This window comes from Bifidobacterium longum subsp. infantis ATCC 15697 = JCM 1222 = DSM 20088 (genome assembly GCF_000269965.1).
GTDB lineage: Bacteria > Actinomycetota > Actinomycetes > Actinomycetales > Bifidobacteriaceae > Bifidobacterium > Bifidobacterium infantis.
Window position 1 is genome coordinate 2687909 of record NC_017219.1, and the last position, 115343, is coordinate 2803251.

Annotated in this window: 73 protein-coding genes, 1 tRNA gene and 6 rRNA genes (2 of these 80 running past the window's edge); 23 read left to right on the plus strand and 57 right to left on the minus strand. The window is 60.1% G+C overall.

Going from position 1 to position 115343, the window contains the following annotated elements:
* Both BLIJ_RS12430 and BLIJ_RS12435 read right to left on the minus strand, forming a co-directional pair.
* On the minus strand, positions 1-1764 hold the 5' portion of the coding sequence (locus tag BLIJ_RS12430; protein WP_012578628.1) for an ABC transporter ATP-binding protein. The gene continues 45 nt to the left of window position 1, outside the view; 1764 of the gene's 1809 nt are visible here — the first part of the coding sequence; its start codon is at positions 1762-1764; its stop codon lies beyond the left edge, outside the window.
* 10 nt (positions 1765-1774) lie between these two features.
* Entirely contained in the window at positions 1775-3685 is a 1911-nt protein-coding gene (locus BLIJ_RS12435; RefSeq protein WP_012578629.1) for an ABC transporter ATP-binding protein, read from the minus strand.
* 441 nt (positions 3686-4126) lie between these two features.
* Between BLIJ_RS12435 and BLIJ_RS12440 the strand changes: the two genes are divergently transcribed.
* Complete coding sequence (locus tag BLIJ_RS12440) at positions 4127-5524, plus strand: ATP-binding protein (protein ID WP_012578630.1); 1398 nt, start codon at positions 4127-4129, stop codon at positions 5522-5524.
* A gap of 116 nt (positions 5525-5640) precedes the next feature.
* Here the strand turns inward: BLIJ_RS12440 and BLIJ_RS12445 are convergent, their stop codons facing one another.
* The 6 genes from BLIJ_RS12445 to BLIJ_RS12470 all read right to left on the minus strand — a co-directional run bounded on the left by BLIJ_RS12445 (position 5641) and on the right by BLIJ_RS12470 (position 12982).
* The gene (locus tag BLIJ_RS12445) at positions 5641-6957 is read right to left on the minus strand and encodes an ATP-binding protein (protein WP_012578631.1); all 1317 of its coding nucleotides are present in this window, start codon (positions 6955-6957) and stop codon (positions 5641-5643) included.
* A gap of 352 nt (positions 6958-7309) precedes the next feature.
* Positions 7310-8290: a family 43 glycosylhydrolase gene (locus tag BLIJ_RS12450; RefSeq protein WP_012578632.1), complete on the minus strand. Its 981-nt coding sequence runs from the start codon at positions 8288-8290 to the stop codon at positions 7310-7312.
* Positions 8291-8410: 120 nt separating this feature from the next.
* Entirely contained in the window at positions 8411-9286 is an 876-nt protein-coding gene (locus BLIJ_RS12455; protein WP_012578633.1) for a carbohydrate ABC transporter permease, read from the minus strand.
* A 3-nt stretch (positions 9287-9289) separates the two neighbouring features.
* Positions 9290-10249 carry a carbohydrate ABC transporter permease gene (locus BLIJ_RS12460; protein ID WP_012578634.1) on the minus strand — a complete coding sequence of 320 codons (960 nt, stop codon included), beginning with the start codon at positions 10247-10249 and terminating at the stop codon, positions 9290-9292.
* Between the two features lie 162 nt (positions 10250-10411).
* Complete coding sequence (locus BLIJ_RS12465; protein WP_012578635.1) at positions 10412-11659, minus strand: ABC transporter substrate-binding protein; 1248 nt, start codon at positions 11657-11659, stop codon at positions 10412-10414.
* Positions 11660-11935: 276 nt separating this feature from the next.
* On the minus strand, positions 11936-12982 hold the full coding sequence (locus tag BLIJ_RS12470) for a LacI family DNA-binding transcriptional regulator (RefSeq protein ID WP_012578636.1): 1047 nt from the start codon (positions 12980-12982) through the stop codon (positions 11936-11938).
* A 275-nt stretch (positions 12983-13257) separates the two neighbouring features.
* Here BLIJ_RS12470 and BLIJ_RS12475 point away from each other — a divergent pair, with 275 nt between their 5' ends.
* Positions 13258-15378: a beta-galactosidase gene (locus tag BLIJ_RS12475; protein WP_012578637.1), complete on the plus strand. Its 2121-nt coding sequence runs from the start codon at positions 13258-13260 to the stop codon at positions 15376-15378.
* A 74-nt stretch (positions 15379-15452) separates the two neighbouring features.
* On the opposite strand, the gene BLIJ_RS12480 is transcribed toward BLIJ_RS12475, so the two are convergent.
* Positions 15453-16823 carry an ATP-binding protein gene (locus tag BLIJ_RS12480; protein ID WP_012578638.1) on the minus strand — a complete coding sequence of 457 codons (1371 nt, stop codon included), beginning with the start codon at positions 16821-16823 and terminating at the stop codon, positions 15453-15455.
* A 321-nt stretch (positions 16824-17144) separates the two neighbouring features.
* Here BLIJ_RS12480 and BLIJ_RS12485 point away from each other — a divergent pair, with 321 nt between their 5' ends.
* The gene (locus BLIJ_RS12485) at positions 17145-18566 is read left to right on the plus strand and encodes an MFS transporter (protein ID WP_012578639.1); all 1422 of its coding nucleotides are present in this window, start codon (positions 17145-17147) and stop codon (positions 18564-18566) included.
* Positions 18567-18961: 395 nt separating this feature from the next.
* Here the strand turns inward: BLIJ_RS12485 and BLIJ_RS12495 are convergent, their stop codons facing one another.
* The 4 genes from BLIJ_RS12495 to BLIJ_RS12510 form a co-directional block, all read right to left on the minus strand.
* A complete protein-coding gene (locus BLIJ_RS12495; RefSeq protein ID WP_012578640.1) occupies positions 18962-20695 on the minus strand; it encodes an ABC transporter family substrate-binding protein in 1734 nt (577 codons plus the stop codon).
* Between the two features lie 31 nt (positions 20696-20726).
* Positions 20727-22796, minus strand: coding sequence for a dipeptide ABC transporter ATP-binding protein (locus BLIJ_RS12500; RefSeq protein ID WP_167315863.1), 2070 nt, complete (start codon positions 22794-22796; stop codon positions 20727-20729).
* 86 nt (positions 22797-22882) lie between these two features.
* Entirely contained in the window at positions 22883-23833 is a 951-nt protein-coding gene (locus BLIJ_RS12505) for an ABC transporter permease (protein WP_032743855.1), read from the minus strand.
* 72 nt (positions 23834-23905) lie between these two features.
* Complete coding sequence (locus tag BLIJ_RS12510) at positions 23906-24889, minus strand: ABC transporter permease (RefSeq protein WP_012578643.1); 984 nt, start codon at positions 24887-24889, stop codon at positions 23906-23908.
* Between the two features lie 306 nt (positions 24890-25195).
* Here BLIJ_RS12510 and BLIJ_RS12515 point away from each other — a divergent pair, with 306 nt between their 5' ends.
* Together BLIJ_RS12515 and BLIJ_RS12520 are read left to right on the plus strand one after the other, a co-directional pair.
* A complete protein-coding gene (locus tag BLIJ_RS12515; RefSeq protein ID WP_012578644.1) occupies positions 25196-26707 on the plus strand; it encodes a C1 family peptidase in 1512 nt (503 codons plus the stop codon).
* 275 nt (positions 26708-26982) lie between these two features.
* Positions 26983-28053 (plus strand): putative endonuclease domain-containing protein, encoded by a 1071-nt coding sequence (locus BLIJ_RS12520; RefSeq protein ID WP_012578645.1) that lies wholly within the window; start codon positions 26983-26985, stop codon positions 28051-28053.
* Positions 28054-28516: 463 nt separating this feature from the next.
* On the opposite strand, the gene BLIJ_RS12525 is transcribed toward BLIJ_RS12520, so the two are convergent.
* Both BLIJ_RS12525 and metG read right to left on the minus strand, forming a co-directional pair.
* A complete protein-coding gene (locus BLIJ_RS12525; RefSeq protein ID WP_012578646.1) occupies positions 28517-28813 on the minus strand; it encodes a hypothetical protein in 297 nt (98 codons plus the stop codon).
* A gap of 419 nt (positions 28814-29232) precedes the next feature.
* Positions 29233-31098: a methionine--tRNA ligase gene (gene metG, locus BLIJ_RS12530; RefSeq protein WP_012578647.1), complete on the minus strand. Its 1866-nt coding sequence runs from the start codon at positions 31096-31098 to the stop codon at positions 29233-29235.
* 316 nt (positions 31099-31414) lie between these two features.
* Here metG and BLIJ_RS12540 point away from each other — a divergent pair, with 316 nt between their 5' ends.
* Together BLIJ_RS12540 and BLIJ_RS15325 are read left to right on the plus strand one after the other, a co-directional pair.
* Positions 31415-32062 (plus strand): hypothetical protein, encoded by a 648-nt coding sequence (locus BLIJ_RS12540; RefSeq protein ID WP_012578649.1) that lies wholly within the window; start codon positions 31415-31417, stop codon positions 32060-32062.
* Entirely contained in the window at positions 32053-32430 is a 378-nt protein-coding gene (locus BLIJ_RS15325) for a variant leucine-rich repeat-containing protein (protein WP_012578650.1), read from the plus strand. Before BLIJ_RS12540 ends, BLIJ_RS15325 begins: the two co-directional genes overlap by 10 nt.
* Before the next feature lie 26 nt (positions 32431-32456).
* Here BLIJ_RS15325 and rsmI read toward each other — a convergent pair whose 3' ends face one another.
* Complete coding sequence (rsmI, locus tag BLIJ_RS12550; RefSeq protein ID WP_041982173.1) at positions 32457-33467, minus strand: 16S rRNA (cytidine(1402)-2'-O)-methyltransferase; 1011 nt, start codon at positions 33465-33467, stop codon at positions 32457-32459.
* 430 nt (positions 33468-33897) lie between these two features.
* Here rsmI and BLIJ_RS12555 point away from each other — a divergent pair, with 430 nt between their 5' ends.
* Positions 33898-35034, plus strand: a complete 1137-nt coding sequence (locus BLIJ_RS12555) for an IS256-like element ISBlo17 family transposase (RefSeq protein ID WP_012577358.1) — start codon at positions 33898-33900, stop codon at positions 35032-35034.
* 121 nt (positions 35035-35155) lie between these two features.
* Here the strand turns inward: BLIJ_RS12555 and BLIJ_RS12560 are convergent.
* Positions 35156-35228: transfer RNA gene (locus tag BLIJ_RS12560), tRNA-Ala, on the minus strand.
* Positions 35229-35390: 162 nt separating this feature from the next.
* Between BLIJ_RS12560 and BLIJ_RS12565 the strand changes: the two genes are divergently transcribed.
* Positions 35391-36416: an FAD:protein FMN transferase gene (locus tag BLIJ_RS12565; protein ID WP_012578652.1), complete on the plus strand. Its 1026-nt coding sequence runs from the start codon at positions 35391-35393 to the stop codon at positions 36414-36416.
* A gap of 151 nt (positions 36417-36567) precedes the next feature.
* Here the strand turns inward: BLIJ_RS12565 and BLIJ_RS12570 are convergent, their stop codons facing one another.
* The 6 genes from BLIJ_RS12570 to BLIJ_RS12595 all read right to left on the minus strand — a co-directional run bounded on the left by BLIJ_RS12570 (position 36568) and on the right by BLIJ_RS12595 (position 47386).
* Complete coding sequence (locus BLIJ_RS12570; protein ID WP_012578653.1) at positions 36568-38406, minus strand: ABC transporter ATP-binding protein; 1839 nt, start codon at positions 38404-38406, stop codon at positions 36568-36570.
* A gap of 67 nt (positions 38407-38473) precedes the next feature.
* Positions 38474-40345: an ABC transporter ATP-binding protein gene (locus tag BLIJ_RS12575; protein ID WP_012578654.1), complete on the minus strand. Its 1872-nt coding sequence runs from the start codon at positions 40343-40345 to the stop codon at positions 38474-38476.
* Positions 40346-40580: 235 nt separating this feature from the next.
* Complete coding sequence (locus BLIJ_RS12580; protein ID WP_012578655.1) at positions 40581-41111, minus strand: MarR family winged helix-turn-helix transcriptional regulator; 531 nt, start codon at positions 41109-41111, stop codon at positions 40581-40583.
* Between the two features lie 153 nt (positions 41112-41264).
* Positions 41265-42788 carry an amino acid permease gene (locus BLIJ_RS12585; protein ID WP_012578656.1) on the minus strand — a complete coding sequence of 508 codons (1524 nt, stop codon included), beginning with the start codon at positions 42786-42788 and terminating at the stop codon, positions 41265-41267.
* A gap of 187 nt (positions 42789-42975) precedes the next feature.
* The gene (locus tag BLIJ_RS12590; RefSeq protein ID WP_012578657.1) at positions 42976-46596 is read right to left on the minus strand and encodes an FtsX-like permease family protein; all 3621 of its coding nucleotides are present in this window, start codon (positions 46594-46596) and stop codon (positions 42976-42978) included.
* A gap of 88 nt (positions 46597-46684) precedes the next feature.
* Entirely contained in the window at positions 46685-47386 is a 702-nt protein-coding gene (locus BLIJ_RS12595) for an ABC transporter ATP-binding protein (protein ID WP_012578658.1), read from the minus strand.
* Between the two features lie 246 nt (positions 47387-47632).
* Between BLIJ_RS12595 and BLIJ_RS12600 the strand changes: the two genes are divergently transcribed.
* Complete coding sequence (locus tag BLIJ_RS12600) at positions 47633-49114, plus strand: amino acid permease (RefSeq protein ID WP_041982193.1); 1482 nt, start codon at positions 47633-47635, stop codon at positions 49112-49114.
* A 147-nt stretch (positions 49115-49261) separates the two neighbouring features.
* Here the strand turns inward: BLIJ_RS12600 and BLIJ_RS12605 are convergent, their stop codons facing one another.
* The 3 genes from BLIJ_RS12605 to BLIJ_RS12615 all read right to left on the minus strand — a co-directional run bounded on the left by BLIJ_RS12605 (position 49262) and on the right by BLIJ_RS12615 (position 51787).
* Positions 49262-49897: a YesL family protein gene (locus BLIJ_RS12605; protein ID WP_012578660.1), complete on the minus strand. Its 636-nt coding sequence runs from the start codon at positions 49895-49897 to the stop codon at positions 49262-49264.
* A 193-nt stretch (positions 49898-50090) separates the two neighbouring features.
* Entirely contained in the window at positions 50091-50933 is an 843-nt protein-coding gene (locus tag BLIJ_RS12610; protein ID WP_012578661.1) for a carbohydrate ABC transporter permease, read from the minus strand.
* Entirely contained in the window at positions 50933-51787 is an 855-nt protein-coding gene (locus tag BLIJ_RS12615) for a carbohydrate ABC transporter permease (protein WP_012578662.1), read from the minus strand. Before BLIJ_RS12615 ends, BLIJ_RS12610 begins: the two co-directional genes overlap by 1 nt.
* Positions 51788-52169: 382 nt before the next feature.
* Between BLIJ_RS12615 and BLIJ_RS12620 the strand changes: the two genes are divergently transcribed.
* Positions 52170-53186, plus strand: a complete 1017-nt coding sequence (locus BLIJ_RS12620) for a LacI family DNA-binding transcriptional regulator (protein ID WP_012578663.1) — start codon at positions 52170-52172, stop codon at positions 53184-53186.
* A 254-nt stretch (positions 53187-53440) separates the two neighbouring features.
* Here the strand turns inward: BLIJ_RS12620 and BLIJ_RS12625 are convergent, their stop codons facing one another.
* A complete protein-coding gene (locus BLIJ_RS12625; RefSeq protein WP_012578664.1) occupies positions 53441-54787 on the minus strand; it encodes an ABC transporter substrate-binding protein in 1347 nt (448 codons plus the stop codon).
* Between the two features lie 384 nt (positions 54788-55171).
* Positions 55172-55885, minus strand: a complete 714-nt coding sequence (locus tag BLIJ_RS12630; RefSeq protein WP_010081321.1) for a histidine phosphatase family protein — start codon at positions 55883-55885, stop codon at positions 55172-55174.
* A gap of 91 nt (positions 55886-55976) precedes the next feature.
* On the opposite strand from BLIJ_RS12630, the gene BLIJ_RS12635 reads away from it, so the two are divergent.
* The 4 genes from BLIJ_RS12635 (at position 55977) to BLIJ_RS12650 (ending at position 62690) form a co-directional block, all read left to right on the plus strand.
* The gene (locus BLIJ_RS12635; RefSeq protein WP_012578665.1) at positions 55977-56354 is read left to right on the plus strand and encodes a DUF4235 domain-containing protein; all 378 of its coding nucleotides are present in this window, start codon (positions 55977-55979) and stop codon (positions 56352-56354) included.
* A 182-nt stretch (positions 56355-56536) separates the two neighbouring features.
* Positions 56537-57301 (plus strand): nitroreductase family protein, encoded by a 765-nt coding sequence (locus BLIJ_RS12640; protein ID WP_012578666.1) that lies wholly within the window; start codon positions 56537-56539, stop codon positions 57299-57301.
* A 296-nt stretch (positions 57302-57597) separates the two neighbouring features.
* Complete coding sequence (locus tag BLIJ_RS12645) at positions 57598-60354, plus strand: YhgE/Pip domain-containing protein (RefSeq protein ID WP_012578667.1); 2757 nt, start codon at positions 57598-57600, stop codon at positions 60352-60354.
* Positions 60351-62690, plus strand: coding sequence for a YhgE/Pip domain-containing protein (locus BLIJ_RS12650; protein ID WP_012578668.1), 2340 nt, complete (start codon positions 60351-60353; stop codon positions 62688-62690). Before BLIJ_RS12645 ends, BLIJ_RS12650 begins: the two co-directional genes overlap by 4 nt.
* A gap of 115 nt (positions 62691-62805) precedes the next feature.
* Here the strand turns inward: BLIJ_RS12650 and BLIJ_RS14010 are convergent, their stop codons facing one another.
* From BLIJ_RS14010 to BLIJ_RS12695, 9 genes are all read right to left on the minus strand, one after another.
* Entirely contained in the window at positions 62806-63057 is a 252-nt protein-coding gene (locus BLIJ_RS14010) for a hypothetical protein (RefSeq protein WP_032684148.1), read from the minus strand.
* A 289-nt stretch (positions 63058-63346) separates the two neighbouring features.
* A 5S ribosomal RNA gene (rrf, locus tag BLIJ_RS12660) occupies positions 63347-63463 on the minus strand.
* A gap of 170 nt (positions 63464-63633) precedes the next feature.
* Positions 63634-66699, minus strand: a 23S ribosomal RNA gene (locus tag BLIJ_RS12665).
* A gap of 31 nt (positions 66700-66730) precedes the next feature.
* Positions 66731-67051, minus strand: a complete 321-nt coding sequence (locus tag BLIJ_RS14515) for a hypothetical protein (protein WP_126386297.1) — start codon at positions 67049-67051, stop codon at positions 66731-66733.
* A gap of 79 nt (positions 67052-67130) precedes the next feature.
* A 16S ribosomal RNA gene (locus tag BLIJ_RS12675) occupies positions 67131-68656 on the minus strand.
* Positions 68657-69510: 854 nt separating this feature from the next.
* A 5S ribosomal RNA gene (gene rrf / locus BLIJ_RS12680) occupies positions 69511-69627 on the minus strand.
* A gap of 170 nt (positions 69628-69797) precedes the next feature.
* A 23S ribosomal RNA gene (locus tag BLIJ_RS12685) occupies positions 69798-72863 on the minus strand.
* A 31-nt stretch (positions 72864-72894) separates the two neighbouring features.
* Positions 72895-73215, minus strand: a complete 321-nt coding sequence (locus tag BLIJ_RS14525; protein ID WP_126386297.1) for a hypothetical protein — start codon at positions 73213-73215, stop codon at positions 72895-72897.
* A gap of 79 nt (positions 73216-73294) precedes the next feature.
* A 16S ribosomal RNA gene (locus BLIJ_RS12695) occupies positions 73295-74820 on the minus strand.
* Together the 16S, 23S and 5S rRNA genes form the textbook arrangement of a ribosomal RNA operon.
* A 575-nt stretch (positions 74821-75395) precedes the next feature.
* Here BLIJ_RS12695 and BLIJ_RS12700 point away from each other — a divergent pair.
* Entirely contained in the window at positions 75396-76151 is a 756-nt protein-coding gene (locus BLIJ_RS12700; protein ID WP_012578669.1) for an SIR2 family NAD-dependent protein deacylase, read from the plus strand.
* Between the two features lie 143 nt (positions 76152-76294).
* On the opposite strand, the gene ilvA is transcribed toward BLIJ_RS12700, so the two are convergent.
* The 5 genes from ilvA to BLIJ_RS12735 form a co-directional block, all read right to left on the minus strand.
* Positions 76295-77560, minus strand: a complete 1266-nt coding sequence (ilvA, locus tag BLIJ_RS12705) for a threonine ammonia-lyase (RefSeq protein WP_008783028.1) — start codon at positions 77558-77560, stop codon at positions 76295-76297.
* Positions 77561-77862: 302 nt separating this feature from the next.
* A complete protein-coding gene (locus tag BLIJ_RS12710; protein WP_014485215.1) occupies positions 77863-79689 on the minus strand; it encodes a glycoside hydrolase family 13 protein in 1827 nt (608 codons plus the stop codon).
* 1415 nt (positions 79690-81104) lie between these two features.
* Positions 81105-81971, minus strand: a complete 867-nt coding sequence (locus tag BLIJ_RS12725; RefSeq protein ID WP_003827791.1) for a carbohydrate ABC transporter permease — start codon at positions 81969-81971, stop codon at positions 81105-81107.
* Positions 81972-81989: 18 nt separating this feature from the next.
* Positions 81990-82940 carry a carbohydrate ABC transporter permease gene (locus BLIJ_RS12730; RefSeq protein WP_012578673.1) on the minus strand — a complete coding sequence of 317 codons (951 nt, stop codon included), beginning with the start codon at positions 82938-82940 and terminating at the stop codon, positions 81990-81992.
* A gap of 21 nt (positions 82941-82961) precedes the next feature.
* Positions 82962-84251, minus strand: a complete 1290-nt coding sequence (locus BLIJ_RS12735; RefSeq protein WP_012578674.1) for an ABC transporter substrate-binding protein — start codon at positions 84249-84251, stop codon at positions 82962-82964.
* A 172-nt stretch (positions 84252-84423) separates the two neighbouring features.
* Here BLIJ_RS12735 and BLIJ_RS12740 point away from each other — a divergent pair, with 172 nt between their 5' ends.
* Positions 84424-85632, plus strand: a complete 1209-nt coding sequence (locus BLIJ_RS12740) for an ROK family transcriptional regulator (RefSeq protein ID WP_012578675.1) — start codon at positions 84424-84426, stop codon at positions 85630-85632.
* A gap of 1 nt (position 85633) precedes the next feature.
* Here BLIJ_RS12740 and BLIJ_RS12745 read toward each other — a convergent pair whose 3' ends face one another.
* Together BLIJ_RS12745 and tadA are read right to left on the minus strand one after the other, a co-directional pair.
* On the minus strand, positions 85634-87937 hold the full coding sequence (locus BLIJ_RS12745) for an alpha-galactosidase (protein WP_012578676.1): 2304 nt from the start codon (positions 87935-87937) through the stop codon (positions 85634-85636).
* A 119-nt stretch (positions 87938-88056) separates the two neighbouring features.
* On the minus strand, positions 88057-88506 hold the full coding sequence (gene tadA / locus BLIJ_RS12750; protein ID WP_007051825.1) for a tRNA adenosine(34) deaminase TadA: 450 nt from the start codon (positions 88504-88506) through the stop codon (positions 88057-88059).
* A gap of 124 nt (positions 88507-88630) precedes the next feature.
* On the opposite strand from tadA, the gene BLIJ_RS12755 reads away from it, so the two are divergent.
* Positions 88631-90700 (plus strand): cation:proton antiporter, encoded by a 2070-nt coding sequence (locus tag BLIJ_RS12755; protein ID WP_012578677.1) that lies wholly within the window; start codon positions 88631-88633, stop codon positions 90698-90700.
* Between the two features lie 72 nt (positions 90701-90772).
* Here BLIJ_RS12755 and BLIJ_RS12760 read toward each other — a convergent pair whose 3' ends face one another.
* Both BLIJ_RS12760 and BLIJ_RS12765 read right to left on the minus strand, forming a co-directional pair.
* A complete protein-coding gene (locus BLIJ_RS12760; protein ID WP_007056568.1) occupies positions 90773-91531 on the minus strand; it encodes an alpha/beta hydrolase in 759 nt (252 codons plus the stop codon).
* 118 nt (positions 91532-91649) lie between these two features.
* On the minus strand, positions 91650-92516 hold the full coding sequence (locus tag BLIJ_RS12765) for an SAM-dependent methyltransferase (RefSeq protein WP_012578678.1): 867 nt from the start codon (positions 92514-92516) through the stop codon (positions 91650-91652).
* 359 nt (positions 92517-92875) lie between these two features.
* On the opposite strand from BLIJ_RS12765, the gene dcd reads away from it, so the two are divergent.
* From dcd to BLIJ_RS12780, 3 genes are all read left to right on the plus strand, one after another.
* Positions 92876-93457 (plus strand): dCTP deaminase, encoded by a 582-nt coding sequence (dcd, locus tag BLIJ_RS12770; RefSeq protein WP_007051821.1) that lies wholly within the window; start codon positions 92876-92878, stop codon positions 93455-93457.
* 62 nt (positions 93458-93519) lie between these two features.
* On the plus strand, positions 93520-95136 hold the full coding sequence (locus tag BLIJ_RS12775) for an FIVAR domain-containing protein (RefSeq protein WP_012578679.1): 1617 nt from the start codon (positions 93520-93522) through the stop codon (positions 95134-95136).
* Between the two features lie 191 nt (positions 95137-95327).
* Entirely contained in the window at positions 95328-96785 is a 1458-nt protein-coding gene (locus BLIJ_RS12780; protein WP_012578680.1) for a dicarboxylate/amino acid:cation symporter, read from the plus strand.
* A gap of 200 nt (positions 96786-96985) precedes the next feature.
* Here the strand turns inward: BLIJ_RS12780 and BLIJ_RS12785 are convergent, their stop codons facing one another.
* Together BLIJ_RS12785 and BLIJ_RS12790 are read right to left on the minus strand one after the other, a co-directional pair.
* A complete protein-coding gene (locus BLIJ_RS12785) occupies positions 96986-98623 on the minus strand; it encodes an endo-beta-N-acetylglucosaminidase (protein WP_012578681.1) in 1638 nt (545 codons plus the stop codon).
* Between the two features lie 358 nt (positions 98624-98981).
* On the minus strand, positions 98982-101969 hold the full coding sequence (locus BLIJ_RS12790) for a cation-translocating P-type ATPase (RefSeq protein ID WP_012578682.1): 2988 nt from the start codon (positions 101967-101969) through the stop codon (positions 98982-98984).
* A gap of 160 nt (positions 101970-102129) precedes the next feature.
* Here BLIJ_RS12790 and BLIJ_RS12795 point away from each other — a divergent pair, with 160 nt between their 5' ends.
* A complete protein-coding gene (locus BLIJ_RS12795; RefSeq protein ID WP_003827807.1) occupies positions 102130-102345 on the plus strand; it encodes a substrate-binding domain-containing protein in 216 nt (71 codons plus the stop codon).
* On the opposite strand, the gene BLIJ_RS14865 is transcribed toward BLIJ_RS12795, so the two are convergent.
* The 3 genes from BLIJ_RS14865 to BLIJ_RS12810 all read right to left on the minus strand — a co-directional run bounded on the left by BLIJ_RS14865 (position 102338) and on the right by BLIJ_RS12810 (position 106013).
* Entirely contained in the window at positions 102338-102850 is a 513-nt protein-coding gene (locus BLIJ_RS14865; protein WP_012578683.1) for a PTS sugar transporter subunit IIA, read from the minus strand. The two genes, BLIJ_RS12795 and BLIJ_RS14865, sit on opposite strands and share 8 nt — an antisense overlap.
* Before the next feature lie 108 nt (positions 102851-102958).
* Positions 102959-104497 (minus strand): N-acetylglucosamine-specific PTS transporter subunit IIBC, encoded by a 1539-nt coding sequence (gene nagE / locus BLIJ_RS12805; RefSeq protein WP_003827809.1) that lies wholly within the window; start codon positions 104495-104497, stop codon positions 102959-102961.
* Positions 104498-104798: 301 nt separating this feature from the next.
* A complete protein-coding gene (locus BLIJ_RS12810) occupies positions 104799-106013 on the minus strand; it encodes an MDR family MFS transporter (RefSeq protein WP_012578684.1) in 1215 nt (404 codons plus the stop codon).
* A gap of 87 nt (positions 106014-106100) precedes the next feature.
* Here BLIJ_RS12810 and rlmB point away from each other — a divergent pair, with 87 nt between their 5' ends.
* A complete protein-coding gene (gene rlmB, locus BLIJ_RS12815; RefSeq protein WP_014485217.1) occupies positions 106101-107093 on the plus strand; it encodes a 23S rRNA (guanosine(2251)-2'-O)-methyltransferase RlmB in 993 nt (330 codons plus the stop codon).
* Positions 107094-107199: 106 nt separating this feature from the next.
* Here rlmB and BLIJ_RS12820 read toward each other — a convergent pair whose 3' ends face one another.
* The 6 genes from BLIJ_RS12820 to nrdI all read right to left on the minus strand — a co-directional run.
* Positions 107200-108612 (minus strand): DUF4032 domain-containing protein, encoded by a 1413-nt coding sequence (locus tag BLIJ_RS12820; RefSeq protein WP_012578686.1) that lies wholly within the window; start codon positions 108610-108612, stop codon positions 107200-107202.
* A 220-nt stretch (positions 108613-108832) separates the two neighbouring features.
* On the minus strand, positions 108833-109960 hold the full coding sequence (locus BLIJ_RS12825; protein ID WP_012578687.1) for an ABC transporter ATP-binding protein: 1128 nt from the start codon (positions 109958-109960) through the stop codon (positions 108833-108835).
* 358 nt (positions 109961-110318) lie between these two features.
* Entirely contained in the window at positions 110319-111494 is a 1176-nt protein-coding gene (locus tag BLIJ_RS12830) for a glycosyltransferase family 2 protein (RefSeq protein WP_012578688.1), read from the minus strand.
* A gap of 63 nt (positions 111495-111557) precedes the next feature.
* Entirely contained in the window at positions 111558-112550 is a 993-nt protein-coding gene (gene nrdF / locus BLIJ_RS12835; protein ID WP_012578689.1) for a class 1b ribonucleoside-diphosphate reductase subunit beta, read from the minus strand.
* 228 nt (positions 112551-112778) lie between these two features.
* Positions 112779-114974: a class 1b ribonucleoside-diphosphate reductase subunit alpha gene (nrdE, locus tag BLIJ_RS12840; RefSeq protein WP_012578690.1), complete on the minus strand. Its 2196-nt coding sequence runs from the start codon at positions 114972-114974 to the stop codon at positions 112779-112781.
* A 115-nt stretch (positions 114975-115089) separates the two neighbouring features.
* Positions 115090-115343, minus strand: the 3' portion of a protein-coding gene (gene nrdI, locus BLIJ_RS12845; protein ID WP_012578691.1) for a class Ib ribonucleoside-diphosphate reductase assembly flavoprotein NrdI. The gene runs 199 nt beyond the window's last position; only the last 254 of its 453 coding nucleotides appear in the window; the start codon falls outside the window, past its right edge; its stop codon occupies positions 115090-115092.

Here is a 115343-nt window from a genome sequence, read left to right on the forward strand (position 1 = left end):
CGACTCGTAGAGGCGGTAGTACGCGCCCTTGGCGGCGAGCAGCTGCGCGTGCGAGCCGTGCTCGACGATCTGGCCGTGATCGATGTAGAAGATCTCATCCGCGTTCTCGATCGTCGACAGGCGGTGCGCGATGATGAAGCTCGTGCGCCCCTTGAGCAGATGCTGCAGGCCGGCCTGCAGCGCCTCCTCGGTGCGCGTGTCGATGTTGCTCGTCGCCTCGTCCAGGATCAGGATACGCGGGTCGGCGAGCAGCACGCGCGCGAAGGCGATGAGCTGGCGCTGGCCGGCCGACAGGGTCGATCCGCGCTCCTCCACCACCGTGTCGTACCCGTCGGGCAGTTCCATGATGAACTCGTGCGCGTGCACGGCCTTCGCCGCCGCCTCGATTTCCTCGTCGGTGGCGTCGAGCTTGCCGTAGCGGATGTTCTCGCGCACGTTGCCGGAGAAGATGAAGGTGTCCTGCAGCATCACGCCCATCTGCCGGCGCAGCGATGCGAGCGTCACGTCGCGCACGTCGTGGCCGTCGATCGTCACCGAGCCCTCGGACACGTCGTAGAAGCGCGACAGCAGGTTGATGATCGTCGTCTTGCCGGCGCCCGTCGGGCCGACCAGCGCGATCGTGCGCCCCGGTTCGACGTGGAAGTCCACGAGGTTGAGGATGTTGCGGCTGTCCTTCTCGTAGCGGAACACCACGTCGTTGAAGTCGACGCGCCCGCGGATCTGCGGCAGGTCCGCCGCGTCGGGCTTGTTGCGGATCTCCGGTGTGACGTCGAGCGTCTCGAAGATGCGCTCGAGGTACGCCGAGCAGGTGATGAGCTGGTTGTAGAAGTTGCCGATGTTGATCACCGGATTCCAGAAGTTGTTCGCGTAGCCGACGAACGCGATGAGCACGCCGGTGGTCACGTTCACACCCCCGAAGCCCATCACGCCGACGAAGTAGATGAACGAGATGGTCATCACGGAGATGGTCTGCACGCCCGGCCACATGAGGAACTGGATGTGCACGGCGTGCATCCACGCGGAACGCACCTCGCCCTGCTGCTCCTGGAAGGTCCTGAACTGGGCCTGCTCCTGCGCGAAGGTCTGCGTGGTCTTCACGCCGGCGATCGACTCGTGGATGTAGGCGTTCAGGTTGCTCTGCTTGTTGGAGAGCTTCTGGAAGGCGCGCCGCTGGAAGATCTGCAGCACGCGCACCCAGATGATGAGCACCGGGAACAGGATCAGGCTCCACAGGGCCAGCTGCCAGTCGATCACGAACATCACGATCAGCGTGATCACGAAGGTGAACACGTCGGAGATCACGTTGATCAGACCGGAGCTCAGCGTGTCCGAAAGCGTGTTCACATAGTTGACCACGCGGATCAGGATCTTGCCGTGCGGGCGCGAATCGAAGTAGCTGAAGGGCAGCGTCTGGATATGCGTGAAGATATCGCGGCGCATGTCCTTGAGCATGAGCTGGCCGACGCGCGTGATCGCCACCGTGCGGTAGCGCAGCCCGAACTCGTACAGCACGATTAGCGCGGCGAGGATCACAGCGAGGATGCCGAGCTTGCCGAGGTCCTTGTTCGGGATCGCCTCGTCGATCATGATCTTGGTCAGGTACGGCACGGCGACGACGATGCAGCTCATCGAGATGACGACGACGAGAATGCGCGCCACCTGTGCCATATACGGTTTGAGATATTTGCCGACGCGAGCGATGTCGTGGAGGTTGATGGACTCCTCCAGCTCCTCATCCTCGCGGAATGTATTGCGTTGTGCCATAAGTCCTCTTCTAAAACCCCTGTGCAGCGCCGGACTGGAGTCCGAGCTGCTTGTGGTAGATGTCCCAGTAGCGGCCGTGTGCGGCCACGAGTTCGGCGTGGGTGCCGCGTTCGACGATACGTCCGTGCTCGAGCACCAGAATCAGGTCGGCATCCTTGACCGACGAGATGCGGTGGGCGATGGTGACGATGGTCTTGCCGCCGTCCATCTCCTTGAGGTGCTTCTGGATCTCCGCCTCGGTCTCCATATCGACGGCCGAGGTCGTATCGTCCATAATCAGGATCGACGGATCGTCCGCGAGCGCGCGGGCCAGCGACAGGCGCTGCTTCTGCCCGCCGGACAGGCCCACGCCGCGTTCGCCCACGACGGTGTCATAACCCTGCGGCATCGACCTGATGAAATTGTCCGCGCCGGCGATCTGGGCCATTTTCCGGATATATCGGTCGTCGCTATCATCGCTGGCACCAAAGCCGATGTTGCCGCCGATGGTGTCGGAGAACAGGAAGGTATCCTGTGCCACGATGCACACCTGCGAGCGCAAGGTGGCCAGCGGCCAGTCGCGTGCGTCGATGCCGTCGATGAGCACATGGCCCACGGTCGGGTCGTAGAAGCGGGAGATGAGGCTGACGAGCGTGGACTTGCCCGCGCCGGTTTCGCCGAGGATGCCGAGCTTGGAGCCGGCGGGCACGGTGAAGCCGAGGTCCTTGAGGATCGGGGTCTCCGGGTCGTCCGGGAAGGCGAAGCTGACGTGGTCGAAGCGGATGTCGCCTTTGATGTGCAGCGGGCAGGACTTGCGTTCGGCGGACTGCTGGGCACCGGATGTTCCGGAAGCCCCGGGCGCTCCGGTAGCCCCGGTAGCCTCATCATCGTGCTTGACTTGCTCGACGATCGTGACCGCCTGCTTGACGGCTTCGACCGCGTCGGGCTTCTCCACGATGCGCGGCTGTTCGTTGAGCAGCTTGCGGATCTTGATGCAGCTGGCGTTGAATCGCTGCCAGTCGTTGATGAGCCAGCCGGACTGGCGCACCGGGCCGTCGATCATCCACAGGAAGGAGTTGAAACTCACCAGATTGCCAAGGGTCATGTAGCCCTTGATGACCAGAAAGCCGCCGAGGCCGAGCGTGATGAGCTGCAGCGAGAAGCCAAGGCCGTCCAGCCAGGGCATGTACCTGCGCGAGTTGTAGGCCAGGGCCATGTTGCGCTGCATGTAGTCGTCGTTGTGCTCGTCGAACTTTTCGGTCTCGTACGGTTCGCGCACGAATGCCTTGACCACACGGTTGCCCTCGATGTTCTCTTCGACCATGGAGTTGAGGGAGGCCAGCGAGTTGCGGATAGCGAAGAACAGCGGGTGGGCGTGCGTGGACAGGCCGCGCGTGAGCACAAAAATGAACGGCGTGACGCAGGCCAGGACGAGCGCGAGTCGCCAGTCGATGGCGAACATCACACACAGGGCGCCCACGAACATGACCACGCAGTCGGCGATCTGATAGCTCACCCAACTCAGGCAGTGGCGGATCGCGTCAGTGTCGGAGGTCAGGCGGCTCATGATGTCGCCGGTGCGTGTGTGGTTGAAGTACGTGAAGTCGAGCTCGTGCAGCTTCTCGTATTCATCGGAGACGAGGCGGTAGACCGAGTTCTGGCCGAAACGCTCCATCCACATCTGGTAGCCGTATCGCGCGCCCACGCGGATGATGGTCATGAGGATCATCAGTCCACACAGACGTGGCAGTTCGTCGGCATGTCCGCCGACGATGACGCGGTCCACGATGATACCGGACAGAATCGGAATGGTCAGGGCCATCGTGTTATTGGCGATGAACAGTAGAAGCGCGCCTACCACGCGGGGCAGGTCTGGTTTGCAGTATGGCAGCACCCATTTGAGGTTGCTTGCACTGGTATTGATTCCCGGATCGACGTACATGTGAGGGGATCACCGTTTCTTGGGGATTGTTTGCTTATGGTATGGTGCGGCATGCTCCTGCGCCGCACGCGGCAATCGCTGCCGCCACGATTCACGATCAGCCGTGCTTCGCACTGCGCCTGTCATTGGCCGCACGACCGGAGCTCTCCTTCATCGGTCGAAGCACGTTCGACTTTCGCAAACGCGTACTAGTCTAGACGGCCTGCGTCCAATCGCAACAGCCCACAACTCTGCGTGTTCCCCGCCTTAGCAACGCGGCACGGCCCAATTCGCGACGCATTCCCCGGAATGTGTCGCGCGAAACGTTGCGCATGCGGCAATGCACGCTCGAGACCTGTTGCATACCAGTCGACCAAATTATAGAATCATAATTAAGTAAATTACGATTCTATAATTTGCGCGTGTGCACCAGGCAGACAGCAAAGCAAGGAGACAAGGGCCATGTTCGTCGGGCGAGATAAGGAGCTTTCGGCACTGGAACGCCGCTGGAGCTCACAGCAGTTCGAGTGCGTCGTGGCCTACGGCCGTCGCCGCGTGGGCAAGACCACACTCATCAACCGCTTCCTCGAAGATCGCCCCACGATTTTCTTTTCGGCAATCGAATCCAGCGCTTCCAAGAATCTCGAATCGTTAAGCCGCAGCATTGCTCTGTATGAAAAGGGCTCAGAGGCGTTCGAGACAGCGCCCGTATACCGCAGCTTTGAATCCGCACTGGAAGCGGTGTTCGCGCTGGCCGCAAAGCAACGCATCGCCTTCGTCATCGACGAGTACCCATATCTGGCTAAAGCAGACCGGACCATCAATTCGGTCCTGCAGCATGCCATCGACCGCCATAAGGATGACAGTCAGCTCATGATGGTGTTATGCGGCTCTTCCATGTCGTTCATGGAGCGCCAGGTGCTTGGGTATGAGAGCCCCCTGTACGGCAGACGCACCGCTCAAATCAAAGTGGAGCCATTCGGCTACGCCGATGTCCGCAAGTTCTTGCCAAGATACAGCAACGAGGACGCCGCCATTGCTTACGGACTTACCGACGGTATCCCGCAGTATCTTCGGCAACTGGACGACGGCATCAGCATCCGAGACAACATCCGTTGGAACATCCTCGACCCAAGCTGCTATCTGTTTGAGGAGCCAGACAACTTGCTGAAGCAGGAGCTGCGCAGTCCGGCCGAGTACAACGCCGTAATCCAGGCCATTGCCTCCGGGGCATCTCGGTCGAACACCATCGCCACCGCATGCCATATGGAATCGTCCTCATGCGCCACCTATTTGCGCAATCTCATCGATCTGGGAATCGTTCGCAAGGAGACACCTTTCGGCGAGGACGCTCCTCGCAAGACGATCTACCGTATCGAGAACTCGTTCTTCCGATTCTGGTACCGATATGTGCCGAACAACATGTCCCTCATTCAATCCGGTCATGCCGATCTCGCCGCCGACCGTGTTATGCGCACTATCTCCGACTTTATGGGGCAGGTGTTCGAAGACATCTGTGTTCAGTGGATATGGTCCCATAACGGTACCGAGGCATTGCCTTTCCTCATGCTTGATGCCGGACGTTGGTGGGGCGCCAATCCGACCACCCGCAGTCAGGAGGAAATTGACATCGTGGCTTCAGGAGAAAAACCGAAAACTCTCCTATTCTGCGAATGCAAATGGCGCAGCGTGCCATCCGGTCTGCAGCAGTTGGAAGTGCTGCGCAATCGCGCCAGACTGCTGCACCCCGAAACCAGCCATTACATGCTGTTCTCCAAATCAGGCTTCGACGAGCATGTCGCCGCCCGCGCGGCGCAAGACGGTACAGTGACGCTTGTCGATTTTGCGGATATGGATTAGTCGGTTCACTCCATTGCGGACGGTAAGGGTGAAGTAACAGGCTGGGTCAATGGACCGAACCGCTAGACCGGGCAACAGGCCCAATCCGCGACACATTCCCGGGAAAGTGGTGCGCGTTACATCACGCTCAAACAACCCAGCATATATATGGGCAGGTATTCGGTTCGGCCAACAGTCTCCACGTTGCCATCATGGAACACGTAGGCATGGGCAAACCGATAATTGTCGGTATCCAGTAGGTTGTTCATGGCCCGATGCCGCGTATAGTCCTTGCCCGATTTGATTTCAACCAGTGAAATATCATCCAGACCTTGCTGCACTACAAAATCAACTTCACCAATACGGTTCTGGTTGAAGTAATGCAGTTCCAATCCCTGTGCAAACAGTTCCTGAGCCGCTGCATTCTCGAAAATCGACCCGTAATTCATACTGGATCGGTGATTCACAATCTCTAAGTCCACACTGCGCATCAAACGGGAGGTCAGCAAACCGACATCGTTCATGTACAGTTTAAACGTGTTCTCGTCGGCATGCTCCGTCAGCGGGTATTCAGGGTCCTGCACGCGCGAAGTAGGCAAGGCAATACCTGCGTTCGCCAACCAATCGAACGCCGTCTGCATATGAGCGAACCTGATATTCTTGCCCAACTTGGAGAACTTGAATCGTTTGTTTTCCGCATTGAGCTGACTTGGAATCGCCTCGTAAATGCTCTTGATATGGCGACGTTCCACCAAATCGGAGACATATTTGGTGATGTCGTATTCATAGGTATCGAATATGGCCTGCTGAGTATTGCGGGCTTTGACAATATCGGCAAAATCCACGAATGACTGCACTGCGTCGGGCATGCCACCAATCAGCAGATACTTGTACCACAGGTCGGTGAGCCGTTCATGTAGATAATCGGGAACCTCCCGTCGATCCACATAACATTCACGCAGCGTATCGAGAGCGGACTGAGGCAGCCGGCATGCAGCGCAGAACTCATAGAAATTGAGCGGATACATACGCATCGTCTGCAGGAATCCCACCGGGATCGAGCGCACATTGAACACATCAATGCCCAGCAGGGAGCCAGAAACGATGACATCCAATCCTTTGGTGCCAGACAGGAATTTGGTCCACGTGAGCATGTCCTCACACGCTTGTATCTCGTCAAGAAACAGCAGAGTCTTGCCCGGCGTAATTTCCGTGCCGGAAAGTACCGATAACCGCAGTATCAGGTCTTCGGTGTCCTTGGCCTTGCTTACCGTTTCGACCGCCTGAGGCATTTCGATGAAATTCACCTTAGCCACATGCTCATAATGGTCTGCACCGAACTGCTCAATCAGCGTGGTCTTGCCCACCTGCCGGGCACCCGTGACCAGCAAGCCCTGCTTGGTTTTACGGTTCTTCCAATTCAGCAACTGGTCATATGCATGGCGCTTGAGCATATTCCCCTCCTCTTTTGTAGAGAATGACTGAAAACACGCAGGTCATCACACAATCACATACTGATATCATCTTAGCATTCACGTTTTTACATATGCAAAACGCACTTTGAGTCACAAAAAACACAAGAATAGTGAATGGTTCATTCACGTTTTACGTATTGTGCGACGGAATCGGCATCTCCCGCAACACGTGAGATATGCAAAAGTGCCGCATGCTGAATGGTGATCAGCGTACGGCACTGCGCGAAACGCGTGAAATCCGCAGAACGCACGAAACTCACGAAACAGATAAAACGTACAAAACGCAAGCAAGGCGAAGACAACGAACAGACAGAGACAGACAGCCTACAGGTCAGAACGTCAGCGAACGCACGTAGGAACCAACTTGCGGGCGGACGGGAACCAGCGAGCCGTCAGGATTGTAGTCAAGCGGCGCGAATACCACTTCGCGATGACAGCCATCGCCTCCAGCCCAGCGACCGGCCGGATTGTAGGCGAACCGGTGATACGCGATAATCCATTCGTCGGTGCCGGGAATATTCACGATGTTATGGTGACCGGTGGCATACAGCTTGCGCGCCGGGTCTTGTTCGATCAGCACGCGCGGTTCGCTCCAGGGCCCATGCAGCGATTCGGCCATCGCGTACTTGACGCAGTATTCCGGCTCTCGGGCGTCGTTCTCCGACCAGCTGGCGTAGTAGATGCCGTTGCGCTTGTGAATCCAGATGGCTTCACGGAAATCGCCCGGCACCCAGCTGAAAGCGCGCGATTCGTCGAACGACAGACAGTCCTCATTGAGCGGCGCGGCCCAAGCTATGCCGTTGCCCCACAGGAAGTACCGGGTGCCATCATCCTCCACGTATACGCCGGGGTCAATGGTGTGGCAATCGAACGTACCTTCGCGCACGATTGGTTCGGGCTCAGGCACGAACGGCCCGCACGGGGATTCGCCCACAGCGGCGCCGATCTGGGAACCGGCCACGAAGTAGAACACGTATTTGCCGTCCGCGCGCTGTACCACGGAAGGCGCCCAAGCACCATCCGAGCCATCCCACCACGGCGCATCGCGCAAGTCGAGCGCCGGATATCGCTCCCATGTGGCCAAGTCGTCGGACACATACACACTGAACGCGGTGGTGTCCCAATTATCCACACCGTCATCGGTGCAGTACAGGAAATATCGGCCATCGAAAATGGCAAGATTCGGGTCGGCGCAATACCTGCGCAGCGGATTAGTGGTCAGTACCGCGTTATTCACGCGATGAGGAAGGCCGTCACGAGGCACGGCTCTCGGTTTTGGCGATGTTTGTAGCACAGTGCCAACAGTACCCATGGGAAATTCTTATCTGGTGAAGAACATGGCTCCCCACACGCCGCGGAAGGAGATGATATGAGCGTAGTGGGGAGCCGGAATTAATACCGTGATCAGCCAGCCGACTAGTCGATCAGCCGATCAGCCCTTGACCGAACCGGCGACGAGGCCGGAGACGATCCACTTCTGGCAGAAGATGAAGAACACGAACACGGGCAGCAGGGCGAGCACGGTGATGGTCATGAAGCTCGGCCAATCGGTCGAGAACTGGCCCACCGCGTTGTACACCTGCAGCACGATTGTGCGCAGTTCCGAGCTGGAGAGGAACACATTCGCGTTCATGAAGTCGTTCCACGTGCCCATCGTCTGGAACACGACCACGGTCGTCAGGATCGGGCGGATCAGCGGCATCACAATCGACCAGAAGATGCGCAGCGGGCCGGCGCCGTCGATGCGTGCCGCCTCGATCAGTTCGAACGGCAGGCTGCGCATGTACCCGACGATCAGGAAGTAGCAGAACACCGCTCCGCCCAGGTAGATAATCACCAGTCCGGCCAAGGTGTTGACCAGGTGCGCGTTCGCCTCCATGCGGTACAGGGGGATCAGCGTCGTCTGCGCCGGCACGACGAACGCGACCATCAGGATCGCGCCGACCGCGGCGGTGAACGTGGACTTGCGCAGGATCATGCCGTATGCGGCCAGGGCGCCGACGAGCACCTGGATCACGACCGCGAAGAACGTGACGATCAACGTGTTCAGCAGGGAGCGGAACACCGGGACCGTCTCGAACGCGTTGATGTAGTTCTTGATCGTCCATTCCTTCGGCAGGCCGAGCGGGTTGGCGGACATGTCCGGAATCGTCTTGAACGTGTTGATCAGGATGTACCACAGTGGAACCGCGCATACCAGCGCGATCAGGATCATCACCACGCTGGTGACCGCCGAACCGATCCTCTTGCGCGTCGTGAAGTTCATGCCCTTCGGCGCGGCCGTGACGGAAGAAGCCTTGTTGCCCATGATTTACTCGAACCTCCTCGAGATCAGGTTGGAAATGCCCATCTGAAGGAACACCACGACGCCCGTGGCGATGAAGAACAGGACCGCCAGCGCGGAACCGATGCCGTACTGCGACTGGCCGATGCCCTGCTGGATGATCGACTGCGTGACCGTGTACGTCGAATAGCCCGGGCCGCCCTTGGTCATCGTGAACGGCAGGTCGTACACCTTCAGGCCGCCCGACATGAGCAGGAACGTCGAGGTCACGATGCCCGGCATCAGCTGCGGCAGGGTGATATGCGCGAACTGCTGCCACTTGTTCGCACCGTCCACGGTCGCCTGCTCGTACAGGTCCGCGGGGATCGCCTGCAGGAACGCCAAGTAAAGGGTCGCATGCCAGCCGATCTGCGCCCAGATCGCGATGAAGATCACGCAGAACTTCGCCAGAGAGTTGTTCGACAGCCACGGCACCGGTCCCAAACCGAACGCCGCGAGCACGCTGTTGACCACGCCGGTCTTCATCGGGGAGAAGATGTACTTCCACACCATGCCCATGATGGCCAGCGACGGCACCGAGAAGAAGAAGAACACAGAGCGCACAAAATCACGGCCGACGAACTTGCGGTTGAGGATGACCGCCAGCGGAATGGCGATCACGGTCACCCCGACCATCACCACGATCGCGTACAGGATCGTGAAGCCCAGGCCCTGCAGGGTGGACGGATCCGTAAACACCTTCTTGTAATTGTCCAGACCGACCCCGTTCATGTCCATGCTGTAACCGTTGAAGTCGGTGAACGAGAAGTACGCGGTCTGTGCCAACGGCACCAGGAACAGAACCACGAACACCGCCAGGATCGGCAGCAGGAGCCAGAACGACGTCACGTCCTCATGCAGGCCACGCGCACGACGACGCCGACGATACAGGTCTTCGTCCAACGGCGGCAGGTTGCCGACCGCCGAGCCTTGCATTGTTGCGCTCATATGCCATCCTCCTTTGACATTGGCTTATGACCGAAATCCGATTGCGGGCATGCGAAGGGCGACCAGCCGCAGCCGACAGGCCGCCCCATTACCATGCGCACGGTTCATGACGAACCGGAGATTGTAGTTATCTATGTGTGATTATGTGCGATCCGTTGCGGGTCACTGCGCGGCCGCGACCTTGGCGTCGATGTTCTTGGCATACTGGTCGGGCGTGATCTGCCCCTGCACCAGCTGCTGGTTCTGCGCCTTGAGTTCGCTCTTGAGAATGTCCGGCTTCGAATAGAAGTTGGTGTGCAGGTAGTACTTGCCGGTCTTGATGTCCTGATCGTAGACCTTCTGGTACTGCGTCATCACCGTAGCGTCGAACCCGTCGACAGTGACAGCGTCGCCGGCGTCGTTATGCTTCTGCAGCGCCCACTTGCTTGACAGGAAGGTGAGGAACTTCTCGGCGGCCTTGAGCTTGTCTCCGTCGAGCTTCGCGTAGATCGCCCACGCCGGGGAGGCGGAGCCCTGCGCGTACTGCGTGTAGTCGTCGCCGAGCTTGGGCATCGGGGCGAAGTCCCAGTTCATGCCGGCCTGTTCGAAGGTGGCAAAGTCCCACGCGCCGTCGACGATCATCGCGACCTGTCCGTTGGTGAACTGCGTCTTCATGTCGTCGCCGCTGATGCCGACCGTGTCACGGGTCACGCCACCCTCATCGTACAGGCGGATGTATTCCTTGACGGCCTCGAGCTCGTCGGTGCCCGGCGTCTGGTTGTCCTGCGTGGACAGCGTGGTCGGGTCGACGCCCTTCTTCTCGAGGATGGATCCCTGGAAGGCGTCGATGAAGCGGCTCGGCTCGTCGGCGTTCGGCTCGAGGAACGGCTCGATGCCGGCGTTCTTGAGCTTCTTGCACAGCTTGAGGAAGTCATCCCAGTTCGCCGGCGGCTCGTCGTAGCCGACCTGCTTGAGCAGATCCTTATTGTAGGCGATGCCGGAGACCCACGAGGTGATCGACATGCCGTAGGTCTTGCCGTCGCGGCCTACGAAGTCCTTGTTGGCCTGGGAGATGTTCTTCATGAACGACTCGTCGGTCAGGTCCTTGGCGTAGCCGTTGTCGATGAGGTCGTCGCGATTCTCGGAGGTGATGATGAACACGTCCGGGGCCTGGTTGCCGACGAGGCGGGTCTGCAGCGTGGAGATGTACTCGCTGGTCGGCGGCGCGTAGCTGAAGTCGATCTTGATGTCCGGGTTTTCCTTCTCGAACTCGTCGATGTACGGCTTGGACGTCTGCTCGTTGTCCCAGCTCAGGTAGCTGAGCCGGATCTTGCCGGCGTCGGCGTCCGAGCCGCAGGCGGCCAGCGGGACCAGCATCGCTCCCGCGCAGGCCAGAGCGAGCATTCGTTTGCCCCAGATCTTCATTGACATTGCAACTCTCCTTTGTGTTGGTGGCATACGCCATGTTGTATGCCGAAAGAAACCACATTGTCTTCCGTGCAAGAGCCCGGTTTTAAACCGATTTAATCTTGTAGTTGTATTTATAGCACTCCGCTCAAACGGCGTCAACTCGTTACAAAACCTTTTAAACACAAGGGCTGTGGAACGCGCGGAATCGCACCGGACAACGAAAAATAATTAAACAAAAAACGCCGCGAGTTGTCCCACCGATCGGCGATCCACCGCGAACAGCCACCGGACGACCGGTCAGCGCGTGCGGTTGGACGACTCGCGCACCAGCACCTCATAACCCACCGTGACATGCTTGGGCATGGCCGGCGCGCCGTAACGCCCCTCCTCGATGCGCTCGCACAGGATGTCGACGGCCTCGCGGGCAAGCTTGTCGATGTCCACCGCGATCGTGCTCAGCGTCGGCGCGCTGTACGATCCCTCGCGCACGCCGTCGAAGCCGATCACCGCCACGTCGTCCGGCACGCCGATGCCATGCTCGCGCAACGCGCGCAACGTGCCGAAAGCGATCGCGTCGGTCATGCAGAACAGCCCGTCGAACGGGAAGTCCCCCTCCTCGATGCGCCGCGAAACCGCGCGGTACGCGTCGTCGGTGTCCCAGTCGAACAGCTGGATCGTGTCGGCCTTGGTCAGCGTGCGCTCATGCCGCTCGAACGCGCGATGGCAGCCGATCAGACGTCGGTCGCCCACGTGCATCGACCGGCGCGCCTGGTCGGCCGGCATGAAGTCCGTACCGACCAGCCCGACGCGCTCGCACCCTATCTCGAACAGGTGCGTCACCGCGGCCTCGGCGCCGTTCTCGCACGGTGTGAACACCGAGTCGAACGGCCCTTGGTACGACTGGTCATCGAGCAGCACCACCGGCTTGCCCCTGCTTAGCTCAATGATCTCGGCGTCGCTCAGGCCGCCCGCGCTCAGGATCACGCCGTCGCAGAACTTGTTGGCGACCTTCTCGAGGATGCTTTTCTCATGGCCGACCTTGCCGGTCGAGATCTGCTGCGCCACGGCCTGGATGCCGCGGTCGAACGCCGCATTCGACACGCCGGCGAGCAGCTGCGCGTAGAACGGCCGGTCAAGCTGGAAAACGGCGGCCTCGATCACGCCGGTTCGCCCCGAACGCAGGCTCTTGGCAGTGATGTTGACCGAATAGTTCATCCGATTGGCCACGTCGATGATGTGCCGTGCCGTTTCTTGTTTAATTCTGGGATCGCCGCGCAGGGCGAACGACACGGACGCAGGAGAGACACCCGCCGCCTTCGCGACATCACGCATCGTCACCGCCATGGCGTCCTCCTTAGGTATTTATGGGCTTTTCGGCATCTCACCGAGCAGCTGCCGACACCTTCAATCATCCATTTGACGAAGACAACCTCGACGTACATAATGGCCACCAGGAATTAAATCGGTTTAACGCTGAAGGGGCAACGTCACCACACACGGGGACCGCCGCTCCCGACGGCGCGACGCCGAACCACCCCAACGCGAGTCCGCCGCACGCCGGCCACAACGCCGAGACCGGCCGCAGGCCGCATCATCGTCATCGCAAAGGAGTACGCATCATGACCGACACCATGGCACACACCCAACCCGCATCACCCGCATCACCCGCATCGCCTGCACCGACCATCACCGCACCGGGCGGCCGCTTCGTCTTCGGCGGCGACTGGAACCCCGAGCAGTGGGACGAATCCACCTGGGCGGACGACATCGCCAAACTCGAACGCGCCGGCATCAACGAGGCCACCATCAACGTGTTCTCCTGGGCGCTGATCCAGCCGGACGAGAGCCGCTACGACTTCGCCATGCTCGACCGCATCGTCGACCTGCTGGTCGCGCACGACTTCGGCTTCGTCCTGGCCACGTCCACCGGCGCGCTACCCGCATGGATCGCGCAACGCTACCCCGACGCCACGCGCACCGACTACGAAGGCCGTCGCCACCGCTTCGGCGTGCGGCACAACGCCTGCCCGAATTCGCCGAACTTCCTGCGCCTGGCCGGCGCGCTGGCCGGCAAGCTCGCCGAACGCTACGGCGCCAACGACCATCTGATCGCCTGGCACATCTCCAACGAGCTCGGCGGCCGCTGCTACTGCGACAACTGCGCCGCCGCCTTCCGCGTCTGGCTCGAACGCAAGTACGGTTCGATCGAGGCGTTGAACCGCGCGTGGAACGCGAACTTCTGGAGCCATACCTACGCCGATTTCGCCCAGATCCTACCGCCGAACGCGATCAGCGACGGACTGGACGGCGAGCGCGCCACTCTGTCCGCCTGCAGCATCGACTACAAGCGGTTCCAGTCCGACTCGCTGCTGGGCACCTACGTCACCGAGCGCGACGCGATCCGCGCGTTCGACGCGATGCATCCGATCACCACGAACCTCATGGACACCTACGAGGGTGCCGATTATTTCCGTTGGGGGCGCGAGATGGACGTGATCAGCTGGGACGATTATCCGTTCCCGCACACCACGCCTTCCGACAATGCGTTCAAGCACGATCTGATGCGCGGCGTGGGCGACGGCAGGCCGTTCATGCTCATGGAGTCGACGCCGAACCAGACGAACTGGCAGGAGTGCAACGTACTGCGCGCGCCCGGGCGGATGCGTGCGGAAAGCTATCAGGCGGTCGCGCATGGCGCGGATACCGTGCAGTATTTCCAGCTCAAGCAGTCGCGCGGCGGGTTCGAGAAGTACCATGGCGCGGTGATCTCGCACGGCGGGCGCGAGGACGAGCGCGTGTACGGCGAGGTGCGTGCGCTCGGCGGCGAGCTGGCGGCGCACGGCGCGCGGTTCGTGGGCGGTCTGACCGAGGCGCCGGTCGCGCTGATGTTCGACTGGGATTCGTATTGGTCGACCGAGAACATTTCGTTGCTGCCGAAGGGCTTCGACTATCCGGATCAGGTGCGGCGCTGGTATGCGCCGTTCCACCACCGCAACATCGCGGTGGATGTGGTGCCGGAAGACATTGACGCCGGGCGGCTGGCGGGCTATCGCGTGCTGGTCGCGCCGGCGCTCATGATGGCCAAGCCGGGCGTTCGTGAGCTGGTCGAGGGGTTCGTGCGCGCCGGCGGCACGTTCCTGGCGACGGTGATGGCAGGCATGCACGACGAGCATGACAACGTGATCCTCGGCGGATACCCGGGCGCGTTCCGTGAGGTGTGCGGAATGCGCATGGAGGAGATGGACATGATCCCGGACGGCCGCGACGTGCGTGTCGTGTTCGGTTCGGGCGAGGGCGAGGACGCGGACACGGACGGGTCCCGGGTCTCGCTGGTTGCCGGGCTGATCAAGCTCGACGGCGGGGCGCGCCCTCTGGCGGCCTACGCCGGCGACGTGTTCTACCGGGGTACGCCGGCGGTGACGGTGAACGATTTCGGCGCGGGCACGGCGTATTTCGCCGGTGCGGTGCTGGACGAGGCCGGCATGGACGCCGTGGTCGGCGACGTGGTGCGCCGGGCCGGCGTTACCGGCATCGTCTCGCCGGAGCCGGTGGAGGTGGTTACGCGGCGGTACCCGTCACGCGGGGAGTCGTTGACGTTCGTGATCAACCATGCGGATACGGCCACGGCGTGGCAGGATACGCCGTTCGCCGGATGCGAGTCGGTGCTTGACGGCACGGTACTGGGCAGGGATCTGGTGCTGGAGCCGTACGGCGTGACGGTGGTGCGCACCGCGGCATGACGGATTCGGCCGCAGGCCGGTTGCGGACCATATCCCAAGTCAGCAACCGGCCGAACCATATCTCGCGGCTGCAGTCATCCTTCATCATCAGTATTCGGTAGCGGCCCTAAATCAGCTCCGCCATCCGGCTCATAATCACTCGCCAACCACGGGCGGAAGTAGCTCCCGACTATCCACAGTGGGACATTGGTCAGCCAATCCTGCTCCTTGTAATTCCGCATCGACGTACGGTAACCGCAAATCCCGTATTTGTCGCACAGCCACTTCAAGCTACGCTTATGACGCTCGGTACCAGCTTTGGCCTCCAGCGGAATGATTGCGCCATTACCTGCAAAGACAAAATCAACTTCTCCCGTACTGTTCGCATTCGACCAGTACATCGGTGTGATGCCGGCGGCCACTAATTGCTGGCAAACATACTGTTCCGTTAACGCACCACGGAATTCGGTCAGCCCGCCATCACCAAGGACCACGCTTGCGGGAGTCAGATCCAGGGCCGCTGCCAGCAGCCCAACATCATGGAGATACAGTTTGAACGCGGAATCATCACGGTATGACGGCAATGGTGCCACAGGTTTTTCGACGCGATACACCCGCAATGCAAGACCAGAATCGACAATCTGCTGAATCGCGGATTCATATTGCGCCGCCCGAGCGCCACGAGCGATGTGGCCAAAAATAAATTTATGATTCTCACGCGCCAGATGGGACGGAATCGAAGAAAACACCAAACGCATTTTCTCACTATCCACACCGGTTCTGGGGTGTTTGGAAAAGTCCATGTCGTAATTGGATAACAATTCTTTCTGCACGGCACGCGCATGCTGATAGCCATCTTCTACAAATGTCTCAACGACTTCGGGCATGCCGCCAACAAAACAGTACTGACGAACCCTTCGCTCTAAACGTTCCGCAAATCCCCCAAGTGTCTCAATACGCTGGTTCCGGATGCGTTCGGCTATCACTCCATCACCGACCGCTTCCAAGAACTCCACAAACGTCATCGGATACATATCGATGGAGGTGACACTGCCAACCGGGAATGACAGGTCTTCGTGCTGAGCCATGCCCAGATAGGAGCCCGCTACAGCGACATGGAGATCCGGCATTTCCTCATGGAGCGCTTTCAACAGAGTCAGTAAATCAGGGATTTCCTGTATCTCGTCGATGCACAGCAGCGTCTTGCCGGGCCGAACGCGAACCCCATTAAACGCCTCCATGGAATCAAGCAACATGTGCACCGAATCCACACCTGTCAACGCAGCCTTTGCACCGCCATCGAACAAGTTGACATAAGAAAATGACTCGAACTTGTCCCGACCCAGCACCTTAAGCACATGAGTCTTGCCTACCTGTCTCGCGCCGCACAGCACTATCGGCTTGTGCTCCGTCGCTTCAGCCCATGCCGACAACCTGGTATATATATCTCGCCTGAACTCCGCCATGCCGCCCTCCCTATCGCATGGGACCATACATCACAAATCACTGTCCTATCGCTCCATCATACCGCAATACACACTTTTCCTAGGGTTGCAATTCGCGTATTCTACATTTTTTCTAGGGTTGCGATTGTCCAAAATTACATTTTTCCTAGGGTTAATAATGCAGAATACTGCACTTTTCCCAGGGTTAGTACCCTGACCTTCCCTAATCACACGGTGTTGTAAAGGCGTCGCGGTATTGGCCGGGGGTGAGTCCGGTGCGGCGCTTGAAGACGAGCATAATAGAATATCTCAAGCATCGATGAATACGAGGAGATGATCACAATGGCTGATTCCATCGGAACAGTCAACAACCAATCTTCAACACAGCCCAACGGTCACAATTCACATAGCAACACCACCGAGTCGCTATGGCGCGGCACGGATTATGGCAAATGGTTCGTAGCGGATTCATGCACGTCGCTGTCATCAAGTATCCAAGGTTTCGCAATGCCACTCATCGCGCAGACCGTCACGGGCTCACCGGCACAGGCGACGCTGCTGGATTCAATCATGACCATGATATCGTCGGTATTGCGGCTGCCAGGTGGCGTGGTACAAGATAAGTACGACCGCAAAAAACTTATGATTGCGTTCGGCCTGATTGGTTTCGCACTGTTCGGCATATGCACGGCCCTAGGATGGGCGGGATTACTCATATACCCGGTGCTGATGGTACTTGCGATATGCCTCGGCATACGCTCAGGCCTCCTAGGAACCACGAGCAACACGATGCTACGAGGCATCGTTCCCGATCAATTGCTGCCCAAGGCGTCAAGCCTCAATGATGGCCGCGATGCCGCCCTCGAACTCGCCGGCGCACCAGTAGGTGGCGTATTGATCGGCGGCGGTCTATGGCTGCCATTCGCAGTCAGCGCGCTGCTGAATCTATTGGAAACCGCTGCGGCGATGCGGATCACAAAATACTGGCATCGTGGCGGGCGGACCAATACGGAGGGCCGCGCCCTTGCCGACGATGAGGCCGATGAGAATGGCGATGCGGCCAACATCACTCAGGCCGCTGACGAGCAGGCAACGACCACGATATCATCCGCGTCACAGTATTGGCGTGAGATGTTTTCCGGATTCCGCTGGCTTCTTAGCGAGCGATTCGAACGTCGCCTGATTTTGTCGAGCGCGCTGGCGTTCGCGTGCTTCAACTCGTTCCTGCTGATTACGGTGCTCTCGATCGGCTCCGACCCATCACATGTGGTGTCAGCCAGTTTCATGAACGTTTCTGTGTCTGTGGGCGTCATCGTTGGCTCGCTCATCTCTTCCGTGCTGGTTCAGCATGTGCGCGGCGGCATAGTCGCCGTATCGTTCTACGTGCTGATGAGCATCGGCGCGCTCGGCGCAGCGCTGGCTCCGTGGATTCTTGCGCGCATGGCGTTTCTGGCAATTTCGCTGCTGGCCCTACCGGCCGGCAATGCGGTAATCAACGGATTCCAATCATTGCTCATCAACAAGGAGCATATGGGCCGCGTATTCGCCGGCATGGGCATGATTGAGACGATTGCTGCCCCGGTGATCACATTTCTGTCCGGCATCGCCATGCAACACTGGGGTTACTCAGTCACGTCCGTGGCTTTGGGCTTGTGCATCGTGGCGGCCGCGATCCCTGCCGTGACAATGAGGGAACTGGTCACACTGCCTAAGCCGGATGGCTGGGAGGACCATATCCGCAAATCCGGGCTCACCAAGTTCTGACAACAAGTAAGGGCGACTATCTCCCGGATTTGTGACGCTCGGCAACCGTCAGCGTCACAAATCCGGGAAGAGGAAGGTGGATACGGTTTCAGCCGCGCGGGCAGCAAGGTGGACAAATCGTTGCCGGGGTGGAATCGCGGCAAGTATGCAAAAGCCTCCCGTTCGCGCGCGACGCATAAGCGCGCAAACGGGAGGCTTCCCAACCGCAGCATCATATGCAGAAATAAGGAGAGTAAGGCATATGCTGCCGCGGTCACACCCCGCCGGGAACCTGCCGCAGGCCGCGTCCGGCATCGAAAGCCCTGCAGTCGATGCGTGCGGCCGGCCGTTCCCGGCGCGGTGGCCATGTCAGTCAGACATCAGTCAGATGTCAATAGACATCCGATCAGACGTCATCACTTCTGCCAGCCGATGTCCTGCGGCAGGTTGCCGGCGAAGCCGGACGGGCCGTAGTTGGCCAGGCCCTTCTTCGCACCGAGGTACGAAGCCGGGTTGGAGACCGGGATGGTGCCGTACAGCTTGAGGGCTTCCTTCTCGGCGGCGTTGACGGCCTTGGTCTGCTCGTCGTAGTCGGAGAGGCCACCGGCCACCTTGACGAGCTTGTCGATCTTTTCGTTGCCCACGTAGGTGAAGTTGGACGGACCGTCGGAGGTGTACAGCTGCGGGGCGGACACCACGAAGGTCATGGCGCTCGGAGCCTGCCAAGCCATCGGCAGCACCTGGTAGTTGCCGGAAGACACGGTGTCGGAGAACTTGGACTCGGCCACGTTCACGACCTTGACCTTGATGCCGGCCTTCTTCATCATCGCCTGGTAGGCGTTGGCGAGGGCCTGCTGGGTGGCGTCGTCACCGAAGAAGGTGAAGGAGATCTCAAGGGTCTTGCCGCCCTTGGCGTAGTAGCCGTCCTTACCCATCTTGTAGCCGTCGGCCTCAAGGGTCTTCTTGGCGTTGTCCACGTTGTACTTGGCCTCGGCGGGCAGGTTGTTCTCGTAACCCTTCTGGAACGGCAGCAGCAGCTCGGAGCCCGGCTGCTCGGCCTTCCAGTTCAGGCCTTGGAACTGCACGTTGTTGTAGGTGTTCACGTCGAAGGCCTGGGTGATGGCCTTGCGCACCTGCAGGTCGTCGAGCGGCTTGGACTTGCCGTTGTACTGGAGCACGCGGGTCTTGGTGCTGTAGCCGATGCGCAGCTGGGCGTCCTTGACGGAGCGGATGGCCTTGATGTCGTCCTTGGTGGAGGCGCTCACGGCGTCGATTTCACCGTTCTGGAAGGCGTTGAGGGAGGCGGTGTCGGCCATCTGCTTGTAGACGATCTTGTCCAGCTTCGGCTTGTTGCCCCACCACTTCTCGTTCGGCACGAAGGTGACCTGGGAGTCGGAGAAGGAGTCGACCTTGTACGGACCGGCGGCCCACTCGTTGTGCGGGTTCTTCACCCAGCCCTGGGTGAAGGTCTTCGGGTCGGCGGCCTTCGGGTTCACCAGAGTGCCGAAGACTTCCTGCCACGGGTAGTACGGGGTCTTGTAGGTCACCTTGACCTGCTTCGGGCTGTCGCCCTGCTCAACGCTGGCGATACGGTCGAAGCCGTCGGTGCTCGGCGGGTTGTAGTCCGGGTTGGAGCCGTTGTTGGCTTCCCACGTAGCCTTGAAGGCGGTCCAGTCGATGTCGGAGCCGTCGTTCCACTTGGCCTTCGGGTTGATGTCGTACTGCACGACCATCGGGTCCTTGCTCACGAGCTTCATGTCGGTCAGGAAGTCCGGGTTCACCTTAATCGGGGAGCCATTGACCTGGTCGGTCATGAGCAGGCTGGGCTGGTACCAGCTCCACAGCTCGGACATGTAGCCGGTGTTGCCGTCGGAAGACAGGTAGTTCCAGTTCGGGCCGACTTCGGTGATGGACAGGGTCAGCGTGCCGCCGTCCTTGACGTTGTCACGGCTCTGGTGGTTGTCGTAACGCTCGGTGACCTTCGGCATGGGCAGGTCGCCGGCGTACGACGAATCGATGCCGGCCGGCGGTTCGGTGGCGCTCGAGGCGTTGCTGGAACCGTTGCCATTGCCCGCGCCGCAGCCGGCAAGCAGCATGGCAAGCGCCGCAGTGGCCGCGGCGAGCGCGGTCAGCTTACGTGTCTTGTTCATTGTTATTTCCTCCTCTATATGGTTCCGACCGTCATGCGAAATGGCATGCAACCTGATGGCCGCTCGGTCGGGAAGTGTCATACGGCCGCAGCGCCGGGCGTTCGCCGCGGCAGCGGGCCTGTTGTTCGGCGCTCAGCTTGGGCATGAGCGGGCAGCGGCCCATGAACGGGCAGCCTTCGAACGTCTCGGTGGGGCTGGGCACCTCGCCCTGCAGCACGATGCGCTGGCGGGTGCGTTCCGCCTTCGGGTCCGGCACCGGCACGGCGCTGATGAGCGCCTGGGTGTACGGGTGCAACGGGTGCTCGAACACGTCTTCGGTGTCGCCGGATTCCACGATGCGGCCCAGGTACATCACCGCCACGCGGCTGGAGATATGGCGCACCACCGACAGGTTATGGGCCACGAACAGGTAGGCCACGCCCAGCTTGTTCTGCAGGTCCTCAAGCAGGTTGATCACGCCGGCCTGGATGGACACGTCCAGTGCGGAGACCGGCTCGTCGAGCAGCACGAGCTTCGGGTTGACCGACAGCGCACGCGCGATGGCGATGCGCTGGCGCTGACCGCCGGAGAACTGCGTGGGGAAGCGGTCCACCTGGTCGGGGTTCAGCTCCACCAGACGCATGAGTTCACCGATGCGTTCGCGGATCTGCTCTTTGGAGTAGTGCTGGACCTTCATCGGCTCAGCCAGGATGTCGTAGATCGGCAGGCGCGGGTCGAGCGAACTCATCGGGTCCTGGAAGACATACTGCACGGCCGAACGCAGCTCGCGGCGCTTCTCGCGCGGAATCTTGTGTTCGAGCTTGGTGCCGAACATCTCGATCTCGCCGTCCTGCGGCTGCTTGAACTCCATGATCTCCATGAGCGTGGTGGACTTGCCCGAGCCGGACTCGCCCACGAGCGCCACGGTCTCGCCTTCGCGCACGTCCAACGTCACGTCGTCCACGGCCTTGACCTCGCCGATCTTGCGACGCAGGAAGCCGCCAGCGGTCAGCGGGAAGGTCTTGCGCATGTGCTTGACGTCGAGCACCATCTTGCGTTCGTCGCGCGGGATGCCGGCGAACTTCGACTTGGCGGCCTCGGCCACCGTGTACACGTCGTGGAAGGTCAGGCCCTTGTCCACGATCTCCTGGGTGCGGTGGCAGGCCACGAACTGGCCCGGGCGGCCGGGCACCGGCTCCATGGCCGGCTCGGTGGTGTGGCATATGTCGGTGGCCAGCGGGCAGCGCGGCGCGAACGGGCAGCCCTTGGGCATGTTGACCAGGTTCATCGGGGAGCCCGGAATCGGCACCAGACGGCTGTTGCGTTCGCGGTCGGAACGCGGCACGGCACCCAGCAGGCCCATGGTGTACGGCATGGCCGGGTGGTCGAAGATGGAGTCGACGTCCGCCTTCTCGACCGGGCGGCCGGCGTACATGACGACGATGTCGTCGGCCACGCCGGCGATCACGCCCAGATCGTGGGTGATGAAGATGACGGCCGCGCCGGTTTCACGCTGGGCCTTGCGCAGCACTTCGAGCACCTGGGCCTGGATCGTCACGTCCAGTGCGGTGGTCGGTTCGTCGGCGATGATCACGTCCGGGTCGTTGGCAATGGCCATGGCGATCATCACGCGCTGGCGCATGCCGCCGGAGAACTCGTGCGGGAAGGACTTCAGGCGGTCCTCCGGGTCCGGGATGCCGACCAGGTTCATGAGCTCGATGGAGCGGTCGTGAATCTGCTGTTCGGTCATCTTCGGATTGTGGGTGACCAGCGCTTCCTTGATCTGGTCGCCGATGGAGAACACCGGGGTCAGAGCGGAGAGCGGGTCCTGGAAGACCATGGCGATGCCCTTGCCACGAATCTCGCTCATCTCAAGATCGGACTTGCTGAGCAATTCCTCGCCGTGGTAGGTGATGGAGCCCTTGACGCTGGCGTTCTTGTCCAGCAGGCCCATGATGGCCATGGAGGTCACGGACTTGCCGGAGCCGGACTCGCCCACGATGCCGAGGGTCTTGCCGGGGTACAGGTCGAAGTTCATGCCGCGCACCGCGCGCACGGTGCCGGCTTCGGAAGCGAAGCTGACGGTGAGGTCGCGTACTGAAATCACCGGTTCGGATGCCATGCCTTGCGCTCCTGTGGTGTCGGGGTTGGTGTTGGTTGTTACGTTGCTTGCGTTGCGTTCGTCGCTCATGATGCCCGTCTCCCCTCTCACTCGGCCTTGCCGCCGGAGCGGGAGTACGGGTCAATGGCGTCGCGCAGGCCGTCGCCGATCAGCTGCACGGAGAAGGTCAGGACGATCAGCACCACGGACGGGAAGACCAGCACCCACGGCGAGGTCTGCACCACGGACTGGCCGGCGTTGAGCAGCGTACCGAGCGAGGTGTCGGGCGCCTTGATGCCCAGGCCCAGGAAGCTCAGCGAGGTCTCGCTGTTGACCGCGCCGATCACGCCGAGCACGGTGTTGATGACCAGCACCGAACCCAGGTTCGGCACCAGGTGGCGCACGATGATGGTGAAGGACGGCACGCCCATGAACTTCGCCGCGCGGATGTATTCGCGGTCGCGCAGGCTCAGGGTCAGCGTGCGCAGCGTACGCGCATAGCCAACCCAGCCGAACGCGGTCAGGCCGATGGCCAGCCACAGCCAGTCGCTGCCGCCGGCCGCCATGCCGACGATCAGGGCGATGAGCAGGAAGGACGGCACGACGAGCAGCATATCCAGCAGCCACATGCCGACCTTCTCGAACCAGCCTTCGAAGAACGCCACGGCCGTGCCCACCAGGGCGGCGATGATCGTGGTGCCGATGGAGCTGAAGATACCGATGGTCAGCGAGCGGCCGAGGCCACGGATAATCATCGCGTACATATCCGAGCCACCGACCGTGGTGCCCAGCCAGTGCTGGGCGGACGGCGGCGAGGCGAGGGCGGCGAAATCGGGCTCGTCGTAGCTCCACTGGGAGAATTTCGAGCCGAAAATCGCCAAGAGAATCAGCAGGATCAGCACCACCAGACCCACCACGGCCGAGGGGCGGCGCATGAAGCGGCGCACGTACAGCTGCATGCGGCCGGTGCGGTGGAAGTCGTCGTTGCTGGAAGCCTCCTGGGCGTTCTTGGCGTCGGCGGACTGCGGTTCGCTGCCCTGCGGATCGGTGAGTTCCATATCCTGGGCGACGGCGTCGGAGACCATGTTCTCGTTGTCGTTCATCATGTTTGATCGTCCTTTGCGCGGGGCTCAGCTCAGTCGGATGCGCGGGTCAAGCCAGGCGGAGAAGATATCCGCCAGCAGCGCGCCGGTCAGCGTGCACACGCCACCGAACGCGGCCACGGCCACGGCACCGTTGATGTCGTTGTTGGCGATGGTCTGGGTGAAGTACATGCCCAAGCCGTTGATAGCGAACACGTTTTCGGTGATCACCGCGCCGGTGAACACACCGGCGATGGAGAAGGCCACGTCCACGGCGGTCGGAATCAGCGAGGTGCGCAGCGCGTGGCGGCGGATGGCCGCGTTGAGCGTCAGGCCCTTGGCGCGGGCGGTGCGCACGTAGTCGGCGTTCATGGTGTCGAGCAGGTACGTGCGCTGGGTGAGGTGGTAGCCCACCATGCCCGGAATCGTCATCACGATGGTGGGCAGGATCAGGTGCTGCAGATAGTCAAACACCCAGAGCACCGGGTTGGAACCTTGGTAGGAGTGCAGGCCGGTCACGAAGAACACGCGGTTGCCCACGATATTGTTGAAGTTGATGGCCAGCAGCACCACCATCAGGCCCATAACGGCGGCCGGAACCACCAGGAAGAACGTTGCGGTGGTGTTGAGCACGCGGTCCTGCCACTTGTACTGGCGGATGGCCGTGTACACGCCGATGCTCACGCCGAAGAGGATGGAGAGCACGGTGGCGAGCGTCACCAGCTGCAGCGAAGCGGAGATACGGGAGGCGATGGCCGGCGCCACCGGCGACTGGTCCGGGCTCAGGCCCCAGTTCCACTGGGTGAGGATGCCCTTGAGCCAGCGGAAGTAACGGATGACGACCGGCGTCTGGTCGTTGATGTTGGCCAGATCGAGCGACCGGTTGATCGACGCGATCGGCGGATGCGGATTGCGCGACATGTAGTTCGAACGCGGATCCATGAATGCGCTGGCCAGGAAATACGTCATCGATACTGCCACGAACAGCATGATCACGTAGTTCACAATGCGTTTGATGATGTACTTGAACACCCAATCACCTCCCAGATAACTGGAAAAGTGATACCCCCCCCCGCTCAAATACCCAAATCAAGTTCATTATATGGAATCTGGGTATTGACTTCTTTGACCTTTTTCTGTAATGGAAATCGTTAAGAAACCTTACTGGATATTGGGCAAACGCTGGATAAGCATCCGTTTGTTAATTTTGTATTTCCCGAGCTTTTGCTGGACATGCTTTATACTTCCGTGTCAGTAGTCCGCCGACTCGGATGGTGACAGTCCCCGCCGCCGGCAGCAGAATATCCATCAGCATCATCAGCATCAGACAGGGGCATCATGACGACAGACGCCAGCGCACGGGCCATCAAACCCGAACTTCTGCGTACGTACACCGAAGACTTCAACAAGGACCGCGCCAACCTGATCGCGGCGGACGCGGCGGTTTCGGCCGGCGTGCTCAAGGCGGCCACCGACTATCGCGGCGTACGTGCGCTGCCGCGCGACTTCTCCATCGAACTCAAGCAGGGTTCGATCACCAATCAGGAGCGTTCCGGCCGTTGCTGGATGTTCGCCTCCCTGAACACGCTGCGTTACGAACTCATGCATCGCTGGAATCTTGAGGATTTCGAGTTCTCCGAGACCTACCTGTTCTTCTGGGACGCGATGGAGAAGTCGAACACTTATCTGGAGAACGTGCTGCGCACGCTCGACGAGGCGACCGATTCGCGTCTGTTCGAAGCCATCAACTGGGGCCCGTCCGACGACGGCGGCTGGTGGCAAATGTTCGCCGCCCTGGTGAACAAGTACGGCCTGGTGCCCAAGAGCGCCTACCCGGAGTCCGAGAACTCCCGTAATTCCGATGATTTCAAGCAGTACCTCAACTCCAAGCTGCGCGAGTTCGCAGCCGAGCTGCGCCGCCGTTCGGTTGCGGGCGCTGGCGAGGACGAGCTGCGCACGCTGAAGGACGAGTACATGGGCACCGTGTACCGCATCTGCGCCGTGTCGCTTGGCGAGCCGCCGGAGAAGTTCGACTTCTTCGCGCGCACCAAGGATGATGATGAGGATAAGAAGGGCGAGGCCTGCAAGTGCAAGGCCGAGGCCGACGCAGACGGCAAGGCCGAATCCTGCAAGTGCGGCGACTCCTGCAAATGCGAGGGCAAATCCGACGCCAAGGCCTGCAAGTCCGACAAGCCGAAAACCGGCAAGGACGAGCGCCCGCAGATTCGCGAGATCGGCATCACCCCGCTTGAGTTCTACAAGAAGTACGTGCCGGTGGACGTCAACGATTTCGTGACGCTGGCCAACGCCCCGCTCAAGAACCGCCCGTTCAACCAGCGCTACCGCATCCGCTTCAGCGCGAACGTGGCCGAGGCTGGCGATATGGAATTCGTCAACGTGCCGCTGGACGTGTTCAAGAAGGCCGCGCTTGACCAGCTCACCGCCGGCCACCCGATCTGGCTCGCCTGCGACTGCACGCAGTTCGCGCTGCGCAAGGACGGTTTCTTCGACCAGTCCGTGGTGCGCGTCGACCAGCTGTTCGGCACCGAATTCACCGGCGACAAGGCCCACGGCCTCGAATACGGCGACAGCCCAAGCAACCACGCGATGACCTTCACCGGCGTGAACCTCGGCGAGGACGGCAAGCCGAACCGCTGGAAGGTGGAGAACAGCTGGGGCAAGGACGCCGGCAAGGACGGCTACTACGTCATGTCCGACGCCTGGTTCGACCGTTACGTCACCGAGCTCATCATCCGCAAGGAATACCTCGACGACGCCACCCGCGCCCTGCTCGCCGCCGAACCGGTCGAGCTCGACCCCTGGCAGCCCCTCACCCGCCGCTGCCGCTGACATTCCGCTGGCGGGAGCATATATTGAATGCCCCTTCTCTCTGTTCAGAGAGAAGGGGCATTACGTTATGCGAGTACGTCCGGCCGCACCTATTCGAGACTATCGCGGCTGAGCTGAGCAAAAGTGCCGTCATCATCGGCCAATTGCCGGTAGGTTCCGGCCTCGCTAATTGTTCCGAACTAGTTATCCACAGAGTTATCCACATCTCCCGCAAGCTAGAGCCACATACCCCGGTTTTCATAGCGAGCACGTGACCGCTGCGCTACGGTGGCGTCATGAACGACATATTGCCCACTCCACCGCCCGGCGTATTCGACGACGAACCGTCCGGCTGGACCCGGCCCCACACACCGCGCACCATCAATCCTGAGCTACGTTCATCACCACGTATGGTGAGTTCCGCGCCAACTGTGATTACAGGCCCTGTGTCGCCAGCAATGAGCGAAACCCTCACCCAACGTAAGCGGGAAATGCTTAAACGATGCACGGACGCCGCGCTACAGCTCAGGCAACCGGTGCTCTTCGGCATGACCACATCGCTGATACTGCAATCCGTGCCGCTTCCCAAGGATTGCGATATCGACCCCGCCGAGCTCCATACCGTCTCCGACTCACACCGCACACGAATACGTGCCATCGTGCCGCCAACGACACCACACATCTGGAAGCCGCTGAGCGATGCACACAATGTGCGTATCAACAAACATGTGTACGCACTGGATCTGATACACACTTGGGCACAACTCGCCACTCATATATCGCTCGAATCGCTGGTCATACTTGGCGACGCAATCCTTACGGCAATCGCCCGCAAGCCGGGTCTGGCGAACGGCCGCACTGCTGACGGCATTTATCAGGACTTCGTGCGGCAAGTCACCGAACTCCCGAAATTCAACGCAAAATCCAAGTGCATGATCGCTCTTGCATTCATTACGCCCCGCGTGGACTCTCCAATGGAATCAAAGACCCGCATCGCGACGACGAAATACGGGCTTCCGCCAGCCGTGACAAATTACACGGTGCCCGGCGCGACATTCAGCAACGGTGCGCCGATAACGCTCGATCTCGCTTGGCCCGAATTTCGCGTCGCCATCGAATATGACGGCGATCATCATCGCACCGACAAAAACCAGTGGCGGCGAGACAACGACAAGCGCGAACTGTTGCGACATCATCATTGGATCATCATCATCGCCACTGCCGCGAACATGGCCGATGAGCCATCCCAAGCCGAACTCGCCTACCGGGTCGGGCGGCAGTTGGCATTGCGAGGTGCCGTATTCGATTTCACTTTGACGGCAACGCCACTCGATGAGCTCGCCCGGCGGAGGCGACGAAGAATATAACGTTTATCGCGAAAGTCGTACAGTATCCATGTTGCGCCGACGCTGCGCGACTCGGTGTCCGTGTCCGATGTCCCGGTAGCGATGTCAATCGATTTATGTGTGGACCGGGCCAGATTTCGCTGTCCCGGTTCTCCATTTCGCCCCTTTTTGAGCAACCAAGACAAAATTTCATTCACCTATCACCCCACCGTGCAATATTCGCCATCGTACATCGGTGGAATTCCGGGGTTTTGGGATTACGGATAATGGGCGTTTACAAGGGGGGCTGCCCCGGTTCCCAAAAAGAAGCCGAAATCACGAACCGGGACAGCGAAATCTGTCCCGGTAATCGCGTCAATCGGTTGCCGTCATCACCGGAACATCAACTGCGCATAGATCGAACGCTTCAATGCTCAACAGGCATGCGACCATACCGCGATAGCGATATTCCGACGGAAGTATGGGACTCACCACGCGACCAATATTATTTACTGAGCTTTGGTGCCTCGTGCTGGATGTGGCGGATCACGGCATCGGGGAAACCGGCGTGGATGTAGTCGGACAGCATCCGCAATAGCCTCTCGTCAAAGGTGTGCCGCTCATCACTGCTGGCATCGACCAGGATGAAATCCCATGAGTATTCGGTGTCACCGTCGTTGATGATGAGCCCGCGGCCAGTGATTTTTGCGGCCAGCAACGCGGCGATCTGCATGGAGCCCCGCTTGATAAGGGCTGATTCCGCTTGGGTCAGATTGCCCGAAAATGTGACGGTATACACCATTAGTTCACCCCTTCTTTGTTATTTTTTAGAACAGCAATGCCTCATTGTAAACAGAAAACACTCTGTTATAATCCCTTTTTCAATATGCGACCCTGGCATTCCCAGCATTAAAAAAGAAACCCGGCGGAGGGGGCCGCCGGGCGAGAGAGAGAAGAGAGAAGAAGGGTTCAGTTATGGGGTTCGAAGAACCTCGCCACCGGTATGAACTTCACTCCGTTGACATCTTCTATGTAACCGCCCCATGCTTGGCGAATTGATGTGCTTGTCTGGGAAAAGTCTTGGCGGAGTGTGACGAATTTGTGACGCCCGCCGACAACCGGCCTCGCTTTGTCGGGGCTTGGCCGCACATACGGCAACGGACCACCTCGCAACACTTCATGTGCGAGGTGGCCCGTCAGCTACGAGCTAGCAATGCCGAATCATTCGGCGGCGAGCTTGGCCTTCTCGGCGGCCAGACGCTCGGCTTCGGCGGCACGGCGAGCAGCCAACGCTTCATCGAAGCGAGCCAGCTCCTCTTCCACGGCCTCGGTCGGAATCTTGGCGAAGATCGGCGCGGGCTTAGGCACCACGGCGCCGACCTCGATTGCCTCGCTCTTCCACGGGTGCACGTTCACACCGAGCTCGTAATCGCCGGTGATAATCGGATACGTGAAGCCGGGCTTGTCGAGATCCTCGACTTCCTTGAGCTCAGGCAGCGGCGAGAAGGTGCCGGTGCCGCCGAGCGCCTCCCACACCTTCTGTGCGGAGTGCGGCAGGAACGGCGCGAGCAGGTGGTTCGCGTCAGACACGGCCTGAGCGGCCACGTGCAGCACGGTGCCGAGACGAGCCTGGTCGTCCTTAATCTTCCACGGTTCGGTGGCGGAGATGTACTTGTTGATGTCGCCCACCACGCGCATCGCCTCGGACAGGGCGTGCTTCTGGTGGTGGGTTTCGATGGAGGAGCCGACCACGTCGAACGCGGCGGAAGCCTCTTCCAGAAGGCCACGGTCTTCGTTGGTCATCGAATCCTCGTCCAGCGGCGGAATCTCGCCGAAGTTCTTGTTGATGAGGTTGGCCACGCGGTTCACCAGGTTGCCCCACGAGGAGGCGAGCTCCTCGTTGTTGTGGCGCACGAACTCGGCCCACGTGAAGTCGGAATCCGAGGATTCGGGGCCAGCCACGGAAATGTAGTAGCGCACGGCGTCCACGGGGTAGCGGGCGAGGATGTCCTTGACGTAGATCACGATGCCGCGGGAGGAACTGAACTTCTTGCCTTCCATGGTCATGAACTCGCTGGCCACCACCTGCTCAGGCAGGTTGAGCGGACCCATCGGGCCGGTTTCGCCGCCCTTGGAGCCCTTGCCGTTGTACGCCAGCATTTCGGACGGCCAGATCTGGGAGTGGAAGGTGATGTTGTCCTTTCCCATGAAGTAGTAGGCCGGGCACTTCGGGTCGTTCCACCATTCGCGCCACTTCTCCGGGTCGCCCTGGCGGCGGGCCCATTCGATGGAGGCCGACAGGTAGCCGATCACGGCGTCGAACCACACGTACAGCTTCTTGTTCGGGTTGTCGATCCAACCCTTCACCGGCACCGGGATACCCCAGTCGATGTCGCGGGTGATGGCGCGCGGCTTGACTTCCTTGAACAGGCCGAGCGAGAAGTTGATGACGTTGGTGCGCCAGCCCTTGCGGGTTTCCAGCCACGCCTTGTTGGCTTCGGCGAGCGCCGGCAGGTCGAGGAAGTAGTGCTCGGTCTGTTCGAAACGTGGGGTCTCGCCGTTGATCTTGGAGACGGGGTTGATGAGCTCGTCCGGGTCGAGCTCGTTGCCGCAGGCGTCGCACTGGTCGCCACGCGCACCTTCGGCGTGGCAAATCGGGCATTCGCCTTCGATGTAGCGGTCGGGCAGGGTACGGCCGGTGGACGGGCTAATCGCCACCTGCTGGCTGCCCTTGTAGATGTAGCCGTTCTCCAGGCACTGCTTGAACATCTCCTGCACCACGTGCTCGTGGTTACCGGTGGTGGTGCGGGTGAACAGGTCGTAGCTCAAGCCGAGGTCGCACAGGTCCTTGGCGATCACGCGGTTGTAACGGTTGGCCAGTTCCTGGGCAGTGAGACCTTCCTTCTCCGCCTCGACGAGAATCGGGGTGCCGTGCTCATCGGTGCCGGACACCATGAGCACATCATTGCCCTTCATGCGCTCGTAGCGCGCGTAGACGTCGGAGGGCACACCAAATCCTGCAACGTGACCGATATGACGGGGGCCGTTTGCATACGGCCAAGCAACATTCACCAAAACATGACTCATAAGGCTTGATTATCCGGCGCGGCGGGGACACGCCCGGATAGCTGCCGCGCCGCCATCCTCATCCCACTCACCTATCCGCCCGCAACTTCCCCACATACTTATCCGTACACCTCTTGCGCGCTTATCCACATACGCATTCGCACACGTATCCGTACGTACATCCGTACACACGTCCACGCACATCCGCACACACTTCCGCCTGTCGATATCCACCGAGTTATCCACATCATTCGCGCACCTAGTGAAGTTATGCACTTATCCACCGTTTTCGCTTATCCGGTGGCGCGCAAGCCGTACTTCTGCATATTGTTCGGTCATGGATATCACAGCAGGTCCGATGACGGACATCACAACAGTCGCCTCGCCGGCAACCGCGCAGCCCGCGGTGCCGCCGATACTGTTTACCAAGGATCTGCCGGGACCGCTCAGCCTTAACCGTCTGGCCGCCTTCGGCGCGTTACGTAAGCTCGACGATTCCGCCGGCTACTGGATCGAGCATTCGGGCACACTGTATGGTCGCGCAAAAATCGTCGCGGAGGTCGCCCCGTTTGGCACTGTGGTGTGTTCGATGACCGCCGCTTGGGTATGGCTGGGAGGCCCCGACTTTCCAAGCACCATAGACGTGATCTCCACATCGCACTTCCGCTCGGCATCCGTCAGCCGCCGCATCCGCGTATTCAAAAGATTGACGTTGCCGGAGCAAATCATCAAGCTCGGCGGGCTGCCTGTCACCACGCCAGCCCGTACGGCTTGCGACCTGGTGATGAGTCCTGAAGACATCCCCGATCCTTCCACCGTCAACGCGCTGGTGTGCCAACTGATGTCCGCGTACCAGTTTCGGCCAAACGACTGTCTGCAAATCGTCAAGGAGCATCGGCATCACAAGTATGCCGGACGCGCACGCATGTTTTTTGAATCGGTGCAGAAGGAGATTGACGAACCGGCTTTGGAGCAATGCGCATGACGAGGGGATTCATCGCCAAAGGACATCGCGGAGGCCGCCATGCCGCTCACCGTTTACGGCATTTGCGGCAGGCGCAACGGTTGCCTCGCCACGCGGCGGCGGCACACTCATCCGAATCCGCATCGCGCGCAATCTCGGATATGACCGCGCCGCCTGAACCACCCATCAGACTTACGCCCGCGGTGGCATGTTCGCCCGATACGGATGTTGCCGTGCTCTGGCACATCGCATATCACGTGCCCGAACTGCGTAAATGGCTGGTTGCCAATCCCAAAGCCGACGCGCCTTTGCTGGAATTGGTCTCGCAGCGTGGTGGGCCTGGGGTCCGGCAGGCGTTGGAAATATTGTTCGAGTCGATGGAAGCGTAACGGGGAGATAATCGCCGGCTGCTGCGCTATCCCTTGATTTTCAGCACAGCCGCATACACCTGCTTGCGATTGGCCAACGATCCGTCAGCCAATGGATGCTCCTGCACCACTTGCGCGATGGCGTCCTTGATACGCAGGCCGTCCTCCAAAGCACGGTCGATGGCCAGCACGGCCATGTCCTCCACGCTCAGCGTGCTGGGCGCGGCCGCTTCGGCCTCCTCGTTGGACGCGCCGCCGATGACCAGCACCATCTCGCCACGGGGCGGATCATCAATCACACTTTGGCGAATCTCGCCAATCGGGCCGCGACGAATCTGCTCATAATCCTTGGTGAGTTCGCGGCACAGGGCCATCGGGCGATTCGGGCCGAACGCGTCCAGCAGATCGTCCATCGAATCGGCAATGCGATGAGGCGTCTCGTAGAACACGATGGTGCGGCGTTCGGGCAACAGCGTGCGCAGATACTGCACGCGCTCGGAATGCTTTCGCGGTAGGAAGCCTTCGTAGCAGAAGCGGTCGGTGGGCAGGCCGGAGAGGGCGAGCGCGTCGAGCACAGCGGAGGGGCCGGGCGCGCAGGTGACGGGCAGACCGCGTTCGATGGCACGGCGCACGATGGCCAAGCCGGGGTCGTTGATGGTGGGCATGCCGGCATCGGACACGACGAGCACGGTGGCGCCGGTTTCGACCTGGTCGAGCAGGCCGTCGGCCTTGTCGCGCTCGTTGTGGTCGTGATAGGCGATGACGCGACCGTTCACATAGACGCCGAGGCGACGGGCGAGATCGTAGAGGCGGCGCGTGTCTTCGGCGGCCACGATATCGGCCCGCTCCAAGAGGGCCACCAGACGGGCGGAGGCGTCGCCAACGTTGCCGATCGGGGTTGCGGCGAGCACCACGGTGCCGGCGGGGATGGTCACGGCCGATTCGCGGGATTGGGTGGCGGCGGATTCGCCGGCATGAACTTCATCATTGCGTTCAGGCACTTGCGTCACGCTACCGTCAGCATCATACTGCTCATTCAACTCATCTGCGCTTGTCATACTCCCAGTATTGCCCATACCACAGAGCAATCCACGACAATCCATGGCGGAATCGAGGCATTCTCCCTTTGCAGGGGCTGATTTCACATGTTCCGGAAGTCTACTTCCGTTTCAAGGGGCTCCTCATCCGGTGAAGCACCAGTACAAACGGCTTTGACGCAACGCTATTCCGCCATTTTGGCGGCGTATCTACTTGACCATCAGCCCCTCGAAACGCAAGTAGACCTCCGGCAAACCCCAAATCAGGGGTTATAGGCCAAAATGTGTGTCCGTTTTGGCTTGTGTTCCTTTGTGGCGGTGGGCGTTCCTCCTGTTCGAGTTGTATGGGCGGGGAACTCGAGGTCGGCCAGAATGTGTGTCCGGAATGGCCGGTCAGGCCTTGCGGCACAACGGTTGAGTGACTTTCGAGTTGGCGTGGCAGATTGGGTGGATGAACACACCTTGTTGCGCCGTGTGCGGCGAGCCGATGAAGCGGAACGGAAGGACGAGCTCGGGACGGATCAGGTGGCGGTGCCGGAACGCCGGCTGTGGGAGCTCACGCACCCAGTCGCGCGACAACAGCGCCCGTGATCTGCGGTGCGGTCTGGATTGGCTGTTCTCGAAGCAGTCGCAGGCCGAGCACCGGCTGCCGGCACGCACGCTGCGCCGCAGGTGCGAGCTCATGTGGGGCCTGTGGCCGCCCGTGCCGCTGGTGGACGAGGTGCATCATGTGGTGCATGTGGACGGCATCCACCTGCACCGCGACGCGGTGGTCCTGATCGCGGTGGCCGGCGGGCACGTGATCGGCTGGCACGTCGCCAAAAGCGAGAAAGCGGCGGCATGGCAGTGCCTGATGGCGCGCATCGCGCCACCGGACGTGCTCGTGTGCGACGGCGGGGGCGGCGTCCTCAAGGCCGCGAAGGCCATGTGGCCGGATACGAGGATCCAGCGGTGCCTGTTCCACGTGCAGGCCAACATCCTCGAGCTGACCGGCAGGCGGCCCCGTCTGGAGGCGGGCGGACGGCTGCGCCGGGTGGCCCTGTCCCTGCCCCGCGTCGGGGACGCGGGCGGCGCGGCCGAATGGCTGGTCTCCTACAACCAGTGGGAGCAGGACTTCCATTCGTTCCTCGACGAGAAGAGCGAATACGCCGACGGCGGCGTGAACGACATGCACCAAAGGCTCGTCAAGGCACGGCGCATGATCCGCAGACGCATCCGCGAGGGCCACCTGTTCACGTTCCTCGACGAGGGGCTCGCGTCCGTCGGCCCGGTGCCGTCCACCAACAACCTCGTCGAATCATGGAACGCGCGCCTGCGCGACATGCTGCGCCGCCACCGTGGACTGCGGCTGGTCAGACGGCTGAAGGCGATCTGCTGGTGGTGCCACCAGCACACGGCGCATCCCGAGACCGACGCGTGGCTCGCGGCCAACGCGATGACCGACGAACGACTCGAGCGCCTCTACCGGCAGGCATGGGAGAGAAGCCCGCAAGGCCAGTACGAGACGTTCGGCATCCCCGCAAGATACGGCACCGGCATCGACTGGAACGAGTTCCACACACGGGTCGAATGGCAGTCGAACGACTAGACCACCAGACACACATTTTGGCCTATAACCCCAAATCAGCCCCTCGAAACGCGAGATGGCACAATACCAACGAAGACAAATGAAAAGACCCTCTGCGGTGGAATGAATGCAGAGGGTCTAGTGGAGCTGACGGTAGTCGAAACCGCGACCTCTTCGATGCGAACGAAGCGCTCTACCAACTGAGCTACAGCCCCTTGGATGTTACTTTGCTCCGCAAAGCAACTCGCAACAATATAGTACGGAGTGCGGTCAAACGCAATTTGACGCCGAAGTGTCGCGCACATGTCGGCACGGTAACGTTTCGGTGCGGGCGCCCGGCCCGAGCGCCGACGCGCCGCACGCACTACGATGGTGGCATGACTGGCCCGACACAACGACCGCACGACCGACCGCCGCACGACCGACCGCACGTGCGGCTGACCGACCGTCTGCCGCACATCGCCGCGTTCCCCGATGCGCTGGGCACCGGCCTGCTGCTGCACACCGACGCCCCGCTGGCGGACGGGCTTCACGACCGGCTTGGCGCGTTCGTCGACACGTATGAGCGGACGCTGTCCCGATTCAGGGACGATTCGACCGTGAGCCGGATGCGCACGGCCACGCGCGGCGGCGTCTTCGACTTTCCCGACTGGGCATCGGGCCTGTTCGACCTGTACGACGCCCTGTACTCGGGCACCGACGGGGCCATCGACCCATGCGTGGGCGAGGATCTGATCCGACTCGGCTACGACGCCGTCTATTCGTTCACCGTCGAGCCCGACGCCCGCGGCGGGCGTCTGGGCGCCATCCACGGCCGGCCCACCTGGGGCGGCGACGTGGAGCGACATGGCACCACACTGGTCACCCGGCGTCCCGTCGCACTGGATTTCGGCGCGTGCGGCAAAGGATATCTGCTGGACCTGCTTGCGGGGATGCTGCGCGCCGACTGGAGGCGAACGCGCCAGTCGGCGCACGATGACCGCCAATACGTCATCGACGCCGGCGGCGACATGCTCATACGCACGGTCGAGCCGATCACCATCGCCCTTGAGGACCCGTCCGACCCCGCCAACGCCGTGGGATTGGCCGAACTCAACCGGGGCGCGTTCTGCGCGAGCGCCCCCAGCCGACGCCATTGGCCCGACGCCGCCGGCCACCAGCTCCACCATCTGCTCAACGCCATCGACGGTCTGCCGGTTGACGATGTAGCCGCCACATGGGTGGCCGTCATGCCGCACGCAGCATCTTTGAGCACCGCACTGGCCGACGGACTCGCCACTGCTCTGTTCACTACCTCGGCCGCCCAGTTACGCGCTCACTTCGATTTCGAATGCGCCATCCTCAACGCCAATCGTGCCGCCGCACAATCCCCCAATTTTCCGGGCGGCTTTTTCACGCATTAATGTACGAAATCATCAGTATCACATCCAGTGGAGCATTCCCTCGGGCGGACCGATGGGTTGCTCCCTTCAGTCAGCTACGCTGACAGCTCCCCTCGGAGAGGGGAGCCGAGTATAGCTAATCCGCTAATCCGCTAACGCAGGAAACAATCCGTCAGTCAGCGAGTGCGAACTGGCTGTTGTACAGGTCGGCGTAGAAGCCGCCCGCAGCCAGCAGCTCGTCATGGGTGCCGCGTTCGATCACATCGCCGTGGGTCATGACGAGGATCATGTCGGCGTCACGGATCGTGGAGAGGCGATGGGCGATCACGAACGACGTGCGCCCCACGGTCAGCGCGTCCATGGCCTTCTGGATCAGCTCTTCAGTACGGGTATCGACCGAGGAGGTGGCCTCGTCGAGAATCAGAATCGGCGCGTCCTGCACCATCGCGCGGGCGATGGTCAGCAGCTGCTTCTGGCCCTGGGAGAGCGACGACTTGTCATCGAGCACGGTGTCGTAGCCGTCCGGCAGCGAACGGATGAAGTGGTCAAGACCCACGGCCTTGCACGCATCCTCGATCTGCTTGTCGGTCACGCCGGGCTTGGAGTAGGCGATGTTCTCGCGCACGGTTCCGCGGAACACCCACGTATCCTGCAGCACCATGGAGAACTGGTCGTGCACATTCCAGCGCGGCACGGACTTGGTGTCCACGCCGTCGATCGCAATCGAGCCGCCGGAGATCTCATAGAAGCGCATGAGCAGGTTGACCATGGTGGTCTTGCCGGCGCCGGTCGGGCCGACGATGGCGACCTTCTGCCCGGCCTTGACGGAGGCGGAGAAGTCGTGGATGATCGGCTTGCCCGGCTCGTAGCCGAACTGCACGTGGCTGAATTCCACGTCGCCCTTCACGTCGCGCCCGCCCGCATGGTCCGTGCCGAGTAGGGCCTGCTTGCCGGATTCGTCCTCCATCTCCGGCTCCTCAAGGAAGCCGAACACGCGCTCGGCGGCCGCCGCGCAACGCTGCAGGTTCTGGAAGGCTTGGGCGAACTGCGCCAACGGCTGGGTGAACAGGCGGATGTACATCATGAACGCCACGATCACGCCGAACTCGATCTGGCCGTTGAGTGCGAGCGCCGCGCCCACCACGCACACCACCACGTAGCCGAAGTTGCCCACGAAGTTCATGAGCGGCATCATCAGGCCGGAGAGGAACTGTGACTTCCAACCCGACTCGTAGAGGTCCGCGTTGTACCGTTCGAAGCGGCGGATGGAATCCGCCTCGCCGTTGTACGCCTTGACGATGAGGTGACCGGCGTACATCTCCTCGACGTGGCCGTTGACGTCGCCCAGAGCCGTCTGCTGCCGGGCGAAGTACTTCTGGGAGGCCTTCATGATGGCCATCATGATGATCAGGCCGATGAGGCTGGCACCGATGGCGCACAGGGTCATGATCACGTTGTTGTAGAACATCATCACCAGCGCGCCCACGAACAACGTCGCCGAGGTGATCAGCGAGCCGAGCGACTGGCCCAGCGTCTGGCCGATGGCGTCCACATCGTTGGTGATGCGGGACAGCACGTCGCCGTAGCTGACCTTGTCGAAGTATTTGAGCGGCAACCGGTTGATCTTGACCGAGATCGATTCGCGCAGCCGCTGGGCGGTGCGCTGGGTGACGTTGGCCATCATCCAGCTCTGCACATAGCCGAGCACGGCATATCCCGCGTACAGGGCCACCAGCGTCCAGGCGATGTGGCCCACCGCGCCGAAATCGACCGAGCGCATCACCGGCCTGCCGTTGACGATGGCGGGCAGGCCTTTGACGATCTCGTTGGTCATGTCCTTGAGCTTGTCCGGGCCGACGATCTGGCAGACGGTGCCGATCGCGCCCAGGATGAGTGCGACGATGATGACGGGAAGATAGTTGCGGCAGTAGTTCACGAGTTTGCCCATGACTTTGCCGAAATCATGGGGCTTTTCGACGGCGCGCCTGCCGCCCATTGGTCCTCTTGGCATGGTGTTCAGTCCTTTTCGTTGTGCCTTGCCCCTCCGGTGAGGGGATGTCCGCGTGGGGGGGGATGCCTTACGCCGTAAGCTCCGACTGGCTGAGCTGGGATTCGGCGATCTGGCGGTATACGTCGCAGTGTTCGAGCAGTTCCCGGTGCGTGCCCTGGCCCACGACCTTGCCGTCGTCGAGCACGACGATGCGGTCGGCGTTCATGATGGTGCCGATGCGCTGGGCCACGATGAGTTTGATGGAGTCCTTGGCTTCGCGGGCGAGCGCGTCGCGCACCTCGCGGTCGGTCTTGAAGTCGAGCGCGGAGAACGAGTCGTCGAAGATCAGGATCTCCGGATGCCGGTACACCGCGCGTGCGATGGACAGTCGCTGCTTCTGGCCGCCGGACACGTTCGAGCCGCCCTGTGCGATCGCGGCGGCGTATCCGCCGTCCATGCGCGCCACGAATTCGCTGGCCTGCGCCACGTCGGCGGCGGCCTTGACGCGCTCCATCCGCTCGGCCGGCAGGCCGGCGTCCTGCGCGGCCTTGTCCGCGGCGAGCAGTGCGGTCTCGTGCTTGCGGCCGGAGGCGGTGGAGCTGTCCGTCATCTCGACCTCCGCCGGGTCGCCCGGCTGATCGCCATAGCTCACGTTGGAGGCCACGGTGCCCTTGAACAGCACGGACTGCTGCGGCACGTAGCCGATCTTGTCGCGCAGGGTCTTCAGGTCGTAGTCGCGCACGTCCACGCCGTCGACCAGCACCTGGCCTTCGCTGACGTCATAGAAGCGCGGCACGAGGTTGATCAGCGACGATTTGCCGGAGCCGGTGGAGCCGATGAACGCCACGGTCTGGCCTTGCGTGGCGGTGAAGCTGATGCCTTCGAGCATCGCTTCGCGCGAGTCCGGGTAGGTGAAGCCGACGTTGCGGAATTCCACGGTGCCGCGCTGGCCGGTCTTGGCCACGTCGGCGGCGGTCTTGGTGCCGTTGCCGACGATCGGCTCGGTGTCGAGCACTTCCATGATGCGCTGCGCCGAAACGTCGGCGCGCGGCCAGAGCACGAACACCATGCTCATGAGCAGGAAGCTCATGATGACCTGCACGGAGTAGTTGGAGAACACGACCATGTTGGAGAACACGGTGAGCTTGTCCTTGAGCCCGGCGGCGTCGATCAGGTAGGCGCCGATCCAGTAGACGGCGAGCATCAGACCATTCAGGACGGTGTTCATCAGCGGCATCATGAACGCCATGACGCGGTTGGTGAACAGCTGGGTTTCGGTGAGGTCCTTGTTGGCCTTGGTGAACTTGGACTCCTGGTAGTCCTCGGCATTGTAGGCGCGCACCACGCGCAGGCCGGTGAGGTTTTCGCGGGCCACGAGGTTGATGTTGTCGGTCAGGGCCTGCATCGCCTTGAACTTCGGCATGACCATGGCCATCATGACGGTGATGGACACCAGCAGGACCGCCACGGCGATGCCGGTGGCGAGCGTCCATTCGAAGCCTTCGCCGGCGATCTTGCATACGGCCCATACGGCCATGATCGGCGACTTGACGATGAGCTGCAGACCCATGGTGATGAACATCTGCACCTGCGTGATGTCGTTGGTGGAGCGGGTGATGAGGCTGGCCGTGGAGAACTTGCTCATCTCGGCCGGTCCGAAGGATTCGACCTTGCGGAATTCGAGCGAGCGCAGACGCTGGGTGAACGAGGCGGCCACGCGCGCGGCTATGTAGCCGGTGATGACGGCGCACGCCACGGAGCCGAGCGAGATGAGCAGCATCTTGCCGCCCGCGATCCAGATGTCCTTCATGTCGCTGCCCGGCGTCTCGACCAAGGTGGTGATGTCTGACATGTAGTCGGGCAGTTTCAGGTCGAAGTAGACCTGCCCGACGATGGTCAGCAGGGCGACGAGCATCTGACCGATCTCCGCTTTGGAGAGGTATTTCATGATGCGGAACATTGATTTCCCCTTGTATTGGTGTGGTTGGCGTGAATGTGGTGTGGTGTTCGGTTGGTTGGATTAGTGGTGTTGATCGGTTTCCGTTGTCTGAATAGTTTCCACGGTTTGGTTACTTACACTGTGAGATATTACGCATGACTCTGGGCATTCGCTGTGAGCCCCCGGGATTACGCTCTGCGCTCAACCGAGGGGGCAAACGAGGCCGCCCGCGCCCGGCGCGGGGCAGACGGAGCCCCTACCGTTCGTCGCTCCGCGCCCGTCCGTCCGGCATATGCTCGGCCACGCGCCGGTCCCGCTCGGCGAACGCCTCGCTCACCTGCTCCGCGGTCGGCCTCGGCTGGCCCGGATGGCAGATCGACATGTATGTGGTGAATTCCGAGAGCAGTTCGACGAACGCGCGCGTGCGCCGCTCCCCCATCTGCGAGAAGATCCAGCAGATCGCCGAACGCATCTCATCCATCATCCGGCGGGACTGCTCGCGGCCGGAATCGGTAAGGTTCACGCGGATGATGCGGCGATCCTCGGGGTCGATGTCGCGCGTGACCCAGCCTTTCTTCTCCAACGCCGACAACACCGTGGAGATGCGGCCGGAACTGGTCTGGAGCGCGGCGGCCAGCTGCGATGGCGACTGGGTTCCCTTGATGGACAGCTCCCGGAGCACGAACTGCTCGCCGTGGGCCCCGCGGGTGAATTCCCTCTGCATCTTCGAACGGTTGCCGCATACGCTGGCATACAGTTCGCTGACCGCCTCCTGTTCGAATCCCATACGGGCACCATCCGTTTCCGTTCATTGTGCGGCGCAGCGCCGCGGACGCCCCCAGAATAGCTCACACCGTAAACAATTCAACACCGCAAGCCAATTATCGGCGCCGCAGGGCGGGGCGGCGCGGGGCGGTCCGCCGGCACCCGCCGGCACCCGTCACCGTCCGCGGCTCAGCGCGGCCTTGAGATCACGGCTGCGGTAATGCTCGCGCAGTACGGAGAACCCGCCGAACCCGATCAGCCACACCAGACCGGCGATGGCCGAACTGCGGGTGTCGTCCGCCAGGAACAGCGTCAGGTAAATGAACACGAAGAACACGATCGCCACCGTGTTGAGCACCTTCCACGCGGGCATGACGAACCCGTCCGCGATGAAATCGGCGGAACGGCGGTACCTGCGATGCGCCAGCAGCGTCAGGATGTAGATGAACAGGAACACCGCGGAACTGGCGGACGAGAACAGCACGAACGCCCCCGAGATGCCGGGGATGGCGTTGACGATCGGCGACAGCAGTATCAGCGCCGCGGACACCAGGATGGCGCGGGCCGGCACCTTGCGGTCGGACACCTTGCCGAGCTTGTTCAGCATCGGGTTCGGCGACACCTCGGACAGCTGGTACAGGTGGCGGCCGGCGGAATACAACAGCGAATTGAGCGACGAGGACGCGGCGGTGATCACCACGAAGAACACCAGGGCGGACGCCCAGTTCAACCCGGCATACTGGAACACCATGATGAACGGGGAGGCGAAGGAGCCGTCCTCGTTCGGCTTGAACGAGGTCCACGGCACGATGCACATGATGGCCACGAGCGCGCCCACGTAGAAGATGAGCACGCGCACGATGATCTCGTTGACGGCTTTGGGCAGCACCTCACGAGGATTCTTGGTCTCGGAGACGGTGACGCCCACGAACTCGAGCAGCTCATAGGCGAAGAACACCATCTGGAAGCTCATGAGGAAGGCCATCCAGCCGTTCGGGGCGAACGAGAAGCCGGCGAACAGGTTGTCGAGTCCGGCGTGGCCCGCCGGGCTCACATGATCCACGCCATGAATCCGCGCGGCCGGGTAATGGTAGCCGATCACGATCATGACCACGGCGGTGACGATCATCGCGCCGATCAGCGTGATCTTGATCATCGAGAACCAGAATTCCACTTCGCCGAACACCTTGACGGCGATCAGGTTGACGGACACCAGCGACACCAGGAAACACAGCTCGATCAGCCATTTCCAATGGGTCAGGTCGATGCCGAACGTGTCGAAGAAGGTGATGAAGTACGTGGAGACGGCCGTGATCTCGGTCATGCCCAGCAGCACGAGCGCGGCCCAATACGTCCAGCCGGCGAAATGCCCCCATCCGTTGCCCAGGTAGCGGGTGATGAAATTGATGAAGGTGTGCTGGCTGGGGTCGCGGTACATCATCTCGCCGATGGCGCGCATCAGGAAGAACATGATGACGCCGACCAGGATATACACGAAGACGATCGAGGGGCCGGTCAGCGCCAGCGACTTGCCGGACCCCAGGAACAATCCGGTGCCGATGGTGCCGCCGATGGCGATGAACTGCACGTGGCGGTTGTTCAGGCCGCGCTCCATCTCGTTGGTCCGGTCCAGGCTTTCGACAGACTTGAGTTTGCCCGTAGCCTGCTGTGCACCACCATTCACATTCGTATCGGCCATACTGATTTCATTTCTCTTCTCCGCCGCCCGATTGTTACGCACCGGACGCGATACTCGTTCAAAACAAGTTCAGACTGTATCACCGAAATATGTCACGAAAACGCTCAGCTCAAGAATACATGCGATGATGCTGTAAGTATTCCGCCAAAAAAGTTCAATTCACCAACACCAAATTGAACTTCCGTCTCTATTCCACGGACTTGAGCGAGCTGACCGGGTCTACACGATCGAGCACTGGGTTGGTGAACAGCTGCACCAGCAGCGCGAACGCCAGCGTCGCCACCACGGCAATCGCATAGCTGTACCAGTGCACTTCCACTTCGAAATACAGCGACGGCATATTCAACGCAGCAGTCAGTAATCCGCCTATCCACCTGCCAAGCGGCAGACCAACCACCACACCCATACCGGTCAATATCATCATCTCGCGGTTCACGTAGTTGTGCACCTCGCGGTCATAGAAGCCCAGCACCTTCAGTGTGGCCATCTCGCGGATGCGTTCGGACACGTTCGTATTGGCCAACGTAAACAGCACCACCAGCGCCAGACCGCCGGCGAGCCCCACAATCAGCGCCACCACGGCACCCATCAGATCGAACTTAAACGTGGCGGCCAGATGCGCACAGCTCACGGCCTTGAGCACCGACGATTCCTCGCCCAACCGATCCGCATATTCGGCCTGTTCGGTCTCGGAACCTTTCAGCTTGACGAGCATCGCGTTCCACGTCAAGGTCGAGGCAGTGCCATCCCCCGAAGCCGAAGACGTCACACCGTCGGCCGCAAACTTCTGGTCGTACAGTCGCTCACTGATGTACACATCAGAGCCAACAAGATTGCGCGTCACGGCCGCGACCTGCACCTTGGCCCGGCTGCTGCCGCCATTGCCCAGCGTGACGGTGTCGCCGGCATGAATATTCAGCGAGTTGGCGGCGGACTGCGACACAATCACGCCACTATCGTCCAACGCTACAGTGCCACCACCCGCTTTGCCGAAAATATTGGGCAGTCCGAACCATTCATCATCGCCGGCTTGCTCCAACGTGACCATATCGTTCAAGATATTCAGCGAATCGTTGGGCACGGTCATCAGCTGCACGGTTTCGCTTTTCTGCGCCGCATTGCTCATTTCGCCGCTATCCACGCGCAGATTCAGCGTTTCGGTGGCCTGGCCATCTTCTGCCACCTGCTTGCGCATCGCGGCGGCGTTATCGTCATTGGCCACCACCATCAAGTCATACTGGTAGATCTGCTCATATTGCTTGACGCCAATCGTGTCGACGGTGTCGTTAATCGCAAATCCGCAGATAATCAACGCTGTGCAACCGGCCACGCCGCCCACGGTCATAATCAAGCGCGACTTGAATCGGAAGATATTGCGCGCAGTGACTTTGCCGAGGAAGTTCAGCCGGCTCCATACCGGGCGAATTCGCTCCAACAATATGCGAGCGCCCGTCTTCGGCGCCTTCGGCCGCATCAGCGCGGCGGGCGTGTGCCGCATCTCCTCGCGGCAGACGAGCGCGGTGACCACTCCCACACCGACCACGAACAGCACGATGCCGGCCGAGCCGTACAGCCAGTCGTATTCAAGTCGCACACCGGGCAATATATACAGTCCCTCAATCACCACCAGCAGGAATGCCGGGATGCCGAGGAATCCGACCAGCAGACCGATGCCGCCGCCGAGCAGGCAGGCGAGCAACGCGAACAGCAGATACCGGCTGGACACGGCGAGTCCGCCATAGCCGAGGCCAAGGTAGGTGCCGATGAGTCCGCGATCTTCCTCGACCATGCGGGTCATGGTGGTCAGGCTCATGAGCACGGCGACCAGCAGGAACACAATCGGGAATGCGCGGCCGATGGATTCGATGGAACTGACGTCTGATTTGAGCGAGCTGAATCCGTCGATCGAGGCGCGCGTCTGCACATACCAACGTGCGTTGGCCACATCGTCGATGCGCCGTTGCTGCTTGGCGAATTCGCTTTCCGCTTCGCTTCGCTTCGCATCGAGTGCAGACTGCGCATCATCCAGTTTCGCCTTGCCGTCCGCGAGCTGTTGTTCGCCTTCTTTCAGCTGCCGCTCGCCTTCTTCGAGCTGCTGCTTGCCGCTGGCCAGTTGGGCGGCCTGCGCTTCAAGTTGCGCCGACTGGGTTTCGAGGGTTGCGGCATTCGCTTCGAGTTCCGCGGATTTGGTATTGAGCTGTGCCTCTCCTGCAGCCACTTCCTGTTCCTTGGCGGTCAGTTGCGCGTTCTGCTGGTCCAAGGTGGATTGTGCGGGGGCAATGGTTTCGTTTAATGTGCGCTGCAAATCGGCTTTCTGCTGGGCCAGACTGTCTCGCTGCGTTTGCAGTTCCGTTTGCTTGGCGGCCAGCTGTTGCCGCAGCTCACTGATTGACGGCACTTCAGGCAGGGTAATGCCAAGGCGCGCGAGCAGTTGCTTGATGGCCTGCCATGTGGGTGAGTTGAAGTCGATATTCGGGTCAAGTTGCGCCAGTAGATTGTCGGCCTGTTGAATCATGGACAGCATCTGATCAATTTGCGCCACGCCTTGGTCGATTTGGGTAATGCCCTGTTCGATTTTCGTGCGATTGGCGGTCAGTTCCGTTTGCGCCGCATCGAGCTGTTTGCGAGCCGAGGTGAGCTGCGTTTTGCCTGATTCGAGCTGGGTGCGCGCTTCGGCTATCTGCTGGCGACCTTGCGCGATCTGTTGACGGGCCGATGCAATCTGCGCACGTCCATCGGCGAGCTGCCGTTCGCCATCGGTAATGGTTGTCCTGTTGTTCTCCAATTCGGTACGGCTATCTTGCAATGTCGTTTCGTTGGCTTCCAGCTCGGCCCAGTTGTCGTCGATCTGCTTCTGGGCTTCGTCCAGCTGCTCGTTGGCCTCGTCTTTGGCATCGTCCAGTCTGCGCTGCGCGCTGGAGACGATCTGTTGACGACGGGCTTTCTGGCGTGTGGCCTGTATCTGATGCTCGATACGGTCGGCCACGGTTTTGACGGCTTCATCGTAGGCATCGGAAAACGTGTCAAAATCGGACGCACCAGTGACGGCAACCGATATCGCAGTGTATATATTGCCGGTCACGCCGTCGCTGGGTGCAAAGAACGTATAGTCCTCGGATGAGGTGGACCGGAAGGAGGTCATGCCCGAATAGCCGTCTGGATTGTTGAGGTCGCGCGGGTCGAGCACGACGCCGGTGATGGTGAGTTTCGTGGGGAACTGCGGGGATTGCTCGGCGTCGGCGTCCGTATTGGCGTCGTCAGTCTCCGTGGCCGCTGCCGATATGACGGATGAAGAGGTGTCTTGTGGCGTCACAGTAATGGTGCCGCCAATCTTGAGTCCGCTATCGTTCAGGAATTGCTGCGTAACCGCCACTTCGCCGGCCTTGTTCGGCAGTTTGCCCTGCCGTATGTACGGCTGATCAAGCCCTTCGGTACCGATTTCCTGCATGGTCACGGTTTTCTTGGTGCCGTCCACCAACGTGGTCACCGTCTGAGAACGTTCGGGCTGCACGGTTTGCACACCGTCGATTCGGCGCAGTGCCGCTGCATCATCACCGGTCAGGCCGTATGTGGATAGCACCTGCAGGTCATGCAGTCCCTGCTGATCGTAAAAACGACCGGCCGCCAGAAAAGCATCGCGGCATCCGGCGTAGATGCCGGTCAGCACGGCCACGCCAAGCAGCGTAATGACGGCGATCGAGACGAACCTCTTCCAGCTGCGCAGCCAGCAACGCAACGTATCTTTGGCAAATACCGCAGAAACGCCCGCTCCTCGACCGCCGCTATCGTCGAGGTTCCGCCGTTTCACAGAATGTTTCACAGGTTGTTCCACGAATCGCCTCGCTTGTTTCACGGGGCGTTTCACAGAGTGTCTTGCAGTGAGCATCGCCAATCACCTACCATTCGATATCGGCGATGGGCTGCGGCGTTGCGTTGACCTCCTCGCTGGTCACCTTGCCGGAGCGGAAGCGAATCACTTTATGAGCCATCGGTGCAAGCGCGGAATTATGCGTGATGATCATCACGGTCATGCCTTGCGTTTGGCAAATATCCTGCAGCAGCTGCAGTACTTCCTTACCGGTCTCGTAATCGAGCGCACCGGTCGGCTCGTCACACAACAGCAGCTTCGGCTTTTTGGCAATCGCGCGGGCGATGGATACACGCTGTTGTTCGCCGCCGGACAGTTGCGCCGGGAAGTTCCCCATGCGCTCCCCCAACCCGACCTTGCACAAGGTTTCCACCGGGTCGAAATGGTCGGGACAAATCTGTGAGGCAAGCTCCACGTTTTCCAGCGCGGTAAGGTTCGGCACAAGATTGTAGAACTGGAAAACGAAGCCGATGTCGTTGCGCCGATAGGTCACCAAATCGCGCTTGCGCAATCCGGTGATATCGCGATCGCCCACAATAACACGGCCGGAAGTCGCGGTATCCATGCCGCCCAGAATGTTCAACGCCGTGGTCTTGCCTGCGCCCGACTGGCCGAGGATGACGCTTAGCTCACCTTGATCGGCGGTGAAACTCGCCTCGTCGAGCGCTCGAATCACACTGCTGCCGGAGGGGTATTCCTTGACCACATGATCGAATTCGATATACGCCATCACGCACCTCCGACAGTTCCCACCACGGCGCGTCACATCGGCGAAGCCGTCTGCGTTCCCTTGTTCCCTTCCAGTAAAACAACACCATGACGGTTGCGCAACCAGCATACGGATCGTGAGTCGCCGGTCTCGCCCAGTGGCGGTGGGCGTTGCCATCACGCCATACGGCGTTTTACAATGGCGGGCATCGTGCATGGCGGGGTCGCCATCCATGCCGATAGTCAGAGGAACCTGGGGAAGGGCATCATGAGCACCAACGATACGTCCGAACAGCCGCGCGAAACCGACGATGTGCCGGTGCCGGCCACGCTGCGCAAGTCACTGAAGAACCGTCATATCCAGCTGATTGCACTGGGCGGCGCCATCGGAACCGGCCTGTTCTATGGTTCCAGCGAAGCCATCGCGCTGGCCGGCCCCTCGATTCTGCTCGCCTACTTGGTCGGCGGCTTCGCAATCTTCATGATCGTGCGCGCGCTGAGCGAAATGTCCGTTGAGGATCCGGAGGCGGGCGCGTTCAGCTACTACGCCACTCGCTACTGGTCCAAGCGCGCCGGCTTCATCTCCGGTTGGAACTACTGGTTCAATTACATCCTCGTCTCGATGGTGGAGCTGTCAGTGGTGGGTTCGTTTGTGAACTACTGGTTCCCGGCGATTCCGACATGGGTGTCGGCGGCCGTGTTCTTGGTGATTATCTGCGCCGCCAACCTGCTGGGCGTCTCCAAGTTCGGCGAGTTCGAGTTCTGGTTCGCCATTATCAAGATTGTGGCCGTGATCGCCATGATTATCGGCGGCCTGGCCGTCATCATCTTCGCTCTGCCCACCACATCCGGTATCAAAGCGAGCTTTGCCAACTGGTTCACCTTGGAAGGGGGCTTCTTCCCGAACGGTCTCATGGAGCAGACTAAGGACGGCACCTGGACCGGTCTGTTGATGGCGCTTGTCGTGGTGATGTTCAGCTTCGGCGGCACCGAGCTCATCGGCATCACTGCCGGCGAAACCGAGGACCCTCGTCGTACGATTCCCCGCGCCACCAATGACATTATCTGGCGAATTCTCGTGTTCTACATTGGCGCGCTCGGCGTAATCATGGCCGTAATACCGTGGAACACCATCGGCGGAGACGATGCTCCCAGCCCGTTCGTGCAAATCTTCGATTCCGTGGGCATCCACGCGGCCGCCGGCATCCTCAACTTCGTGTGCCTGACCGCCGTGATGAGCGTCTACAACTCCGGCCTGTACGCCAACTCCCGCATGCTGTATTCGCTGGCCAAGCAAGGCAATGCGCCCGCGTATCTGGGCAAGCTCAACGCTAAGGGCGTGCCGGTGGCCGGCGTGCTGACGTCCGCCGTGATCACCGCCATCGCCGTGGTCGTGGTGTTCGTGTGGCCCGAGTTCGCGTTCAACTATCTGATGTCGATTGCCACCATCGCCGGCATCATCAACTGGACGATGATCATGTTCACCGAGATGAAGTTCCGTAAGGTGGTCGCCGCGGGCGGCGCTCCCGAGGATTCCGAGCTGGCCGGCAAGTCCGGCAAGGAAGCGCTCGACGCGATTCACTTCAAGCTGCCGTTCGCTAAGGTGACCCCGTGGGTGGTGTTGGCGTTCTTGGCACTGGTGGTGGTGCTCATGTGCTTCTCCGCCAGCTACCGTGTCGCCGTCATCGCCGGCGTGATTTGGCTCGCCATTCTCTTTGCGGCCTACCAGCTCACTCAGGCGAAGAAGTAGAGTCTCATCTGCGAATAGCTCTCAGAATACGCCGCTTGACATTTGCATCTATGGTCTCATTTGGGTCAAATTCCTCTAGGTAACGCGGGATACCGCCCAGTGTCGCGTAGGCCGGCTCCTTATCCTCGTTGACTGTCCGCTAGCTGCTTAGCGTTGCATACTATCGGGAGAATCCACAGGATTGGCGAGATATGGCTTGAAGACGCGCTCGGTGACGGGGATATGGAGCATCAGCATGGTGCCGTAACCAAGGATCACCAGCAGGAACAGTCCACCGGGCATGTAGAACCAGCTGGCCACCAGCAGCGCCACGAACACGGCATCCACGATGACCAGAGCCACGGTCATCGCGATGTGGGAGATGCCGAAGATGAAGGCGTTCTTCAAGGTGCCGGCCGCGGTGTTCTCGAAGCGTGCCTGAAGCGCGAACACCCATTCGAAGCCGATAAGCCAGAGGATGGTCAGCGCGAATTTGATGATGAGCAGCGGCGTGATCTGCAGGACGATCCATGACCAGACCACTGCAATCAGCACCACCAAGAACGGCAGCCACAGCAGCGTGGCTTTGATGAAGTTGGTTTTGAATGACTTGAAGTAGTTGGCGGTTACGCCTTTGCCCTCGCCCTCGATGGAGCGGCGGCAAGCATCATGGCCGGCAGTCAGGGCCGCACCGATGGTGATGAGCGGAATCGAAGTGACCAGCATCAGAATGTTGATCCATACGCCGTCAACAAGATTGCTCCACGCGCGCATGAATTTCGAGTCCGGTGCCAGCCAGTTCATCAACTACTCCTTGTGCTGCTCTTGGCTCCCCGCCAGATTGTCGGGCTCAACCCTTGACCGCGCCGCCTTCGGCCCTGCAATTACGGACTCGCCTACGACGAGGCTCATCATTAGCTTCGCCGCTGTCGCGGCTCAGCCTGGAGCCTGCTGGAAGCCCACTGGGCTTCCAGCCATGGGCTGACGACGCGAGTCGTCAGCCCTTGACGGCTCCCGCCATGACACCAGAGACTATATACTTCTGGCATACCAAGTAGAAGACGATGATGGGGATGATGGCCAGCACCAGGCAGGCCATCATGGCGCCCATATCCACGGAACCGTAGCCGCCCTTGAGGTATTGCACGGCGACCGAGATGGTCTTGTACTTGCCGAGGTCGAGCGTCAGGTACGGCAGCAGGTAATCGTTCCAGATCCACATGGCTTCGAGGATGGCCACCGAGACGATCGACGGCTTCATGATTGGCACCACGATCTGGAAGAAGATGCGCGGCACTGACGCGCCGTCGATCATGGCGGACTCCTCAAGCTCCTGCGGGATGCCCTTGATCACGCCGGTGAAGATGAACACGGCCAGACCGGCCCCGAAACCGAGGTACACGATGCACAGGCCCCACGGGGTATTGAGCTTCAGCATGTCGGCGATCTTGGAGAGGGTGAACATCACCATCTGGAACGGCACGATCATGTTGAACAGGAACAGGGTGTAGAGCAGCTTCGCGGCCCAGTTGTTCACGCGCACGATCCACCATGCGCACATCGAGGTGCACACCAGAATCAGCACCACCGAGCCGACGGTGATAAGCAGCGTCCAGCCGAAGGAGGCGAAGAACTGCGTGGTCTCGATGCCACGCACATAGTTCTCAAGTCCTACAAACGCCTTGCCGGTCGGCAGGGAGAAGGCGTTCTTGGAGATGTACGCCTTCTGCTTGAAGGAGTTGATCAGCACCAGGACGATCGGGAAAACCCAGAACAGGGAGACGACGGCAAACAGCACGGTCCATAATGCGCCATGCTTCACAGGCTTGTTCTCGTTCATCAGGCTGCCACCTCCTTGCTCGTGGTGAGCTTGTTCTGAATCAGGGCGATGACCGCAACCAGGATGAAGAACAGCACGGCCTTCGCCTGGCCGACGCCTTCCCAGCCCATACGGCCGTAGAAGGTGCGGGTGATGTTCAGCGCCAGACCTTCAGACATGTTGCTCGGCGCACCGTTGGTCAATGCGAGGTTCTGGTCGTAGAGCTTGAAACCGTTGGTCACGGTCAGGAAGGAGCACACGGTGATGGACGGCATCATCAGCGGGATGATGATGCGGAACATGGTCTGCCGTCCGTTGGCGCCGTCCACGGCCGCGGCCTCCAGCACGTCGGTGGGCAGGGCCTGCAGGCCGGCGATGTAGATGATCATCATGTAGCCGATCTGCTGCCAGCACACCAGGATGACCAAACCCCAGAACCCGTAGGACGCCTTATAGGTCAGGGCGCGGCCCCAGTGGGCCAGTACGCCGTTCAGGAGCAGCAGCCAGATGTAGCCCAGGATGATGCCGCCGATAAGGTTCGGCATGAAAAATACCGAGCGGAACAGCGTGGATCCCTTGATCGCCTTGGTCAGCATGTAGGCGATGGCGAAGGCGATCACGTTGATCACGATGGTGGTCACGATGGTGAACGCGGTGGAGAAGCCGAGCGCGTGCAGGAATTCCTTGTCCTTCAGCGCTTTGCCGTAGTTCTTAAGCCCCACCCATTCACCGTCGGTAACGGTGGTGAATTCGCAGAAGCTTAAGTAGATGCCCATGATGAAGGGCACCAGGAACCCGATGATGAATGCGGCGAATGTGGGGAGCGCGAACAGCGCCCACCATCTGCGTATCGCCTTGCCAGCCATGCTGATCATGACTTTTCCTCCTCCTTGAGTCCGCTGCGTTGCGACACTGCATCGTGCGCCGGCTGCGGAGTTCAACTCAATGCGAGCCTGCCGATCGAGAACCGCATGCACGGCCTGTTCTCGTTCAAGCCTATATTCATAGTAAACGTCGAATCATTATATGTCCAACGTTGTCATTTTCAGCGTTTCAAGCTCGAGCATACTCCAGCTCCAGCAATCTTCTTTCAACTAAGATAACGGCTATATAAAGCCAATCTGACGCCGTCATAGACACTGTGCAAACGTTTGTAATACAATCGTTGTCATCGCCGCAAATCAATCAATCAGCATGTACACTGGAGTCAGTTGCGCATGTGTATTGCGATTTTCCATTCAACGCAAGGGGGCTGCAATGGCTACGAGCATTCAGGATGTCGCCCGCGAGGCCGGCGTCTCCATCTCCACCGTCTCACGTTCCTTCACCAGACCGGATCTGGTGTCGGCCAAGACCCGCGAGCGCGTGCTCGCCATCGCCGACAAACTCAATTTCTCACTCTCCCGCTCGGCTGCGGCCCTGAAATCCGGCCGCGCCCTGCGCATCGCAGTACTGATGAGCGGCCATATCCGCCTGTGGTTCACCGCCTCGGTCATCGAGGGGCTCAACGAGGTGCTGCACACGCAGGGCTACGATATTTCGGTATTCCAGATTTCCAGCATCGAGGAGCGCAAGGAATTCTTCGAGATGTTGCCGGTACGCCGTAACGCCGATGCCGTGATTGTGGCGTCTTTCGATATCGACAACAACGAAATCGCGCAACTGGCTTCGGTCGGCGTGCCGATCGTCGGCATCAATTCAGTCGAGCCCGAAGCCCGCGGCTTTACCGCCGCCGTCAATATCGACGACGTGCAGGGCTCCACGCTGGCCGCCCGCCATCTTATCAATCTCGGACATCGCCGCATCACCTATATCAGCACCAATCGCGAGGTGTCGCTGAGCTTCTCCGTGCAAAGCCGATTCGACTCATTCACCGCCTGCTGCCGCAGGGAAGGCATCGAGCCGCAGGTCATCGTCTGCAAGGTCGATGACGATGGACGTTATGAAATCAGCGACGTGGTCGACCAACTCATGAGCCAAGACGAGATGCCCACCGCCATCGCATGCCAGGAGGATGGCATCGCTTTGCCGCTTATGTTCCAGCTGGAGCGCAATGGATTCTCCGTGCCCGGCGACGTCTCGCTGGTCGGCTACGACGATAGTTTCTACACCGGCGATATCGGCCTGACCACCATCCGCCAGGATCCGGCGGAGATGGCCCGCGTGGCAGCCCGCATGACGCTCGACCTCATTGACGAGAAGCCGATTGAGCAACCCTATATCGTGTTCCCGGCCCAGCTGAAGGTCCGCTCCTCCACCTCCCGCGTTAAGTAGGCTCACACAACAAAGCCCACCATAGAAAAAGCGTTAGGCAACCGCACAATAACGCTCAATCGCACATTGTGGGAAATGGCGAAAAATCGCCAATCCATGGACCCACAGTGTGCGATTGGCCGGGTGTGTGCCTCACACTTTTTCTGCGGCGGCCGATTTTGTGCAAGACTCAGCAATACAAAGCGGCGCCCCTGGAGAAGGAAAGGCAGGGGCGCCGCGGATTGTTACTTATCGGCTATGGGACTCTATGAGACTCAGTGCGAGGCCTCGTATTCGGAAGCCCAACCGTCCACGAAGGCAGTCTTGACGGCATCCCACTTGCCGGTGCCCTGCGCGTACTCGAGCAGCGCCTGGCCGACCTTGTTCTTCCATTCCTCGGACGGCATCATGGTGAAGTTCCAAGAAACCTGGGTCTTGCCGGACTCCTGGTCTTCCACGGCGGCCTCGGTCAGCGGGTTGTCGCTTTTGACGTCATCGAAGGTCTTGAACGGGGCGGTGAAGCCCATGTCCTGAGAGAGGGCCTTCTTGCCGGTATCCGAGGTGATCACCCACTTGAGGAAGTCCTCGGTGGCCTTCTTGTCGGCGTCGGAGGCCTTGTCATTGATACACCAGTAGTTCTCGGAACCGGTGGTCAGACCCTGCTTCTCCTCGCCCTTGACGCCGATGTAGATCGGCATCATGCCTACCTGATCGTCGGTCATGCCGGCCTTCTGCAGGTCGGTCCAGGCCCAGGTGCCGTTCTGGTAGAAGGCGGCCTCGCCGAGCGCGAACTCGGAGTTCGCATCATCTCCGGTCTTGGCGCTCAGCTGGGTGGGTTCGGTGGTGGAGTCGGTGATGTACAGGTCGAAGATCTTCTTGTAGTTCGGCAGGTAGGTGCCCTTGATCTTGGCCGGCTGCTCGGTGACGTTGTCGTCCTTGAACTCGTAGTAAAGCGGCAGATTGGCCAGATGGGTCTTGAAGCGCCAGTCGGAGCTGGAGTCGAAGCCGGCGGAGGTGAACGCGCCCTTGATGCCGAGCTCGTCCTTGCGGGCCTGCATGTCGTCGGCCACGGCCTTCAGGGTGTCGAAGTTGTCGATTTCGTCCATAGACGTGGCCTTGGCGCCATCCAGCGCGAAGTACTTGTTGAGGATGTCCTTGTTGTAGATCAGGCCGTAGGTTTCCATCACATACGGCACGCCGACCACCTTGTCGCCATCCTTCAGGGCCACATCCTGGTTGGCAAGCTCCTTGTACACATCCGTATTGGACATATCGGCGGTGTACTTCTTCCAGTTCTGGTAGCCGACCGGGCCGTTGACCTGGAACAAGGTCGGGGCGTCGGTTTTGGCGATTTCGGACTTCAGGGTCTGCTCGTAGGTACCGGAGGCCGCGGTCTGCACCTTGACCTCAACGCCCTTTTCCTTGGTGTATTCCTTGGCCAGAGCAGTCCACTGATCAGCCGCTTCCGGCTTGAAGTTCAGGTAGTAGACCTTGCCCCTGGCGTCATCGCCGGAGGTCGAGCTTCCGCAGGCCGCCAAAGTGCCGAGGGACATCGCAGCGACAGCCGCCATCGCGACTGCTGACTTGACTGTACGATTCATCATCGAACCTTTCTCTTTCATCGTCGATCCCGGCCATCCCCGGTCGGGACAGGTACGCTAGCACGCACCTTTACGACTATCGACATGCACTATTATGCAACGGTTTGCTTCTTTTTGCAAACGATAGCAATAGCGGCGCGTCATGAATCATCATTTTCAGGCCATTGTCAACAGATATCCTATTACTTCAGCCTTTTTGCCTCATTATCACAATGCAAGCGTTCGCAATCATGAGAGCGCTAACATATCTTTTATGGCGATCGATTGCCACTTATACCCATCAAAAACAACACGCCGACGCTATCGTTTGCAAATCATTTATCGACATACCGCAATTCCCACCACAAACAATAAAGGCCCGCCCGCAGTAGCGGGCAGGCCAGCGTAATCACAGCGCAACCGGGGCTAGGCGTTCCACCGTTCGATGACGTTATCTCCCTTATAGACGCTGAGCACCGAGTAGTGCGCCGTATCCAAACGCAGCAACCGCGCGAAATGCGGGTCCACGCCCAGCCATTGCGAGGTGAGGATGCGCAGGATGTGCGCATGAGCCACCAACAGCACATTATGGCCGTCTTTCAGAAGCGGCGTAATCTCATCGATGGCGCTCTTGGCGCGTGCCGCTGCTTCTTCCAGCGTCTCGCCAGGCCCGGCATGAACCGGCACCTGCTCGCCCGAAGGCAAGGTCTCGACCCAATCGCCCTCCAGCGTGGGCGTCAGCGAGCGCGGCCCGTCACGCCACACATCCCATTCAAAACCGCTGGCCTCACTCACCTGCTGGCGCGTACGCCCCTCGGCTCGGCCGTAATCCCATTCAGCGATGCCGTCCAACACACCATGGTCCGCAAAACCAGCCAATTCAGCGGTTTGGCACGCCCGCTTCAGCGGACTGGAAAACACACAGCCCTGGCTGAATCCTTCGGGGAAAGCTTCGCGCAGGCGCCTTCCGGCATCCGCTGCCTGCTGCTCGCCGACCGCGGTCAACGGGATGTTCGTGCGCCCGGTATGCTGCCCGGATTCGCTCCACACGGTCTGGCCGTGGCGCAGCAACACCAAAAATCCGTTGCCGCCACGAGAGTTCTCGACGGCAACGGTGCCGTTCACGTTCTGTTCGCTCATGCCTCCACTCTAGTCTGCGCTCGTTCATGACTCCACCATTAACGCCCATCTTTTGCGCTGAGATGATTGATATGCTACTAGACTGAGAGTCATGAGCGACGAAACGAACACCGACTTCCCCTCCAGCGCCGACCGCGCGGTCGACAGCCTGCACCGCATCGACGAGAAGGTCAATAAGCTGCGCGAGGACCGACTCAACGACCCTGATTCTCTGGGCGACAAGCTCATCAAGTCGGCAGCCCCAGCGCTGGCAGGCTTGGTTGCCGGCAAAGTATTCCAGATGATATGGGACAAGGGCACGAGCAAACGCAATCTGCGCAAGGGACTGGCGGCAGACGCGCCGCAAGGTCTGGCAATGAGTCTGGCATTCGCCGCCATTTCGGCCGCACTCGGCGCAGTGGTTTCGCAGCTGTCGGATCGGGGCTCCAAGGCGTTCGTCGACCACCGCCATCGCAAGCCCAGCCGCTAATCCCCCGGTTGGATGATGGTTTCTGTTGGTTGACTGATGGCTCATCGCTGGAATTTCGTCAAGGAACCATCAGCCAATCGACAGGAACCATCAGTCCAGCACAGTTCCGCCACACAATATCGGCATTTCACTGTGAGGTAATTCACCGTGGCGTCCGGCGTCTGCCGTGCGACAATAAAGCCATGGTTACCAACGCAACAATCGAGGCTCTTCTGGGCCGCCGCTCCATCCGTAAGTTCAAGGACGAGGCCATCGACGACGATACCCGCGCCACGCTCGAAACCGTCGCCCAGCATGCCGCGTCCAGCCAGTTCCTTAACGACTGGTCCGCCATCCGCATCACCGATCCGGCCATCAAAGCCAAGCTCGCCGAATTCGGCCATCAGCCGTATATTGCCACTGCGCCGCTGCTGTACGTGTTCGTCATCGACGAGCACCGCAACGCGCGCATCGCCGAACGCAAGGGCATCGATCCCGCTTCCGACGAATTCCATCTCAAGTACAGTTATCGCTTTACCCAAGCTCAGAACGACGCAGTGCTGGCCCTGCACGCCATGGAGACCGCCGCCTATTCGCTGGGACTGGGCTGCGTGATTCTCGGCTCTCTACTCAACAACATCCCCGGCCTTATCGACGTGCTGAATCTGCCGGAATACACGTATCCGGTGCTGGGTCTGGCCATCGGCAAGCCTGATCAGAACCCGACCGTCAAGCCGCGTATGCCGCGCACGATGCAGTTCTTCGAGAACACCTACCCGGCTGACGCCGATGGAGTACTCGACCAGCTGCCCGCCTTCGACGAAGAAGTTCACCGGTACTACGATCTGCGCCAAGCCGACCGTCCGGTGGACGCCTTCAGCGATCAGGTCGTCACAATCAGTCGGCAGGATGTCAGCCATCAGACGCTGCTCGACAAGGCCGCCGCTCAGGGCTTCCGTCTGGATTAGTGAGACCAGGACCAACGAGATAGGCTCGGGATGGGCTCGTCACTGAGTCGTCTCAGTCTCAGCACTGCGACGACTCAGTCCCAACACCTCAACATTTCATCACCGGATACCGGCAAAATTGCACAACCATTCCGCCGGTGTCGCACTATCAATGAGCGTCCACATATCAGTCCCATTATGCGGATAATCAAGGGTCAGCTTTGCAAGAAAACCCGCCAAACCAGCAGTATCCGCACCAGTGGTGGGAATAGACTGCATGTGGCCGCAATGACTACGAACCGGAAAAGAGGGACTGGATGCGGACAGTTTGGCAAGTCTTTCTGCGCGATTGCAGACGTATCTTACGCAATCCCGTTGCCGTTGTGGTGACGCTCGGCGTAGCAATACTGCCCTCGCTGTACGCATGGTTCAATATTCTTGCCAACTGGGATCCCTATTCAGCCACCGGCAATCTGCAAGTGGCCGTAGCCAATGAAGACCAAGGCACCACCAACGATCTGGTCGGCCATCTCGATGCGGGCCGGCAGGTCGTCAAGAAACTCAAGCAGAACGACGAACTCGGCTGGCGCTTCGTAGACAATGAGGAGCAGGCCGTACACGGCGTGGAGACCGGCGAATACTATGCAGCCATCGTGCTGCCCAAGGATTTCAGTGCCATCTTGGTCGAATCGGTGACCGGAACCTCCAAACAGCCGAAAATCAAGTATTACGTCAATGAGAAGAAGAACGCGATCGCGCCGAAAATCACCGACACCGGTGCCACCACCATCGATGAGCAGATCAACTCCGCCTTCGTCACCACGGTAGCCACCACCGTTGCCTCGGCCGTTTCCGAAGCGGGAGACGATCTCGACCAAGTCACCGGCAAAGTCCAGCACGATACGATCGATGATCTCAATACGGTGATGTCCACGCTGAACACCGTTCAGGATTCACTCACCGACTTACAGGACACGCTGGCCCAGTCAGACACGATTCTCGCCGACGCCAAACAGACCACCGCCTCACTCAAGCAGACCGTCGCGGCCGCGCAGAAGGCCTCCCGCCAGTCCGGCACACTGTTGGCGGAAACACAGGCCGGGTCACAAGCCTTCTCCACCACACTGGTCGGCGCGCTCGACACCAGCTCAGCGCAACTCTCCGGACTGGCCGTTCACGTCAACAACGCCGCCGGCAGCATCACCGGCTCCTTCAACAGCGCGCAGAACTCCGTCGACACCATCACCAACACACTTTCGGCTCCACTGAACGCCACCCAAACGTCAATCAGCGATCTGAAAAACGCGCTGACCAAAGCCGGCATCGGCAAAGACACCACCGACCCGGCCGGCCAGAACATCTGGAAACAAATCGATGCGCTCGACTCATTGATCAGCAAACAGCAGACACAGCTCAACACCTTCCATACCGACACCACACAGTTCATCAACTCCGGCAAAGACGCCACCACGAATCTTTCCGGAGCCATGACCAACACCACCACCGGCGGCATCGCGGCGCTGAATACCGCGCGCGGCTCGCTGACCGGCACCGTGATGCCATCGCTCACCTCATCATTGAACAGTTTCGCCGCCCTGAACGGCACGCTGGATGGCACGTTGACTTCGTTGTCCGGCACCTTGGATCAGGCCGACGGGCTGTTCGACCAGCTTGTCGATACCCTGAACCAAACGAAAACCACCATCAGCAGCACGCAGGATTCGCTGCGCCAGGTGGCCAGCGATGTCGCCACCGTACGCACCGATATCGCCACGCTCGATAGTTCCGCCGCTTACCAGAAAATCCGGGATACGCTGCATCTGGATGACAAGGGATTCGGCGAGTTCATGGGCAATCCCGTCACTCTGGCCACGAAAGTCGTGTATGCCACCGACAATTACGGGTCCGCAGTCACCCCGTTCTACACGAATCTGGCACTGTGGGTAGGCGGTTTCGTGCTGATTGCCATCTACAAGCTTGAGGTCGACCGCAAGGGCATTCGCCGTATCACCGCTACGCAAGCATATCTTGGCCGCTGGCTGTTGCTGGTCACCATCGGATTCCTGCAAGCCGTCATCGCCACCATCGGCGATCTGGTGCTCGGCATCCAATGCGAGCATCCGCTGCTGTTCATCTTGGCCGGAATCTTCTGTTCGTTCGTCTACATCAACATTATTTATGCACTGGCCGTGGCATTCCGCCATATCGGCAAAGCCATCGCCGTAATTCTGGTCATTGTGCAGATACCCGGTGCCTCCGGCCTGTATCCGATTGAAATGATGCCGAACTTCTTCCGCGAACTGCACCCGTGGCTGCCCTTTACCTACGGCATCAACGCGATGCGCGGCCCGATCGCCGGCCTGTACGCGAACCATTACTGGCTCGACATGCTGCACCTGTTCTGGTATCTGCCGGCGGCGCTTTTCGTGGGACTTGTCGTACGCCGGTATGCGATGAACCTGAACGCGCTGTTCGACCGTCGTTTGGGAGATACCGACCTGATGATCACCGAGCACAACAGCATGGTGAACGAACAGGTGAGCTTGAACTCCGTATTCCGCACGGTGTCCGACAGCAAGGAACTGCGCGATATCATCGCCCATCGCGCGCACCGGTTCTTCGCACGGTACCCAAAGATGATCGTTGCCGGCCTGGCATTGCTGACCGTACTCCCGTTCGTATTCCTGGTGCTGCTGTTTGTCACCCAAGAGAAAATCGCCATGCTGACCTCCTGGATTCTGTCGATTATTCTTATCGACGCCTATCTCATTGTGGTTGAATACGCACGCGAAACCTACGCCGTGCAGCTTGGCGTCAGCGCCATGAGTGCCGACGAGTTCCGCAATGTGATGCTCAACGGATATGTGTGGCGGCGTTTCCACGGCCACGGACGTCACGAAGCGGCGATGGACAGCGATCCGGATATCGGCGAAACCACTGAACGACTCACACTGTTCGGCGATCAGGCCGCCGAGCCGACTGCGCACACCGCACAGTCCGAGCAGTCCGGTCAATCCGGGCAGCCTGAGCAACCCGGTCAGTCCGGGCAGCCTGAGCAAGGAGACGCACGATGAAGCTTATCTGGAAAATATTCGTACGTGACGTGCGCCAAGCCACCCGCAATGTGATCGCCGTAATCGTGGCTATGGGATTGGTGATTGTGCCGGCACTGTACGCCTGGTACAACATCGCCGCCAGCTGGGACCCGTACGGCAACACCAAGGCCTTGAAGGTCGCCGTGGCAAACGTGGATAAGGGCTATAAGTCCGATCTGATGCCGATCACCATCAACGTCGGCGAAACCGTGACCAATACGCTCAGGGCCAATCATGACCTTGACTGGCAGTTTGTGGATCGTGCTAAGGCCATCGATGGCGTGAACTCAGGCGAATACTATGCCGCGCTGATTATTCCAAAGAGCTTCAGCTCCGATATGATGACGCTGTTTTCACCGAAGATCAAGCACGCCAAGCTCGAATACTATCTCAATGAGAAAATCAATCCAATCGCTCCGCATATCACCGACCAGGGTGCTACCACCGTGGCCACGACCATCGACCAGACATTCGTGAAGACCTTGGCGAGCGTGGCGCTGGATTTGGTTTCCAACGTGGCCGATTACGCGCAAAGCCCGCAAATGGAGCAGTACGTCAACAACGCCACCAGTCATATTGCTACCATGTCGTCTCGTTCGACCGGCACTGCGTCGCAGATGGATTCCTATGCCAATCTGCTCGGGGCCGCCAACAGCATCATTGATTCCACCGATAAGCTGCTGGGGTCAACAGGCTCAGCTGCGGCCACAACCAAAAAGGCGTTGAAACAGACCCGCAACGGCGTCTCCAGCCTCGACAAGGCATTGTCCGGAGCCACCGATGGCGTCGGTACGGCATTGCAGCAGGCCGGTTCATCCTACGACACCATTGCCAAGCAAATCGATGCCGCTTTTGCCGATGTGGGCTCACAATCCTCACAGATATCAAACAAACTAACCGATATGCAATCCAAAGTGGAGGCTCAGGCCGACAGCTTTGGAAAGTATGCCGCCGCTTTACGAGATCTCGCCAAACAAGCGGCTTCACTGCCCGTGGGCGGAGATACCGTTGCCGCTCAACTGAACGCGGCTGCAGACCAAGCCACAAAGGCGCAGCAGAGCATGCAGCAAGCCGCCACCGCGTTGGGCGATGCGGCCACGCACATAGCAAACGGCACTGCCGATGCCGATACAGCGCGTCGAGATCTGAAATCACAAATCGCCGCCGCCAAACAATCGATTACTCAGGCTTCAGACACGTACAAGAGCACGCTGAAACCGCAACTGAACAATCTGACCTCGTCCATGGACGAAGTGGCCACGCAGGCAAGTTCCGTAATCGACGGGCTTGCGTCGACCGTCAGCAGCGTGTCAGGTCTTTCTGGCGGCGTTTCAGACAGCCTGACGGACATCCAGTCGGCCTTGACTAACGCAGCTAACGCTTTGACCCGTTCGGCGAAGAAACTCGACAACTTGTCTTCCCAACTCGCCTCTATCACCAGTGGCGGCACCAACGACCTGTCTGTGATTTCCTCTGCGAAGCCCGATGCCATTGCTTCCATGCTGGCGGCACCCGTAGCGGTCGACCGCATCGCGCTCTATCCCGTTGCCAACTATGGTTCCGCGATGGCTCCGTTCTACACGATTTTGTCTATTTGGGTCGGTGCGATCATTCTGGTCGCCATGTTGAAAGTATCGATTTCCGACCATGAGAAGGCTCGTATCTTAGGGCTGGGCAATGATCTGCCGCTCGGTTCGGGAGTGGGTCTTCGCGAGGCCATGATTGCCGGGCGGATTGCTGGACCGGCCGCCGCGTTGGATGTGCTGAAGAAGCCGCGTGCCGAGTCTTCCGGCAATGCGCGGCAGTTCGGTTTACGCTTGCACCACGAATATTTCGGCCGATACATGATTTTCGGTTTCCTTGCTTTGCTGCAGGGCACGCTGGTCTGCCTCGGCGACATGTTCTACCTCGGCGTGCAGTGCGAGCACCCGATCCGGTTCATGATGGTCGGCTGGCTGACCGCGCTGGTGTTCTCGAACATCGTGTACACGTTGGCCCTGTCGTTCGGCGATATCGGCAAAGCCATCGCCGTGGTGCTGCTGGTGATGCAGGTGGCCGGTTCCGGTGGCACGTTCCCCATCGAGACGTTGCCCCCGTTCTTCCAGGCCGTTTCCAAATGGCTGCTGTTCCCCTATGCGGTGGACGCGATGCACTCGGCCATGGCCGGCTCGTTCGGCATGGAGTATTGGGTTTCCATGGGCAAACTCGCGTTGTTCCTTGTTCCTTCGCTGCTTCTGGGGCTTATGCTGCGCAAGCCGGTGATCCGCCTGAACGATTGGATCATCCGCAATCTGGAAAGCACCAAGGTGATGTAAGTGTTGGACGGAGTGTGTCCGAGCGCCCTGAACGCTTAGCAGCCTACGACCTGGCGTGTTTGGACCGTAACCTGTCTCAGACACGGCGTTGGCGAGGCCTGTGGAGCTTCTGACGCTAACGTCTACGTGGCTTGTAGCCCTTTTTACGACTGTGTGGCTTGAGTTGCTGGTTCAGCGGCACATGCCGGTAACTGGATTGTGGATCGCGATGCGTGAGGTGCCAGCATCCGCAGTATTCGCAACGGTACACCCATAGCTCGGCTCCGCGCTCGATCAGGCTTTGATCGGCGGCACGCTGAGCCTGTGCCTTATCGTGATACATGATTTTATTCGACGTAGCGCAACGTTTAGGGGTGAAGTAATGCATAGCAGAAGCCAGTGTAGAGCGACCCCATAACCAAGCCAGTTTCTGGCTTTCCTCTTTGAGGGGAGTCGTCCGCGCGGCGGACCAGGGGGCCTGGGCGTCGGGCTCCCACGGTCGCGGACGCGCCGCGCCGTTCGGCCTCGCCGTCGGGGCTGGCCGGGAATGGTCCCGGGCGTGGGTCTCATGGGTATGCGGGGAGGTCCCGGTGCCTGTGTGGGTTTGGGTCGGGGTTGGTTTCGGGTATGCGGGAAGCCCCGGTACCTTCAAGGTATCGGGGCTTCCTGTACGTGTGATGCGGCGGCGTGCTACTCTCCCACACCCTGTCGGGTGCAGTACCATCGCCGTGCCAGGCCTTAGCTTCCGGGTTCGGAATGGGACCGGGCGTCTCTCCTGGGCCATGGCCGCCGCAAATCTTCTCTTGTACGGTCAGACGCTGGGGTCTGCCGGCCTGTGGCGGCCTGGGAACCGGATAGGGGACGCGATTGCCGTTGATGTTTCGTCTTGTGGCCAGACAATGCTCATCGTCGTCTGGTGTCGTTTGCAGGAGGATGATGCGGTCCCCGAACGGATCGGGGAATGATAGTGTTGCCTTTCGTCCGTTAGTACCGGTCGGCTCCACCCCTCGCGGGGCTTCCACGTCCGGCCTATCGACCACGTGTTCTGCATGGGGACTACAGCAGCCCGAGGCTGCACGGAATGCTTATCTTGGAGCAGGCTTCCCGCTTAGATGCTTTCAGCGGTTATCCCTTCCGAACGTAGCCAACCGGCCGTGCCACTGGCGTGACAACCGGCATACCAGAGGTTCGTCCACCCAGGTCCTCTCGTACTATGGGCAGGCCTCCTCAACATTCCAACGAGCGCAGAGGATAGAGACCAAACTGTCTCACGACGTTCTGAACCCAGCTCGCGTGCCGCTTTAATCGGCGAACAGCCGAACCCTTGGGACCTGCTCCAGCCCCAGGATGCGACGAGCCGACATCGAGGTGCCAAACCATCCCGTCGATATGGACTCTTGGGAATGATCAGCCTGTTATCCCCGGGGTACCTTTTATCCGTTGAGCGATGCCGCGTCCGTACACCGGCACCGGATCACTAGTCCCGACTTTCGTCCCTGCTCGGACCGTCGTCCTCGCAGTCAAGCCCGCTTGTGCACTTGCACTCGCCACCCGATTGCCAACCGGGCTGAGCGGACCTTTGGGCGCCTCCGTTACTCTTTGGGAGGCAACCGCCCCAGTTAAACTACCCGCCAGGCACTGTCCCTGAACAGGATCACTGTTCGAGGTTAGACATCCAATGCGAACAGAGCGGTATTTCACCTTGCGGCTCCGCACGATCTGGCGACCATGCCTCTCGGCCTCCCGCCTATGCTACACAATCCACACCGAATGCCAATACCAAGGTATAGTAAAGGTCCCGGGGTCTTTTCGTCCTTCTGCGCTTAACGAGCATCTTTACTCGTACTGCAATTTCGCCGAGCTCCTGGTCGAGACAGTGGGGAAGTCGTTACGCCATTCGTGCAGGTCGGAACTTACCCGACAAGGAATTTCGCTACCTTAGGATGGTTATAGTTACCACCGCCGTTTACCGGGGCTTGAATTCACCGCTTCACCCGAAGGCTGACGGATCCTCTTAACCTTCCGGCACCGGGCAGGCGTCAGTGCATATACAGCGGCTTGCGCCTTCGCATGCACCTGTGTTTTTGGTAAACAGTCGCTACCCCCTGGTCTGTGCCACCCCCAAAAGCTCCCCGCGCGAGGCGGCTCACCATCGGGGGTCTCCCTTAAACCGAAGGAACGGGAGTGATTTGCCGAGTTCCTTGACCAGGATTCGCTCGATCGCTTTGGTATTCTCTACCTGACCACCAGTGTCGGTTTGGGGTACGGGCGGCTTCGAGCCTCACGCCGAAGCTTTTCTCGGCAGCCGGGATCACCGGATATCGGGCCACAAGGCCCCCACCATCGCACCTCGCCCACACGCCCCGCGGATTTGCCTACGGGACGGGCTGCGTGCTTGACCACGGAAAACCACCTCCGCGGCCGGCTACCCTTCTGCGTCACTCCTGCGCTGACCTACTACAAGGATCGGTCCCAACAGGCCCAGGCATCCCACCCCCGAAGGGGAAGCAAGCCCGGACCCGGAGGTTAGTACTCCAAGCCTCGGTTCTGGCGGCTGAAAGCCGGTACGGGAATATCGACCCGTTCATCCATTCGACTACGCCTGTCGGCCTCGCCTTAGGACCCGACTCACCCAGGGACGATGAACGTGGCCCTGGAACCCTTGGTCATCCAGCGGACGGGATCTTCACCCGTCTTTCGCTACTCATGTCTGCATTCTCACTCCCATGAAGTCCACGGCGCGTTCACACGGCCGCTTCGCCCCTCATGGGACGCTCTCCTACCCAGTACAAAATACTGCCGCGTCTTCGGTGGTGTGCTTGAGCCCCGCTACATTGTCGGCGCGGAACCACTAGACCAGTGAGCTGTTACGCACTCTTTCAAGGATGGCTGCTTCTGAGCCAACCTCCTGGCTGTCTATGCGACTCCACATCCTTTCCCACTTAGCACACGCTTCGGGACCTTAGACGACGGTCTGGGCTGTTTCCCTTTCGACGACGAAGCTTATCCCCCGCCGACTCACTGCCGGGATACACGTCACCGGTATTCGGAGTTTGGTTGCTGTTGGTACCCGATACGGGCCCGCAAGCATCCAGTAGCTCTACCCCCGGGACGCAATGACCCGACGCTGCACCCAAATGCATTTCGGAGAGAACCAGCTATCACGGAATTTGATTGGCCTTTCACCCCTAACCCCAAGTCATCCCCCCGGTTTTCAACCCAGGTGGGTTCGGTCCTCCACACGGTCTTACCCGCGCTTCAACCTGCTCAGGGCTAGATCATCCCGCTTCGGGTCCAGGACACGCGACTTTAAACGCCTTTTAAGACTCGCCTTCGCTACGCATACCCCACACGGGTTATGCTCGCCACATGCCACTGACTCGCAGACTCATTTTTCGATAGGCACGCCGTCACCCCACAAAGAGGCTCCGACGGATTGTAGGCGCACGGTTTCAGAGACTGTTTCACTCCCCTCCCGGGGTACTTTTCACCTTTCCCTCACGGTACTCGTTCGCTATCGGTCAGACAGGAATATTCAGGCTTACCCGACGGTCCGGGCGGATTCGCACGGGGTTCCACGGGACCCGTGCTACTTGGGAGACGCGATCGGCAGACCATGCGCGTTCAGGTACGGGGCCCTCACCCTCTGCGGCCCGGTATTCAACCCGGTTCCCCTGACACATGGTTTTCTACAACTGCCGGCCGGCCCGTCGGAGCCGGCACACGCGATCCCGCAACACCCCACACGCAACCCCCGACGGGTATCACACGCGCAAGGTTTGGCCATCATCCGCTTTCGCTCGCCACTACTCACGGAATATCCTTTCCTGCAGGTACTGAGATGTTTCACTTCCCTGCGTACCCCCCGGCCGAAGCCGGTACCGACCCATGACGGCCGGTGGGTTCCCCCATTCGGAAATCCTCGGATCAAAGCCCTGTAGGCGGCTCCCCGAGGCTTATCGCAGCCTCAAACGTCCTTCATCGGTCCTGTCTGCCAAGGCATCCACCATACGCCCTTGCAAGCAACACACACCATGAAGGTGCATGGCCGCAAGATTCCTCTAGCAAATTCCCAGACGACAAATCATCACACTAAAAATGATCACAAAACGATCGAAACGAACAATAGAGTTCGATTCGAAATCAACAGCAAAACAAAGATTCAAAACCATTGTTTTGCTCGCGTCCACTATCCAGTTCTCAAGCCACCACGCACCGCCACGCCAACCAGACCGGCACACGGCCGGCCCGCAGGCACGACGGGCATCGAATCGCGCCAGGCAAAAGCCTGGGGTGGCGATCCGGGAGCCCAAAAGCGCATCCGCACCACCCCCGCGGAACATCCCACGACGGACGAACCGAAAGCCCATGATCTCTTCCACACCAGCAACCCGTCCACACGCGACCATCGCGCGGGAGGGTCCGCACCGGACGCCGAACGGCATCCTGTATTCTCCGTAGAAAGGAGGTGATCCAGCCGCACCTTCCGGTACGGCTACCTTGTTACGACTTAGTCCCAATCACGAGCCTCACCTTAGACGGCTCCATCCCACAAGGGGTTAGGCCACCGGCTTCGGGTGCTGCCCACTTTCATGACTTGACGGGCGGTGTGTACAAGGCCCGGGAACGCATTCACCGCGACGTTGCTGATTCGCGATTACTAGCGACTCCGCCTTCACGCAGTCGAGTTGCAGACTGCGATCCGAACTGAGACCGGTTTTCAGGGATCCGCTCCGCGTCGCCGCGTCGCATCCCGTTGTACCGGCCATTGTAGCATGCGTGAAGCCCTGGACGTAAGGGGCATGATGATCTGACGTCATCCCCACCTTCCTCCGAGTTAACCCCGGCGGTCCCCCGTGAGTTCCCGGCACAATCCGCTGGCAACACGGGGCGAGGGTTGCGCTCGTTGCGGGACTTAACCCAACATCTCACGACACGAGCTGACGACGACCATGCACCACCTGTGAACCCGCCCCGAAGGGAAACCCCATCTCTGGGATCGTCGGGAACATGTCAAGCCCAGGTAAGGTTCTTCGCGTTGCATCGAATTAATCCGCATGCTCCGCCGCTTGTGCGGGCCCCCGTCAATTTCTTTGAGTTTTAGCCTTGCGGCCGTACTCCCCAGGCGGGATGCTTAACGCGTTAGCTCCGACACGGAACCCGTGGAACGGGCCCCACATCCAGCATCCACCGTTTACGGCGTGGACTACCAGGGTATCTAATCCTGTTCGCTCCCCACGCTTTCGCTCCTCAGCGTCAGTAACGGCCCAGAGACCTGCCTTCGCCATTGGTGTTCTTCCCGATATCTACACATTCCACCGTTACACCGGGAATTCCAGTCTCCCCTACCGCACTCAAGCCCGCCCGTACCCGGCGCGGATCCACCGTTAAGCGATGGACTTTCACACCGGACGCGACGAACCGCCTACGAGCCCTTTACGCCCAATAATTCCGGATAACGCTTGCACCCTACGTATTACCGCGGCTGCTGGCACGTAGTTAGCCGGTGCTTATTCAACGGGTAAACTCACTCACGCTTGCTCCCCGATAAAAGAGGTTTACAACCCGAAGGCCTCCATCCCTCACGCGGCGTCGCTGCATCAGGCTTGCGCCCATTGTGCAATATTCCCCACTGCTGCCTCCCGTAGGAGTCTGGGCCGTATCTCAGTCCCAATGTGGCCGGTCGCCCTCTCAGGCCGGCTACCCGTCGAAGCCACGGTGGGCCGTTACCCCGCCGTCAAGCTGATAGGACGCGACCCCATCCCATACCGCGAAAGCTTTCCCAGAAGACCATGCGATCAACTGGAACATCCGGCATTACCACCCGTTTCCAGGAGCTATTCCGGTGTATGGGGCAGGTCGGTCACGCATTACTCACCCGTTCGCCACTCTCACCACCAAGCAAAGCCCGATGGATCCCGTTCGACTTGCATGTGTTAAGCACGCCGCCAGCGTTCATCCTGAGCCAGAATCGAACCCTCCACAAAAAGAATGCGAAGAGACATCGACAGATGACTCTCAAAACAAAAATTGACGAGCACGTCCTTAAGGAAGGACGCCCTCAAAAAACCTCACCCCTCATCAAACCCTCCCGGGTACCCGACCACCACGACAGGCGATCAGGCGAGGAATGAACTGGCAATCATTGACTATAAAGAAGTAGTACAAACACGCTCTTGAGTTCTCAAACCACCACCACACACCCACCTCACAGCCCCCACCGAAGGGAACCACTCGCTGAGCGGCAGCAAGGAAATAACTTACACGCATTCGCAGACTCGCGCAAATCGGGCGCACGAAGATAAGCCAAAATCGTTGAAACGACAGGCTTCGCTCGGCGTGTCGAAATCGACGTTTCGCACGTCCATATCTTCAGTCTAGAACTAGATATCGTCGAAAAATGGATTGAAAATTTTGGTCGATGGGCGTGTCGCGAATTACCTCTTACGGCGCATGTGATGCACCGCCAATTATCGGAATCATCATTGATCCAGTACACCGATAAGGACCATTATGTTCGGATTACTATATGCTCGCCAGTCGTGCACCAATTAACCGCCTGGTAGCGATGCAGTTGCCGTATTGCTTGCCTTGGCACGACCAACGACTGAATGGCATCAGCACATTCAGAGTCGCCGATTCAATCCATGCATCGCAGCATAGATCAGTCGTGGTCTCACGGGTATGGGGAGGCCCCGTTGCCGTGTGGGTGCCGGGGTGTCCTGTTTGTGTCCGGGTATGCGGGGAGGTCCCGGTGCCTGTGTGGGTTTGGGTCGGGGTTGGTTTCGGGTATGCGGGAAGCCCCGGTACCTTCAAGGTATCGGGGCTTCCTGTACGTGTGATGCGGCGGCGTGCTACTCTCCCACACCCTGTCGGGTGCAGTACCATCGCCGTGCCAGGCCTTAGCTTCCGGGTTCGGAATGGGACCGGGCGTCTCTCCTGGGCCATGGCCGCCGCAAATCTTCTCTTGTACGGTCAGACGCTGGGGTCTGCCGGCCTGTGGCGGCCTGGGAACCGGATAGGGGACGCGATTGCCGTTGATGTTTCGTCTTGTGGCCAGACAATGCTCATCGTCGTCTGGTGTCGTTTGCAGGAGGATGATGCGGTCCCCGAACGGATCGGGGAATGATAGTGTTGCCTTTCGTCCGTTAGTACCGGTCGGCTCCACCCCTCGCGGGGCTTCCACGTCCGGCCTATCGACCACGTGTTCTGCATGGGGACTACAGCAGCCCGAGGCTGCACGGAATGCTTATCTTGGAGCAGGCTTCCCGCTTAGATGCTTTCAGCGGTTATCCCTTCCGAACGTAGCCAACCGGCCGTGCCACTGGCGTGACAACCGGCATACCAGAGGTTCGTCCACCCAGGTCCTCTCGTACTATGGGCAGGCCTCCTCAACATTCCAACGAGCGCAGAGGATAGAGACCAAACTGTCTCACGACGTTCTGAACCCAGCTCGCGTGCCGCTTTAATCGGCGAACAGCCGAACCCTTGGGACCTGCTCCAGCCCCAGGATGCGACGAGCCGACATCGAGGTGCCAAACCATCCCGTCGATATGGACTCTTGGGAATGATCAGCCTGTTATCCCCGGGGTACCTTTTATCCGTTGAGCGATGCCGCGTCCGTACACCGGCACCGGATCACTAGTCCCGACTTTCGTCCCTGCTCGGACCGTCGTCCTCGCAGTCAAGCCCGCTTGTGCACTTGCACTCGCCACCCGATTGCCAACCGGGCTGAGCGGACCTTTGGGCGCCTCCGTTACTCTTTGGGAGGCAACCGCCCCAGTTAAACTACCCGCCAGGCACTGTCCCTGAACAGGATCACTGTTCGAGGTTAGACATCCAATGCGAACAGAGCGGTATTTCACCTTGCGGCTCCGCACGATCTGGCGACCATGCCTCTCGGCCTCCCGCCTATGCTACACAATCCACACCGAATGCCAATACCAAGGTATAGTAAAGGTCCCGGGGTCTTTTCGTCCTTCTGCGCTTAACGAGCATCTTTACTCGTACTGCAATTTCGCCGAGCTCCTGGTCGAGACAGTGGGGAAGTCGTTACGCCATTCGTGCAGGTCGGAACTTACCCGACAAGGAATTTCGCTACCTTAGGATGGTTATAGTTACCACCGCCGTTTACCGGGGCTTGAATTCACCGCTTCACCCGAAGGCTGACGGATCCTCTTAACCTTCCGGCACCGGGCAGGCGTCAGTGCATATACAGCGGCTTGCGCCTTCGCATGCACCTGTGTTTTTGGTAAACAGTCGCTACCCCCTGGTCTGTGCCACCCCCAAAAGCTCCCCGCGCGAGGCGGCTCACCATCGGGGGTCTCCCTTAAACCGAAGGAACGGGAGTGATTTGCCGAGTTCCTTGACCAGGATTCGCTCGATCGCTTTGGTATTCTCTACCTGACCACCAGTGTCGGTTTGGGGTACGGGCGGCTTCGAGCCTCACGCCGAAGCTTTTCTCGGCAGCCGGGATCACCGGATATCGGGCCACAAGGCCCCCACCATCGCACCTCGCCCACACGCCCCGCGGATTTGCCTACGGGACGGGCTGCGTGCTTGACCACGGAAAACCACCTCCGCGGCCGGCTACCCTTCTGCGTCACTCCTGCGCTGACCTACTACAAGGATCGGTCCCAACAGGCCCAGGCATCCCACCCCCGAAGGGGAAGCAAGCCCGGACCCGGAGGTTAGTACTCCAAGCCTCGGTTCTGGCGGCTGAAAGCCGGTACGGGAATATCGACCCGTTCATCCATTCGACTACGCCTGTCGGCCTCGCCTTAGGACCCGACTCACCCAGGGACGATGAACGTGGCCCTGGAACCCTTGGTCATCCAGCGGACGGGATCTTCACCCGTCTTTCGCTACTCATGTCTGCATTCTCACTCCCATGAAGTCCACGGCGCGTTCACACGGCCGCTTCGCCCCTCATGGGACGCTCTCCTACCCAGTACAAAATACTGCCGCGTCTTCGGTGGTGTGCTTGAGCCCCGCTACATTGTCGGCGCGGAACCACTAGACCAGTGAGCTGTTACGCACTCTTTCAAGGATGGCTGCTTCTGAGCCAACCTCCTGGCTGTCTATGCGACTCCACATCCTTTCCCACTTAGCACACGCTTCGGGACCTTAGACGACGGTCTGGGCTGTTTCCCTTTCGACGACGAAGCTTATCCCCCGCCGACTCACTGCCGGGATACACGTCACCGGTATTCGGAGTTTGGTTGCTGTTGGTACCCGATACGGGCCCGCAAGCATCCAGTAGCTCTACCCCCGGGACGCAATGACCCGACGCTGCACCCAAATGCATTTCGGAGAGAACCAGCTATCACGGAATTTGATTGGCCTTTCACCCCTAACCCCAAGTCATCCCCCCGGTTTTCAACCCAGGTGGGTTCGGTCCTCCACACGGTCTTACCCGCGCTTCAACCTGCTCAGGGCTAGATCATCCCGCTTCGGGTCCAGGACACGCGACTTTAAACGCCTTTTAAGACTCGCCTTCGCTACGCATACCCCACACGGGTTATGCTCGCCACATGCCACTGACTCGCAGACTCATTTTTCGATAGGCACGCCGTCACCCCACAAAGAGGCTCCGACGGATTGTAGGCGCACGGTTTCAGAGACTGTTTCACTCCCCTCCCGGGGTACTTTTCACCTTTCCCTCACGGTACTCGTTCGCTATCGGTCAGACAGGAATATTCAGGCTTACCCGACGGTCCGGGCGGATTCGCACGGGGTTCCACGGGACCCGTGCTACTTGGGAGACGCGATCGGCAGACCATGCGCGTTCAGGTACGGGGCCCTCACCCTCTGCGGCCCGGTATTCAACCCGGTTCCCCTGACACATGGTTTTCTACAACTGCCGGCCGGCCCGTCGGAGCCGGCACACGCGATCCCGCAACACCCCACACGCAACCCCCGACGGGTATCACACGCGCAAGGTTTGGCCATCATCCGCTTTCGCTCGCCACTACTCACGGAATATCCTTTCCTGCAGGTACTGAGATGTTTCACTTCCCTGCGTACCCCCCGGCCGAAGCCGGTACCGACCCATGACGGCCGGTGGGTTCCCCCATTCGGAAATCCTCGGATCAAAGCCCTGTAGGCGGCTCCCCGAGGCTTATCGCAGCCTCAAACGTCCTTCATCGGTCCTGTCTGCCAAGGCATCCACCATACGCCCTTGCAAGCAACACACACCATGAAGGTGCATGGCCGCAAGATTCCTCTAGCAAATTCCCAGACGACAAATCATCACACTAAAAATGATCACAAAACGATCGAAACGAACAATAGAGTTCGATTCGAAATCAACAGCAAAACAAAGATTCAAAACCATTGTTTTGCTCGCGTCCACTATCCAGTTCTCAAGCCACCACGCACCGCCACGCCAACCAGACCGGCACACGGCCGGCCCGCAGGCACGACGGGCATCGAATCGCGCCAGGCAAAAGCCTGGGGTGGCGATCCGGGAGCCCAAAAGCGCATCCGCACCACCCCCGCGGAACATCCCACGACGGACGAACCGAAAGCCCATGATCTCTTCCACACCAGCAACCCGTCCACACGCGACCATCGCGCGGGAGGGTCCGCACCGGACGCCGAACGGCATCCTGTATTCTCCGTAGAAAGGAGGTGATCCAGCCGCACCTTCCGGTACGGCTACCTTGTTACGACTTAGTCCCAATCACGAGCCTCACCTTAGACGGCTCCATCCCACAAGGGGTTAGGCCACCGGCTTCGGGTGCTGCCCACTTTCATGACTTGACGGGCGGTGTGTACAAGGCCCGGGAACGCATTCACCGCGACGTTGCTGATTCGCGATTACTAGCGACTCCGCCTTCACGCAGTCGAGTTGCAGACTGCGATCCGAACTGAGACCGGTTTTCAGGGATCCGCTCCGCGTCGCCGCGTCGCATCCCGTTGTACCGGCCATTGTAGCATGCGTGAAGCCCTGGACGTAAGGGGCATGATGATCTGACGTCATCCCCACCTTCCTCCGAGTTAACCCCGGCGGTCCCCCGTGAGTTCCCGGCACAATCCGCTGGCAACACGGGGCGAGGGTTGCGCTCGTTGCGGGACTTAACCCAACATCTCACGACACGAGCTGACGACGACCATGCACCACCTGTGAACCCGCCCCGAAGGGAAACCCCATCTCTGGGATCGTCGGGAACATGTCAAGCCCAGGTAAGGTTCTTCGCGTTGCATCGAATTAATCCGCATGCTCCGCCGCTTGTGCGGGCCCCCGTCAATTTCTTTGAGTTTTAGCCTTGCGGCCGTACTCCCCAGGCGGGATGCTTAACGCGTTAGCTCCGACACGGAACCCGTGGAACGGGCCCCACATCCAGCATCCACCGTTTACGGCGTGGACTACCAGGGTATCTAATCCTGTTCGCTCCCCACGCTTTCGCTCCTCAGCGTCAGTAACGGCCCAGAGACCTGCCTTCGCCATTGGTGTTCTTCCCGATATCTACACATTCCACCGTTACACCGGGAATTCCAGTCTCCCCTACCGCACTCAAGCCCGCCCGTACCCGGCGCGGATCCACCGTTAAGCGATGGACTTTCACACCGGACGCGACGAACCGCCTACGAGCCCTTTACGCCCAATAATTCCGGATAACGCTTGCACCCTACGTATTACCGCGGCTGCTGGCACGTAGTTAGCCGGTGCTTATTCAACGGGTAAACTCACTCACGCTTGCTCCCCGATAAAAGAGGTTTACAACCCGAAGGCCTCCATCCCTCACGCGGCGTCGCTGCATCAGGCTTGCGCCCATTGTGCAATATTCCCCACTGCTGCCTCCCGTAGGAGTCTGGGCCGTATCTCAGTCCCAATGTGGCCGGTCGCCCTCTCAGGCCGGCTACCCGTCGAAGCCACGGTGGGCCGTTACCCCGCCGTCAAGCTGATAGGACGCGACCCCATCCCATACCGCGAAAGCTTTCCCAGAAGACCATGCGATCAACTGGAACATCCGGCATTACCACCCGTTTCCAGGAGCTATTCCGGTGTATGGGGCAGGTCGGTCACGCATTACTCACCCGTTCGCCACTCTCACCACCAAGCAAAGCCCGATGGATCCCGTTCGACTTGCATGTGTTAAGCACGCCGCCAGCGTTCATCCTGAGCCAGAATCGAACCCTCCACAAAAAGAATGCGAAGAGACATCGACAGATGACTCTCAAAACAAAAATTGACGAGCACGTCCTTAAGGAAGGACGCCCTCAAAAAACCTCACCCCTCATCAAACCCTCCCGGGTACCCGACCACCACGACAGGCGATCAGGCGAGGAATGAACTGGCAATCATTGACTATAAAGAAGTAGTACAAACACGCTCTTGAGTTCTCAAACCACCACCACACCAGCAAGACGGAAAACCAACCAGAGGAAGGAACCCGCCGCGCTGAGCGGCAACAGGTGAATAACTTACACGAACACACGAACACACGCAAATCGAAGCGCGCAAGAACCTAAGGAATCGGCGGAATAGCGCGGTTCCCTCGGCGTGTCGCACAGAGCCCACTTTGCTCTGATGAGGCTAGGTTAACTCCTCAAATGTTTCTGAAAAGCATCAAATCCACTATGCGGCTGGCGTGTCGCGAGAGTTTTCAGCTAGTCGGCCCTGCGTTCATCTCTCGGCAACCACACTGCCGGCGCACAATCGGCACATGACAGCGCTCCGTCATCGGATTTCGTTCATGAATCGCGGGTATACCTGTGGTTATGACCAAGAAGATTGCTGTATTAACCGGGGCGGGCATTTCCACGTCCGCCGGCATCCCTGATTTCCGCGGTCCGGACGGTGTGTGGACCAAGCATCCTGACCAAATGAGCGTTTACGACATCGATCTGTTCCTGCGCAACAAAGAGGACCGCGAGTACTCCTGGCGCTGGCAAAAGGAATCGCCAGTATGGAATGCGCAGCCCGGCACTGCGCATAAGGCGCTGGTCAAGCTGGAACAAGCCGGCATGTTGACGCTGCTGGCCACGCAGAACTTCGATGCACTGCATGAGAAGGCCGGCAACAGCGACAACGTCATCGTGAACCTGCACGGCACTATCGGCACCTCGCATTGCATGAAGTGCCATCAGGAATATGCCACGGCGGACATCATGGCCCGTTTGGATGAAGAACCCGATCCACATTGCCATCGCAAACTGAAGTATCGTGGCGATATGCCATGCAATGGCATTATTAAAACCGATGTGGTGTATTTCGGTGAGGCGCTGCCGGACGGAGCGATGGAGAAGTCGTACAGCCTGGCCACCAAAGCCGACGAACTATGGGTAATCGGATCGACCCTTGAGGTGTACCCGGCGGCGAGCATTGTGCCGGTGGCCGCGCAGGCGGGCGTGCCCATCACCATTATGAATATGGGTCACACGCAATATGACCATCTTGCGAGCCGCTTGATTCATGAGGATATCGCCGCTGCCCTGCCGAAGTTGGTGGACGAGACGATTGCGGAGAACAAGTAGCCCTCAGCATAACGAAAGCGCCGGTAGGTGGGTTAAGCAACCGATGATTGGCTTAACCACCCACCGGCGCTTTCGCGCCACCTCCCGCTAGCGGGAGGTATTGGAACACACTTCTGCGCGGCCTCCCGCCAGCGGTATTGGAATCAGTAGATGCGCTTGGGCTGGAATCCGGCTTCCCTGAGTGCCGCGAGGATGCGGTCGATGTGCTCGGGGCCGTTGGTCTCGACCGTGACGCCGAGAGACACCGCGTTGGTGTAGTGGCCGGATGCCTTGAACTGGTCGTGATCAAGCTGAATGACGTTGGCGCGCTGCTCGGCAAGCAGGGTGGCCACCTTGACGAGCTGACCCGGAGTATCCGGCAGCTCGACCTCGAAGTTCATGATGCGGCCGCGGGCAATCATACCTTTCTGAATCACCGCACCCATGGTCACGGTGTCGATGTTGCCGCCGGACATAATCGGCACCACCACGTGCGGGCCGGTGGCGGCGGCGAACTTGCGCGAACGCAGGTTCAGGTGTTCCAGCGCAGCCAGCGAAACGGCGCCGGCCGCCTCGACCACCAGCTTGTGCTTCTCGAGCATGAGCAGAATCATTTCGTTGATGTCACGCTCGGTGACGGTGACCAGATCGTCCAGGAACTCGTTGATCAGAGCGAAGGGCAGGTCGCCGGGGTGCTTGACTGCAACACCTTCGGCGGAGGTAACCACATGGTCAGCCGGAGACACACGACCCGCGGCCAGCGAGTCCTTCCATGCCGGGGAGCCCTCCGGAATCGCACCGATTACGCGCACTTCAGGCTTGAATGTCTTGATGGCGAGCGCCACGCCGGCACCCAGGCCACCGCCACCGAGCGGCACGACCACGTCAGTGACGTTCGGCACGTCTTCGAGGATCTCCAGACCAATGGTGCCTTGGCCGCAGATGACTTCGTAATCGTCGAACGGCGGCACGTAAATCATGCCTTCCTTGTCGGCGAGCTCAGCAGCGTGGGCGGCGGATTCGTCGAACACATCGCCGTACAGCACCACATCGGCGCCGTAGGCCTTGGTGGCATCGACCTTCAGCGGCGGGGTGATCTGCGGCATGCAGATGGTGGCCTTCGCACCACGCTCACGGGCCGCATAGGCCACGCCCTGGGCATGGTTGCCTGCGGATGCGGTGACGATGCCACGGGCGATCTGCTCTTCGGTGAGCGATGCGATCTTGTTGTACGCGCCGCGAATCTTGAAGGAACCGGTGACCTGCAGGTTTTCCGGCTTCAGGAGAATCTCATGACCGGTCATCTCGCTCAATACCGGCGAAGGGATAATTTCCGTATGACGGGCAGTCCCTTTGAGACGTTTGGCGGCCAACTTCAGTTCGGCTGCATGATCACGCTGCAGCGCCTTCAAAACATCCTTTTGTTCCATAGCTTTTAATTGTATGGCGCGGGGACACCGAAAACAGTGGCTTATCTCGCTAACGAGCGCTCATTTACGGTAATTCCCGTTCGTAATCAGCTTTCGAGGGGCTGATTTGGCTTCGCGGGGAGGTCTATCTCCTCTTCGAGGGGCTGCCTGATCGTGCAATGCGTGAGTATGACACATCATTTGCAGCGGTATTATGCGGTTTTCGGAGCCCGGCTATTCAGGCACCAACCCCTTGAAACGGAGATAGACCTCCCCGCGAAGCCAAATCAGCCCCTTGAAACGGAGATACCGCCTAGCAACACTTATAGGCTGACGACGACGCCCTCCCATGGTGCAAGCTCACGGCCGGCAAGAGCGGTCACAGCGTGCGCGGCGTCATACGTGCTGATCACCACGTTCGACTCGGCAAGGCCATCGGCCACTGCTAACAGTTCGGCGGATTCGCGAGGCAAATCAACAGTTCGCCCGGACATATTGACCACGACCAACAACTTCTCGTCACCGAGGGTACGAGTGAAGGCATACACATGCGCATCGTCCGCGTCGAGCAGCTGCCAGTCTCCGGCTACCACCATAGGCATGTCGTGGCGCAGAGCGATGAGCCGCTTGTAGAAGGAGTACACCGAATCCGGATCATCGAATTCGCCGGCGGCGTTGATCTCGGCATGATTCGGATTCACGGAAATCCATGGCTCGGCGGCTGCGTCAGGTGCGGTGAAACCGGCGTAGACGGAGCCATCCCACTGCATCGGTGTGCGTGAGTTGTCACGACCGCGGGCGGCGATACCGGCCATCATGGATTCGGGCGACTGCACCTTGGCTTCCTCAACCCTTTGACGGTAAGCGTTCAGGGACTCGAGGTCACGGTACTGGTCTAGGCGCGTGAAGTGGGCGTCGGTCATGCCTAGCTCTTCGCCCTGATAGATGTACGGGGTGCCGCGATGCATGTGCAGCATCAGGCCAAGTGCCTTGGCCGAACGCACACGAGATTCCTCCGAGGAGTCATCACCCCAACGAGAAACGACGCGAGGCTGGTCGTGGTTACCAGTAAACAGGCTTGCCCAGCCTGCATTCTTCACGGCCGCTTGATAACCGGCCATAATGCTCTTGAGCTTCGGCAGGTCAAGTGGCAGTGGCTTCCATTTGACGCCTTCGCAGTCAAAATCAACGTGCTCGAATAGGAAGAGCATATCCAGCTCGCCATTGGCCGGATCGGTGATGTATTCGTTGCGCTGGGCTGTGACGCCTGGCGCCTCGCCTACAGTCAGGAAGCCGTCACGCCCTTCGAATACCTCACGGCGCATTTCAGCCAGGAATTCATCCTGACGGGGGCCGTCCGCACAGAACGGATTCGGGTCGGAGTAGCCTTCCTCACCCACGGGCAGATCTTCCAGCTCGGAACCGTACTCGCCGGGCAGCTTGCCAGACAGGTCCGTGCGCTTGGAGATAAGGGTGATGACGTCCATGCGGAAGCCATCGACGCCGCGGTCAAGCCACCAGTTCATCATGTCGTACACTGCACGGCGCACAGCCGGATTTTCCCAGTTGAGGTCCGGCTGCTTCTTCGAGAACTGATGCAGGTAGTATTCGCCACGCTCAGGGCAATACTCCCATGCAGAACCGCCAAAGTAGGAGCCCCACTGGTTGGGCTCGGCACCGGGCTCGCCGGCAGTGGTGCCGGGACGGGCGGGACGCCACCAATACCAGTCGGCGTGCTCATCATCCTTGTTTTTGGACGCTTCAAACCAGGTGTGTTCATCGGAAGTGTGATTGACAACAAGATCCATCACGATCTTGAGCCCGCGCTTGTGGGCCTCGGCCAGCAGCTCGTCCATATCGTCGAGCGTGCCGAACAGGGGGTCGATGTCCTGGTAGTCGGAGATGTCGTAGCCGTTGTCGTCCTGCGGGGACCTGTAGACCGGAGAGAGCCAGAGCACATCCACGCCAAGATCGGCAAGATAATCAAGCCGTGATGTGATGCCCTTAAGATCTCCGAAACCATCGCCGTTCGTGTCTTGGAAGGAACGCGGGTAAATCTGGTAAACGACCGCATTGGACCACCATGGATTCGGGGTGGCACCGTTGGTGCGGATGGAATCTGGAATTACTGTGCGTTGTGAAGTGGTCATCGTTGGCTCCTCCATTATTTATGGTCTACATTGCCTGTTGCTCATAGTCTAAAAAGCGCTGAATTACATTTCCATTGGGGAACTGCGTTGGTGTGCCGGAAACAAAAACTGCAAAGAGCCGGAAGGCACTGCTACGGCTCAATTCTCATAAGCTGCACATGCTATTTAGCAACATATGGGCCCTTTCGCTGTTTGTGGTGGGTGACTGTGCCGTGGGGTGATGTTGGTCGGGTAGGTTGGAGGCATGGATGCCTCTCACCTGTTCACCGCCGCGCTTCGGCTGCGGTCGCCTTGGAGGGTCGGGTCTGCGGACTTCCGTGACGCCGACGGCGACGGGCGGGAGCCGCACATCACGATCGGCTTCGAGCCCGGCAGAGGGTTCATGCTCCTGTTCGAGGCGTGGGTGTGGCTATATCGCCTGTGCTCGTGGATGATGCACTCGAGGCTCGAACCTATGAAGGAGCTCGCCCGCTTGTTCCGCCGCCACTTCGCCACCATAATCTACCTGACCTGCGGCAGCTCACATATTAACGGTTCTTCTGATTGCGACGCGCAAGAGCAACTTCGGGCGCGCTTGGATTGCCTGCTTGAACCCACTGGTGCGGGGATAGATGATTTAGTTGACACGCCTGCGGGAATCTGGTGGGGATTTCGCTGGCACACCGGATTTCAAGCAAACCCCGCCTCGGGAACCGCTCCGGACTTCGGCGTTGGCCCGGTTCGTATGTCAATCGATTGCCGTCTGAACCGGGACAGAATCCGCTGTCCCGGTTCGCGATTTTTGTCCTTTTTTACAAACAGGGACAAGCCAATCTCCGCAGTTCATATGCTCCGTAATACAAAATCGGCGGAATAGAGCCGATCCCGGAATCAACATGTTGTCCCGGTTTTCACATAAAACGATTGACATTCATACCGGGACAATGAAAATTGTCCCGGTTCGTGAAAATCGCCCGAAACCGCGAACCGGGACAGCGGATTCTGTCCCGGTTCGCGCGTCAAACGGTTGATATGTGGACCGGGACAAGCCAGTGGCACGGCGACACAGCAGATGCGCTCAATTGCACCGTAAGCCGTACGGTTTCGTCACTTTTTCATTCGCACAACGAGCAAAACCACATGACCTTTGTGCGCCACCGCCACATCAACCGACCGTCGCCTTTATTGTGGCGGTTTCCAGTATGGCAACAGGACAGAAAAGCCTCCTCCGGTGAGAGCCGGAGGAGGCTTGGGTGGAAGCGGACCTTTACTTCACAGAGTCCTGCAATTCAGGACTGGCCTACGGCCAGACCCAACATGACCTCGCGAGTACGCGACCTATCCGGCCGCCCGGGCCGGGAAACAGCCCACAGGGCTGTTTCCTTAATCGGCTCGTCTCGCTCGACGCGGTGAAGTAAAGCAGCGCCTGCGCTGTTTTACTTGACCGCTCCCCTCATCACACCACCAACGACCCACTTTTGGGCGAAGATGTAGACGATGAGGATTGGGGCCATGGCCATCAGGTAGCTGGAGAAGGCCATCGGGTAGTTGGTGGCGAACTGCGAGCTGAAGACGTACTGGGCGAGCGGGATGGTCTGGTTCGACTGGTCGGTCAGGATGATCAACGGCAGGAGGAAGTCGTTCCAGGCCCACAGTGCGGTCAGGATGGCGATGGTGGCGTTAATCGGGCTCATCAGCGGGAAGATGATGGTCCAGAAAATGCGCCACGTGGATGCGCCATCGATGCGGGCCGCCTCTTCCAGCGAGACCGGAATCGAACGGATGAAGCCCGTGGCGATGAACAGGTTCGTGCCCAAGCCGAGCACCGTGTACAGGATGATCAGGCCGACCTGGTTGTCCAGATGCAGGGAGCCCATCTGCTTCGCAATCGGCAGCATGACGACCGGGAACGGCACGAACATGGCGGCGATGAAGAAGTAGTACAGGAAGCGGAAGAAGCGCTTATCCATGTTGCGGGCCACGGCGTAGGCCACGAAGGTGTTGGTCAGCAGGGTGAGCACCACGGCGGCCACCGTGATAATCGCGGAGTTGAGCGCGGCCTTCGGGTAGTTGACCTTGGCGGAGGCGTCGGCGAAGTTATGCCACTGCCACGAGGTGGGCAGAGCGAAGGTGCCGGCTTCGGCCGGGGTCTTCAGCGCGGTGACGATGGTGAAGTAGAGCGGGATCAGAATGGTCAGGCTCAGCACTGCCACAGCGGCGGTCAGCCACCAGTTGATGCGGTGATCCCTGCGGAACTTGGCGGGCTTACCGGCTTTGGACGGAGCAACTGTTGCAGTAGTCATTTCTTATCCTCCCCTAAATCAGATTTGTTCCTGGCTGCGGGAAATGCGCAGCTGCACGAAGGCGATAATCGCCAGCACGATGAAGAAGAGCACGGCGTTCGCGGTCTGGTAGGCGTACTCGCCACCGGTCAGGCCACCCTTCCAAATGAGGTAGGTGACGGTTTCGGTGGCGGAGTTCGGGCCGCCATCGGTCAAGGCGACGACCTGATCGAAGGTACCGAGCGCGTTCTTCATGGACAGCACGAGGTTGATGGTGAAGAACGGTCCGATCAGCGGGAAGGTGATCTTCCAGAACTTCTGCCAGGGATTGACGCCGTCGATGGCGGCGGCCTCGTAGATTTCGTCGTCGATGGTCTGCAGACCAGCGAGGTAGATGAGCACCGAGTAGGCGATGCCCTGCCAGACGGCGAGGAAAACGATCGGGATCCAGCTGAGCTGCTCATTGGTCAGCAGCGAGGTGGACAGCCACTTGATGCCGAGTGCCTTGCCAAGTTCGGGCAACGGGTTCATGAAGATGTACTTGAACACGTAGCCGATGACCAGCACGGAGAGGGTGTAGGGAATGAAGAAGATGGCACGGAAGCCGTTTTTGAAGGCGATCTTCGAGTTCAGCATCACCGATAGGAACAGGGCGATCACATTGATCAGCACTGTGATGAGAATGGCGATGAAGAATGTGAACAGGTAGGCGTGGCCCACACGGTTGTCTTGAAAGAGAGCGATGTAGTTCTTCAGGCCGATGAACTTGTAGTCGCCGTATCCCTGCGAATTGGTGAAGGAATACTTTACGCCGTCAAGAAATGGCAGGTAGAGGAAGAAAGCGAAGATGATGGCCGCCGGAACCGCCATCCAATAATAGGCGGGGTCCACTTTGCGGGTGGAGAAGGCGGAAACCTTCTTCTTGGCGGGTTTCTTGGCAGCGGACTTAGCGGCCGGAGCAGCGGTCTTAGTTGCAGTTGCGTGTGACATGATGTTCTCCTCTCCTACCGATCACTCGAAGGTCCTGGCTTGGACCTTGTCCCATTCGGTCTGCATCTGGTTCAGGAAGCGGTCGGTGTTGCCGGAGGTCACCATGGTCTGCAGGTAGCCGCCGATGTTGATGGACGAAGGAATGTAGTGGTCGCAGAAGTCGGCCAGTCGGTTTTCCTCGAAGAACGGGCGCACGGTTTCCAGCGCATCGTTGCCGAAGTAGGTGTCCTTCAGCGGCGTGATGGCGGACTGGGCGTCGGCGTAGGCGTCAAGCTGATCCTTCTGCATGAGGAACTCGACGAGCTTCATCGCTTCCTTGGGGTGCTTGGTGTTCGCACCGATGGTGAGCATCACGTCGTCGCCGGCGGTGAGGATCTGCTCGCTGGCGTCATCGGTGGCCGGCATCTGGGCGAAACCAAGTTCGATATCGGGGTTGATCAGCAGGATCTGCGGGATGGCGTAGGTGCCGAGCGGGATGATCGCGGCCTTGCCTTGGGCGAAGTTCTGCGTGCCCTGCTGGTAGGTGACGCCGGTGTCCGCAGTGGAGTAGGTGAAGAGCTGGGATTCCTTCTCGACTGCGGTCTTCCACAGTTCCTGGAACGTGGTCTTGCCTTGCTTGAGCTCGGTGTACTTCGACTCGGGAACCAGCGTGCCGGTCAGCGAGGCGAGCGGGGCCTGGGTGGTCCAGGCGTCGGCCACTGTGCCCTGCAGCGGGTTGATGCCGGCGTCCTTGAAGGTGTTGAGCATGTCGGTGAACTCGGCCCACGTGGTCGGCGGGTTCTCCGGGTCGAGACCTACCTTGCGGAACAGCGCCTTGTTGTAGATGTAACCGGAGGCGTTGCCGGCAAAGGGCAGACCATACAGGCGCTTCTTGGAGGAATCGGTGGTCTGCACCAGGTTTTTGGCGATCTGCACCATGCCGGGGTTGAGGGTATCCACGATGGGCTCATCGGTGAAGTCGTAGAAAACACCGGATGCGGCGAAGTTGCCGAAGCTGATGTCGCCGTTGAAGGTGATTACGTCCGGCACGCGGTTCTTGACGAAGCGGGTGCGTAGATCGGTCTGGGCGTTGGCGGAGTTGTTGATGTTGACCTTGATGGTCGGGTTCTGCTTTTCGAAGTCGGCGACCATGGATTTGAACTGGTCTGCAGCCTCGGACTTGAACTGGAAGAAATCCAGCGTAACGGTACCTGCGGTGCTCGATCCGCAGCCTGCCAGGCCGAAGCCGACGGCGATAGCGCACGCCACAGCAGCAGTGCGCACGGCCAGACGCTTCAGTCTAGGCGTTGAATGTGGGGAATCGGACAGCATATTGTTGACTCCTTTATCTCTTTCCTTCCGGCTTCAGCGCCGGCGGCTCTTCCACTTTCAAAAGTAACGATTGCGCCATTTCATTCCCAGCGCCAGCGAGCCCGCTTGCACAAGAAACAAAAAGCGCGGTATTTTGTGATTAACGCAATAAATAATGCAAAGGGGCTTAAGCATGTCTGACGCCAATGCGATTCCGCAATGGTTTTCCGGATCCGAGCATACGCATCGCGTGGCGGCAGCCATCGCCCAATATGGGCCGATTGCGCGCACCACATTGGCACAGATGCTGGGATTGAGCCAGGGTGCGCTCTCCCGCATTACCAGCGATTTGATCTATGCCGGAGTCATCGAAGAACTGCCGGCTGTGGCCAGAACTACAGGCAAGCTGCCTGAACGGTTTACTCCCAAGGAGAGCTCGGATCGTCGCGGCCGGCCGCAGACCGCATTGGTATTATGCTCGAACGCACGCACCTTCGTAGGCGTCAAAGTGCACGGCACATCCATTGTGTCGGCCGCCGTGAACGCGCATGGCGAGGTGGTTTCCAGCCGACATGAGATACCAATTGGTGCTGATCAGTCGGCAGAATATGTGACATCGTCGATAGCCACGCTGGTTCGTGAATGCTCTGATGATGTCGCCGCCACCGGCCTGCCCGCTCCCACTGCCGTGGGCGTAGCGGTCGGAGGTCACGTGATCGATGATTCCATCGTCACGTTCGCCCCATTCCTGCACTGGGAGGGCACCACAGATTTAGGCGCAATGGTGTACGAGGCCACCGGATTGCCATGCGGCGTATTCAACGATATCGATTCGCTGCTGGTGGATGCCTCCTGGTTCGGGCCGGGAGTGGGCGTGGATACGTTCGCCGTAGTGACCATCGGCGTGGGCGTGGGCTATTCGCTGGCTGTGCATGGCGAACCGGTCAGTTACCCGGACAAGAGTTTTGGCCTAGTGGGGCATGTGCTCATCGACCCGGAGGGCCCGCGCTGCACCAGTGGGCATATCGGGTGTTCGCAATGCCTGACTGACGATTCGATTGCGGAACAGTATTCGGCGATCATCGGCCGCGCAGCGACCTTCGATGATTTTGCGCACGATGCCAGAGCCCATGTGCCGCAAGCCTCTCAGCTAGTGCACCGCACTTGCTTCCGATTGGGATCGCTGGTGGCCACCGTGGCGAACATCGCTATGCCGGGGCATGTAATGATCGCCGGCGAATCGGCATTTTTGGCGAAGCTTGGTACCGATTCGCTGCGTGACGGCATCCGCTTCTATCGGCATAGCCAAACTCAACCGGTGAAGTTCACGATTATGGATCACGACTGGCAGCTCTGGGCCAAAGCCGCTGCCAGCCGTGTAATCGTGAAGCATATTGGGTAGGTCACTCCGCCACAGCTTTGAACAGTACTGCCTGCTGAGGGTGGAGGGACGGGGGACGGATGCCGTAACGCTGCAGGGCTTCGCCGGTCAGGACTACGCCTTCCTCGTTCCACCAGCCGAGAGTGCTCTGGCCGTTGGTCAGACCGGTCAAATCCAAGCTCGGGTCAAGCGGGCTGACACGGTAGGTGCGCTCGGGGTCAAGTCCGGGCAGATGCACGGGCGCGGCCGGATAGGTCTGGCTCGTGGTCAGCTGGGTGAAGCGGTAGATGGCGGCGTCACGGTTCGGCATCACCATACCGTCCAGACGCACGGCCGGATCGTTGGAGTCGGCGTGCACGCAGGTGTCGATGGCGAACCAGTCGCGGTGCTTCTTGAATTCGGCCACCCACACGGCCAGCTTGGCGAGCGCCTCGTCCGGCTCCTTCAACAGGTTCCATTCGATGCCCATGTGGCCGAAGAACGCCATGGCCATGCGCAGTTCCTGGCTGGTGGCACGCTGGGTGGAGTGCGCGGGACTGGCGCCCACGTGCTCGCCCATCATCGCCGGCGGCACCAGCAGCGAGGTGTAGCGCTGGATGTCCGCGCGCTCGACCGGGTCCACGCAGTCGGAGACCCAGATACGATCGGCGTGCTCTAGGATGCCAAGATCCACGCGGCCGCCACCAGAGGAGCAGCTTTCGATCTCAAGGCCCGAATGTGCGGTCTTGAGGCCCTTGAAGATGTTGTAGACGGCAAGGGTCTGCGCGTGCACGGCCGGGCGGCCGGAGCGGCGGGAACCGGGCTCGGTGACGAGCTTGTTGTGGTCCCACTTGATGTAATCGATACCAAGCTCGCCGACAAGCTGGTCCATGCAGCCGTAGATGTAGTCGAACGCATCCGGATTGGTCAGATCGAGCACCTGCTGAGTGCGGCCCTGCAGCGGCAGACGGCCGGCAGTGGGCGAGAGAATCCAATCGGGGTGGTTACGGGCCACATCGGAATCGGGGTTGACCATTTCCGGCTCGAACCACAAGCCGAATTCCATACCCTTGGCGTGCACGTAGTCGGCGAGCGCCTTCAGGGACTTCGGGCCATCGGGCCAGACGTCCTGCGCAATCTGCCAGTCACCGAGGCCGGAGGTGTCGTCGCGGCGGGAACCGAACCAACCGTCATCCACCACGAATCGTTCCACGCCGGAGTCGGCGGCCTTGTCGGCGAGCGCCTTCAGCGTATCGAAGTTGTGGTCGAAGTACACAGCTTCCCAGGTGTTGAGGATCACCGGACGGCCGTGCGAGAACAGGCGCGGATGCAGGGAGCGCACGTAGGAGTGGAAGCGGGCGGCGATCTCATTGAGGCCATCGCCATAGGAGCCGAACAGCCACGGGGTGTCGTAGGAGTTCTGGCCTTCGCCGGGGCCGGCGAGCGTCACTTCGCCGCCGAACAGGAGTTCGCCGCCGCCGATTACGCCGGTCGTGTAGGGCAGACGTTCGGCGGACAGTACGGAGTTGCCGCTCCAGCCCACGTGCACCGAATAGGCGTCGCCATGCTCGAAGCCGAAACCGGGCACGCCGGCGGTCAGGAGCAGGGATGCGTCGAAGTCAGGGCGGCCGGCGAGCTGCGGCTTTTCGAAACGGCCGACGGTCAGCGGCTGGCGCTGCGGACTGCGTTCACGTAGATGGTGACCGGTGGTGGTGAGGATTTCGCCGGCGGATTCGGGCAGCGGGAAGCCGAGCTCGATCTTGCCGATCTCGAGCGGGGCTCCGGCGTCTGCACCGAACAGGTTGGTTACGGTGGCCTTCTGACGGACCAGGCCGCCGGGGAGCAGTTCGAGGTGCCACTCGACTTCCACGCCCTGCTCCTCATCGCGCGCGGTGACTATGACGCCGGGCACGCGGACCGGACCGGTGGCACGGGCATGGCCGGCCACATCGGTGTAGCTTTCGCCGGACACGGCATCGAGGGTGGCTTCCAGCACGCCGCCGGCCTCGATATTGGTCACGGTGAACTTGGGGAAGAGCTCGACGCCGGCGCGGCGCAGCACCACGCGCTGCTCGCCGATCCAGCTTTCGGCCTGGGTGGGCAGGATGGACGGCCAAGCGGTGTCGTCGAGCGCGCCGGACACGCGCTGCGGCTTCAGGGCGTCATAGGCGGCCAGCAGGGTGTCGGGCTTGGCCAGCGGGCGACCCCAGTGGACGATGCGCGGCAGGTCGCTGCCGGCAAACACCAGACCGATCGCCACATTGGCGGCGGGCTGGGTCAGGTAGACGGCGGTGAGTGCGGTACCGTCAGCGGCGGCACCGGTGAAAGTGGAGGTGTTCTCGGCCATATTGCCTCCTTCGACGTGTGTGGATTGGCATTGCACTACTGGTTTCGATCGTAGAAGAGATGGAATATGTTGCCTTGGTGCCGCGTGTTGGTTGCGTGAGGTAAGTAATGCGTCCGTGTCTATCGCCGCTGAGCGAAGAAATCAGTCAGGATGGACTGACACTCGCCTTCCAACACGCCGCCGTGCACTTCAGGGCTATGGCCGATATGCGGATCGCGCGGAATATCCCAAATCGAACCGCATGCACCGAGCTTGGGATCCCAGGCACCGAACGCGATGGTACCGATATGGGTCTGGATGCAGGCACCCGCGCACATCGGGCACGGCTCAAGTGTGACGGCCAGCGTGCAATCGGCGAGATTCCAAGCGCCCAAGGCTTGGGCCGCCTGACGCATGGCGATGATTTCGGCGTGGGCAAGTGGGTCACCATCAGCCTCACGCGTGTTGTATCCGCGCCCGACAATCTGGCCGGCCGCATCCAGCACCACCGCACCAACCGGTACGTCACCAGCGGCTGCAGCCTGACCGGCCAGTTCCAGTGCGCGACGCATCGCCTCGTCATATTCCATACCAACGAGTGTATGCCTTTTTCTCATATCGTCTCATGATGTGCATAATCGGCCGCAATCTTAACGTTTTTCTTCATGGTTCCCATATACTTTTGGTGGAGAAGAGATACGAGAAGGCGGCAACATGGCGGTATTTGAGCTCATCCTATGCATCATTGCGGCGGTGGTGGTGAGCTCGTTTGCCAGTCGCTTCGTGCCCAAAGTCTCCACGCCGCTGGTCCAGATTGTGCTGGGCGTGCTGGTTACGTATCTGCCGTTTTTCCCGGATGCAAAGCTCGACCCGGAACTGTTCATGGTGCTGTTTATCGCGCCATTGCTGTATTTGGAAGCCCACGAAATCGATAAGTCGGCGTTGCTGAAAACGCTGGATCTGAGCCTATCGCTGGCTATCGGACTGGCTATCGTCACGATGGCGGCGGTCGGATTCACTTTGCATGCCGTCTGGCCGTCCATCACCTTAGCCTCAGCCTTAGCACTCGGCGCGGCACTCGGCCCGACCGATGCGGTGGCCGTCAGCTCCCTCGGTAAAGAAGCCTCGCTGACGCAGCGTCAGCGCAGCGTGCTCAAAGGCGAGTCGTTGTTCAACGACGCCTCCGGCATTGTCGGCTTCCAGTTCGCACTGGCCGCCGCCTTCACCGGAGAATTCGCCGTGGGGCAGGCCGCCGGCGAATTCCTGATGTCCTTCTTCGGCGGCACCCTGTTCGGCCTGGTCATAGCGGCGGCCAACTGGCTGTTCGAAACCGTGCGGTCCCTGGGCTGGGAGACCACCACCACACGCATTCTGATGGAGCTGTTCCTGCCCTTCCTGCTGTATCTGGGCGCGGAGGAATTCAATGTGTCCGGCATTCTGTCGGTGGTGGCCGCTGGCCTGTTCATCCGATTCGACCGTACCGGCGTGGGGCCGAATGTGGCACGTACGAATATCGTTTCCACTTCAGTATGGGGTGTGCTGAGTTTCTCGCTCAACGGTGCGGTGTTCATTCTTCTGGGCATGCAGCTGCCACGCGCCATGAAAGCCAGCTGGTCCGACCCGTATATCAGCAACCTGAAACTCATCGGCATCATCCTGCTGGTGACGCTTGTGGTGATCGCACTGCGGTTCTTCTGGATAGTGGCCATGCTGCGCGTGGCGCGCGACGTGCATACACGGCGACGGCGCAAGATGACCCCCGAACGTTGGCGGTCCGCGACGGTCATGACCTTCGGCGGACCCAAAGGCACCATCACCCTGTCGCTGATGTTCACCATCCCGTATTATCTCGCCGGGGGCGCGCCGTTCCCCATGCGCAACGAGTTGATCTTCATCGCATCGGGCGTCATCGTCGTGACGCTGATGCTGGCCAATTTCCTGCTGCCTTTGCTTGCACCGAACCGTGGCAAGGATCCCAGCGCCGAGATGATTCCGGTGACCATCGATGTGTTACGCGCCACGGTGGAGGAACTGACCGGACGCATCACGCCAGAGAATCGCCGTGCGATTCTGATGGTAATCGACCAGTACACCAAGCGCATCGGGCGATTGCAGCAGCGCATCGGCGATACCGATCCTCAGGGATTCGAGCAATTGCAGATCGAAGCGCTGCATTGGGAAAAGGAATTCGTGCGCGACCGGCTTGCCGACACCAAGGCGCATCCAGCGGCGGATACGGCCACGCAAGAGCTGAACGTCGAAGCCTGCGAGCGCATGCTTGACCAGATTATGAATACGCTGCGTCACACTTCCACTGATCCTACTTCGGGGCATGCGGTATCGCAGATTCGCGGTCGCTTACGCATGTTCCAGCGGCAGATGAGCAACTACGCCAAACGCACGGTGTCCAAGATTCGCCATACCACGCCGTTGGTGAGCGAGGATCGGATTTTCGCGCGCACCCGCGAACTGCAGGTCGAGGCGATTCATCATGTTATCGGCCAGCTTATTGACGAGATGGGCCAGGATACGTACAACACCGAGCATTGTTCGGCGCTGTTGCTGGATTATCGTCGCGCTGCGGCTTCATTGCAGGCACGTCCGAATATGAGCGGCACTACGGAAACCATCACGCAGGTCGAGGACGTAAAGCGCGAGAGCTACGGCATCGAACTCGGTGTGATTCAGGACATGTACGAAGCCGGCGACATCAACCGAACCCAAGCCCGCTCCCTGAGGCGCAACATCTACGTTATGCAGGTCGATGCTGATTCCGGCATCTAGTTTCCTTGGCTCCCTTCTCTGAGGGGAGCCAAGTTGGGGATTGCTATTTCCGTTTCCAGTGATGGCGGCTGACTACAGCACGCCAGAAGTAATGTCGTTGTCAAGTAGCCACTGGCGCAAATCGGCGAACTCCTCAAGACTCACATTGTGATCCAGACCGTGGTAGCTCTTGGTCTTCAGCCACGTATGCTCTTCCAGCCAAGCGGCGGTGGCGAACAGTTCGTATTTCGGGATTACGCCATCGTTCTTGCCGTACGTATAGAACACGGGGATATCGTAATCAGCCAGGCGAGAGTCGGCGGGGGCCGTGCCGGGCACCTGACCGGGTGTATTGAAGCCGGACAGGGAGACGACGGCCCGGTACCGCTCGGGATTGATACGCAACAAATGCACGGCGACCAGCCCACCTTGTGAAAACCCAAGCGGCACCACGTCACGGTCGGCGGGAATGTTGTCGGCCACCCATCGGTCGACTGCTGTGGCGGCGGCATACGCGTCGTAGTCACGATCATCGCCGATAGGCAAGGCATCGTGGAACCACGCGTAGTTGCCGGGGTCGGGACTGCCCTCACGGGCCGGCGCGAGTGTCAGCGGCCCGCGCAATGCCACGAAGTCGTTATATGGAGCGATGAGGCGCATGATGTCCGCCATGTCTTCTTCGCTGGATCCCCATCCATGCAGGCACAGGAACAGCGGATGCGTGGCATGCTGGTCGAAGCCGCCGCGCGAGGTGACGCTGTGTTCCACGGTGAGTGGCTCGCCAAAACGTCCGGGTACAGTGGTGGATTCGCGGCCGATCAGGGGCTGGCTGGCATTCGCTTCTTTGCTCATACCAATCCAATATAGAGGTCTTGCGCGCTGTACGAAAAACGATGGACCATGATTTCAATCACATTGGGTAATCCGCGCCGACTCGCCTTGGGACTTTCCAAGGGATACCGGCAATCTATCAGGCGTTACCGCTGTTTGCGGCTGCGGTGTCTGCGGCTGCGGTGATTGTCTCAAGTTCGCCGCCCCACTGCTGCTGCAGTGCGGTCATCTTGCTGGCCTCGCCGAACACCATCCAACGTTTGCCGCTCAGCAATCGCCAATCACCTTTCGTTTGCTCATTATCAGCGTATTGGCTCAGCAGTTCGGAAATCTTGCTTTCGATAGGTGCCCGGCTGATGGCTGCGGACGATTCCGATTCAAAGGACACGAAGGCCACTCTCGGATCAGTGCACATCTGTACGGTGGTGATGCCTGGCAAACCGCCCGTATCAAGCCCCTGCCATCCTTCTTTGCACGCGCCGGCAGCTTGTTCTATGCCTTGCTCCATCTGTGCGGTATCTTCGACGGGTGCCTTGTCGTTCGACTGCTGAATCAGTCCTTCCGGGAACAATACGCCCATGGCCACGCCGATAACCAAGCAAACTATGGCGCACACCAGTGCGATGATGCCGCCCGCACCCACTCCCCCGTGAGTGGCGTACCGAGGCATGGTAGCTCGCGCAGCGATGACCAGAATCAGGGTGATGCCGATAAGCACCGCCGCCGTCAACGCAATGTATCGTCCTGGCACTGCCGTCATAAAGGAAATGGCGTAAGGCGCGATTTCATGAACCGCCGAGGTGGCCGATATCACGACGGCTAGCAGTCCGCTGACAACGGCAAGTCTGCGGCACAATATCGACGTTGGGCTGCTGGCTTTTGTAGCGGCGAATCGCCGGCCGGCATTCCGCCTGGATGGGCGTCGATTCTGTGCACGACGTGAGCTGCGCGAATCGTCATACTGACCATCGCCGAAGAAATCGTAGTCCTCATCGTTGCGGACCATCGGTGCCCCCTTCCTGCCGATTACACAGCTAGTGTACCGCTATGGCTTGGGAATGGCGGTCATTCGGGGGAATGATTCAGGGCACAAAAAAAGAACCCCGGCGGTTGCCCGCCGGGGAGAGAAAGGAGAGAGAAGAAGAAAGGGGATTCAATTGTCGGGAACTGCTGCGGCTCCTGATCAGCTTTCCGCTGACATCTTTTATATAACCACTGCTTTCTGGGTCTACCTCTAAGTTTCTCTGAAAAAAACCTGAGAATACTTGCGATTGATGGACCGCGGAAGCGTGAGGAGCCTCTCATGTTTCCGCCCAAGGCGCTAGACTTGAAGGCAGTATTTATTTGCCCAAGGAGTTTTTTCACATGCTGCTGTCCGACCGCGACATTCTCGCCGCACAGTCCGCAGGTCATATCTCACTTGATCCGTGGACCCCCGAAATGGTGCAGCCCGCTTCCATCGACGTGCGATTGGATCGGTACTTCCGTTTGTTCAATAACCACGCCTACACATATGTCGATCCGGCGGAAAACCAAGGCGCACTTACCGAACAGTTCGAGGTGGCTCCCGACGAACCGTGGATTTTGCACCCCGGCGAGTTCGCACTGGGTTCCACGTGGGAATACGTCAAGTTGGACCCGTCCATTGCCGCCCGCTTGGAAGGCAAGAGCTCACTGGGTCGATTGGGTATTCTGACCCATTCGACTGCGGGCTTCATTGACCCCGGTTTCGAGGGGCATATTACGCTTGAGCTGTCTAATGTGTCGACGCTGCCGGTCAAACTATGGCCTGGCATGAAGATCGGCCAGATGTGCTTCTTCCAGCTGAGCTCGCCCGCTGAGCACCCTTATGGCTCCAAGGGCACCGGCTCGCATTATCAGGGCCAGCGGGGTCCGACGCCGAGCCGTTCCTACGAGAATTTCTACCGCGCGCACATCGACGACTGAGCGTTGCGACGTACCATTCGGCCGGCGGATGCCGGCCATTTGCTTAATCCCAAGGAGATGTCATGACCAACAGCGATGGTGGGTTCCAGTTCGACTTCCAGCAGCACGAAAAGCCGGTCAGGCCAACGGTTCCTCCGATTCCCGGGCAAGAGACGGCAGCATATAGCACGGAACCCACGGCACAGGCCACACCGGCTCTGCAGTTCCCGCAGTCTGTGCAGTCTGTGCAGTCTGTGCAGCCGACGCAGTTTGCACAGCCCACACAGCCCGCACAGCCGACGCAGCCCATCGATCAGGCCATGACGCAACCGTTCTCGCCGCAATTCCCGGCTGCGGTTGCCGCACAAGCACCACAGCCGGCGGCAGCCACACAGCCAGCAGTATCCGAAACACCAATCGCCGCTGCGCCCGGCCAGCAGCAATACGTTTGGGATCAGGCGACGCAAAGCTTCCGCCCGGTGGAACCGACAGCGCCGGTGACACCAGCAGCACCAGCGGCACCGGCGACATCGCCTGTTTCGGCAGCTTCAAACGCCGCGACACAAGCGTTCCAGCCCAATCAGGCCGAGCAGCCTGCGGTAGATGCCGAGGCAACACAGGTGTTCCAACCTGATTCAGCTGCGGCCACACAGGCATATGGCGCATCATCCACCGTATCCGGTGAGACCGTTGCCATGCCTGCAACGCAAGTAGCGTCTGCCGATGATGCCGCAGCCACACAGGTGTTCCAACCGGCCGCCCTGGCCGCTTCGGCACAGGCTCAGCCTGCTGTGATGCCTCCCTCCATTCCGTTGGCTCAGGTCTCCGATGAGGACGATTCCGATGGCGCCGAGCCTCGTCACGGCGGTAGCGGCAAAAAGAACACCCTCAAAATCGTCGGCATTGCCGTAGCGGTAGTCGCCGTGATAGCGCTGGTTGTCGCCGGCCTGCTCTGGTGGCATTCCAACAGCAGTAAGGCGAGCCAAGCCGTGGCATTGGCCGAGTGCAAGGTAGCGGCCAAGCAGTACACGAATGCGCAGAAGAAGCTCACCACCGCCATATCCAATGGCCAAACCAGCGCGCAAACATCCACCAGCGATGTGGCCGATGCCAATACGCTCACCACGCTGAATCAGGCGTTGCAAGACGCCGGCAACCCGGCTGACACCGCCAAGTGCGATTCCAGCCTCAACGCCACTGAGTTGAAGTCTCACATTAAAGAGCTGCAGAATGATGCCAGCGACATGGCTGACAAGACGGATGCCATCAACAATGCGATCAAGGCCGTTAACACTTCAAAGGCGACGGCCGATACCGACACACTGAAATCGAACCTGAGCTCGGCTATTTCGCAGGCGCAAGGCACGCTAGATAATTCCGCGGGCAGTGTGGCCGATGAAAACACCCGCACCGCGCTGCAAAACACCATCACCGAGGCCAATACGGTGATGAACGGGACCAGTCCGTCCGAATCCGACGTCAACAATGCGATTTCTAAACTGCAGAAGGCCGAGTCCGACGTCACCGCCTCGATGCAGGCCAAGCAGCAGGCAGATGCCGCCAAGCAGGCCCAGGAGAAGGCCAAGCAGCAAGCCCGGCAGGAGGCGCAACAACAGGCCCAGAAGAAGCCCGGCGACAACGGGACCGACAACGACAACGGCAACGGGACCGACACCAACTCCCAACACACCGGCAACTAAAATCCACGCACGCCCCACATACGGCACCGCCCATGGAGGCGGAATGGCCCGAAGCGCCGCTCTGATAGGCGACTATAGGAAACGGCGATAACCACAGGGCGTTGCGTCAACGATGCGACGGATAGATTGATTCCAACATGAAACGGATCGTCCCGCACGGACACATCCTGATTTTCAGAGAAGGGAACATCATGTCCGACATCGCATACGACTGGCTCACTTTGGGTGCGGCCGCCGTCCTATTCGCCATCCTGTCATTCCTCAAACGCAAGAAGAACGCGGGATTCACCACACGGGTGCTGCTGGCAACGGCATTCGGCGTCGTTCTCGGCATCGCATGCAAAGGCCATACCGGGTACGTCGGCGCGGTGGGTTCCATCTGGTCCAGCGTGATCACCGCGCTGGTGGTGCCGCTGCTCGTGTTCAGCATCATCTCCAGCATCACCAACCTCGGAGAATCCATCCGATTGAAGAACATCGGCGTGAAGACCGTGTTCTTCCTGCTGCTCAACACCACCACCGCCTCACTGCTCACGCTGCTTCTGGCGCAAGCGTTCCAGTTGGGGCGCGGCTTCCACTACACCTTGTCCGGCGACTACACGCCACACGACGTTCCCGCGGTCCTCGACACCATCGTGAACCTGTTCCCGCGAAACCTCGCGGACAACTGGGTCAACAACCAGGTGGTGCCCATCGTGCTGTTCGCCATCCTGACCGCACTCGCCTACAACGCCGCCGCCTCCACGGACAAAGGCCGTTCCGCGGTCGCGCCGTTCAAGACCTTCATCGACGCGGGCAACGTGGTCTTCTCCAAAGCAACCCAAATCGTGGTCGGATACACCCCGTATGCGGTGCTCGCCCTCATCGCCGAAGCGGTGAGCGGCAGTGATGCGGCCACCCTGCTGCCGCTGGTGCTCGCCTTGGCCGTCGCCTACATCGCAATCGCCCTGCAGCTGTTCCTGGTGCAGCCGCTTGTGCTCGCGACCGTGACGAGACTGAACCCGATCCGATTCTTCAAGGCGTTCTTCCCCGCCGGAGTGGTCGCGTTCACGTCGGAGAGCAGCATCGGCACGATTCCCGTCACCGTTCGCCAGCTACGCAGCGCCGGCGTTCCGGGCGACATCGCCTCGTTCGTGGCCGGACTGGGCGCCAATCTCGGCATGCCCGGATGCGCCGGCGTGTGGCCGATGCTGCTGGCGGTGTTCGCCGTCCACGCTCAGGGACTGAACTACTCTCCCGCACAGTATCTGTTCCTCGTGGTGCTCACGCTCCTGGTCTCGATCGGAACCGTGGGCGTGCCCGGCACCGCCACCATCACCGCGACCTCGTTGTTCGCCGCCGCCGGCCTGCCGATTCCATTCATCGCCATCAGCCAGCCGATCAGCCAGATCGTGGATATGGGCCGCACCGCATTGAACGTCGCCGGCGCCGCCAACACCGCGGTGATCGTCGCGCAGACCGAACATCAACTGGATGCCGACCTGTATTACGGGCGTAAGGAGTATTCCGACGAACTCGACGTCGACGGGTCCGACGCCGGTCCGGCCCCCACGCCGACGACGGCACCGGCAGTGCCCCCGCGCCTGCCGAATGCGGTGCTTCTCGCCAGCGGAGGCGACGCCTGCTGCGGCATCAGACCCGGCAAGTGATTAGTATTCAAGATTTGTCGTGCCTCCTGTTCTGTGCCCTGCATGAACAGGCACAGAACAGGAGGCATGGTTTTTCATATTCACGGCATTGGCCGTACTTCCGTCCATTCGTGTACAAGATTTCGATGATGAACGACGATATGTCAACATCACAAGAACATCGCGGGGACGTCAGGATGAGCGAGACATCCCCGCGAAAATCAGGAGAGCTTACGTGATAGAGACAGAGCCACCCCTGCGATGGCAAGAGTCACGCCTACGGCAACGATAATATCCGTCGAGATGCCGGTCGCACTCAGTTGCTTCGGTTGGCCTTGCACTTTGTGATTGGTAACCTTGTCACGGTTGCCATTCTGATCGGTGGAATCTGGCGTCGGAACCGGCACGGTGGCATCAAGCGCCGCCTTCAATGCCTGCGACCACGCTGATACTTGGTCCGCTGTGTAGATCTTGCCGGTCAAACCATCGATGGCGGCATCACGTGCCATACGGAGTGCAGTTTTTGCATCCGATTCCGCCGTATCGGCACCAATGATCTCACTGGATTTATCAATCTGCTGTTGCAACACGGAGATGTCAATCCCTAATAATCCAGCTTCCAATGTCGGATCATATGTGTTGGAGAAACCTTCTCCGTAGTCACCACCAAGGACTGCTTTATTTGTCTCGTATAGGTTAGCGGCCTTCCCCACCATATCCCGCGCCTTATCCGCGGATGCGGCGTTGTCGTCAATCACCTGACGCAACGACATGCGATCAAGGTAATGGTTCGCTGCAGTCTTTGCCGTATCCAACGCCATGCCCTCGCTCTCCGCAATGGCGGTCTTGGTCCACAGCAAGTTGGACGGTACAATCCGACGCAGGTCTTCATCATAGTTGCGACCGTCTCGGTCGAGCGCGTAAACGAACATGCCGCCAAGATTATGCTCACGCACATATGACGCCACTTGATAGAAATGGCTTTCTTCATACGGCTCGGTGGCATCATACCAGCGATTGTTCATGTCCCCTTCTTCGGGGAACGTCAGGCCCGGCACAAACTCGTTGCCGATATAAGGCTGATAATCGGCGGCGGCCCTAGCGGTGCGATCGGAGGAAGAACCGTACTGCTGGTATGCCACGTAGTCAAAGCATTCCGCCACATTCTTGAACGGATTGAGATAAGATCCATTCGTGTCATAAAGGAACATCGTGGTATCCGGCTTGGCGGATTTGGGACCGATGTGTTTGGACAGTGCACGAATCACATTGTCGGAGATCTTCACATCGGCATCATTCGGGTGCGCCTCCATGTCGATATCCAGACCATCCAAGCCAACGGAGATCATGTATTTATCGATTACTTGCTTAGCATAGGCATCATAATCAGCTTCGGTCGCCTCGCTCTCGGTTTTGTTCTGCTCTTTCATGAAAGTACGAAAACCATTGACCGCCACGCCGGTGTAATCAATGCCCCGAACCAGCTTGATGCCACGCGAATGCAAGTACGGTGCATAATCAGATTTGAGCTTATCGTAGAACGGTTGCGCCTGTTCTTCCTGTCCCGATGGAACATAGCTGAATATATTGACCACGTCGACGCCGTACGGAATATCGTACATCGAAATCCAGTTATCGTCTGGAAGGTCGGTGTTGACACCCTTCATCGTGACATCACGCCACGCGCGGTAGTACACCATGAAATGGCGACCGGTCGATTGTATGGTTTCCTGTGTCGGAGAAACGGCGTCCGCATTCGCTACCGGTGCAAACGCGCATGTTGCGGCCATCGCTGCCGCTACGATGCCTGCGGTCATAGACGCCACATAACGCGGCATCATCTGTTTGATGAAAGTCATAGTTCCGCTTTCCTTACTGTTATGGTTTTAATCTTCCTCATCAATCGAGGAAAAGGCGACGCCCCGATGGCAGATCGGACCATCTTTGGCACCATTGCCGGTCGGAACTAAATCGCTTTAGTATAAGGATAGGCGCTGATCAAGACACTCTGAAACATCGGCATGTACATCTCCACGAATCCAAGCACAAGACCGCCAGAATACCCTACGAACGACCTCCCGAACAAGAACGGCATTGTCTATTTCAGTAAATCCAGCGAACCGCTACGCTATATTTAGCCAACCAAAACAACGGTGGGCCGGACTCACGCCCGACCCACCGTTGTTTGATTGCCCGACAATCAGGCCAATACGATGATCACCGCCTTGCCATCGCGCGTAGCACAATCTTGCGCAGCTCGGAGGCAATCAGCACGAACGCGGCCAGGCAGATGCACTCCACCCACGCCATCGGGCTCAGCGCCATGGTGCCGAACGGACCATTGAGGAACGGCACGTAAATCACCACGAGCTGCAGCGCCACGGACAAACCAATCGCACCCCATAGCCACTTGTTGGAGAACAATCCCACGAACGCGGACTGCAGATGCGAACGGGAGGCGAGCGCGTTGAACAGCTGGGCGAACACCAGAATCGTGAAGCCCATCGTACGGGCCTCGGTCATCTGCGCCTCATGGCCGATGGCCTCCACCGAACGATCGGTGAACAATCCGCCGGACAGATGCATGTCCATACCAATCAGCGTAACCACCGCCATAATGATGCCGACGAAGATGATGTCGCCCCACATCGAAGCATCGATCACACGATCCGTCATCTTGCGGGGCTTGCGGCCCATCACATCGTCGGTCTGAGGATCGACGCCCATGGCCAACGCCGGAGCGGCATCGGTCAGCAGGTTGATCCACAACAGCTGGGTGGCGAGCAACGGCACCGTGACACCCACGGTCTCCGGCTGGCGGATGCCGAGGAAGCCGGCAAACACCACGCCAAGAAACACGGTGAACACCTCGCCCACATTGGAGCTCAGCAGGTAGCGCAAGAACTTGCGGATGTTGTCGAAGATCACGCGACCCTCGCGTACGGCGGCCACGATCGTGGAGAAGTTGTCGTCCGCCAGAATCATCTTGGCACTCTGCTTGGTCACCTCGGTGCCGGTGATGCCCATGGCCACGCCGATATCCGCGGACTTGACAGCCGGAGCGTCGTTCACGCCGTCACCGGTCATGGCCACGATATTGCCTTGCCGCTGCAAGGATTCGACGATCCTGAGCTTATGCTCGGGCGCCACACGCGCATACACGGACACTTCGGACGTGGCCTTGTCGAACGCGGCCTCATCGGGTAGCTGGTCAAGCTGGTCGCCGGTCAGGGCCTGACCGTCCTTGGCGATGATGCCAAGGTCGGAGGCGATGCGGGCGGCGGTCAGCGGGTGGTCGCCGGTGATCATCACCGTGCGGATGCCGGCACGATGGGCCTCGGTCACGGAGTCGCGCACCTCAGTACGCGGCGGATCGATAATGCCGACCATGCCATTCCAGATGAGATCGGTTTCGATGGCTTCGGCCTGATCGGCGATGTCGGACACCTGGCCTGCAGCGTTGACGCTTACACCGGGCACATCAGCCAAAGAACTGGTTTCCAGCGGACGGCACGCCTCACCAAGCGTACGGTACGCCTCGGAGGAGAGACGTTCGACGGTGGCGAGAATCGACTGGCGATCGCCTTCGGTGAGTTTGCGGACCTGTCCGCCCACGCGGATACGCGAGCAGTAGCTCAACAGCACGTCCGGCGCACCCTTGGCGAACACGGTGAGATTGTCGGCATCGGCGCTGTCCTTGGCGATGATGGACATGCGCTTGCGCTCCGAAGTGAACGGGATCTCGCCCACGCGCGTGTATCGCGTGATCTTGCGATCGGCCTTGACTTTGCGGGCGGCCACGATAAGCGAGACTTCGGTGGGGTCGCCCACAATCTCCCAGCGGCCGTTCTCCTCGCGTAGTTCGCCGTCGTTCGCGAGCGTGCCGGCCACAAGCGTGGCGACGACCTCATCGGCCATGATCCGGGCCTGCTCGGACTCGGGATCGACGCCGCCGGCCAGTACCATACGCCCTTCGGGCGCGTAACCGGTGCCAGTGATCTGCACTTCGCCGGACGGGGTGACCACACGTTCCACGGTCATCTCGTTGCGGGTCAGCGTGCCGGTCTTATCCGAGCAGATCACGGAAGCGGAGCCCAGGGTTTCCACCGAATGCAGCTTCTTGACGATCGCGTTGTGGGCCGCCATGCGCTGCACGCCAAGCGCCAGCACCACGGTCAGAATGGCGGCCAAACCTTCCGGCACGGCGGCCACGGCAAGCGAAACGGCCAGCAGCAAGGAATCAATCACGTCATGGACGTCGTTGAAGCCTTCCAGCACGGCGAGCGCCACCAGCACCACGACGGCGATGACGCACACCGCAATGCCGAGGATCTTGGAGACGTAATCCATCTCCTTCTGCAACGGGGTTTTCTCGTCCTCTGTGGCGGAGAGCATGTCGGCGATCTTGCCGACCTGCGTATTCATACCGGTGCCGGTCACGATTGCGCGGCCGGTGCCTTGCGTCACGGAAGTGCCGTTGAAGATCATGTTGGCGCGGTCGCCCAGCGCCTTGGCCTCGGTGAGTGTGTCCGGCTTCTTGCCAACCGGCACGGATTCGCCGGTCAGTGAAGCCTCGGCGATGCGCAGGCTGGCCGCGTTGACCAGTCGGCCATCAGCGGAGACCGAATCGCCTTCCGCAAGGACGATGATGTCGCCGGGAACCACGTCGGCGGTGTTGATGCGCATGACCTTGCCATCGCGCAGCACCGAGGTCTGCGGGGCCGTCATTTGTGCGAGCGCTTCGACGGCCGCCTCGGCCTTGGCTTCTTGCATGTAGCCGAGCACAGCATTGACAATCAGGATCAAGATGATCACGATGGCGTCGAACGGAAGCGCCTCGCCGCCTTCCGCGCCGGGCTGCGCATTGGCTTTTTCGATGAACCAAGCGATCACCGAGATAATAGTGGCCGCGATCAGCAGGTAGACCAGCGGATCTTGGAATTGGGCCAGGAATTTCTTCCATTTCGGTACGGGCGGGGCGCTGGCGAGCTCGTTCGGGCCGAATTTGGCCAGTCGGCGCTTGGCTTCTTCCTCGCTCAGGCCGTGGGATGGGTCGACGTTCAGGGCTTTGGCCACGTCGTCGGCGCTGGTCAGACTTGGATCCGTATCCCCCAATAGCGCTTCCTGTGCGCGCACTTCTTCCGATTCCACGACCCCGTTCGTTGCGGTCGCGGACTTTGCGGATTGATCATTACGATCATCCATGGTGTTCTCCTTGGTATCGCCGCGGAGTAGTCAGCCTCGCGCCGGCACCGGGTTGTCTCTCCCGGGCGGCGCAGGACTGCGCGGTTATGGGCATCGACGCAATTGCAGCCGATGCGTACGATGCCATTATTCCATAACCCGGCGGCACACTGGTCAAGCCATGACGGGCGAGCTGGGCGCGGACATCGTCGAGCGGTACAACGACTCGCCCATCGCTGCGGCCGCGCTGCCCGCCCTGACCTCGGTGCGCCCGCCGTACGCGCGTATCGTCACCGAGGTCTTGCGTCTCATCGAAATCGGGCCCGGGAATCCCACGCACATCTCGTTGCCACCGGAACTCGTCGTGCGCGCCTCGAGCTCGAATCGGCTTATCTGACGGCGAGGGTGCCCACTTGCGCGCCGACGGCCACCGTACCGGAACCGGTAAGATCCAAAGCGGCGATGGTGGCCGGGTTGGTGAACACCACGATGACGTCGGTGGCTTTGCCCGCGGCCTTGACCGCATCGAGATCGACCTTCTCGATGGGATCGCCGGCTGAGACCGTCTGCCCGGCACTCACCAGCATCGTGAAAGGCGCGCCCTTGAGTTGCACGGTATCGACGCCGATATGCACCAACACCTCGACACCGCCCGGAGTGGTGATGCCCACGGCGTGTTTGGCGTCGGCCACGGTGGTCACCGTTCCGGAAACAGGGGCGACGACCAGCCCGGAGGACGGCACCACGCCGAACCCATCGCCCAGAATCTTGGCGGCGAACGTGTCGTCGGGCACTTTCTCGATGGACTCCCAGACACCATCGCATGGGGCGAGAACCGACATCGCTGCGGGGGCGGGCGCCACCTCATCGCTGTTGTGGAACAAACCGGAGAACAATCCCATAATGACTCCTTGAAAACCAATGATGGACGATAACGGACGACTGCGTGACGCCGATCATGTCGACGTCACGCAGCCCAGTCATCATGCCATGCGCCAGACTGCCAAGCGCTAGGCTTTATGCAGCTCTTCCATGGCATCGGCCACAGCCTGCACCTGCGTGCCGACCACAACCTGGACATTCCTGTCGTCGATGACCTTCACGCCGGGCACCAGCTTGCGGATGGCGTCCACATCCACCTTGGCGGTGTCCTTGACGCCCAGACGCAGACGGGTCACGCAGTTCTCAATGTCGACGATATTGGCCTTGCCACCAAGCAGCGCGTAGAGCTTCGCGGCCAGCGCGGCGTACTTGTCGCGGGAGACCGCGGCGGCCGGGGCGGCGCCGGTGTCGAGAATGCCCGCCACGGCGGCGGCGCCCTCATCGTCAACGCCATCGCCACGGCCCGGGGTCTTGAGGTCGAACTTCTTGATCATGAACGTGAACACGAAGTAGTAGATGACCGCAAAGACCAGGCCCTGCACGATAAGCATCCACGGCATATGCGCCTGCGGCACACGCAGCGAGAGGAACCAATCGATGAAGCCGGCGGAGAAGTTGAAGCCGGCGATCCACTGGAAGGATGCGGCGATGAACACCGACAGGGCGGTGAGCAGCGCGTGCACCACGTACAGCGGGAAGGCGGCGAACATGAAGGAGAACTCCAGGGGCTCGGTCACACCGGTGAGGAAGGCGGCCAGACCACCGGCGAGCATCAGGGAGCCGACGGTACGACGGTTCTCCGGCTTGGCGCAGCGGTAGATGGCAAACGCGCCCGCAGGCAAGCCGAACATCATGATCGGGAAGAAGCCGGCCTGGTACATGCCGGTGACGTACTCGCCCCACGGCTGGAATCCGCCGGTGGCCAGCACGGCCTTGGTGGTGCCGTTGAGACCGCCCACACCGTTCCAGAACTTGGTGATGTCATCAATGCCGGCAAGGTTGAACCAGAACACGTTGTTGAGGGCGTGGTGCAGACCCGTGGGGATGAGCAGACGGTTGAAGAAGGCGTAGATGCCGGCGCCGACCGCGCCCATGCCCATCAGGGACTCGCCGAAGGCGACCAGACCGTTGTAGACCAGCGGCCACACGAACAGCAGCACCAGGGAAATGACCGACATCAGCGCGGCGGTCAGGATCGGCACGCAGCGACGGCCGGAGAAGAAGGCCAGGAAGTCGGGCAACTTGGTCTTGCTGAAACGGTTGTACAGCGCACCGGACACGCAGCCGACCATGATGCCGAAGAACACGTTCTTGTTGCCGATGGCGCCAGGAGCAAAGGCGGCCGGCGGGTTCTCGGCGTCGAAGCCCAGGAACATGGAGGCCGAGCCCATGATCGTGGTGATGGTCATGAAACCGACCAGACCGGACAGGGCCGAGGCGCCGTCCTTGTCACGGGCCATGCCGACGGCCACGCCAACGGCGAACAGCAAGCCCAGATTGTCGAGGATCGCCGAACCCGTCTTGCACAGATAGGCGGCGATGACGTTGCCGCCACCCCAACCGCTCGGATCGATCCAATAGCCGATGCCCAGGAAGAGCGCCGCGGCGGGCAGGCAGGCGACGGGCAGCATCAGCGCGCGGCCTAGTCGCTGAATATAGGCTTTCATTTCTTTCTCCCTTCATGCGGGTTTTCCAGCGGTGGAGTACTTCTCTGTGCCCTGCTCCGCCGTCACGCGCCGACCCTCCATTGGACCGGCCGATATCCGGCGGGGCGAGTACCGCTTTCAACGGATAATAGTACGCCACAGACGTCATACGTCGCAACTCAGCGCACTGAAATCAAGACTCGGAGAACCGTGCGCGGATTTCGGAAACCTAATCGAACGTGCAAAGCGTCTGAGCCGCGGAATGCCGCCATTTTCGGTCATGTTCGTTTGTGCGGAAACAGTTCGGATGGGTGCACGGTTCTTACTGAGAATCGTCCTCTGCACCCATCGCGGCGGCCATGGCGGCGTCTCGGGAACCCTTGGTGACCCGCAGGCCCACGGTGACGCCGACCAACACCACCGTGCAGGCGATCCACAGCATCCGCCCGCCGAAGCCGCCGATCACCCAGCCGCCGATCAGCGGCGCCAATGCGATCGACACCGACCACACCACGTTATAGACGCCCTGGTACGTGCCGCGGGCGGTGGCGGGCGCCATGGCGGCGACCGTGGTGGTGGCGATGGGGAACGTGCCCAGCTCGCCCAGCGTCCACAACACCACGGCGATGGCGAACCCGCCCCATGAATGGGCCACGGCCTGAACCGCGTAGCCGATAGCGGTCACCGCAAGGCCCATCACGAGCACACGCGAATTGCCCATGCGCGCGAACAGTTTCATGGCGGGAATCTGCAGCAGACACAGCATGCCGCCGTTGATGGTCAGCAGCACCGAATACTCGCCCAGCCCCAGACCAAGGTCCGTCATGGCAATGGGCAGGCCGGAGGTGCTTTGGAAGTACACAAGGAAGTAGCCGAACATCAGCAGGGAGAAGCCGAGGAATGGAGTATCGGTGAGCACGCGCCGCCAATTGCGAGACATGGCGCCCTCGGGGCGGGCCGCCGGCGCCGAAGTCGTCAGATGCCTCACTTCGCGGAAGAACACGATCAGCAATATCGTGACGGCGATCATCACCGCCGCCTCGACGTAGAACATCAGCGAATAGGAGATCTTGATCAGCTGATTGGCCACGATCGGGCCGATCGCATACCCGAAATTGATGGCCCATGATTGCAGCACATAGGCGCGCTGTTGACGCTTGGGAGGCACCACGTCGGCGATGTATGCGGCGATGGCCGGACTGGGCAGCGAGGCGAACGCGCCGTATACGAACAGGGCCGCGCCCAACGCCACGGGATCGGCGAGGACGGAGACGACCAGAAGGGCGGCGGCCGCGCCGATTTCGCCGATGATGATCATCGACTGGCGGCCGAACCGGTCGGACAGCGCGCCACCGAAAAGACAGCCGATGATGGCGCCGAAACCGTACATGGCCACGACCGCGCCCACAACGCCTTCGTCGAGGTGCAGCGCGGAGACCAGGTAGATCGACAGGAACGACGTCACGAAGCGGCCCATCCACAGGATCAGAATCGCCAGCCACAATCCCCAGTACAGCGGGGATAGTCCGAATATCATGCGTTGCTTCTTCACTCCCAATACCTTACCGGCTTCCGATGGCGGAATGGCCGTGTCTTGGCGCGGGGTGCTGGGACAATGGCATCTATGGCTAACAAAAAAGGACCGACCAAGGGGTCGGGTGGCAAGCATCGCAACAAACTGAAGGGTTACGGCCCCACTCCCAAGGCCGAGGACCGCGTCTATCACAAGGCGTACAAGGCCAAGAAAGTGGCCGAACGTCGGCAGATGGCCGACCCGCGTCTGGCAGCCCGCCGTCGAGTGGACAAGTTCGCTTCGGCGGACACCTCGGATCTGGTGTACGGCCGTAATTCCGTGCTGGAAGCACTGCGCGTAGGCGTACCTTCTTCTACGCTGTACATCATGTCGCGCATCGAGCATGACGATCGTACTCGCGAAATCGTGAAGATCGCCGGTATGAACGGCCTGCACATGCTGGAGGCCGATCGTCTGGAGATGGATCGTATCGCCCGCTCCGGCAACCATCAGGGCGTGATTCTGAAGGTCGATCCGTTCCAGTACTCCTCGCTGAACGAGCTGGCCGATCGTGCCGAGAAGAAGGCCAAGGCAATGGAGGCCGCGAATTCGGCGGCCGCCCGCATCGCCGCCCGCCCGCTGTTCATTGCATTGGACGGCGTGACCGATCCGCAGAACCTGGGTGCCGTGATTCGTTCGGCGGCCGCATTCGGTGCCAATGGTGTGATTCTGCCGGAACGCCGTTCCGCTTCAGTGAACGCCGCCGCCTGGAAGGTGTCTGCCGGTGCGGCCGCGCATATGCCGGTGGCGCGCGTGGTGAACCTGACTAAGGCACTTGAGGGCTTGAAGGAGCGTGGATACTACGTTGTCGGCCTTGACGGTGGCGGCGATAAGCTCGTCGGTGAGACCGGCTTTGAATCCGATCCGCTCGTTGTAGTGCTCGGTTCGGAAGGCAGCGGTTTGGGCCGACTGGTGCGCGAAACCTGCGACGCGATTGCCGGCATCCCGATCAGCTCGTCTGTTGAGTCGCTGAACGCTTCAGTAGCGGCGGGTATCAGCCTGTACGCGGTGTCCAACGCACGACGCAAGGCTGCGGCGGAGTGATTGTCGCTTGAGACCGTAATAGGTTGTACATACACGGAAGCCCCTCTATTTGAGGGGCTTCTTTGTGTGATGGGCTCACCTACAGACAGTCCATTGGATTGTCCGCTTAATGACTCCACACTGCCGCATCCGGATCGTCATCGGGGTTGTAGCCGTCATCGTCCGGGTCGCTGTAGGTGGATTCGTCGTCAATGACGCCGGAATCGGCCTCTTCGTTAAGTTCGGCGAGTGCCTTGGAATCAAGGTTGTAGCTCGGCAGAACGTTGTCGATGTAGCTGGTCACGGCCTCGCCCATCGGCACGTCGTGGCCGGCCTCCTCCGCCAGGAACCAGCGATGGTCAAGCACCTCATGGAAGAACTGAGCAGGCTCGATCTGGGAGCGATATTCACGCGGAATCATACGCACGGTCGGCTCGAACACCTCACGCATCCAGTCGGTGGCCACGATTTCCAGCTCCTCGCCCTCACGCCACGTGGAGGCACGGTAGGCGTCAAGATCGTTGAGCAGACGCCGGGCCTGGTTCTCCTGCACGTCAAGGCCGGTGAGACGCAGCAGCTTGCGGTTGGCGTATCCGGCGTCCACCACGCGCGGGCGGACCAGCACACGCTTGCCGTCCTCGGCGGTCTTCATTTCCAGCTCGTCCACGTCGAAGCCCAGCTCGTTGAGCTTGTTGACGCGCTGCTCGATCTTCCACATTTCGTCCGGGTTGAACTTGTCGGTGTCGGTCAGGGCGCTCCACAGCGAGTGGTAGCGTTCGACCAGCCGGTTGCCCACCTCGATCTCATCCACGTCGCCGGGCAGCAGCTTGCCGGACGCCAAATCCATAAGTTCGCCGATGATGTTGGTGCGGGCCAAGTCGATATCGTATTCGCGCTGGCCATCGGTGAGCTGGACTTGCAGGTCACCGGTCTCGGCGTCCACCAGGAAGGCGGAGAAAGCGTCGGCGTCGCGCAGGAACAGGACGTTCGACAGCGACACATCGCCCCAGTAGAAGCCGGCCAGGTGCAGGCGCACCAGCAGCACGGCGAGGGCGTCAATCAGTCGTTCGGCGGTGTCCGGGCGCAGGTTGCGGGCGAACAACGCACGGTACGGCAGCGAGAACTTCAAGTGCCGGGTGACCAGAATCGCCTCCAGCGGCTCCCCTTCACGGGTGTGACGGCCGGTGACCACGGCGATCGGGGTCACAGTTGGCAGTTCGAGCTTCTGCAGTCGACGCAGGATCTCGTACTCTCGCTCGGCCACCTGGCGCGTGATCTCCTTCATGGCGTACACCTCGTCGCCCACGTGCACGAATCGCACGACGTGGCGGGAGATGCCTCGCGGCAGGTTGGCCAGCAGGTCCTCGGGCCAGGTGGCCAAGGGCTTGTGCCAGGGCAGCGTGAACATCTTCGGGTTCGAGCTGGCGGCGGTGATCTTCAATGCTTGTGGCTCAGCTGAACTGGCGTGTTCGTCTTCGGCTTTGACAGACGTGGCCTTCAGCGCACGCGGATCCATCTGGGGCAAATCGTTCAACTCCATGTGTTCGATTTTACGTGTCGTTCGCGATGTGTGCTCCTTGGCCACGACTTCGGCGCGTTATGTTTACGGGAAAACACCGTTTGGTCTCTCCCTCAGACCGTCTAGAAGGCAAAAGAAAAGCCCCGCAGCTATGCAGGGCTTTTCCAACGAGGCCATAAGAGAGGAAGAGAATAACCTCGTTTAATGGTTGACGAAGCGATTAGACCTCGCCAAGTATCCACTAGTTCAGACGCAGCTCAGTCGACGGAGCGAACAGGTGCATCTTGGCCGGGTCGATCTTGATCTTGACGGTCGCGCCAACCTTCGGCAGCGCACGCGGATTCACACGAATCGTGGTGAGCTTGTTCTGGTCGGACATGACCTGGGAGGCCTCGGCGGCGGATCCATCGGTGACGATGGTACCGTAGATGTAGCCATCGGAGCCCAGATCCTCGACGTTCACAACCTTCAGGGAGAAGGCGTTCGGGTCATCGACCGGCGCCAGGCCCGCGTCCTCGGGACGGAAGCCGACCACGATCTGGCCGTTGTCTTCGGCGGTGAGCTTGTTGACGGCCTCGGCCGGCAGATCCACGGTGTCCTCACCGATCTTCGCCTTGCCGTTGACCACCGGGTGGGTGTTCAGGTTCATCGACGGGGAGCCGATGAAGCCGGCGACGAACACGTTGGCCGGACGATCATACAGTTCGGTCGGGGCGCCGACCTGCTGCAGGATGCCGAGCTTGATGACGGCGATGCGATCGCCCATCGTCAGGGCCTCGGTCTGATCGTGGGTCACGTACAGGGTGGTGACGCCCAGCTGACGCTGCAGTGCGGCGATCTGGGTACGGGTCTGGACACGGAGCTTGGCGTCGAGGTTGGACAGCGGCTCATCCATGAGGAAGACCTTCGGCTCACGGACGATTGCACGACCCATGGCCACACGCTGACGCTGTCCACCGGACAGAGCCTTCGGCTTGCGGTCGAGGTACTCGGTCAGGTCGAGGATCTCAGCGGCCTTCTCGACGCGCTTGCGGATCTCGTCCTTCGGAGTGCCGGCGATCTTCAGGGCGAAGCCCATGTTGTCGGCAACGGTCATGTGCGGGTACAGAGCGTAGTTCTGGAACACCATTGCGATGTCGCGGTCCTTCGGCTGCATCGTGGTGACATCCTTGCCACCGATGAGGATGCGGCCCTTGTTGACCTCTTCCAGGCCGGCGAGCATACGAAGGGTCGTAGACTTACCACAGCCGGAAGGGCCGACGAGGACGAGGAACTCGCCATCCTTGATATCAAGATTCAGATCATCCACGGAGGGCTTATCGTTGCCCGGGTAGATACGAGTGACGTGGTCGAAAACGACTTCTGCCATAGTTACTAATCCTTTCAGAGGCAGGTACGTGCCTCACGATCCGTTGTAAAGGGATTCGTTCTTTACTGTGCTTCCGCCCTCGCCACCGACGTACAACTTTGCTTTCGGAAACTGCAAGCTTCAGCGTTTACTTTTTTCCGGTTCAGTGAAGGTTCTCTTCGTTGAGCCGAGAACTACTATACACGGGCCGTGGGCCAAGGCAAGTGGCGTGTCTGAAATGTAGTTAACTTTATGGGCGTTTCTGGGGGTGTTGTGTGGTTCGGCCCATGACACGCCTGTTTCTCGAACGTGCGAACCGGTACGCCCGGCGTAGAGCAGGCCTGCTCTTCCCGGACTGATGGATTCCATCAGTCGCCTACTAATGCGACACAGACTCGAAGGTGACGCCGTTGCGGGCGGCTTTGCGCTCGGCCTTGCGCTCCTCGGCGTTTTCGATGCGCTGGATGCGCAGCTGGCGCCAGTCCTCGCGCATGTCGCGGAAACGGTCGGCCAGCGTTACGTCATCGTTCTCGGCATCATCATCAGTACTGCTGCCATCGGCCTTACCGAACGTGCCATCGGCCACCTTGGTGATGCCCAGCTTGAGCAGTCCGAGCAACTCACGCAACGTTTCCGGTACTGGCTCATCGCCCTCATCGGCGGACTTGGTCAGGCCCTCGATGCGGCGACGAAGCGCATCGGCGTCCTCGGGATCGATCTTGAGCCCGGCGATCAGCGACTGGCGCATGGTCTCGTAATCGAGGTTGGCAAAGAAATTCAGCTGTTGCAGCGTCATGAAGCCCTTGAGCTCGGGGAATCGGTGGACGATGTATTCCTCGCGGTCGTCGGCGGCGCGGGTCCAGTCGCGGGTGAGCTGCGGATCCCAGCTGGCGGTAATCGACCCCTCGCGCATGCGGTAGTGGTACAGCGCCTTGGGCAGACGGACCACGCGCGTGGCCTCGCCGATCACGTTGCAGATACGGGAGAGATCCTCGATTTTGCGACCCACCGGGAAGGAGAATCCGGTGCCCTGATAGGTGGAGGCGGGTGCCAGGAAGGCCCAGAAATAGCCGTCAATCTCAGCCTTGACTTGCTTTTTGATGGCCTCGACCGGGGTCAGGACCTGCACCTCGGTGAAGTCGTTGTGGCGATAGTTGGACAGCAGCGGCTTGTTGTTCTCGGAGATGGTGTCGAACTGGAACATCACCAGATCGGCATCGTATTCACGCATGGCATTCAGGCAGTCTTCCACCAGCGTGGGCGCCACAGTGTCATCCGAATCCGCAAAGTAGATGTATGAGCCGGTCGCCTGGGCGATGCCGGCATTGCGTGCGTCGGACAGTCCGCCGTTGGGCTTGTGGATCACCCGCACGCGCGGGTCGCGGGTGGCCCAAGCGTCGCACATGGCCGGGCAGTCGTCAGGCGAGCCATCATCCACCAGCAGAATCTCGAGGTTGCGATAGGTCTGCGCAACCACAGACTTCACGCATTCATCAAGGAATTTCTCGACCTTGTACACCGGGATGATGATGCTGACCAACGGCTCCTGTTCCATGCCTCCAGCGTAGCGCCGTCGCGCGAACGCGGCGGCGCCACGGGTTCGCGGACCGCGAAACCCTTAGAAGTCCCAGTCGTCGTCATCGGTTTCTTCGGCTTTGCCCATCACGTAGGATGAGCCGGAACCGGAGAAGAAGTCATGGTTCTCGTCGGCATTCGGGCTCAGGGAGGCCAGGATCGCGGGGTTCACGTCGCAGATCTCAGCCGGGAACAAAGCCGGGTAGCCGAGGTTCATCAGCGCCTTGTTACCGTTGTACCGCAGGAACTTCTCGACGTCATCGGTCAGGCCCACGCGGTCGTACAGCGACTGGGTGTACTCCACTTCGTTGTCGTACAGCTCGTTGAGCAGGTCGTACGTGTAGTCCTGCAGATCCAGACGCTCGGCATCGCCCAGCTGGGCGATGCCCTTCTGGTACTTGTAGCCGATGTAGTAGCCGTGGACGGCCTCATCGCGGATGATCAGGCGGATCACGTCGGCGGTGTTCGTCAGCTTGGCGTGCGCGGAGAAGTACATCGGCAGATAGAAGCCGGAGTAGAAGAGGAAGGACTCGAGCAGGGTGGAGGCCACCTTGCGCTTGTACGGGTTGTCGCCCTCGTAATAGTCGAGCACGATCTCCGCCTTCTTCTGCAGGAACTCATTGTTCTCGCTCCAGTCGAATGCGGCATCGATCTGCTCGGTGGAGCACAGGGTGGAGAAGATGGACGAGTAGCTTTTGGCGTGCACGGATTCCATGAAGGCGATGTTGGTGTACACGGCTTCCTCGTGCGGGGTGAGCGCGTCCGGAATCAGGGAGACGGCGCCGACCGTGCCCTGGATGGTGTCAAGCAGGGTCAGGCCGGTGAAGACGCGCATGGTGAGCGTGTGCTCGTCCTCGGTCATCTTCTGCCAGCTAGGGATGTCGTTAGAGACGGGAACTTTTTCGGGCAGCCAGAAGTTGCCGGTCAAGCGGTCCCAGACCTCAAGGTCTTTCTCATCTTCGAGGCGGTTCCAGTTGATTGCGGAGACGCGGTCGATGAGTTTCAGCGGTTTGCGCGGAATGGAAATCGGTGCCATGAGTGTTCCTTACTACTCGTTGTCATTGTCGTTATCGTCGTTGGACTTGTTTTCGAACTCCTCCGGCGCGGTCAGCCGGAGCAGTGCTCTATAGATGGTTCGTGACATTGTGGGTTCCTTAGAGTGGCCTCTGGTTGTTCGATGTGTGCGGAGACCGCCGTCTGAGGCCGAAGGCGTACGAAGGTACGTCGAGTGCCGAAGAAAGGCGGTATACGCTCCATCGAACGATCAGAGCATGCAGCTGACGCAGCCTTGGACTTCAGTGCCTTCCAGGGCTTGCTGGCGGATGCGGATGTAGTAGAGGGTCTTGATGCCCTTGCGCCAGGCGTAGATCTGAGCCTTGTTGAGGTCGCGGGTGGTGGCGGTGTCCGGGAAGAACAGCGTGAGCGACAATCCCTGATCAACATGCTGCGTGGCCTCGGCGTACGTGTCGACGATGGCCTTCCAGCCAATCTCGTAGGCGTCCTTGTAGTACTCGAGGTTGTCGTTGGTCATGTAGGCGGCCGGGTAGTACACGCGCCCGATCTTGCCTTCCTTGCGAATCTCGATCTTGGAGGCAATCGGGTGAATCGAGCTCGTGGAATGGTTGATGTATGAGATCGAGCCGGTGGGCGGCACGGCCTGCAGGTTCTGGTTGTAGATGCCATCCTTCAGAATCGCGTCGCGCAGGGCCTCCCAATTGGCCGCAGTCGGAATCGCGATGCCGTACTTGGCGAACAGTTCGCGGATCTTGGCGGTGCGCGGTTCCAGCGAACGGCGGCCATCGGTGTACTTGTCGAAGTAGTTGCCCTGACCGGCCGGCTTGGCGTAATCGGATGTGGCGAAGCTCTTGAAGGCCTGCCCATGTTCCACGGCGAGCGCGTGCGAGGCACGGTAGGCGTGGTAGGCCACGGTCATGAAGTACATGTCGGTGAAGTCGAGGCCCTCTTCAGAACCGTAGTGGATGCCTTCGCGGGCCAGGAAGCCATGCAGGTTCATCTGGCCGAGGCCGATGGCGTGGCCCTCCTCATTAGCGCGGCGAATCGAAGGCACCGCGTTGATGCTGGTGTGCTCGGCCACCGAGGTGAGTGCGCGGATCGCGGTCTCCACCGTGTGGGCCAAGCCACCATCCATCGCCTTGGCGATGTTGAGCGAACCCAGATTGCAGGAGATGTCGCGGCCGACATGCGCATACGTGAGGTCCTCGTTGTATGCGCTCGGCTCCTGAACCTGCAGGATTTCCGAGCACAGGTTGGACATGGTCACGCGGCCCTCAATCGGATTCGCGCGGTTGACCGTGTCCTCGAACACGATGTACGGGTAGCCGGATTCGAACTGCAGCTCTGCGATGGTGGTGAAGAACTTGCGGGCATCGATGTAGGTCTTCTTGATGCGATCGTCGGCCACCATCTCGTCGTAATGCTCGCTGACGGAAATGTCGGCGAACGACTTGCCGTATACGCGCTCCACGTCGTACGGGCTGAACAGCGCCATCTGGGCCTTCTGCTTGGCCAGTTCGAACGTGATGTCCGGAATCACCACGCCGAGTGCCAGCGACTTGATGCGGATTTTTTCGTCCGCGTTCTCTCGCTTGGTGTCCAGGAAGCGCAGGATATCAGGGTGGTGGGCGTTGAGGTACACCGCGCCTGCGCCCTGACGTGCGCCGAGCTGGTTGGCGTAGGAGAAGGAGTCCTCCAGCATCTTCATGACCGGAATCACGCCGCTGGACTGGTTCTCGATGTGCTTGATCGGGGCGCCGAGCTCACGCAGGTTGCTCAGCAGCAGGGCCACGCCGCCGCCGCGCTTGGAGAGCTGGAGGGCCGCGTTGATGCCGCGCGAAATCGACTCCATGTTGTCTTCGATGCGCACCAAGAAGCAGCTGACCGGTTCGCCACGCTGGGCCTTGCCGAGGTTCAGGAAGGTCGGGGTGGCGGGCTGGAATCGGCCGGCGAGCATTTCGTCGGCGTATTCGGTGGCCTGCGCTTCGTTGCCGGCGGCGAGTTCCAAGGCCACTGCCGCGCAACGCTGCGGGAAGTCTTCAAGGTAGAGACGGCCGTCGAATGTTTTGAGGGCGTAGGACGTGTAGAACTTGAAAGCGCCGAGGAAGGTGCCGAATTCAAAACCGGCGGACTCGACGTGCTCGTAGAAGCGGTCGAGGAATTCAGCGGAGTACTGGGCGAAGACGTCGGGGTTGTAGTACTGGTTGCTGATGAGGTAGTCGAGGCGTTCGGCGGTGGAGGCGAACTGCTTGCTGTTGGCGGCCACGTGCCCAGTCACGTATTCGCGTTCGGCGGCCTTGTCTTTGTCGAACTGGATCTTGCCGTCGGCGTCATAGAGGTTGAGCATCGCGTTGAGCGCGTGGTAATCGTGCGCCGGGTCGTACTGTTCCGCTGCGGTATCGGCAGTGTTGTCGAGCGACAGGACGGTGGCGGTGAGGTCAGTCATTGGAAATCCTTGGAATATGGCAGAAGTGTGTTTACTTAGACAGTTGCTCCCCCCAGTCAACTTCGTTGACAGCTCCCCTCGGAGAGGGGAGCCAATGCCTCGAGGGGGTCAAGATTTACTGTTCGGTGAAGAAGCGGACGAGGCCGTTTCGCACGGCGGCGGTGTCTTCTGGGGTGCCCATGAGTTCATAGCGGTAAAGGTATGGAACGTGGCATTTGGCCGAGATGATATCTCCGGCGGCGCAGTACGCCTCGCCGAAATTGGTGTTGCCTGAGGCGATGACGCCGCGAATCCACTCGCGGTTGGCTGGATCGTTGAGGAAACGTTTGACCTGAATCGGCACTGCTTTCTTGACCACGCCGCCGCCAT

What these genes read in the sequence shown, in the direction of transcription:
- BLIJ_RS12435 (WP_012578629.1), bottom strand. Translation starts at nt 3,685, where the DNA reads ATGTACGTCGATCCGGGAATCAATACCAGTGCAAGCAACCTCAAATGG.
- BLIJ_RS12440 (WP_012578630.1), top strand. Translation starts at nt 4,127, where the DNA reads ATGTTCGTCGGGCGAGATAAGGAGCTTTCGGCACTGGAACGCCGCTGG.
- BLIJ_RS12445 (WP_012578631.1), bottom strand. Translation starts at nt 6,957, where the DNA reads ATGCTCAAGCGCCATGCATATGACCAGTTGCTGAATTGGAAGAACCGT.
- BLIJ_RS12450 (WP_012578632.1), bottom strand. Translation starts at nt 8,290, where the DNA reads ATGGGTACTGTTGGCACTGTGCTACAAACATCGCCAAAACCGAGAGCC.
- BLIJ_RS12455 (WP_012578633.1), bottom strand. Translation starts at nt 9,286, where the DNA reads ATGGGCAACAAGGCTTCTTCCGTCACGGCCGCGCCGAAGGGCATGAAC.
- BLIJ_RS12460 (WP_012578634.1), bottom strand. Translation starts at nt 10,249, where the DNA reads ATGAGCGCAACAATGCAAGGCTCGGCGGTCGGCAACCTGCCGCCGTTG.
- BLIJ_RS12465 (WP_012578635.1), bottom strand. Translation starts at nt 11,659, where the DNA reads ATGTCAATGAAGATCTGGGGCAAACGAATGCTCGCTCTGGCCTGCGCG.
- BLIJ_RS12470 (WP_012578636.1), bottom strand. Translation starts at nt 12,982, where the DNA reads ATGGCGGTGACGATGCGTGATGTCGCGAAGGCGGCGGGTGTCTCTCCT.
- BLIJ_RS12475 (WP_012578637.1), top strand. Translation starts at nt 13,258, where the DNA reads ATGACCGACACCATGGCACACACCCAACCCGCATCACCCGCATCACCC.
- BLIJ_RS12480 (WP_012578638.1), bottom strand. Translation starts at nt 16,823, where the DNA reads ATGGCGGAGTTCAGGCGAGATATATATACCAGGTTGTCGGCATGGGCT.
- BLIJ_RS12485 (WP_012578639.1), top strand. Translation starts at nt 17,145, where the DNA reads ATGGCTGATTCCATCGGAACAGTCAACAACCAATCTTCAACACAGCCC.
- BLIJ_RS12495 (WP_012578640.1), bottom strand. Translation starts at nt 20,695, where the DNA reads ATGAACAAGACACGTAAGCTGACCGCGCTCGCCGCGGCCACTGCGGCG.
- BLIJ_RS12500 (WP_167315863.1), bottom strand. Translation starts at nt 22,796, where the DNA reads ATGGCATCCGAACCGGTGATTTCAGTACGCGACCTCACCGTCAGCTTC.
- BLIJ_RS12505 (WP_032743855.1), bottom strand. Translation starts at nt 23,833, where the DNA reads ATGGAACTCACCGATCCGCAGGGCAGCGAACCGCAGTCCGCCGACGCC.
- BLIJ_RS12515 (WP_012578644.1), top strand. Translation starts at nt 25,196, where the DNA reads ATGACGACAGACGCCAGCGCACGGGCCATCAAACCCGAACTTCTGCGT.
- BLIJ_RS12520 (WP_012578645.1), top strand. Translation starts at nt 26,983, where the DNA reads ATGAACGACATATTGCCCACTCCACCGCCCGGCGTATTCGACGACGAA.
- BLIJ_RS12525 (WP_012578646.1), bottom strand. Translation starts at nt 28,813, where the DNA reads ATGGTGTATACCGTCACATTTTCGGGCAATCTGACCCAAGCGGAATCA.
- metG (WP_012578647.1), bottom strand. Translation starts at nt 31,098, where the DNA reads ATGAGTCATGTTTTGGTGAATGTTGCTTGGCCGTATGCAAACGGCCCC.
- BLIJ_RS12540 (WP_012578649.1), top strand. Translation starts at nt 31,415, where the DNA reads ATGGATATCACAGCAGGTCCGATGACGGACATCACAACAGTCGCCTCG.
- BLIJ_RS15325 (WP_012578650.1), top strand. Translation starts at nt 32,053, where the DNA reads ATGCGCATGACGAGGGGATTCATCGCCAAAGGACATCGCGGAGGCCGC.
- rsmI (WP_041982173.1), bottom strand. Translation starts at nt 33,467, where the DNA reads ATGACAAGCGCAGATGAGTTGAATGAGCAGTATGATGCTGACGGTAGC.
- BLIJ_RS12555 (WP_012577358.1), top strand. Translation starts at nt 33,898, where the DNA reads ATGAACACACCTTGTTGCGCCGTGTGCGGCGAGCCGATGAAGCGGAAC.
- BLIJ_RS12565 (WP_012578652.1), top strand. Translation starts at nt 35,391, where the DNA reads ATGACTGGCCCGACACAACGACCGCACGACCGACCGCCGCACGACCGA.
- BLIJ_RS12570 (WP_012578653.1), bottom strand. Translation starts at nt 38,406, where the DNA reads ATGCCAAGAGGACCAATGGGCGGCAGGCGCGCCGTCGAAAAGCCCCAT.
- BLIJ_RS12575 (WP_012578654.1), bottom strand. Translation starts at nt 40,345, where the DNA reads ATGTTCCGCATCATGAAATACCTCTCCAAAGCGGAGATCGGTCAGATG.
- BLIJ_RS12580 (WP_012578655.1), bottom strand. Translation starts at nt 41,111, where the DNA reads ATGGGATTCGAACAGGAGGCGGTCAGCGAACTGTATGCCAGCGTATGC.
- BLIJ_RS12585 (WP_012578656.1), bottom strand. Translation starts at nt 42,788, where the DNA reads ATGGCCGATACGAATGTGAATGGTGGTGCACAGCAGGCTACGGGCAAA.
- BLIJ_RS12595 (WP_012578658.1), bottom strand. Translation starts at nt 47,386, where the DNA reads ATGGCGTATATCGAATTCGATCATGTGGTCAAGGAATACCCCTCCGGC.
- BLIJ_RS12600 (WP_041982193.1), top strand. Translation starts at nt 47,633, where the DNA reads ATGAGCACCAACGATACGTCCGAACAGCCGCGCGAAACCGACGATGTG.
- BLIJ_RS12605 (WP_012578660.1), bottom strand. Translation starts at nt 49,897, where the DNA reads ATGAACTGGCTGGCACCGGACTCGAAATTCATGCGCGCGTGGAGCAAT.
- BLIJ_RS12610 (WP_012578661.1), bottom strand. Translation starts at nt 50,933, where the DNA reads ATGAACGAGAACAAGCCTGTGAAGCATGGCGCATTATGGACCGTGCTG.
- BLIJ_RS12615 (WP_012578662.1), bottom strand. Translation starts at nt 51,787, where the DNA reads ATGATCAGCATGGCTGGCAAGGCGATACGCAGATGGTGGGCGCTGTTC.
- BLIJ_RS12620 (WP_012578663.1), top strand. Translation starts at nt 52,170, where the DNA reads ATGGCTACGAGCATTCAGGATGTCGCCCGCGAGGCCGGCGTCTCCATC.
- BLIJ_RS12625 (WP_012578664.1), bottom strand. Translation starts at nt 54,787, where the DNA reads ATGAAAGAGAAAGGTTCGATGATGAATCGTACAGTCAAGTCAGCAGTC.
- BLIJ_RS12630 (WP_010081321.1), bottom strand. Translation starts at nt 55,885, where the DNA reads ATGAGCGAACAGAACGTGAACGGCACCGTTGCCGTCGAGAACTCTCGT.
- BLIJ_RS12635 (WP_012578665.1), top strand. Translation starts at nt 55,977, where the DNA reads ATGAGCGACGAAACGAACACCGACTTCCCCTCCAGCGCCGACCGCGCG.
- BLIJ_RS12640 (WP_012578666.1), top strand. Translation starts at nt 56,537, where the DNA reads ATGGTTACCAACGCAACAATCGAGGCTCTTCTGGGCCGCCGCTCCATC.
- BLIJ_RS12645 (WP_012578667.1), top strand. Translation starts at nt 57,598, where the DNA reads ATGCGGACAGTTTGGCAAGTCTTTCTGCGCGATTGCAGACGTATCTTA.
- BLIJ_RS12650 (WP_012578668.1), top strand. Translation starts at nt 60,351, where the DNA reads ATGAAGCTTATCTGGAAAATATTCGTACGTGACGTGCGCCAAGCCACC.
- BLIJ_RS14010 (WP_032684148.1), bottom strand. Translation starts at nt 63,057, where the DNA reads ATGCATTACTTCACCCCTAAACGTTGCGCTACGTCGAATAAAATCATG.
- BLIJ_RS12700 (WP_012578669.1), top strand. Translation starts at nt 75,396, where the DNA reads ATGACCAAGAAGATTGCTGTATTAACCGGGGCGGGCATTTCCACGTCC.
- ilvA (WP_008783028.1), bottom strand. Translation starts at nt 77,560, where the DNA reads ATGGAACAAAAGGATGTTTTGAAGGCGCTGCAGCGTGATCATGCAGCC.
- BLIJ_RS12710 (WP_014485215.1), bottom strand. Translation starts at nt 79,689, where the DNA reads ATGACCACTTCACAACGCACAGTAATTCCAGATTCCATCCGCACCAAC.
- BLIJ_RS12725 (WP_003827791.1), bottom strand. Translation starts at nt 81,971, where the DNA reads ATGACTACTGCAACAGTTGCTCCGTCCAAAGCCGGTAAGCCCGCCAAG.
- BLIJ_RS12730 (WP_012578673.1), bottom strand. Translation starts at nt 82,940, where the DNA reads ATGTCACACGCAACTGCAACTAAGACCGCTGCTCCGGCCGCTAAGTCC.
- BLIJ_RS12735 (WP_012578674.1), bottom strand. Translation starts at nt 84,251, where the DNA reads ATGCTGTCCGATTCCCCACATTCAACGCCTAGACTGAAGCGTCTGGCC.
- BLIJ_RS12740 (WP_012578675.1), top strand. Translation starts at nt 84,424, where the DNA reads ATGTCTGACGCCAATGCGATTCCGCAATGGTTTTCCGGATCCGAGCAT.
- BLIJ_RS12745 (WP_012578676.1), bottom strand. Translation starts at nt 87,937, where the DNA reads ATGGCCGAGAACACCTCCACTTTCACCGGTGCCGCCGCTGACGGTACC.
- tadA (WP_007051825.1), bottom strand. Translation starts at nt 88,506, where the DNA reads ATGGAATATGACGAGGCGATGCGTCGCGCACTGGAACTGGCCGGTCAG.
- BLIJ_RS12755 (WP_012578677.1), top strand. Translation starts at nt 88,631, where the DNA reads ATGGCGGTATTTGAGCTCATCCTATGCATCATTGCGGCGGTGGTGGTG.
- BLIJ_RS12760 (WP_007056568.1), bottom strand. Translation starts at nt 91,531, where the DNA reads ATGAGCAAAGAAGCGAATGCCAGCCAGCCCCTGATCGGCCGCGAATCC.
- BLIJ_RS12765 (WP_012578678.1), bottom strand. Translation starts at nt 92,516, where the DNA reads ATGGTCCGCAACGATGAGGACTACGATTTCTTCGGCGATGGTCAGTAT.
- dcd (WP_007051821.1), top strand. Translation starts at nt 92,876, where the DNA reads ATGCTGCTGTCCGACCGCGACATTCTCGCCGCACAGTCCGCAGGTCAT.
- BLIJ_RS12775 (WP_012578679.1), top strand. Translation starts at nt 93,520, where the DNA reads ATGACCAACAGCGATGGTGGGTTCCAGTTCGACTTCCAGCAGCACGAA.
- BLIJ_RS12780 (WP_012578680.1), top strand. Translation starts at nt 95,328, where the DNA reads ATGTCCGACATCGCATACGACTGGCTCACTTTGGGTGCGGCCGCCGTC.
- BLIJ_RS12785 (WP_012578681.1), bottom strand. Translation starts at nt 98,623, where the DNA reads ATGACTTTCATCAAACAGATGATGCCGCGTTATGTGGCGTCTATGACC.
- BLIJ_RS12790 (WP_012578682.1), bottom strand. Translation starts at nt 101,969, where the DNA reads ATGGATGATCGTAATGATCAATCCGCAAAGTCCGCGACCGCAACGAAC.
- BLIJ_RS12795 (WP_003827807.1), top strand. Translation starts at nt 102,130, where the DNA reads ATGACGGGCGAGCTGGGCGCGGACATCGTCGAGCGGTACAACGACTCG.
- BLIJ_RS14865 (WP_012578683.1), bottom strand. Translation starts at nt 102,850, where the DNA reads ATGGGATTGTTCTCCGGTTTGTTCCACAACAGCGATGAGGTGGCGCCC.
- nagE (WP_003827809.1), bottom strand. Translation starts at nt 104,497, where the DNA reads ATGAAAGCCTATATTCAGCGACTAGGCCGCGCGCTGATGCTGCCCGTC.
- BLIJ_RS12810 (WP_012578684.1), bottom strand. Translation starts at nt 106,013, where the DNA reads ATGATATTCGGACTATCCCCGCTGTACTGGGGATTGTGGCTGGCGATT.
- rlmB (WP_014485217.1), top strand. Translation starts at nt 106,101, where the DNA reads ATGGCTAACAAAAAAGGACCGACCAAGGGGTCGGGTGGCAAGCATCGC.
- BLIJ_RS12820 (WP_012578686.1), bottom strand. Translation starts at nt 108,612, where the DNA reads ATGGAGTTGAACGATTTGCCCCAGATGGATCCGCGTGCGCTGAAGGCC.
- BLIJ_RS12825 (WP_012578687.1), bottom strand. Translation starts at nt 109,960, where the DNA reads ATGGCAGAAGTCGTTTTCGACCACGTCACTCGTATCTACCCGGGCAAC.
- BLIJ_RS12830 (WP_012578688.1), bottom strand. Translation starts at nt 111,494, where the DNA reads ATGGAACAGGAGCCGTTGGTCAGCATCATCATCCCGGTGTACAAGGTC.
- nrdF (WP_012578689.1), bottom strand. Translation starts at nt 112,550, where the DNA reads ATGGCACCGATTTCCATTCCGCGCAAACCGCTGAAACTCATCGACCGC.
- nrdE (WP_012578690.1), bottom strand. Translation starts at nt 114,974, where the DNA reads ATGACTGACCTCACCGCCACCGTCCTGTCGCTCGACAACACTGCCGAT.